General features: G+C 69.4%; 96 protein-coding genes and 6 pseudogenes. 52 read left to right on the top strand and 50 right to left on the bottom strand.

Going from position 1 to position 88,859, the window contains the following annotated elements:
- The first annotated feature begins 323 nt into the window (after window positions 1-323).
- Both ACIBVN_RS46705 and ACIBVN_RS46700 read left to right on the top strand, forming a co-directional pair.
- On the top strand, window positions 324-1,442 hold the full coding sequence (locus ACIBVN_RS46705; RefSeq protein WP_397146895.1) for an IS110 family transposase: 1,119 nt from the start codon (window positions 324-326) through the stop codon (window positions 1,440-1,442).
- A 22-nt stretch (window positions 1,443-1,464) separates the two neighbouring features.
- Window positions 1,465-1,755 (top strand): annotated as a pseudogene (locus ACIBVN_RS46700) (transposase); the annotation flags it as partial.
- Between the two features lie 66 nt (window positions 1,756-1,821).
- Here ACIBVN_RS46700 and ACIBVN_RS46695 read toward each other — a convergent pair.
- Entirely contained in the window at window positions 1,822-2,484 is a 663-nt protein-coding gene (locus ACIBVN_RS46695) for a glycosyltransferase family 2 protein (RefSeq protein WP_397146893.1), read from the bottom strand.
- Entirely contained in the window at window positions 2,481-3,461 is a 981-nt protein-coding gene (locus ACIBVN_RS46690; protein ID WP_397146891.1) for an NAD-dependent epimerase/dehydratase family protein, read from the bottom strand. The genes ACIBVN_RS46695 and ACIBVN_RS46690 overlap by 4 nt, the downstream gene beginning before the upstream one ends.
- A 129-nt stretch (window positions 3,462-3,590) precedes the next feature.
- On the opposite strand from ACIBVN_RS46690, the gene ACIBVN_RS46685 reads away from it, so the two are divergent.
- Genes ACIBVN_RS46685 through ACIBVN_RS46665 form a run of 5 tightly spaced genes read left to right on the top strand, consistent with a single transcriptional unit; the run spans window position 3,591 to window position 7,657 of the window.
- Window positions 3,591-4,922 carry a glycosyltransferase 87 family protein gene (locus tag ACIBVN_RS46685; protein ID WP_397146889.1) on the top strand — a complete coding sequence of 444 codons (1,332 nt, stop codon included), beginning with the start codon at window positions 3,591-3,593 and terminating at the stop codon, window positions 4,920-4,922.
- Window positions 4,919-6,019 (top strand): molybdopterin-dependent oxidoreductase, encoded by a 1,101-nt coding sequence (locus tag ACIBVN_RS46680; protein ID WP_397146887.1) that lies wholly within the window; start codon window positions 4,919-4,921, stop codon window positions 6,017-6,019. Before ACIBVN_RS46685 ends, ACIBVN_RS46680 begins: the two co-directional genes overlap by 4 nt.
- Window positions 6,016-6,390 (top strand): hypothetical protein, encoded by a 375-nt coding sequence (locus ACIBVN_RS46675; RefSeq protein WP_397146885.1) that lies wholly within the window; start codon window positions 6,016-6,018, stop codon window positions 6,388-6,390. The genes ACIBVN_RS46680 and ACIBVN_RS46675 overlap by 4 nt, the downstream gene beginning before the upstream one ends.
- 44 nt (window positions 6,391-6,434) lie before the next feature.
- Window positions 6,435-7,049 (top strand): TIGR04282 family arsenosugar biosynthesis glycosyltransferase, encoded by a 615-nt coding sequence (locus ACIBVN_RS46670; protein WP_397146883.1) that lies wholly within the window; start codon window positions 6,435-6,437, stop codon window positions 7,047-7,049.
- The gene (locus tag ACIBVN_RS46665; RefSeq protein ID WP_397146881.1) at window positions 7,046-7,657 is read left to right on the top strand and encodes a methyltransferase domain-containing protein; all 612 of its coding nucleotides are present in this window, start codon (window positions 7,046-7,048) and stop codon (window positions 7,655-7,657) included. Before ACIBVN_RS46670 ends, ACIBVN_RS46665 begins: the two co-directional genes overlap by 4 nt.
- A gap of 54 nt (window positions 7,658-7,711) precedes the next feature.
- Here ACIBVN_RS46665 and ACIBVN_RS46660 read toward each other — a convergent pair whose 3' ends face one another.
- Window positions 7,712-8,842 (bottom strand): hypothetical protein, encoded by a 1,131-nt coding sequence (locus ACIBVN_RS46660; RefSeq protein ID WP_397146879.1) that lies wholly within the window; start codon window positions 8,840-8,842, stop codon window positions 7,712-7,714.
- Window positions 8,843-9,002: 160 nt separating this feature from the next.
- Between ACIBVN_RS46660 and ACIBVN_RS46655 the strand changes: the two genes are divergently transcribed.
- The 4 genes from ACIBVN_RS46655 to ACIBVN_RS46640 all read left to right on the top strand — a co-directional run bounded on the left by ACIBVN_RS46655 (window position 9,003) and on the right by ACIBVN_RS46640 (window position 13,125).
- Complete coding sequence (locus ACIBVN_RS46655; protein ID WP_397146877.1) at window positions 9,003-10,049, top strand: site-specific integrase; 1,047 nt, start codon at window positions 9,003-9,005, stop codon at window positions 10,047-10,049.
- Between the two features lie 1,064 nt (window positions 10,050-11,113).
- Window positions 11,114-12,304, top strand: a complete 1,191-nt coding sequence (locus ACIBVN_RS46650) for a hypothetical protein (protein WP_397146875.1) — start codon at window positions 11,114-11,116, stop codon at window positions 12,302-12,304.
- 265 nt (window positions 12,305-12,569) lie between these two features.
- Window positions 12,570-12,764: a hypothetical protein gene (locus tag ACIBVN_RS46645; protein WP_397146873.1), complete on the top strand. Its 195-nt coding sequence runs from the start codon at window positions 12,570-12,572 to the stop codon at window positions 12,762-12,764.
- A gap of 133 nt (window positions 12,765-12,897) precedes the next feature.
- The gene (locus tag ACIBVN_RS46640) at window positions 12,898-13,125 is read left to right on the top strand and encodes a DUF4158 domain-containing protein (RefSeq protein ID WP_397146905.1); all 228 of its coding nucleotides are present in this window, start codon (window positions 12,898-12,900) and stop codon (window positions 13,123-13,125) included.
- 371 nt (window positions 13,126-13,496) lie between these two features.
- Here ACIBVN_RS46640 and ACIBVN_RS46635 read toward each other — a convergent pair whose 3' ends face one another.
- The 5 genes and pseudogenes from ACIBVN_RS46635 to ACIBVN_RS46615 all read right to left on the bottom strand — a co-directional run.
- Window positions 13,497-14,342 carry an aldo/keto reductase gene (locus tag ACIBVN_RS46635; RefSeq protein WP_397146903.1) on the bottom strand — a complete coding sequence of 282 codons (846 nt, stop codon included), beginning with the start codon at window positions 14,340-14,342 and terminating at the stop codon, window positions 13,497-13,499.
- A 116-nt stretch (window positions 14,343-14,458) separates the two neighbouring features.
- A complete protein-coding gene (locus ACIBVN_RS46630; protein ID WP_397146871.1) occupies window positions 14,459-15,499 on the bottom strand; it encodes an aldo/keto reductase family protein in 1,041 nt (346 codons plus the stop codon).
- A 383-nt stretch (window positions 15,500-15,882) separates the two neighbouring features.
- Entirely contained in the window at window positions 15,883-16,761 is an 879-nt protein-coding gene (locus ACIBVN_RS46625; RefSeq protein ID WP_397146869.1) for a helix-turn-helix transcriptional regulator, read from the bottom strand.
- Window positions 16,762-16,927: 166 nt separating this feature from the next.
- The gene (locus tag ACIBVN_RS46620) at window positions 16,928-17,419 is read right to left on the bottom strand and encodes a Tn3 family transposase (protein WP_397146867.1); all 492 of its coding nucleotides are present in this window, start codon (window positions 17,417-17,419) and stop codon (window positions 16,928-16,930) included.
- 130 nt (window positions 17,420-17,549) lie between these two features.
- Window positions 17,550-17,720: pseudogene (locus tag ACIBVN_RS46615) on the bottom strand (Tn3 family transposase); the annotation flags it as partial.
- A gap of 68 nt (window positions 17,721-17,788) precedes the next feature.
- Here ACIBVN_RS46615 and ACIBVN_RS46610 point away from each other — a divergent pair.
- The 3 genes from ACIBVN_RS46610 to ACIBVN_RS46600 are packed head-to-tail and all read left to right on the top strand — an operon-like array spanning window position 17,789 to window position 20,981.
- Entirely contained in the window at window positions 17,789-18,532 is a 744-nt protein-coding gene (locus ACIBVN_RS46610; RefSeq protein ID WP_397146865.1) for an ABC transporter ATP-binding protein, read from the top strand.
- Window positions 18,526-19,758, top strand: coding sequence for an ABC transporter permease (locus ACIBVN_RS46605; protein ID WP_397146863.1), 1,233 nt, complete (start codon window positions 18,526-18,528; stop codon window positions 19,756-19,758). Before ACIBVN_RS46610 ends, ACIBVN_RS46605 begins: the two co-directional genes overlap by 7 nt.
- Window positions 19,755-20,981 (top strand): ABC transporter permease, encoded by a 1,227-nt coding sequence (locus tag ACIBVN_RS46600; protein ID WP_397146901.1) that lies wholly within the window; start codon window positions 19,755-19,757, stop codon window positions 20,979-20,981. Before ACIBVN_RS46605 ends, ACIBVN_RS46600 begins: the two co-directional genes overlap by 4 nt.
- A 150-nt stretch (window positions 20,982-21,131) precedes the next feature.
- Here the strand turns inward: ACIBVN_RS46600 and ACIBVN_RS46595 are convergent, their stop codons facing one another.
- The 3 genes from ACIBVN_RS46595 to ACIBVN_RS46585 all read right to left on the bottom strand — a co-directional run bounded on the left by ACIBVN_RS46595 (window position 21,132) and on the right by ACIBVN_RS46585 (window position 23,619).
- The gene (locus ACIBVN_RS46595) at window positions 21,132-21,509 is read right to left on the bottom strand and encodes a tyrosine-type recombinase/integrase (RefSeq protein ID WP_397146861.1); all 378 of its coding nucleotides are present in this window, start codon (window positions 21,507-21,509) and stop codon (window positions 21,132-21,134) included.
- A gap of 324 nt (window positions 21,510-21,833) precedes the next feature.
- Window positions 21,834-22,586, bottom strand: a complete 753-nt coding sequence (locus ACIBVN_RS46590; RefSeq protein ID WP_397146859.1) for a class I SAM-dependent methyltransferase — start codon at window positions 22,584-22,586, stop codon at window positions 21,834-21,836.
- A 343-nt stretch (window positions 22,587-22,929) separates the two neighbouring features.
- Entirely contained in the window at window positions 22,930-23,619 is a 690-nt protein-coding gene (locus tag ACIBVN_RS46585) for a hypothetical protein (protein ID WP_397146857.1), read from the bottom strand.
- On the opposite strand from ACIBVN_RS46585, the gene ACIBVN_RS46580 reads away from it, so the two are divergent.
- Window positions 23,612-23,773 carry a hypothetical protein gene (locus tag ACIBVN_RS46580; RefSeq protein ID WP_397146855.1) on the top strand — a complete coding sequence of 54 codons (162 nt, stop codon included), beginning with the start codon at window positions 23,612-23,614 and terminating at the stop codon, window positions 23,771-23,773. The genes ACIBVN_RS46585 and ACIBVN_RS46580 overlap by 8 nt on opposite strands.
- Window positions 23,774-24,374: 601 nt before the next feature.
- Here the strand turns inward: ACIBVN_RS46580 and ACIBVN_RS46575 are convergent.
- On the bottom strand, window positions 24,375-24,944 hold the full coding sequence (locus tag ACIBVN_RS46575) for a TetR/AcrR family transcriptional regulator (protein WP_397146853.1): 570 nt from the start codon (window positions 24,942-24,944) through the stop codon (window positions 24,375-24,377).
- A 79-nt stretch (window positions 24,945-25,023) separates the two neighbouring features.
- Between ACIBVN_RS46575 and ACIBVN_RS46570 the strand changes: the two genes are divergently transcribed.
- On the top strand, window positions 25,024-26,457 hold the full coding sequence (locus ACIBVN_RS46570; RefSeq protein WP_397146851.1) for a DHA2 family efflux MFS transporter permease subunit: 1,434 nt from the start codon (window positions 25,024-25,026) through the stop codon (window positions 26,455-26,457).
- On the opposite strand, the gene ACIBVN_RS46565 is transcribed toward ACIBVN_RS46570, so the two are convergent.
- From ACIBVN_RS46565 to ACIBVN_RS46550, 4 genes and pseudogenes are all read right to left on the bottom strand, one after another.
- A complete protein-coding gene (locus tag ACIBVN_RS46565) occupies window positions 26,411-26,857 on the bottom strand; it encodes an SDR family NAD(P)-dependent oxidoreductase (RefSeq protein ID WP_397146850.1) in 447 nt (148 codons plus the stop codon). The two genes, ACIBVN_RS46570 and ACIBVN_RS46565, sit on opposite strands and share 47 nt — an antisense overlap.
- Before the next feature lie 97 nt (window positions 26,858-26,954).
- Window positions 26,955-27,215: pseudogene (locus tag ACIBVN_RS46560) on the bottom strand (hypothetical protein); the annotation flags it as partial.
- Window positions 27,216-27,419: 204 nt separating this feature from the next.
- Window positions 27,420-28,553: a winged helix DNA-binding domain-containing protein gene (locus ACIBVN_RS46555; protein WP_397146848.1), complete on the bottom strand. Its 1,134-nt coding sequence runs from the start codon at window positions 28,551-28,553 to the stop codon at window positions 27,420-27,422.
- Between the two features lie 77 nt (window positions 28,554-28,630).
- Window positions 28,631-29,761 (bottom strand): epoxide hydrolase family protein, encoded by a 1,131-nt coding sequence (locus tag ACIBVN_RS46550; protein WP_397146847.1) that lies wholly within the window; start codon window positions 29,759-29,761, stop codon window positions 28,631-28,633.
- A 62-nt stretch (window positions 29,762-29,823) separates the two neighbouring features.
- Between ACIBVN_RS46550 and ACIBVN_RS46545 the strand changes: the two are divergent.
- Window positions 29,824-29,994: pseudogene (locus ACIBVN_RS46545) on the top strand (helix-turn-helix domain-containing protein); the annotation flags it as partial.
- On the opposite strand, the gene ACIBVN_RS46540 reads toward ACIBVN_RS46545, so the two are convergent.
- Window positions 29,967-30,200, bottom strand: coding sequence for a DUF4158 domain-containing protein (locus tag ACIBVN_RS46540; protein ID WP_397146899.1), 234 nt, complete (start codon window positions 30,198-30,200; stop codon window positions 29,967-29,969). The pseudogene ACIBVN_RS46545 and the gene ACIBVN_RS46540 sit on opposite strands and share 28 nt — an antisense overlap.
- Window positions 30,201-30,499: 299 nt before the next feature.
- Between ACIBVN_RS46540 and ACIBVN_RS46535 the strand changes: the two genes are divergently transcribed.
- From ACIBVN_RS46535 to ACIBVN_RS46525, 3 genes are all read left to right on the top strand, one after another.
- Complete coding sequence (locus tag ACIBVN_RS46535; protein ID WP_397146845.1) at window positions 30,500-31,054, top strand: hypothetical protein; 555 nt, start codon at window positions 30,500-30,502, stop codon at window positions 31,052-31,054.
- A 160-nt stretch (window positions 31,055-31,214) separates the two neighbouring features.
- Window positions 31,215-31,628 (top strand): hypothetical protein, encoded by a 414-nt coding sequence (locus tag ACIBVN_RS46530; RefSeq protein ID WP_397146843.1) that lies wholly within the window; start codon window positions 31,215-31,217, stop codon window positions 31,626-31,628.
- Window positions 31,629-32,388: 760 nt separating this feature from the next.
- Window positions 32,389-32,724, top strand: coding sequence for a hypothetical protein (locus ACIBVN_RS46525; protein WP_397146841.1), 336 nt, complete (start codon window positions 32,389-32,391; stop codon window positions 32,722-32,724).
- Between the two features lie 377 nt (window positions 32,725-33,101).
- Here the strand turns inward: ACIBVN_RS46525 and ACIBVN_RS46520 are convergent.
- Together ACIBVN_RS46520 and ACIBVN_RS46515 are read right to left on the bottom strand one after the other, a co-directional pair.
- Window positions 33,102-33,155 (bottom strand): annotated as a pseudogene (locus ACIBVN_RS46520) (hypothetical protein); the annotation flags it as partial.
- A 10-nt stretch (window positions 33,156-33,165) separates the two neighbouring features.
- Complete coding sequence (locus ACIBVN_RS46515) at window positions 33,166-33,894, bottom strand: hypothetical protein (RefSeq protein WP_397146909.1); 729 nt, start codon at window positions 33,892-33,894, stop codon at window positions 33,166-33,168.
- Between the two features lie 241 nt (window positions 33,895-34,135).
- On the opposite strand from ACIBVN_RS46515, the gene ACIBVN_RS46510 reads away from it, so the two are divergent.
- Window positions 34,136-34,618, top strand: a complete 483-nt coding sequence (locus ACIBVN_RS46510) for a hypothetical protein (RefSeq protein WP_397146839.1) — start codon at window positions 34,136-34,138, stop codon at window positions 34,616-34,618.
- A 17-nt stretch (window positions 34,619-34,635) separates the two neighbouring features.
- On the opposite strand, the gene ACIBVN_RS46505 is transcribed toward ACIBVN_RS46510, so the two are convergent.
- Both ACIBVN_RS46505 and ACIBVN_RS46500 read right to left on the bottom strand, forming a co-directional pair.
- Window positions 34,636-35,181 (bottom strand): hypothetical protein, encoded by a 546-nt coding sequence (locus tag ACIBVN_RS46505; RefSeq protein ID WP_397146837.1) that lies wholly within the window; start codon window positions 35,179-35,181, stop codon window positions 34,636-34,638.
- Window positions 35,178-35,639, bottom strand: coding sequence for a winged helix-turn-helix transcriptional regulator (locus ACIBVN_RS46500; RefSeq protein ID WP_397146835.1), 462 nt, complete (start codon window positions 35,637-35,639; stop codon window positions 35,178-35,180). Before ACIBVN_RS46500 ends, ACIBVN_RS46505 begins: the two co-directional genes overlap by 4 nt.
- Window positions 35,640-35,703: 64 nt before the next feature.
- On the opposite strand from ACIBVN_RS46500, the gene ACIBVN_RS46495 reads away from it, so the two are divergent.
- Together ACIBVN_RS46495 and ACIBVN_RS46490 are read left to right on the top strand one after the other, a co-directional pair.
- Window positions 35,704-36,354, top strand: coding sequence for a DsbA family oxidoreductase (locus ACIBVN_RS46495; RefSeq protein ID WP_397146833.1), 651 nt, complete (start codon window positions 35,704-35,706; stop codon window positions 36,352-36,354).
- 67 nt (window positions 36,355-36,421) lie between these two features.
- Window positions 36,422-37,990: an MFS transporter gene (locus tag ACIBVN_RS46490; RefSeq protein ID WP_397146831.1), complete on the top strand. Its 1,569-nt coding sequence runs from the start codon at window positions 36,422-36,424 to the stop codon at window positions 37,988-37,990.
- A 1-nt stretch (window position 37,991) separates the two neighbouring features.
- Here the strand turns inward: ACIBVN_RS46490 and ACIBVN_RS46485 are convergent, their stop codons facing one another.
- Complete coding sequence (locus tag ACIBVN_RS46485) at window positions 37,992-38,312, bottom strand: transposase (protein ID WP_397146830.1); 321 nt, start codon at window positions 38,310-38,312, stop codon at window positions 37,992-37,994.
- A 137-nt stretch (window positions 38,313-38,449) separates the two neighbouring features.
- The gene (locus tag ACIBVN_RS46480; protein WP_397146828.1) at window positions 38,450-38,983 is read right to left on the bottom strand and encodes a hypothetical protein; all 534 of its coding nucleotides are present in this window, start codon (window positions 38,981-38,983) and stop codon (window positions 38,450-38,452) included.
- A gap of 198 nt (window positions 38,984-39,181) precedes the next feature.
- On the opposite strand from ACIBVN_RS46480, the gene ACIBVN_RS46475 reads away from it, so the two are divergent.
- The 4 genes from ACIBVN_RS46475 (at window position 39,182) to ACIBVN_RS46460 (ending at window position 42,017) form a co-directional block, all read left to right on the top strand.
- Window positions 39,182-40,249, top strand: coding sequence for an ArsR/SmtB family transcription factor (locus ACIBVN_RS46475; protein ID WP_397146827.1), 1,068 nt, complete (start codon window positions 39,182-39,184; stop codon window positions 40,247-40,249).
- A gap of 21 nt (window positions 40,250-40,270) precedes the next feature.
- The gene (locus tag ACIBVN_RS46470) at window positions 40,271-40,750 is read left to right on the top strand and encodes a DNA glycosylase AlkZ-like family protein (RefSeq protein ID WP_397146825.1); all 480 of its coding nucleotides are present in this window, start codon (window positions 40,271-40,273) and stop codon (window positions 40,748-40,750) included.
- A gap of 209 nt (window positions 40,751-40,959) precedes the next feature.
- Window positions 40,960-41,751: a DUF4158 domain-containing protein gene (locus ACIBVN_RS46465; protein ID WP_397146824.1), complete on the top strand. Its 792-nt coding sequence runs from the start codon at window positions 40,960-40,962 to the stop codon at window positions 41,749-41,751.
- 14 nt (window positions 41,752-41,765) lie between these two features.
- Window positions 41,766-42,017 carry a Tn3 family transposase gene (locus ACIBVN_RS46460; protein WP_397146822.1) on the top strand — a complete coding sequence of 84 codons (252 nt, stop codon included), beginning with the start codon at window positions 41,766-41,768 and terminating at the stop codon, window positions 42,015-42,017.
- A gap of 100 nt (window positions 42,018-42,117) precedes the next feature.
- Here the strand turns inward: ACIBVN_RS46460 and ACIBVN_RS46455 are convergent, their stop codons facing one another.
- A complete protein-coding gene (locus tag ACIBVN_RS46455; RefSeq protein WP_397146820.1) occupies window positions 42,118-42,702 on the bottom strand; it encodes a DinB family protein in 585 nt (194 codons plus the stop codon).
- A 420-nt stretch (window positions 42,703-43,122) separates the two neighbouring features.
- Between ACIBVN_RS46455 and ACIBVN_RS46450 the strand changes: the two genes are divergently transcribed.
- Entirely contained in the window at window positions 43,123-44,049 is a 927-nt protein-coding gene (locus tag ACIBVN_RS46450; RefSeq protein ID WP_397146818.1) for a recombinase family protein, read from the top strand.
- A gap of 92 nt (window positions 44,050-44,141) precedes the next feature.
- Here ACIBVN_RS46450 and ACIBVN_RS46445 read toward each other — a convergent pair whose 3' ends face one another.
- Window positions 44,142-45,107: a helix-turn-helix transcriptional regulator gene (locus tag ACIBVN_RS46445; protein WP_397146817.1), complete on the bottom strand. Its 966-nt coding sequence runs from the start codon at window positions 45,105-45,107 to the stop codon at window positions 44,142-44,144.
- Between the two features lie 97 nt (window positions 45,108-45,204).
- Between ACIBVN_RS46445 and ACIBVN_RS46440 the strand changes: the two genes are divergently transcribed.
- The 3 genes from ACIBVN_RS46440 to ACIBVN_RS46430 are packed head-to-tail and all read left to right on the top strand — an operon-like array spanning window position 45,205 to window position 47,847.
- Window positions 45,205-46,215: an ATP-binding cassette domain-containing protein gene (locus ACIBVN_RS46440; protein WP_397146815.1), complete on the top strand. Its 1,011-nt coding sequence runs from the start codon at window positions 45,205-45,207 to the stop codon at window positions 46,213-46,215.
- On the top strand, window positions 46,212-47,000 hold the full coding sequence (locus ACIBVN_RS46435) for an ABC transporter permease (RefSeq protein WP_397146813.1): 789 nt from the start codon (window positions 46,212-46,214) through the stop codon (window positions 46,998-47,000). Before ACIBVN_RS46440 ends, ACIBVN_RS46435 begins: the two co-directional genes overlap by 4 nt.
- Before the next feature lie 28 nt (window positions 47,001-47,028).
- On the top strand, window positions 47,029-47,847 hold the full coding sequence (locus tag ACIBVN_RS46430; protein ID WP_397146812.1) for an NAD(P)H-binding protein: 819 nt from the start codon (window positions 47,029-47,031) through the stop codon (window positions 47,845-47,847).
- 269 nt (window positions 47,848-48,116) lie between these two features.
- Here ACIBVN_RS46430 and ACIBVN_RS46425 read toward each other — a convergent pair whose 3' ends face one another.
- Window positions 48,117-49,586, bottom strand: coding sequence for an alpha/beta fold hydrolase (locus tag ACIBVN_RS46425; protein WP_397146810.1), 1,470 nt, complete (start codon window positions 49,584-49,586; stop codon window positions 48,117-48,119).
- A gap of 147 nt (window positions 49,587-49,733) precedes the next feature.
- Here ACIBVN_RS46425 and ACIBVN_RS46420 point away from each other — a divergent pair, with 147 nt between their 5' ends.
- The 3 genes from ACIBVN_RS46420 (at window position 49,734) to ACIBVN_RS46410 (ending at window position 51,984) form a co-directional block, all read left to right on the top strand.
- Window positions 49,734-50,990: a sensor domain-containing protein gene (locus ACIBVN_RS46420; protein ID WP_397146809.1), complete on the top strand. Its 1,257-nt coding sequence runs from the start codon at window positions 49,734-49,736 to the stop codon at window positions 50,988-50,990.
- Between the two features lie 12 nt (window positions 50,991-51,002).
- The gene (locus ACIBVN_RS46415) at window positions 51,003-51,647 is read left to right on the top strand and encodes a response regulator transcription factor (RefSeq protein WP_397146807.1); all 645 of its coding nucleotides are present in this window, start codon (window positions 51,003-51,005) and stop codon (window positions 51,645-51,647) included.
- 106 nt (window positions 51,648-51,753) lie between these two features.
- On the top strand, window positions 51,754-51,984 hold the full coding sequence (locus ACIBVN_RS46410; protein ID WP_397146805.1) for an anti-sigma factor family protein: 231 nt from the start codon (window positions 51,754-51,756) through the stop codon (window positions 51,982-51,984).
- 17 nt (window positions 51,985-52,001) lie between these two features.
- Here ACIBVN_RS46410 and ACIBVN_RS46405 read toward each other — a convergent pair whose 3' ends face one another.
- Window positions 52,002-53,291, bottom strand: a complete 1,290-nt coding sequence (locus tag ACIBVN_RS46405) for a hypothetical protein (protein ID WP_397146803.1) — start codon at window positions 53,289-53,291, stop codon at window positions 52,002-52,004.
- A 612-nt stretch (window positions 53,292-53,903) separates the two neighbouring features.
- On the opposite strand from ACIBVN_RS46405, the gene ACIBVN_RS46400 reads away from it, so the two are divergent.
- Window positions 53,904-54,158 (top strand): hypothetical protein, encoded by a 255-nt coding sequence (locus ACIBVN_RS46400; protein WP_397146801.1) that lies wholly within the window; start codon window positions 53,904-53,906, stop codon window positions 54,156-54,158.
- Between the two features lie 13 nt (window positions 54,159-54,171).
- Here the strand turns inward: ACIBVN_RS46400 and ACIBVN_RS46395 are convergent, their stop codons facing one another.
- Both ACIBVN_RS46395 and ACIBVN_RS46390 read right to left on the bottom strand, forming a co-directional pair.
- Window positions 54,172-54,588, bottom strand: a complete 417-nt coding sequence (locus tag ACIBVN_RS46395) for a hypothetical protein (protein ID WP_397146799.1) — start codon at window positions 54,586-54,588, stop codon at window positions 54,172-54,174.
- A 127-nt stretch (window positions 54,589-54,715) separates the two neighbouring features.
- Window positions 54,716-55,138, bottom strand: a complete 423-nt coding sequence (locus ACIBVN_RS46390) for a hypothetical protein (protein ID WP_397146797.1) — start codon at window positions 55,136-55,138, stop codon at window positions 54,716-54,718.
- A 205-nt stretch (window positions 55,139-55,343) separates the two neighbouring features.
- Here ACIBVN_RS46390 and ACIBVN_RS46385 point away from each other — a divergent pair, with 205 nt between their 5' ends.
- Window positions 55,344-56,147: a hypothetical protein gene (locus tag ACIBVN_RS46385; RefSeq protein WP_397146795.1), complete on the top strand. Its 804-nt coding sequence runs from the start codon at window positions 55,344-55,346 to the stop codon at window positions 56,145-56,147.
- 516 nt (window positions 56,148-56,663) lie between these two features.
- Window positions 56,664-56,789, top strand: a complete 126-nt coding sequence (locus ACIBVN_RS46380; protein WP_397146793.1) for a hypothetical protein — start codon at window positions 56,664-56,666, stop codon at window positions 56,787-56,789.
- Between the two features lie 555 nt (window positions 56,790-57,344).
- Here the strand turns inward: ACIBVN_RS46380 and ACIBVN_RS46375 are convergent.
- From ACIBVN_RS46375 to ACIBVN_RS46365, 3 genes are all read right to left on the bottom strand, one after another.
- On the bottom strand, window positions 57,345-58,208 hold the full coding sequence (locus ACIBVN_RS46375; RefSeq protein WP_397146791.1) for an SAM-dependent methyltransferase: 864 nt from the start codon (window positions 58,206-58,208) through the stop codon (window positions 57,345-57,347).
- Window positions 58,205-59,851 (bottom strand): FAD-dependent monooxygenase, encoded by a 1,647-nt coding sequence (locus tag ACIBVN_RS46370; protein ID WP_397146789.1) that lies wholly within the window; start codon window positions 59,849-59,851, stop codon window positions 58,205-58,207. Before ACIBVN_RS46370 ends, ACIBVN_RS46375 begins: the two co-directional genes overlap by 4 nt.
- 81 nt (window positions 59,852-59,932) lie before the next feature.
- Window positions 59,933-60,538, bottom strand: a complete 606-nt coding sequence (locus tag ACIBVN_RS46365; RefSeq protein ID WP_397146787.1) for a TetR/AcrR family transcriptional regulator — start codon at window positions 60,536-60,538, stop codon at window positions 59,933-59,935.
- 93 nt (window positions 60,539-60,631) lie between these two features.
- On the opposite strand from ACIBVN_RS46365, the gene ACIBVN_RS46360 reads away from it, so the two are divergent.
- Entirely contained in the window at window positions 60,632-60,997 is a 366-nt protein-coding gene (locus tag ACIBVN_RS46360; RefSeq protein WP_397146785.1) for a DoxX family protein, read from the top strand.
- 745 nt (window positions 60,998-61,742) lie between these two features.
- Here the strand turns inward: ACIBVN_RS46360 and ACIBVN_RS46355 are convergent.
- On the bottom strand, window positions 61,743-63,203 hold the full coding sequence (locus tag ACIBVN_RS46355; protein WP_397146783.1) for a multicopper oxidase family protein: 1,461 nt from the start codon (window positions 63,201-63,203) through the stop codon (window positions 61,743-61,745).
- Between the two features lie 135 nt (window positions 63,204-63,338).
- Here ACIBVN_RS46355 and ACIBVN_RS46350 point away from each other — a divergent pair, with 135 nt between their 5' ends.
- Window positions 63,339-63,824, top strand: coding sequence for a MarR family winged helix-turn-helix transcriptional regulator (locus ACIBVN_RS46350; RefSeq protein WP_397146781.1), 486 nt, complete (start codon window positions 63,339-63,341; stop codon window positions 63,822-63,824).
- A gap of 42 nt (window positions 63,825-63,866) precedes the next feature.
- Here the strand turns inward: ACIBVN_RS46350 and ACIBVN_RS46345 are convergent, their stop codons facing one another.
- The 3 genes from ACIBVN_RS46345 to ACIBVN_RS46335 all read right to left on the bottom strand — a co-directional run bounded on the left by ACIBVN_RS46345 (window position 63,867) and on the right by ACIBVN_RS46335 (window position 66,100).
- Window positions 63,867-64,781, bottom strand: coding sequence for a zinc-binding dehydrogenase (locus ACIBVN_RS46345; protein WP_397146779.1), 915 nt, complete (start codon window positions 64,779-64,781; stop codon window positions 63,867-63,869).
- Window positions 64,782-65,408: 627 nt separating this feature from the next.
- On the bottom strand, window positions 65,409-65,927 hold the full coding sequence (locus ACIBVN_RS46340) for an antibiotic biosynthesis monooxygenase (protein ID WP_397146897.1): 519 nt from the start codon (window positions 65,925-65,927) through the stop codon (window positions 65,409-65,411).
- The gene (locus tag ACIBVN_RS46335; protein WP_397146777.1) at window positions 65,927-66,100 is read right to left on the bottom strand and encodes a hypothetical protein; all 174 of its coding nucleotides are present in this window, start codon (window positions 66,098-66,100) and stop codon (window positions 65,927-65,929) included. Before ACIBVN_RS46335 ends, ACIBVN_RS46340 begins: the two co-directional genes overlap by 1 nt.
- A 184-nt stretch (window positions 66,101-66,284) precedes the next feature.
- Between ACIBVN_RS46335 and ACIBVN_RS46330 the strand changes: the two genes are divergently transcribed.
- Window positions 66,285-66,707 (top strand): TetR-like C-terminal domain-containing protein, encoded by a 423-nt coding sequence (locus ACIBVN_RS46330; protein ID WP_397146775.1) that lies wholly within the window; start codon window positions 66,285-66,287, stop codon window positions 66,705-66,707.
- A 45-nt stretch (window positions 66,708-66,752) separates the two neighbouring features.
- On the opposite strand, the gene ACIBVN_RS46325 is transcribed toward ACIBVN_RS46330, so the two are convergent.
- Window positions 66,753-68,315, bottom strand: a complete 1,563-nt coding sequence (locus ACIBVN_RS46325) for an MFS transporter (protein ID WP_397146773.1) — start codon at window positions 68,313-68,315, stop codon at window positions 66,753-66,755.
- A gap of 154 nt (window positions 68,316-68,469) precedes the next feature.
- Here ACIBVN_RS46325 and ACIBVN_RS46320 point away from each other — a divergent pair, with 154 nt between their 5' ends.
- A complete protein-coding gene (locus ACIBVN_RS46320) occupies window positions 68,470-68,940 on the top strand; it encodes a MarR family winged helix-turn-helix transcriptional regulator (protein ID WP_397146771.1) in 471 nt (156 codons plus the stop codon).
- A gap of 70 nt (window positions 68,941-69,010) precedes the next feature.
- On the opposite strand, the gene ACIBVN_RS46315 is transcribed toward ACIBVN_RS46320, so the two are convergent.
- The 3 genes from ACIBVN_RS46315 to ACIBVN_RS46305 form a co-directional block, all read right to left on the bottom strand.
- Window positions 69,011-69,271 (bottom strand): hypothetical protein, encoded by a 261-nt coding sequence (locus ACIBVN_RS46315; protein WP_397146769.1) that lies wholly within the window; start codon window positions 69,269-69,271, stop codon window positions 69,011-69,013.
- Between the two features lie 598 nt (window positions 69,272-69,869).
- A complete protein-coding gene (locus ACIBVN_RS46310) occupies window positions 69,870-70,271 on the bottom strand; it encodes a hypothetical protein (protein ID WP_397146767.1) in 402 nt (133 codons plus the stop codon).
- Between the two features lie 354 nt (window positions 70,272-70,625).
- Window positions 70,626-71,366, bottom strand: a complete 741-nt coding sequence (locus tag ACIBVN_RS46305) for an aminoglycoside phosphotransferase family protein (RefSeq protein ID WP_397146765.1) — start codon at window positions 71,364-71,366, stop codon at window positions 70,626-70,628.
- A 291-nt stretch (window positions 71,367-71,657) separates the two neighbouring features.
- Between ACIBVN_RS46305 and ACIBVN_RS46300 the strand changes: the two are divergent.
- Window positions 71,658-72,038, top strand: a pseudogene (locus tag ACIBVN_RS46300) (hypothetical protein); the annotation flags it as partial.
- Here the strand turns inward: ACIBVN_RS46300 and ACIBVN_RS46295 are convergent.
- Window positions 71,941-72,372 carry a ribosomal protein L7/L12 gene (locus ACIBVN_RS46295; protein WP_397146763.1) on the bottom strand — a complete coding sequence of 144 codons (432 nt, stop codon included), beginning with the start codon at window positions 72,370-72,372 and terminating at the stop codon, window positions 71,941-71,943. The pseudogene ACIBVN_RS46300 and the gene ACIBVN_RS46295 overlap by 98 nt on opposite strands.
- A 496-nt stretch (window positions 72,373-72,868) precedes the next feature.
- Between ACIBVN_RS46295 and ACIBVN_RS46290 the strand changes: the two genes are divergently transcribed.
- Window positions 72,869-73,840, top strand: a complete 972-nt coding sequence (locus ACIBVN_RS46290) for an MASE1 domain-containing protein (RefSeq protein ID WP_397146761.1) — start codon at window positions 72,869-72,871, stop codon at window positions 73,838-73,840.
- 477 nt (window positions 73,841-74,317) lie between these two features.
- Window positions 74,318-74,488, top strand: a complete 171-nt coding sequence (locus ACIBVN_RS46285) for a hypothetical protein (RefSeq protein ID WP_397146907.1) — start codon at window positions 74,318-74,320, stop codon at window positions 74,486-74,488.
- 54 nt (window positions 74,489-74,542) lie between these two features.
- Here ACIBVN_RS46285 and ACIBVN_RS46280 read toward each other — a convergent pair whose 3' ends face one another.
- Window positions 74,543-74,785 (bottom strand): hypothetical protein, encoded by a 243-nt coding sequence (locus ACIBVN_RS46280; RefSeq protein WP_397146759.1) that lies wholly within the window; start codon window positions 74,783-74,785, stop codon window positions 74,543-74,545.
- A gap of 263 nt (window positions 74,786-75,048) precedes the next feature.
- Window positions 75,049-76,209 carry an RCC1 domain-containing protein gene (locus tag ACIBVN_RS46275; RefSeq protein ID WP_397146757.1) on the bottom strand — a complete coding sequence of 387 codons (1,161 nt, stop codon included), beginning with the start codon at window positions 76,207-76,209 and terminating at the stop codon, window positions 75,049-75,051.
- A 1,097-nt stretch (window positions 76,210-77,306) separates the two neighbouring features.
- Here ACIBVN_RS46275 and ACIBVN_RS46270 point away from each other — a divergent pair.
- Both ACIBVN_RS46270 and ACIBVN_RS46265 read left to right on the top strand, forming a co-directional pair.
- Complete coding sequence (locus ACIBVN_RS46270) at window positions 77,307-77,960, top strand: MIP/aquaporin family protein (RefSeq protein ID WP_397146755.1); 654 nt, start codon at window positions 77,307-77,309, stop codon at window positions 77,958-77,960.
- Between the two features lie 27 nt (window positions 77,961-77,987).
- Entirely contained in the window at window positions 77,988-78,560 is a 573-nt protein-coding gene (locus tag ACIBVN_RS46265; protein WP_397146753.1) for a ferritin-like domain-containing protein, read from the top strand.
- A gap of 824 nt (window positions 78,561-79,384) precedes the next feature.
- On the opposite strand, the gene ACIBVN_RS46260 is transcribed toward ACIBVN_RS46265, so the two are convergent.
- Genes ACIBVN_RS46260 through ACIBVN_RS46250 form a run of 3 tightly spaced genes read right to left on the bottom strand, consistent with a single transcriptional unit; the run spans window position 79,385 to window position 81,226 of the window.
- Complete coding sequence (locus ACIBVN_RS46260; RefSeq protein WP_397146751.1) at window positions 79,385-80,035, bottom strand: GPP34 family phosphoprotein; 651 nt, start codon at window positions 80,033-80,035, stop codon at window positions 79,385-79,387.
- On the bottom strand, window positions 80,010-80,270 hold the full coding sequence (locus tag ACIBVN_RS46255) for a hypothetical protein (RefSeq protein ID WP_397146749.1): 261 nt from the start codon (window positions 80,268-80,270) through the stop codon (window positions 80,010-80,012). Before ACIBVN_RS46255 ends, ACIBVN_RS46260 begins: the two co-directional genes overlap by 26 nt.
- 5 nt (window positions 80,271-80,275) lie before the next feature.
- Window positions 80,276-81,226 (bottom strand): SPFH domain-containing protein, encoded by a 951-nt coding sequence (locus ACIBVN_RS46250; protein ID WP_397146747.1) that lies wholly within the window; start codon window positions 81,224-81,226, stop codon window positions 80,276-80,278.
- Between the two features lie 137 nt (window positions 81,227-81,363).
- Here ACIBVN_RS46250 and ACIBVN_RS46245 point away from each other — a divergent pair, with 137 nt between their 5' ends.
- Together ACIBVN_RS46245 and ACIBVN_RS46240 are read left to right on the top strand one after the other, a co-directional pair.
- Window positions 81,364-81,501 carry a hypothetical protein gene (locus ACIBVN_RS46245; protein ID WP_397146745.1) on the top strand — a complete coding sequence of 46 codons (138 nt, stop codon included), beginning with the start codon at window positions 81,364-81,366 and terminating at the stop codon, window positions 81,499-81,501.
- A gap of 44 nt (window positions 81,502-81,545) precedes the next feature.
- Complete coding sequence (locus ACIBVN_RS46240; RefSeq protein WP_397146743.1) at window positions 81,546-82,532, top strand: alpha/beta hydrolase; 987 nt, start codon at window positions 81,546-81,548, stop codon at window positions 82,530-82,532.
- Window positions 82,533-82,632: 100 nt separating this feature from the next.
- Here ACIBVN_RS46240 and ACIBVN_RS46235 read toward each other — a convergent pair whose 3' ends face one another.
- A complete protein-coding gene (locus tag ACIBVN_RS46235; RefSeq protein ID WP_397146741.1) occupies window positions 82,633-83,274 on the bottom strand; it encodes a TetR/AcrR family transcriptional regulator C-terminal domain-containing protein in 642 nt (213 codons plus the stop codon).
- 196 nt (window positions 83,275-83,470) lie between these two features.
- Here ACIBVN_RS46235 and ACIBVN_RS46230 point away from each other — a divergent pair, with 196 nt between their 5' ends.
- Window positions 83,471-83,866: a hypothetical protein gene (locus tag ACIBVN_RS46230; RefSeq protein ID WP_397146739.1), complete on the top strand. Its 396-nt coding sequence runs from the start codon at window positions 83,471-83,473 to the stop codon at window positions 83,864-83,866.
- An 80-nt stretch (window positions 83,867-83,946) separates the two neighbouring features.
- Here the strand turns inward: ACIBVN_RS46230 and ACIBVN_RS46225 are convergent, their stop codons facing one another.
- The 3 genes from ACIBVN_RS46225 to ACIBVN_RS46215 are packed head-to-tail and all read right to left on the bottom strand — an operon-like array spanning window position 83,947 to window position 86,137.
- Window positions 83,947-84,909 carry an ABC transporter permease gene (locus tag ACIBVN_RS46225; RefSeq protein WP_397146737.1) on the bottom strand — a complete coding sequence of 321 codons (963 nt, stop codon included), beginning with the start codon at window positions 84,907-84,909 and terminating at the stop codon, window positions 83,947-83,949.
- Window positions 84,906-85,748 (bottom strand): ABC transporter ATP-binding protein, encoded by an 843-nt coding sequence (locus ACIBVN_RS46220; protein WP_397146735.1) that lies wholly within the window; start codon window positions 85,746-85,748, stop codon window positions 84,906-84,908. The genes ACIBVN_RS46225 and ACIBVN_RS46220 overlap by 4 nt, the downstream gene beginning before the upstream one ends.
- The gene (locus tag ACIBVN_RS46215) at window positions 85,745-86,137 is read right to left on the bottom strand and encodes a GntR family transcriptional regulator (protein WP_397146733.1); all 393 of its coding nucleotides are present in this window, start codon (window positions 86,135-86,137) and stop codon (window positions 85,745-85,747) included. The genes ACIBVN_RS46220 and ACIBVN_RS46215 overlap by 4 nt, the downstream gene beginning before the upstream one ends.
- Window positions 86,138-86,301: 164 nt before the next feature.
- Here ACIBVN_RS46215 and trpB point away from each other — a divergent pair, with 164 nt between their 5' ends.
- The 3 genes from trpB to ACIBVN_RS46200 form a co-directional block, all read left to right on the top strand.
- On the top strand, window positions 86,302-87,507 hold the full coding sequence (gene trpB / locus ACIBVN_RS46210) for a tryptophan synthase subunit beta (protein ID WP_397146731.1): 1,206 nt from the start codon (window positions 86,302-86,304) through the stop codon (window positions 87,505-87,507).
- Window positions 87,504-88,319 carry a tryptophan synthase subunit alpha gene (gene trpA / locus ACIBVN_RS46205; protein ID WP_397146729.1) on the top strand — a complete coding sequence of 272 codons (816 nt, stop codon included), beginning with the start codon at window positions 87,504-87,506 and terminating at the stop codon, window positions 88,317-88,319. The genes trpB and trpA overlap by 4 nt, the downstream gene beginning before the upstream one ends.
- Window positions 88,316-88,859 (top strand): GntR family transcriptional regulator (locus ACIBVN_RS46200; RefSeq protein WP_397146727.1); only part of this gene is annotated, 544 nt, incomplete at its 3' end. The genes trpA and ACIBVN_RS46200, both read left to right, overlap by 4 nt.

Here is an 88,859-nt window from a genome sequence, read left to right as displayed (position 1 = left end):
GCTGGCCATCCACACCTCCAGCAACGACCGCTACGAGGCCGCACCCTGGTTCACCGGAACCCCACAGGACGCCCTGAACCTAGTCTGCGACCTCTGTGAGGATCAGGGGCGTACCACCTCGGATCAGGCTTGACCCGTGCGACAACTGGCCTCGGTGTCCTGCCGTAGATCTGTCGGCCTGATCGGGGGCGGTGCGCATGCGTCGATCCGGTGGAGTGTGTCCCGATAGGGGCTTGGCCTTGAAGGCACCGTCACAGTCCTGACCGCCCTCACCGGCTCGGCGCTGGCCATCAGCCCCGCAATGATCAGGAGCGCGACCACTTATGACCCGCATGCCCGACCCTGCCCAACCTGGCCACGCCACGGCTGACGCCACACCGGTGCTGCTGGGAGTCGACACCCACAAAGGCATGCACGTCGCGGCCGTGCTCACTGCCGTCGGTGTACTGGTGGGCAGCAAGGCCTTCCCCGCCACGGCTGCCGGCTATCGGTCGCTGCTGGGGTGGGCGCGAGGATTTGGGCTGGTGATCCGCGCCGGCGTGGAATGCACCGGCTCCTATGGGGCCGCGCTGACCCGGCACCTGCGTCAGGCGGGCATCCAGGTGGTGGAGGTCAACCAGCCGGACAAGGCGACCCGCCGCCGAAGGGGCAAGACCGATGCGGTCGACGCCGAGGCCGCAGCCAGGGCAGCGCTGTCCGAGCGAGCCACCGCGGTGCCCAAGTCCGGCGATGGGCACGTCGAGGCGATGCGCGTGTTCAAGCTGGCTAGGGACTCGGCCGTCAAGTCCCGCACCCAGGCGATCAACCAGCTCAAGGCGGTGCTGATCAACGTCGATCCGGTGTTGCGCGAGTCGCTGGCCGGACTGGGCGCCAAGACCCTCATCCGCAGCTGCGCGGACCTGGCCGAACCCGACACCAATGACGCCGCCCCCGCCCATTCGGCGGCTGTCTACACGCTGCGGCTGTTGGCCCGCCGCATTCAACAACTCACCGCCGAGGCCCGCGACCTGGAGAGATGCATCCGGGACGCCGTCGCTGCCCATAGCCCGCAGCTGCTGGAGCGCGTCGGCGTCGGCCCCGACTGCGCCGCCGCCCTGCTCATCACGGCCGGCGACAACCCCGAACGACTGCACAGTGAGGCCTCCTTCGCAGCGCTGTGCGGCGTCAGCCCCGTCGAAGCGTCCTCCGGCAAGACCCAACGGCGCAGGCTCAACCGAGGCGGTGACCGCCAAGCCAACGCCGCCCTCTACCGCATCGTGCTCAGCCGCCTGCGCTGGGACCAGCGCACTCGCGACTACCTGGAACGACGCCTGGCCGAGGGCAAGACCCGCCGAGAAGTCATCCGCTGCATTAAACGCTACGTCGCCCGCGAGATCTACAACCTCACCCACCGGCCGGCCAGCTCACCCCGCACCATCGCTGACCTGCCGGATGCGGCTTGACAAACATAGGGGCATCTACGGCACCCACAAGACCCCGGCGATCAAAGCCTGGCTGGCCCGCCACCCTCGCTTCCACATGCACTTCACGCCGACCGGCTCTTCCTGGATCAATCAGGTCGAGCGCTGGTTCGGCTATCTGACCGACCAACTGATCCGCCGCGGCGTCCACAAGAGCGTCCAAGCGCTGGAGAAGGACATCCGCGACTGGATGGATCAGTGGAACGACGACCCGAAACCGTTCGTCTGGACCAAGACCGCCGAAGAGATCCTCGAATCCCTCGCTAAATATTGCCGACGAATTTCAGGCGCATGACACTAGTTACCCGACCAAGGTTGCGTGACGGGCCACTAGGCCGTCCGCCACTCCGGCCTCACGCCGTCAACTGGGCCGGATCTCGGCCATGACCCGTCGCATGTCGGCGATGGCGCGCAGCGTCCCGCGCAGAGTGCCGGTCACTTTGGAGCGTCCTGTCCGGGCCAGGTAGTCCACGTCCACCTCGGTGATCCGCCAGTTGGCCGCGGCGGCCCGTAGCACCATCTCCAGGGGGTAGCCGAAGCGGCGGTCGGCAAGGCCGAGCGTCAGCAGCGACGAGCGCCTGGCCGCTCGCATGGGGCCGAGGTCGTGCAGCGGCGCGCCCGTGCGCTGGCGCAGGCTGCGGGCGAGGACGGTGTTGCCCAGCCGGGCGTGCGGGGGCCAGACTCCCGCGGTCTGCGGCACACGTCGTCCGAGTAGGAGGTCGCCGCGCCCGTCCAGCACAGGGGTGGCCACCCGGGGCAGCTGGCGGGGATCGAGCGAGGCGTCGGCGTCCATGAAACAGACCAGCTCGGCGGAGGAGATCAGCAATCCAGCATGGCAGGCGGCGCCGAAGCCGCGCATAGGTTCGTGGACCACCCGGGCCCCCAGGTCGCGGGCGATCTCCGCAGTGCGGTCGGTGGAGCCGTTGTCGACCACGATGGGGCGGTAGCCGTCGGGCATGCGCCCGAGCACCCAGCCGAGCGCGGCCTCCTCGTTCAGGCAGGGCAGGATCACGTCGATCGTCATGACCAGGCGAACTCCTTCATACCCGCGTCGAAGCCGATCTCGGCGCGGAAGCCGAGCTCGGTCTCGGCCCGCTCGGGCGAGGCCACGATGTGGCGGACATCGCCCAGCCGGTAGTTCCCGGTGACCTGCGGGCTCGGGCCGGCCCGTTCGGCGGCCAGCGCGCAGGCCATCTCTCCCACGGTGTGCGGGGTGCCGGAGGCGATGTTCCAGGCCCGCAGCTCGCCGGGCCGGGCGGGCGCAGCCATGGCTGCGAGGTTCGCCCTGGCCACGTCGCGCACGTGGACGAAGTCACGGAGCTGGCGGCCGTCTTCGAACACCCTCGGCGCCCGGCCCGCCTGCAGTTCGGAACGGAAGATGGCCGCGACCCCGGCGTAGGGGGTGTCACGGGGCATGCGCGGCCCGTAGACGTTGTGATACCTCAGCGCCGCCGCGCTCCCGCCCGTCTCCCTGGCCCAGTTGGCGGCCAGGTGCTCCTGTGCAAGTTTGCTGGTGGCGTAGGCGTTGCGCGGATCGGGTTGCGCGTCCTCCTCGATCACCGCACAGCGCACCGGCTCGCGACACCGCGGGCAGGCCGGGTCGAACCGGCCTCGCTCCAGGTCATGGACGGCACGGGGGCCGGGCCTGACCTGGCCGTGTGTGGCGCACTCGTAACGCCCCTCGCCGTAGACGACCATCGAGGACGCCAGCACCAGCCGCCCGATCGTATGCCTGGCCATGGCGGCCAGCAGGACGGCCGTGCCGTACACGTTGACCGAGGCGTAGTCGGGCAGATCGGAGACATCCACGCCGAGACCCACCTTGGCCGCCTGGTGCACGACGACATCGACGCCCGGCAGCACCGTGTCCAGGAGGTCCGCGTCACGCACGTCAGCGCCGTCCCGCAGATCCAGGCCGACGACATCGTGACCCGCCGCCTTAAGGGTCTCGGCCACATGCTCGCCGATGAAACCGGCCGAGCCGGTGACCATCACTCTCACGCGGCCGACGCTACCCGCCGCCTTGCCCGCGCCGAAGCGACGTAAGCGGTTCGTAAGGGTTCTTACGGAGGGCGAACAGGAGATGCCGACACGGTCCCGAATTGGTCGCGGGATGCGAGGCTGCCGCCTGTGAGTCGAAGCTTGCTCCTCGTCAGCGGGGCCCTCGTCGCCCTGGCGGCCGTCCTGCTCAGGATGGCCGCCGGGCCGCCCGGCCTGGGCTGGTATCTGCTGGCCTGGGCGCTGTTCGCATCCGCCGTGTGGCTGGCCCGGCGGGTGCCCGAACGGCAGCTCGGCGCGCTGGTCATCGCCGGGGGGATCACGCTGGCGGCAACAGGACTGGCCGCCCCGCCGAGCAGCAGCACTGACTCCTTCCGGTACGCGTGGGACGGCCGGGTGCAGGCCTCGGGCATCTCTCCCTACGACCACCCGCCGTCGGACCCGGCGCTCGTCCGGCTGCGCGACGCCTGGCTCTTCCCACCCGGCTGCGGCGCTAACGACCTGTGGCCCCTGCCCGCCGGCGGCTGCACGCGGATCAACCGCCCCACCGAGCCCACGATCTACCCGCCGGTCGCGCAGGGGTACTTCCTGCTGATCCACTGGCTGTCGCCGGAGGGTTCGCGGCACAAGGTCCTCCAGGTCGGCGGCTTGGTGATGGCCGTGCTGGCGCTGGCGGTGCTGTTCCGGCTCGCGGGCGCCCGCCGGACGGCGTACTGGGCGTGGTGCCCAGCCGTACCGGTCGAGGCCGTGAACAACGCGCACGTCGACATGCTCGGAGTGCTGCTGGTGGTGCTGGCCTTCGGCGCCGTTCGCGCCGGTTCCGCTCGCGGCGCGTTACTCGGCGCGGCCGTGGCGGCCAAGCTGCTGCCCGCAACGGCGCTTCCCGGCGCCTTGTCCGGAGTGCTGGCTAACGGCGTGCTATCCAACGGCGGAGCATGGCGGCGCGTCCTCGGCACCGTGGTGCCCGCCGCGCTCGTGGTGGCGCTGTCCTACCTGCCGTATGTGCTGGCCTCGGGAGCCTCGGTGGCGGGATACCTGCCGGGCTACCTCAAGGAGGAGCGCTACGACGGACCCGGCGGCGGCAACCGTTACGTGATTCTGCGACTGGTCATGCCGGACTCGTGGGCGCCTTATGTCGCGATCGCGCTGCTCGGCCTGGTCGTCCTCCTCGTCCTGCGCTACGGCGACGCCGACCGGCCCTGGCAGGGCGCGCTGCTGGTCAGCGGCTCACTCCTGCTGCTGTTCACGCCCGGGTACTCCTGGTACGCGCTGCTGGTCGTCGCGCTGGCCGCCATGGACGGACGGTGGGAATGGCTGGGGGTGGCCCTGGCAGGCGCGGTCGCCTACACCGCCGGCCCGGCCGCCCCCGACAGCCTCGGAACCCCGTTCTACGCCGCGGCCGCACTGGCGGTGCTGATCGGCTGGGCCGTCCGCCGGTCCAACCAAGCGGAAGTACGCCAATGAACCTCACAACCTTCTCCGCCAAGTTCACCAGCCGCCTGCGCTCCGAGCAGGTGGCCGCCAAGCTGAGCGCCTGGCTCGGCGTGAGCTTCACCGTCGCCTTCGTCACCGGGTTGTTCAGCCATTTCCTGCAGCACCCGCCCGCCTGGTTGCTGTGGCCCGCCCGGCCGGTCAACCTCTACCGCGTCACCCAAGGACTGCACGTCATCGGTGGGATCGCCACGGTTCCGCTGCTGCTGGCGAAGCTGTGGGCGGTCTACCCGAAGCTCTGGCAGTGGCCCCCGTTCCGCTCCGCGGGCCACGCCCTCGAGCGGCTGTGCGTGCTGCTCCTGGTGGCGGGCGCGTTGTTCCAGCTCGTCACCGGGACGCTGAACATCGCCTACGTCTACCCGTGGCCGTTCGGCTTCCTCCAGGCGCACTACTGGACGACCTACGTCGTCTACGGCGCGCTCCTGATCCACGTGGCCAACGAGTGGGCCAAGGTCAGGCGGAACCTGTGGACCCGTGTGGAGAGCCCTGAGCGCAGGCGCTTGTTGTTCACCGTTGCCGCGGCCTGTGGTCTGACAGCCCTGGTCACCGCGGGCGAGGCGGTCACCCCGCTGGCACGGCTGGCCGTTCTGGCCCCGCGCGATCCCCGCGTCGGTCCCCAGGGGGTGCCCGTCAACAGATCGGCGGCCGCGGCCGGCGTGGTCCCCGCCCCCGGCTACCGGCTGCTGGTCACGGGTGCCGTCCGCACACCCTTGTCGCTCGGCTACGCCGACCTGCTACGGCTGCCGCAGCACACCGTGCGCCTGCCGATCTCGTGCGTGGAGGGCTGGAGCGTGGAGTGCGAGTGGACCGGCGTACGGCTGCGCGACCTGCTCCTGTCCGCCGGCGCCTCCCCGGACGCCTTCGTCATCGTCGAGTCCCTGGAACGGGCAGGGGCGTACCGGACCAGCGAGATCCGCCCACCTCACTGGACCGATCCGCTGACACTGCTGGCCTTGCGGATCAACGGGCAGACGCTGGACGCCGACCACGGCTTCCCGGCGCGCCTCATCGCGCCGAACCGGCCGGGCGTCCAGCAGACCAAGTGGGTCAAGGAAGTGAAAGTGACATGAGATGGGTCGGCTACGCGGCCGGCGGCGCCCTGATCGTCCTCGGACTGGCCGGGCTGACGCTGGAGGGCGTCCTGATCGGATGGGCTCTGTGGTTCGGCGGGGTCCTCGTCGTACACGACGCCCTGCTCGCCCCGGGGGTGGCGGCGGCCGGCACGGTGATCAGCCGGTGGCCCCAGCCCGTGCGGACCGCCTTGATCCTGGCGGTAACCCTGACGCTGGCCACCCTCCCCACTGTGCTGGCACTGGGCCGACGGGCCGACAACCTGTCGATCCTCCCGCTCGCCTACGGCCTCAACCTCGTCATCGTCCTCGCCGCCATCGCCCTGCTCGCGGTGGCGGATCACCTGCTGTCCACATCTGGAAAGGATTGAGCACGCTGAGTCATCACACTGTCGACCACACGTCGGCGCAGATCGTGATCATCGCTAAGGAACCGTTGCCCGGGAGAGTCAAGACCCGGCTGACCCCGCCGTACAGCCCGCCTGAGGCCGCCGCCCTCGCCGAGGCCGCGCTCCGCGACAGCGTGCGCGCCGTCGCCGCGGCACCGGCCACCCAGCGGGTGCTCGCCCTGGACGGGCTGCCGGGCCGCTGGCTGCCCGCGGGATTCGTGGTGATCCCACAGCGCGGCGTGGGCCTGGACGAGCGCTTGGCGGCCGCCTTCGCCGACGCCCACCGGCTACGGCAGGACCCCGTCGTGCTGATCGGCATGGACACCCCGCAGGTCACCCCCGAGCTGCTGCGCGAGGCCGGGAAGGCACTGGAGCAGCACGACGCGGTGTACGGCCCGGCCGCCGACGGCGGCTTCTGGCTGCTCGGCCTGCGGCGACCAGACCCGGCGCTGCTCCTGGGGGTGCCCATGTCGCATCCGGAGACCGGCAAGCACCAGCTCGACCGGCTCGAACGCGCCGGGCTGGCCGTTCAGCACCTGCCCGAGCTGACCGATGTCGACACCGCGGCGGACGCCGTCGCCGTCGCCGCCGCAGCGCCCGCGTCCTGTTTCGCCGCCACGCTGCGGGAGCTGAGCCGATGATCGGGGAGATCTACGCCGACGCCCTGGCGGGCGAGACCGCCGAGATCGAATACGTGGACGGCACCCGCGTCACGCTGGAGACCGCACGCTGGTTCGAGCCGATCGACGGGGACGAGGAAATCCTGAGCCGCTGCTCCAGCCCCACGCTGGACATCGGCTCCGGCCCCGGACGTCTCACGGCGGCGTTGACCCGGCGCGGAATCCGCTCACTCGGCATCGACATCACTCCACGCGCCGTCGCCCTGACCCGCCGCGCCGGAGGGTTCGCCCTGCTCCGGGACGTGTTCGACGACGTCCCCGGCAGCGGCCGCTGGGCGACGGCGTTGCTCGCCGACGGCAACATCGGCATCGGCGGCAACCCCGAGGCGCTACTGCACAGGGTCGGGCAGCTCCTACGACCGGACGGCACGATCGTGGCCGAGGTCGCGCCGCCCGGCACGCGGAGCCGGGTCGACCGGCTCCGGCTACGCCGGGGGCCACTTGCAGGGGAATGGTTCGGCTGGGCGACCGTTTCGGCGAGCGACATCCGGCGGATCGCGCTGGCCGGCGGATTCGCGGAAGCCGACTGCTGGACCGCGCACGGCCGCTGGCTCGCACGCCTGCACTAGGACGGACGCCGGCCCCGGCGTCACGCAGCGATACAAAGACTCAAGGGTTATTAGTTAATGGTCGGCAGCGGTGGGAGCGGGGTGACCTGTATCGGGGCCGACATGGCGGGGTGGGCGTGACGTCTCCTGCTCATGCAGCAGAGCCTGTGCCACGGCGGCGGCGGTGATGGCCTCCTCGCGCTGCTGGTGAGCGGTCCGTAGCGCGCTGGTGGCGTTGGTGAGCTCAGTACGAAGCCGATCGGCCTCGCTGGCGGCGTCGGCTCGCGCCTGGGCGGCGGCCTCGTGGGCTTGATTGGCCACGGCGGCCGCTGTGACGGCTTGTTCGCGCCGCTGTTGTTCGGCGGTCAGTTCCCGGCGGAGCCGTTCGACCTCCTGCGCGTGCGCCGTGGCAGTGCCGCGGGCCTGGTCGCGTTCCTGCTCGACCTTGCGGATCCGGGTCTCCTGCTCCTGCGCCCGGCGGTGGAGGCCGGCGAGCTCGCGCTGCTGGTCGTTGGCTTCTTGTTCCAGTTCAGTGATGCGGGTGGTCACAGCCGTGTGCAGCTCGGTGAGCTCGGCGGTTCGCTGGCGGGCGGCGTCACGGTCGCGTTCCGCCTGCTGCTGCCGCTCAACGGCCTCGCTGGCCACCTTTTCGGCCTGGGCACGGGCGGCCTGGTGCTCGCCGACCTGCCGCCAGGCGTCCTGCTCGCGTTCCTCGGCACGCTCGCGGGCGGTCTCGGCCTGGGCGCGGGCCTGTTCGGCGGCGGCGATCCGACTGGCGGCGGTGTTGGCCGCGGTCGTGGCGCGTTGCTCGGCCGCCGCGGCAGCAGCGCGCGCCTCCTCGGCGGCCTGTTCGGCGGCCTCCACCTGGGTGAGTGCGCCGGTGCTCAGCTCGGCGAGCTGGGCGCGCAGGGCTTCCTGGGCGGCCTGCCATTGCTCGCCGGCGGCCAGCAGCGGGGCCAGGAGGTCGTGGGCGCGCAGCAGCGCGTTGGCGACGGGAGCGGCGTGCGCGGTGGTGCGGGTCCGGTAGGCGGCGGCCCGGCAGGCGTCGCTGCAGTACTTGGCGCGGCTGCTGCGCCCGGGCAGCGCCTTGGCACAGCCGGGACCGGCGCATCGCGGCTCCGCTTCCTGCCGATCCGTCCCCTTAGCGCCCGTCTGATCGGTCTCGGCCGGGACGCTCGCCACCACAGTTTCCTGATCGTCTGCCACAGACCGCAGACTATCGTTCGCAGCGTTCGAACGCATCTGTTTCGTGCGTTCGCGAACGCTTCCTGGACACGCCTGACCCGTGATAACCTTCCTTATCGCGAGTCAGAATCGCGGCACTGGACCGGTGCCGGGCGGGCGTGGGAGCGGGCGGGAGACGGGCGTGCGCGACGAACACGAGACGCTGCCGGCACCGGCGACGGGGGAGCGGCCGCCGATTTACGCGCTTCCAGAAAATACCGGGGCGCACACCTCGGCCGACTACACGCTCAGCGCCCGCACCCAGGCCCGGATCGCCGACGGCGTCCCGGCTAACACCCGCCGCGCCTACGCCCGGCAGTGGGCCACCTTCACCGCCTGGTGCGCCCAGCACGGCCGCATCAGCCTGCCCGCCACCGCCCACACCCTGGCCGAATACACCTCCCAGCTGTGCGAGGCCGGCCAGGCCCCGGCCAGCATCGAGCAGGCCATCGCCGCCGTGCGCACCATGCACCGGCTGGCCGGCCACACCGGACGACCCGCCACCGAATCCGCCCGCCTGGCCCTGCGCGCCTACAAACGCCAGCGCGCCGAGGCCGGCGGCCGCGCCCAGCGCGAGGCCCCGCCCATCACCATCGACGCGCTGCGCGCCATGGTCGCCGCCTGCGACCTGGCCACGCCGATCGGGCGCCGCGACCGGCTGCTGCTCGTGCTCGGCCTGGCGCTGATGGGCCGCCGCAGCGAGCTCGTCGCCCTGCAGCGGGAGGACGTGCGGGAGGTCGCCGACGGCCTGGAAGTGGCCATCCGCACCTCCAAGACCGACAAGGACTCGGCCGGCGAGACCATCGCCATCCCCCGCGGCAGCCACCCGCTCACCGACCCGGTCGCCGCCTGGCGCGACTGGCTGCACGTCCTCGACCAGGCCGGACAGGACGGCGGGCGGCTGCTGCGCCGGATCAACCGGCACGGCCGTCTCGGCCCCTCGCTCGGCGCCGACGCGGTCAACGTCATCGTCCGCGACCTCGCCGTTCGCGCCGGCGTGCCCTCCGCCGGGACCGTTACCGCGCACAGCCTGCGCGCCGGCGGCGCCACCGTGGCCTACGCCGCCGGCGTCCCGGTCGCCGTCATCGCCAAGCACGGCCGCTGGGCCCCCGCCTCACCGGTCGTGCTGCGCTACATCCGCGCCGTCGACCGCTGGCGCGACAACGCCATGCGCAACGTCGGTCTTTAACTGCCCAAAGGCCTATCCGGACGACCAGGAAAGGCCCGTATCGAGGCATTCGGCAACGCGCCCGCCGGGGATGCGGTGACAACGCAAAGGCCCCGCCCATGGGCGAGGCCCGCACCTACCCACCGAAGCAAGTAGGGGAATCGAAAGGAACGCTACCAGCGAGTCGGTAAAGGCCTGCCAAGACACGTGGCGCGACATGGTGATTGCTGCTCGAGGGGTGTGAGGCGGCCGCGGCCACGAACGCTCTGCGTGCATCCAGGCCGTGTACCTGCGCAGGCCCGAACCCCTGGTCACACTGCGGATCGGCGTAGCGACACCATCTGGTGGTCGACGACATGGGAGTGGTGCCCCGGAATGCGGCGAGGCCGCGTCAATCCTGGCCGTCATTCCAGCAATAGCGATCGCGCAGGACTATGGCAGTGGGGACGCGGATCTATGACATTGGGCGACGCGGATCTTTGACGGCACAGCCCCTGGGCTCGTGAACATGGCCGTGCCCCGGGACGCATGAGACAGAGGCGAGGCCCGGGGCTCATGAACTCCACGCTTACATGCGGGCTCCCCGAAGGATCCGCGCTGACATTCACTGCATTCTCTGCTGACATCTTGTGGCATAACAGCAGGTCACTCGCCCCGCGGCCCTGGCAGTCCATGGCAACATTGCCACCGCTTGTCAGTCGCGTGGGGCGTCCTTCGCATGGATACCGCTCTCGAAGCGCCACATAACCGTAGTGTCAACGCTCACAAGGCGCTGAACGTAGGGGATGAAGACACGGCCAGGTATCCGCCGCAGCTTCCGCCCACGCATGGGCACTGACCTGCAAAAATAGCGTCAGGAGCTTGGGGGGCGCCGCGCTTGGCGGCCTTACTCAAATGATCTTGCTGACACCTCGTGGCACTTGCACTGACACCTCATGGCATTACCCCAGGACAACTTCGTGGCAATCCGCAATAACTTGCGGGAATGTTGCCTTCTCGCAAGTTATCGAGGCAACCTGCTGGCGCAACGAACCATCATTTTCGATTTCTATTTTCTAGAAAATCGAAAATGGTATGCTGTCGCCGTGACTGCAAAGACCAGCGTGGTGACGCCCTGTAAGCACTGTGGAGCGCCGATCGAGCAGCGGCGGGGGAGAGGGCGGCCCAAGGCGTACTGTCCCGAGAAGGACTGTCAGGCGGCGGCCAAGCGGGAGCGGGAGTTGCGGAGGGCCACGCCGGGGCTGGAGGGGGCGCTGGCCAGGGCCGAGCAGTTGTACGACCGGATGGAGAGCGGGCTGGCCGCGGCCATCGAGCCGCTGGCGCGAGCGCTGGCCGAGGAGCTGAGCCCGGCGGGGGTTGAGGCCAAGCTGAGCGCGGTGCAGGCCGAGGCGCACACGCGGGTCGCGATCGCGCGCACCGAGCGGGAGCAGGCATTCGAGCAGGTACGGCTGGCGCGCGAGGCCACCGAGCACGCTCGCAGGCAGACGGCCGAGATGCGGGCGCGGCTCGAGGAGGCGGAAAGCGAGCGGGAGACGGCCCTGGGGGATGCCGAGCGAGCGCGGGAGCAGGCGCTGGCCGCGTTGCGGGAGGCGGCCAGCACCGAACGGCAGGCGTTGCAGACAACCGAGGAGGCGCAGCGGCGCGCGGAGGCGGCCGAGCGGCGGGCCGAGGAGGCGCTGCACCGGGTCGAGTTGACGGAGCAGGCCAGGGATCAGGCCGTTCAGGAGCTGGCCGAGCGAGTTGAGCTGGCGGAGCGGCGTACCGCCGAGGCCCGGGCGCAGGCCGTACAGGCGGAAGAGGACGCCGGCCAGGCGCGACAGGAACGGGACCGGGCCCGGGACGAGACGGCGGCGGCTGTGCGGGCGCGCGAGCAGGCCGAGCGGGAGGTGGCCGGGGCAAAGGCTCGCGCCGAGGCGGCGGCGCAGGAACGGGATCGGGCAGTGGAACGGGCCGTCACGGCTGAGCGGGCGGCGGCCGAGGCGGAGCGGGATCGAGCGGTGGCGCTCAAGGATGCCGTGCAGGCGGCGGCGGAGGTGGCGCGGTTGGAGGAGAAGGCGGCGGAGTCCTCGGCGGCGCTGTCCCGGGAGCGGAAGCAGGTGTCCCGGGAGAAGTCGCGGGCTGAGGCCGCGGCGAAGGAGCGGGATCGGTTGCTGGGGGAGTTGAGGTTGGAGCGGATACGGCTCGAGGACATGCGGGCTGAGCTGGAGACGGTACGGGCGGAGGCGGCGCAGTTGCGGGAGCGGGCGGTGGCTGCAGAACTGCGTTCCTCGTCCTAGCCCCGTTTTCCGTTGACGGGGTGCCGGTGAGAAACGTGTCATGACCCCAAACGGCATTGAGCCCGGCTTGTTGAGCCTTGCCTGGTCAGTGCTGGGCAGACATGACACTCCCCGATGCATATCGACGAGCTGGTCGAGCACTGGACGAAGAGCGCGACCTCGTCGCCGGCAAGGCGCGGAGCTGCCCGACGATGTTCTCGAGCACGTGGCGAAGCAGGTCCGGGTGCCTGCCTCGCAGCTCGGGTTCTAGGAGTGATCCGGCTCCATGATCGAGTACCGCCGCAATCAGATCCGCATGCACCTCGGCTTTCGCCCCTGCACAGCCGCGGACGCGACGAAGGTGACGGTGTGGCCGGCGAGAACGTCGCGCACCGCCGAGCGACGGCCCGAGCGGGTGCGGGAGGAACTCCTCAAGGAACGGATCGAACCGCCCACCCCTGGGCGGCGCATCGGGGTCTGAGGAACATTGGAACCGGATCGTGCGCTAAGCGTTTGTCCTGGTGAGCATCGGTTTGACCGCCGATGATCGCTACCCGAAGCCTTCGAGGGTCTTGTCGTAGACCTGTGGGAGGTTCACGGTGCCGGTCGAGTTCATGTCCGATGAGCAGGCTGCGGGGTTTGCCTCGTTTCAGGGGCCGCCCACGCGCGTTCAGCTGGAGAAATACTTCTTCCTCGATGACGCCGACCGTGAGGTGATCGATTCCAAGCGCAGAGATCACAATCGGCTCGGATCCGCTGTCCAGCTCGGTGTGGTCCGGTTCTTGCGGCGGTTTCTCCCCGACCCTCGCCATCCCTGCCGAGGTCGTGGACTACCTCGCTGAGCAGCTGGGCGGCGATCAACGTCTGGATCGGCGGGGCGGCCCGGAAGGCATCCCGACAGCCAGACCCGAGCAGATCGCCCCCCCCTGTACTGGGACCTGCACGAAAACCGCGACCGCTCCGAGGCCGTCTTCAACGCCTGACCGGCCGGCCGAATCGGCTCCCGGCAGGGGCATTCGCCCGCGGGCCGGCAGGAGAACAACAGCCTGCTGTCCCAGATGATCGCCGATCTGGAGGCCCGGCTCGCCGAGCCGACAGCAGGCTGACCATGGCCTCACCGCCCTCTCAACGACCACTGCCGCGGCTACCGCGTACGAACAGCGCCGAGGCGGCTTGACCACCGTGTGGAAGATCCTCCTCGGCGCTGTACGGATCAGGTGAGGCGGAGGTTGCCCAGCCAGCTGACGGATTCGGGGTCGTGGTGGTCGAAGGCGCTGCTGGCGCCGGTGTCCAGAGTGGCGATGCGGGTCATGTCGTCGCCGGTGAGCTGGAAGCCGAAGACGTCGATGTTCTCGGCCATGCGGTCGGGTCGCATCGTCTTCGGTATGACCACGATGTCGCGCTGGATGAGCCAGCGCAGGACGATCTGGGGCACGGTCTTGCCGTGTGCGGTGGCGATCCGGGTGAGGATGGGGTTGGTGAACAGGTCGTCCCGGCCCTGGCCGAGGGGGCCCCAGGATTCGAGCTGGACGCCGCGCTTGCGCATCATGTCTTGATCGGTCGTGCGCTGGAAGAACGGGTGGGTCTCGATCTGGTTGACCGCGGGCGTGATCTCGTTGTGGTCGATCAGGTCCACGAGCCGATCTGGGTAGAAGTTGGACACTCCGATGGCCCGCGCGCGCCCTTGCCGGTTGAGGTCCTGCAGGGCTCGCCAGGAGCCGTAGACATCGCCGAAGGGCTGGTGGATCAGATACAGGTCAAGGTAGTCCAGGCCGAGCTTGGCCAGTGAGGTGTCGAAGGCGCGCTTGGCGGCCTGTTCGCCGGCGTCGGAGATCCACAACTTGGTGGTCACGAACAGTTCCTCGCGGGGGATGCCGCTGGCGGCGATGGCACGGCCGACGGCCTCCTCGTTCTGGTAGGCGGCGGCGGTGTCGATGAGGCGGTAGCCGGCGGCCAGCGCGTCGGTGACGGCCTGCTCGGTCTGCTCGGACGGGATCTGGAAGACGCCGAAGCCGAGTATCGGCATCCGTACCCCGTTGTTGAGGGTGACCTGGGGAATTTGTGCGGTCATGGGTGAGAGTTCCCTTGCTGGTTGGTGGTGAGCGCGAGTACGGCCGTCGGTACTGGTGTCACCGCGTCAGGTGACACCGCATCCGACGACGGTGCGGTGCACGTTCAGCGGTGCTTGACGCCGGGCAGGGCGGCGGGGGCGAGGGTCGGTTCCGCGACGGGGACGTCGCCGAGCGCCTGGTCGATGGCCGCCAGCAGGTCGTCGGAGAGCTCCACGCCGGAGGCGGCGGCGTTGGCGTGCACTTGCTCGGGACGGGAGGCACCGATGATCGCGGAGGCGACCTCACCGCGGCGCAGCACCCAGGCCAACGCCAGGGTGGCCATGCTCATCCCGGCCTGCTCGGCGATAGGGAGGAGACGCTGGACCGCTTCGAGGGTCGCGTCGCTGTAGACGAGGTCCTGGGAGACCGCCATCGTGGCGCTGGCGAACCGGCTGCCTTCCGGGACGGGCCGTCCCGGCTTGTACTTGCCGGTCAGGACGCCCTGGGCGAGCGGTGACCAGACGATCTGGGAGATGCCGTTGGCCGCGCACAGGCCGAAGACCTCCGCCTCGGGGGCCTGCCACAGCATGGAGTACTGCGGCTGGGAGGAGACGAACAGCTCGGGGCCGGCCAGGTCGATGGCGGCCTGGATCTGCTCGGGGGTCCACTCGCTGAAGCCGAGGTAGCGGGCCTTGCCCTGTTCGACGACCTTCTGGAACGCCTCGATGGTGTCCTCGATCGCCACGGAGGGGTCGAAGCGGTGCGCCTGGTACAGGTCGACGTAGTCGGTCTTCAGGCGGGTGAGGGAGGCGTCGATCTGCTTGGCGATCTGCGCCGGAGACAGTCCCTGATCGGCCGAGTCGTCCGACATCTGGCCCCACACCTTGGTGGCCAGGATGTAGGAGTCGCGGGGGTGGGCCGAGAGGATCTCGCCCCACGCGGTTTCGGCGGCTCCTTGGCCGTAGACGTTGGCGGTGTCGAAGAAGTTGATGCCCACCTCGAAGGCCGCCTCGGTGCAGGCGCGGGTGGCGTCCGCCTCGACGCCGCCGGAGTAGGTGAGCCAGGACCCGAGCGAGATCTCCGAGATCTGCAGGTCCGAACTGCCGAGTGTGCGGTATCGCACGGCGGCCGAGGTGACCGGCTTCGTGGATGAAGGGGAACTCACTGACGATCCTTTCAAGAGAGGGTGGCGCGGGCCCTGGTCATCCGAAGGCGTTCCGGCAAGCGGCATGCGCGCCGAGGGTTGTGCGGGAGGCGCCCTTCAGGCCCGCCCTCAATACACGAAACCAGCAGCCGAGCCCGGCAGACAGTCACGCTTGTGAGGGGTAACAGCAGGGACCCCCTCCTGCGGGAAACGCGCCGCGCACCGGGGAACGAAGACAATCACCGTCGGCTGTGGTACGGCGCACGGACAGTACGGTGGCGGAGCAGGCATGGGAACGACATGTCTCGCGCGCCGGCTGTAAACACGCGCGTACATTCCTTGGCGTCGGGCCAGTGGGCTTGGGCCCGGCTGCAGGCCGAGGGCCGGACGGACGGTGCCTGGCGTCAGCTCTCGGTGTCAGCCTGCGCCGCGGCCTCGTCATGGTCCTGGGTGGCTGCCCAGCTGGCCAGGAGTTTCAGGGCGTCGGCGGCCGGGGTGCCGGGGTCGGCGCTGTAGACGGTGATGGACAGCCCATCGTCGCCGGGCAGGTCCAGCGACTCGTGCGTCAGCTCCATCTCGCCCACCACCGGGTGGTGGAACCGCTTGGTTCCCTCGGTGAAGACGTGCACGTCGTGCGCGCCCCACAGGGTGCGGAAGGCGTCGCTGCGGGTGGACAGCTCTCCGATCAGGTTCGACAGCTCACGGTCGTAGGGGTTCTTGGCGGCCTCGACCCGCAGCACCCCGACGCCGTCGCGGGCCACCCGTTCCCAGTCGGGGTACAGCCGGGCGGCGCGGGGGTCGAGGAAGACGAACCGGCAGGTGTTGGCCGGCTCCTGCTCGAAGCACTCACAGTGCAGGGCGCGGGCCAGCGGGTTGGCCGCCAGGATGTCCATGCGGTTGTTGCGCACGTACGCCGGCTGGTCGTGCAGGCCCTCGATGATGCGCAGCACGCTGGCCCGCACAGCGGCCCCGGCAGGGCGGCGTCGCGCCCGCGCCGGGCGGGCGTTGGCCGCGCGGGCCAGGGCATACAGGTGGTCCCGCTCGATGTCGTCCAGCCGCAGGGCCTGGGCGAGGGCGTCCAGGACGCTGTCGGAGACCCCGCCGAGATTGCCACGCTCCAGCCGCGTGTAGTACTCAACGCTCACCCCGGCCAGCATCGCGACCTCACCCCGGCGCAGCCCGGACACCCGCCGCTGCCCGTAGGCGGGCAGACCCGCCTGCTCAGGCGTGATCTTGTCGCGGCGGGACTTCAGGAAGGCGGTGACTTCGGCCCGATTGTCCATAACCCCAGCATAGGAAGGGTGTGACGCCCGATCAGGGCTGGAGAGGGTCCCTGTCATTACCCCTTACAGCACAACCCCCTCATGTACATGAGCGATCACGGCGGCGCGGCGACCAGGAGAACTCCTCACCGGGGCGGTGCGCGACTCCGGCATGTCATCCGGTACATCACCCTCGCCGGCGCAGCGATCGCCGCCCGGTGGCCTGCATGAGCGCCGCGCCGAAGGTCACTGCCCCGCGCGGCGGGCACGTCAGCCTCGCCGCGGCCGCCGACGCCTTCCTCGCCAGCGGCTCCAGCGGCCCGTACCCGCCGGTGGCCACCCCGGGCAGCTCGGCCCGCCAGAACCGCTGATCGGCCAGGTCCCGGAAGCGGGGCGAGAAGTTGTAGCCGGGCAGCGAGAACAGCCCGAACACCATGTCGGAGTACGAGGCGTTGTCGGTGGCGACCATCTCCGGCCGCGCGCCGGCGTCCAGGTTCAGCAGGGTGTCCAGGATGTGCAGCGAGTCGCGCGGGGTGCCCGGCACGACCATCTGCCCGATCCCGGCGACCTGCTCGTTGACCGCGTTGAGCCAGGTGATCCCGCGCTTGAAGTGGTAGTACTTCGGCGAAGGCCTCACGCTGATCGTGCGCTTGGGGACCACGACCCGCAGCCCGTCCACCGGCGTCCAGGTTCAGCAGGGTGTCCAGGATGTGCAGCGAGTCGCGCGGGGTGCCCGGCACGACCATCTGCCCGATCCCGGCGACCTGCTCGTTGACCGCGTTGAGCCAGGTGATCCCGCGCTTGAAGTGGTAGTACTTCGGCGAAGGCCTCACGCTGATCGTGCGCTTGGGGACCACGACCCGCAGCCCGTCCACCGAGGCCAGCAGGCCATCGCCCCAGTGCGCGACGATCGGCATCCGCGCCTGGGCCGTGATGAGCCGGCCGTTGGCTGCGGCGATCGTGTTGGACCGGAGGTAGTGCTGGGTCTACCGGCGTTTCTCGCCTCAGCGCCCATGTGCCAAGATCCCCGCGCCGGTTGGATTGAGGCATGATATCGACAGATATGGTCCAGTTGTGGTCGGTGAGCAGGGTGTACGGCTCCGGCGACCAGGCGGTGGCAGCGCTGGACGCCGTGACCACCGGATTCGCGCCAGGCACCTTCACCGCGGTGATGGGCCCGTCCGGCTCGGGCAAGTCCACCTTGCTGCACTGCGCCGCCGGGCTGGACCGGCCCAGCGACGGCAAAGTCGTCATCGACGGCACTGACCTCGGCACGCTGACGGAGAACGAGCTGACGCTGCTGCGCCGCGCGCGGGTCGGGTTCGTCTTCCAATCCTTCAACCTGGTCTCCGCCCTGACCGCGGAGCAGAACGTCGCCCTCCCACTCCGCCTGGCGGGGCGCCGGCCCGGCGTGGAGCAGGTGCGTGCGGCGCTGGCCGAGGTCGGGCTGGCCGAGCGGGCCAGGCACCGGCCCAGTGAGCTGTCCGGCGGCCAGCAGCAGCGCGTGGCGATCGCCCGCGCGCTCGTCACCAAGCCCGCGGTGATCTTCGCCGACGAGCCGACCGGCGCTCTGGACACCACGACCTCCCGATCCGTACTGAAGCTGCTGCGCGGGATCGTAGATCACCAGAATCAGACCGTGATCATGGTGACGCACGATCCGGTCGCGGCCGCGTACGCCCACCGGGTGCTGTTCCTGGCCGACGGCCGGGTGGTGGACGAGCTCACCGGAACCCCCGGGCCGGAGACGATCGCAGCCCGGATGGCGAGCCTGGAGGCAGCGGCATGCTGAAGCGGGCCAAGAAGCATGTCGCAGCGCCGCGCACAGCGTGGCAGGTCCAGGGCGCGACAGGCCGCGGGGGGCGTGGTGGCGGTTCACTCGCCCTGGCCTGGGATCTGACGCGCGGTCGTTGGGGCAGCCTGGTCGGCACCTTCCTCGCGCTTGGCCTGGCGGTCGGCATCCTGTCCATGACGGGACTGGTCTTCGCCTCCGCCCAACCTCAGGTTCCCGCCCGGTACGCAGGGGCGGCCGTCCTGGTCAAGACACCCTCCACCGGCGGAGAGGTCAACGGCTTGTTCTACCCGGACAAGCCCTGGTCGCCCGAGCAGGCCCGGTCCCTGGCCGAGCGGCTCGGCCGGATCCCGCAGGTGGCGGCGGCCGTGCCCGACCGGGTCTTCTACGCCCAGGTGGTCATCGGCGGCAAGCCCGTCGCGGGTGACATCCAGGGATACCTGTGGCCCAGCGCCGCGCTCGCACCGTACCGGCTGGCCGCGGGCCGGCCCCCGGCCGGCCCCGGTGAGGTCGTCGTGAGCCGCGCGCTCGGGCTGGCACCCGGCCGGCAGGTGACCGTACTCACCGCCGACGGACCGGCGTCCTACTCGGTGTCCGGCACGGTCGCGGGCCCCGGCTACTACTTCGCCCAGGCACGGACCGGCGGGGTGCGAGTCATCGGGCTGGTGGCCGAAGCCGGTGCAGACGTCGCGGCGATCAAGCGTGCGGCCCGAGCCGTCGTCGGCGCCAAAGGACTGGTCCTGAGCGGTGAGGCCAGATCGGCGACCGAACCTGTGGCAGACGTTCAGACACGGTGGTTCGGTTACCAGATCCTCAGCGGCATGGCGATCCTGGTGGCGTTCACGGCTGTGTTCATCGTGGCCTCCACCTTCGCGTTCGGCGTCGCACAGCGGCGCAGGGAGCTGGGGCTGCTGCGGACGGTGGGCGCGACCCCGCGCCAGATGCGTGCCCTGATGCACGGCGAGGCGCTGTGGTCGGCGTGGCCGCCGCCGCGGTCGGAGTCGCTGTCGGTACGGCGTGCGCTCCCGGCTTCGGCCAGACCCTCGTCGATCTGGGATTCCAACCGCGGAGTTTTGCCGTGGAGATCCGGCTGTGGCCGATGCTCGCATGCTTCGCCGCCGGGCTGGCGGTGGCCCAGCTCGGCGTATGGGCGGCTTCGCGCCGGGCCGCGAAGGTGGCGCCGCTGGAGGCGTTGCGCGAGGCCGCAGTGGACGAACGCCCGATGACGGCCGGCCGGTGGGTATTCGGAGCGCTGTTCACCATCGTGGGGGTGGTGCTCGGTGTCTTCATCGCCGGAGAGTCCGACAGCGTGATCCAGTACTCCTTCTACGCGGCGGGGACGCTGATCGTCGGGCTCTCGCTGCTCGCGCCGGCGGTCATCCCGCCGCTCGTGCGCGCCGTGTCGTGGCCGGTCCGCAGCACAGCGATCGGCATGCTGGTGCGGCAGGGCGCACTGACCGCAGTGCGGCGCACCGCCTCGACAGCGGCGCCGGTGCTGGTCACGGTCGGTTTCGCGGTGCTGGTCACCGGCATGGTGGAAACCAACGTCGGGGCCAACGGGCTGCGTCGTGCCGCCGCCGTCCAGGCGCAGTGGGTGCTCGCGCCGCAGGACACACCGGGCCTCACCGATGCCGCGGTCTCGGCCGCGGGAGGCTCCTCCACGCTGCCGACCACCGTCTACACAGGCGACAGACCCTTCAGCGCGATCGGCGTGGCAGGCAAGAGCAAGGCGGACGTGATCGCCGGAGACCTGCAGGACCTGCGAGGTGGCCAGACGATGGCCGTGGCCGAGTGGACCGCTCGCGAGCGCGGCTGGCGCGTCGGCACTGCCGCGCCGGTGGTGTTCGAGGACGGGCGAAGCTTGCGGCTCACCGTGGTCGCGGTGCTCAAGAAGGCCCCGGCCGACATCCTGCTGACCCGCCAGACTGTACGCGACCACGATCCATCAGCACTGACCGAGCCCGTCTACCTCCCCACCCTGACTGCCGTCCCGGCGGACACCGGAGCCGTCATCGAGAAGGTCACCGACCGGATGGCCGGCATCGAGGAACATGAAGACGAACTGGTCTGGGTCTTCGTGCTCATCCTGGTCGGGCTGTCGGTGGGCTACAGCGCCATCTCCATCGCCAACACACTGCTGATGGCCACCGCCAACCGGACCACCGATCTGCGCACGCTGCGCCTTTCCGGCGCGACCACCGGCCAGGTGCTGCGGACCGTCGCCCTGGAGTCGACCCTGGTGGTCGCGATCGGCGCGCTGCTCGGCATCGCGGTGGCCGTGACGGCGCTGGTCGGCATCACCACAGGGCTGACCAACATGATCGGCATGACCGTCAGCATGATCCTTCCCTGGCCGATCATCGGCGCGGTCATCGGCATCTGCCTCCTGCTCGCCGTCGCCGTCTCGGTCATCCCAGCCAGAACCGCGCTACAGCCACCCCGCCCGTAGCGACATGGCAGCTCGGGTCACGCATGGCCTGGCCGTCAGAGATCACAAAGGTTGAGAGTACAGAGCGGCACCGCTTTGATGATCTTGCGTTGGTTGACGGTGTACGGCGGCCTGGACACGACTCCTGGCCGTTGTCTCTACCCCCGGGCTTCACCGCTTGCGTGCGGCGGGGTCGCGCCCAGCCTGCCAGCGTGCGAGCGCTTCACCCGAGACCCGGGCGTAGCGGGCCAGCGAGGCGACCGAGGTGTGCCCGGAGTAGGCCAACAGCGTGGAGGTGTTCGCGCCGTCCTCGGCCGCGTGGGTCAGCGCCGAGTGCCGCAGCTGATGCAGCGTCCAGCCGCCGGTAGCGGCCTCGAACAGCTCGGCCGCCCGCCGATACGACAGCCGCGCCTTCCCGCTGCCCGCGTCGATGTCGGCCGGCGGCAGTTCCACCCGGGCCCGCCGGTCGGTGGTGAACACCGGCCCTGCCCGGCGCCCCTCCAGCAGGCGAGGCAGCAGCCGGGCGGTGCCGGTACGCCACACGATCACGTCGACCGCGCCACCTTTGCGCCGTACCCGGGCTCGCCGGTTGCGAAGCCCGCGCGCGAGCACATCAAGGGGTTTTGAGGAACGCGCCCCCCGTTCCCGCCAGAGACCTGGAGCCCCCCGATCCGGCCGATCAGGCCAGGACTGGGGCATCCTGCGTGACGCCCTCGTCGAGCGACTACACACAGCTACTCCGGCCACAGTGGCAGCTTCGTTACCGGCACCCCCGGTACGACGCGGGCTGTGGAAGTGCCTGTCGACGGTACGGGACGCGTGTCGTTCGCCAGGGCGAGTTTTGCTTGACCGAGACCGTGCTCTCGCCTTCGATCACGCGGACTCGCAGAAGCAGAGTTGAAGCGGCGTGTCCACGGCAAAGGGTCGACCGGACCAGTCGCCGAAGCGCTCGACGAGCCGAAGGCCGCCGAGCGAGACGAGCAGCGGCAGCTCCTGCGGGAAGATGCTCCTGATTTCGAGCGGTGCGACGACGAAGTCGGGCTCGGAGTCAGTCGAGAGGTGCCACGTCCCGCGTGTAACTTGCGCGGCCGCAGCGTAGATCTCAGCGACATCGACGCTGACGTTGCCACGGTCAGGATCCATGAACGACAACGACTCCCGGGTGCGCCGCACGCCATCGGCTTCGGCAAGCAGGCGCATGCTCGGGTTGAACACATCGAAGACGAACCGTGCTCCAGGCGCCAGGTGTCTTCGGACCGACCGAAAGCAGCTCACCAGATCCTCAGCCTCATGCAGATGCAGCAGGGAATTGGCTGTGATGAACACGAAGTCGAATGTGCGGCCCAGGTCGAAGGCCCGCATGTCGCCCTGCGTCCATTCCACCGCCACACCGCGCTCGTTCGCCTTGCGCTGGGCCTCAGCCAGCATGTCTGACGAGAAGTCCAGGCCGACGCACGGATGCCCGTCGGACGCGATGGGGATCAGCTTGTGCCCGGTGCCGCACCCGAGCTCCAACACGCGCCCGCCTTGCCGATTGGCCTCGGCCCGGTAGAAGTCGACTGCGGGCCCGCCGCCCGGGAACATCAGGTCGTACAGCCTCGCGTGCGAGTAGAACGCTTCACTCATCAAGCGCCTCCTCCTTTCCGACTCATCCGCAGCTGGCCGTGGTGGCCTGCTGATTCAAGCGTGTGTGCCACAGCCGCGACAACAGCTTTACCGTCATCCGCGCCAACCTCGGCTTCGCCGCGGTGATGACCCGCCAGACCAAGATCAAAGCTAATCGTTGGTTTCTTGCTGAAAGCTACGGGCGGGCCGAACGGGTTCGGCAGGAGGTGGGCTGCAGCAGGCCGCGTCGACCTCCCTGGTCAGAGTGTCGGCGTCAGCTATGACCACGCACACTTTCCAGGATCGGCGCCGTCCTCGGCGCGGATGGGAGCGCGCCGGTTGTCCAGGTCGATGTCCTGGAGGGTCAGGGGAAGGTCATCGCGGCCTCGGCGCCGACCACGGCCATCGGCAGCACGAGCACGACGACGGCGGCGGCGAGCAGCCGCGGCGTCCGCCCGGTTCCAGGCGTCGCGGCGCCCGGGCCGGGCGCGGCGAGCTCGTGCGCGGTGCGCGCCGCCCACACGACGATCAGCCCGTCGAGCGCGTGCACCGCGAGCGACAGGCCGTCGAACGTCACCCGTCCGGCCTGGAGCAGCGAGTAGAGCTGCGGGAGGAGGAGGGCGGTCCAGCCGATGGCGACCGTGACGGCGCTGAACCGCCCGTCGCGTCCCTGCCCGGCAATGATCATCGCCTTGCAGCCGAGGGTCGCCATCGGCACCAGGAGCAACGCCGTCGGCAGCAGGACCTCGGCGAACGGCCGCAGCGCCGCGGCCAGGACCCCGGTCAGGCCGAGCCCGAGGGCGATGATCCGGAACCGGGCCGATACCCCGGCCAGGGCCCGCACCAGCAGGAACATGGTGGCGGCCCACACTGCCCAGCTCGCGGCGTACTTCGCGACGTCGGACACGTCGTCGAGGAGTTCCCAGAGCAGCAAGTCGCCGGCCACGTCCGCGTAGAGCAGGCGCCGCAGCCACACCACATCACGCGGCAGCGCCCCGGCGCGCGGCGAGGTCGGGCCGCGCAGGATCTGCCACAGCGCCCACGCGTTGAGCACGCCGATCGCCGCGGGCAGGAGCCGGGCCCCGTCGTCCTACGGCCAGAAACCCGCCGTCGTACCCGGCGGCGACGGCGGCGGCAGTCAGGTAGAGCGCGACGGCGACGGCGGCCGGACGCCCGAAGCGGTAGCTGGCGACGGCGGCCCGGAGTAAGGCTACGATGCGGATGATCTTATTGGACCGGCAGGGCCGCCCGGGCCGGTCGGCCGGGACCCAGTTGGAACAGGACGGCGGCCACCCGTCGGTGCAACAACGCATCCGAGTACTGCGACAACATCACGACGCCGACGGCGGGATACGTGGCCCGAACGCGGTGCGCGGCCTTGTGCACGTGGCTGAACAGCCCATCCCCGCGCCCTGTCGCTCGCGCTTCTGCGATCTGGGCATCCACGTCTGCGTCCTGCGGTCCCCGACGCAACATGATGTGAAGATCAGCTGACATGCCTCACGTGACAGAAGGGGTCATCGCGCTCTGACCTGCGGGAAGAGACCGTCAACCAGGGTAACGATGGAGGGCGGATCATCGCGGCGGGCTCACGGCAGCTGCCCGTTCTCGTCCATGAACGCCGCCAGAGCGGTATCGCCAGAGCTGAGCCGGTGGCCAGGTCACGGACGGCGGCGATGGCCGCCTGGCCGCCGTCGCGCTGGCGCTCGGCGAGTTCGACCAGGCCGAACAGCTGTACGGCGCGGCCCTCGAGGTGGCGGTCGAGGTGGGCGACCGCGCAGAGCGGTCACACACCCGCGCCGGACTGGATCAGGCGAGCAACCGGTCGACCAACCCGTCGAGGTAGTCAGGGGTGAGCGGGCCCGCGCCGAACAGGACGCGCATGTAGATCGGCGCCAGGAGATGGTCCAGCACCCCCAGTGCGTCGGGCGGGTCCTCGCCGCGGTCGCGGGCGCGGTCGAGCATGGCCTGCAACTGCCTGCGCCGGTCAGCCAGGAGCTCGTCGCGCGCCCGAAGGCCCTGTTGACCCTCGCCTGACAGCGCGATGGTCAGTCGCACCAGCGCCAGGCCGTCGGGTCCGGTGACCTCGCGGGCCACGATGGCGGCGTAGGCGCGCAGGTCGCCGGCCAGGCTGCCGGTGTCAGGCATCGGCGCCTGCGCGTTGAGCCGGGTCAGCAGCACATCGCTGAGCAGGGCTTCGAGGTTGCCCCACCGGCGGTAGAGGCTGGTGTCGGCCACGCCCGCGCGGGCCGCGACCTCGCCGACGGTGAAGTTTCCGTAGCCGCGCTCGCTGACCAGGTCGGTAACGGCCTGGTGCACCGCCGCGCGGACCCGGGCGCTGCGCCCGCCGGGCCGCCTGGCCCGCCCCTGCTCATCCATATCTCCACCTTAACGCAGTCGCGACTTGCGTTAGAGTCTCTCTTAACGCAGTCATTGACTGCTTTTAGGAGGGATTTGCGTGAAAGCGTTGCTCACTCTGACCTGCGCAGGTCAGTTCATGGTGCTGCTCGACAACACGATCGTCGGCGCCGCCCTGCCCGACATGCAGCAGCGGCTCCACACCGGGCTGACCGGCCTGCAGTGGATCGTCGACGCCTACGTGCTGCTGGTGGCCATGCTGCTGCTGTCGGGCGGCGTCTTCGCCGACCGGTTCGGCCGCAGGCGGGTGTTCCTGGCCGGGGTGGTGGTGTTCACGGCCGCGTCGGTGGTGTGTTCGCTCGCGCCCTCGATCGGCTGGCTGATCGCGGGGCGGGTGCTGCAGGGCGTCGGGGCCGCGGCGCTGAGCCCCGCCTCGCTAGCGCTGCTCGCCGCCGCGTATCCCGCCCCGAGGGAGCGTGTCAGAGCGATCGGGTTGTGGGCCGGGTTCAGCGGCATCGGCCTGGCCGCCGGACCGCTGGCGGGCGGGATCCTGGTGGAGGCCTTCGGCTGGCCCGCCATCTTCCTGGTCAACGTGCCCATCGGGGCGGTCCTGCTGCTGGCCGGGCTGCGCGTGCTGGGGGAGTCCCGCAACCCGAGCGCGCCGCCGATCGACGTCCCCGGCACGGTCCTGTCCGCCGCGGGCGTGGGCGCTGTGACCTACGGCCTGATCGAGGGCGGTTCCCGAGGCTGGACCTCGCCGGTGATCCTGGGCAGCTTCGCCGCCGGACTGGTGCTCCTGGCCGCGTTCGTCGTGGTCGAGGGTCGTGTGTCGACGCCGATGCTGCCGCTGCGGCTGTTCCGTCAGCGGCTGTTCACGGTGTCCAACACGGCGATGGTCGTGGTCGGGTTCGCGCTGATGGGGTCGTCGTTCTTCTTCTCCCAGTTCTTCGTCCACGTCCAGGGCACTTCGATCCTGGTCGCCGGGCTGCGGACCCTGCCCACCTCGCTGGCCATGGTGATCGTCAGCCCGTACGCGGGCCGGTTCGCGGCCAGGTACGGCTTCCGCGTCGTCGTCGGCATCGGCCTGGCGCTGGCCGGGCTGGGGCTGCTGGCGCTGGGCTTCGTCCAGGCCGATACCGGCTACGGGAACGTGTGGTGGCGGCTGGCGGTCGTCGGCATCGGGTTCGCCCTGACCATGTCGCCGCTGACCGGGGCCGCCATCCAGGCGGTCAGCCCGCAGGAGGGCGGCCTCGCCTCGGGCGTCAGCAGCACCACCCGGCAGATCGGCGCGGTGCTCGGCGTGGCGGTCCTCGGGGCGATCGTCCATACGCGGGAGTCCGGCGGCGCCTCCTTCGAATCCGGCCTCAACAGCGCCTTCCTCGCGGCGGGTGCCGTGACGCTGGCCTGCGCCGTATTCACCGGCCTGTGGCTGACCGCGGCCCGGACGCCGAGGGGCGTCCGGGCCGAACAGTCAGGAGGCCAGGCAGTCAGTGAGCCGCCGCTGACAGCTCCTCCCAGTCGGCCCACGTCTTGAGCCGTTCGGCGTGGGCCTGCTGGGTCATCCGCAGCCCTTCGGTGCCGACGAACACCCGCAGCGGCGGGTCGTCGGAGTCTGCCACCTCGAGCAGCGCCCCGGCCGGGTCCCCGACGTTGAGCCCCTGTGCGAACTTCACGAAACTCTCGCGCACCCCGTCATGGAGCGGGTCGGCCGCGGAGTTGACGGCCCCGGCGGTGCTGTCGGTGGCGTAGAAGCTGGACTCGACCACCGTCACCTTGATGCCGAAGCCGGCGACCTCCTGCGCGAGGGAGTCGCTCAGGACCTCCAGCGCGAACCTGGAGGCGTGATACCCGCCGCCAAGCGGCAAAGCGACCTGACCGCCGGTGGAGGAGATCTGGATGATGTGCCCGCTGCCCTGCTCGCGCCACGGGCTCAACGCTCACGTCCGTGTCTTCCGCCTGGTCCTGTTCGTCGTGGTCGCGCAGCATGCGCAAGACGGTGGCGAGTTCGGGCCGCCTCGTGGCGCGGGTGGAGATCTTCTCGGAGAAGATCCGGGTCACCCCGGCGGCCTTGAGGGAGTCGAGCTGAGTGTCCAGCGACTGTCGCAGCGTCGAGGCGCGAGCATAGCCGATCTTGGCGTGTCCGGATGACTGGGTGCCGGCGGCAGCGCGGAGCAGTCCGTCCAGGCCGAGCCCGGTTTGCGCAGTGCCGGGGTCGGCGCGTTGAGCGCCTTGGCCAGGGCGGGCACGAGCCGTCGTCGTGCACTCCGAGATCGTTTCATGGGTGCGTTTCACCCGTCCAAGGGTTTGCACCGACCTATGAAACAGCGGAAGTCCAGCATACTTTCGGCCGGGGCGGCTGTTTCATAGGCGAACGCCTATGAAACAGCTCTCTGGGTTTAAGGGCAGCCACCGAACCCCCCTTGCGATGTGCCCTGGACGCGGCGGAGCAAGCCATGGCAAGGGGGGCGAGTTCCGAGGCAGCGAGGACTCCTCCGGCTACCGGCTGCTGGGATCACTATGGTCTCGGTGACCTGGGGCGGTGAAGCGGATCTCGTGTGACGCTTTGGCAGCGAGGAAGTCCAGCAGGCCACCGCCCTCGACGGTCAACGCGTCGCGGTCGCGCGCGGACAGCGGTGCGAACGGGTGCACGGTCAGTGTCGCCGTGTCGTGTGCAGTGGCGAACGTCCAAGTCGCTGCCGTGAAGCCGTCGAGGAGCACCAGGCGAGGGACGGGTCCGTGCGGTTTGAAGTTCTGCCGGCGGAGGCCGTCGGTGATCACCCTGGAGCGGTCGTGGTGTGACAGCAGCAGGTTGTCGAAGTCGTACAGGAACCGGGCGGGCGCACTGACCTGCGGATCGGGCCGGGGCGCGTCGGGCAGGTCGAACAGTTCCGCGCCGTTCTCGTCCGCGAACGTGACCAGGCGGGGCCGGAGCCGGTCGAGCACCTCCGCCAGCCGGGTCAGGCCGCACCAGGTCTGCACGTCGCGTACGGTCGCCGGGCCGAACGCGGCCAGGTAGCGCAGGACCATCTGGTCGATCGTGTGGTCGGCGCGCAGCGGCGCGCCTGCCCACGACTCGAGAGGCGCGTGGACGGTCCGGCCGCCGGCGCCCCACACCCCGCGTGGCGGGGTCTGTACGACCGGCAGGAGGTTGCGCACCGCGTAGGCCAGGCTCGCCGGGTTGCGGTCCGGCCACCGCTGAGCCAGCAGCCGACCGAGCTCGCCCGGCGTGCGGGGCCGCTCGTCGAGCAGCTCCCGGCCCGCGGCCACCACCTGGCCGGTGTCCAGCCCGCGCATCGCCCGGCCGTGCGTGTGGTTGGCGAACAGGTCGCGGTCCAGCACCGGCTGCACGAGCGGACGCAGCGCGAGCGCGTCGGCCGTGCCGACGAGGTGGATCGTCGAGCGCATGAGGGCGATCCGCACGGCCCGGCGCTGGGTGAGCAGCGCCGCGACATCCTCTGGCCGGCACGCGGCGAGCCGGCTCCACAGTCCCACGTACCAGGTATGCGGGGTCTGCGCCTGTAGGCCCACCAGGTGATCAATGGCCTGCAGCGGGGTGAGGTCGGCGCGGCGCAGGAGCAATTGCCGATCGAGGGTGGCGCGGTTGAGGGCGCGGCGGGTCAGGATCTGCATGACGGTACTCCTGGAAGTTCAATTCAGGGGTGCGCGCGGCAGGGTGCCCGCCGCACGTACCACCCGGTCGGCACGGTTCAGCGCAGCTGGCGGAAGAAGCCGCGGATGTCGTCGACCAGCAGGTCGGGTACGTCGTGCGCGGCGAAGTGGCTGCCCGTGTCGTAGGCGTTCCAGGACAGGATGTTCTTGTGGTCGCGTTCGGCGAACGGGCGGATCGACTGGAAGTCCCAGGCGAAGTTCGCCAGCCCGAGCGGCACGGTGGTGGGTTCGGCCGGCTTGTCGGTGGCGTGGAAGTCCTCGTAGTACAGGCGCGCGGCCGACGCGGCGGTGTTGGTCAGCCAGTAGATCATGGTGTTGGTCAGCACATAGTCCGCATCGAGGTTCGGGCCGAGCAACTGCACGTTCCAGCCCAGCTGCCCCACCGGCGAGTCGGCCAGCGCATGAGCCAGCGTCTGCGGCGCGGTGGATTGCAGCTTGTCGTAGGCGCCGCTGTTGTCCGTCCACCACTGCAGGAACTGGACCTTCTTCCGGTCCTCCTCCGACAGGCCGGCCAGCTCGGCCGGGTCGCCGGAGGGGAAGGAGAAGATCTGGGTGACGTGCACGCCGATGACGTGCCCGGGATCGCAGCGACCGACCTCGGGCGAGATCTCCGAGCCGCAGTCGTTGCCGTGCGCGCCGTACCGCTCGTACCCGAGGCGGCACATCAGCTCGGCCCACGCCCTGGCGATCCGGTACCGGTTCCAGCCCCGCTCGGCGGTGGGACCGGAGAAGCCGAAACCGGGGATGGACGGGATCACCAGGTGGAAGGCGTCGGCCGGGTCGCCGTCATGGGCGCGCGGATCGCTCAGCGGGCCGATCACATCCAGGAACTCCACGACGGTGGTCGGCCAGCCGTGCGTGAGCAGCAGCGGCGTGGCGTCCGGCTCGGGCGAGCGCACGTGCAGGAAGTGCACGTTCTGCCCGTCGATGCCCGTCGTGAACTGCGGGTACGAGTTGAGCTTCGCCTCCCACGCGCGCCAGTCGTAGCCGTCGCGCCACCGCTGCACCAGACTCTGCACGTATGGCAGCGGCACGCCGTAGTCGTTGCCGGCGCCGGGCAGTTCGTCGGTCCAGCGGACCCGGGCCAGGCGCTCGGTCAGGTCGTCCAGGTCGGCCTGCGGGATATCGATACGGAAATCACGGATCTCGGCCGTGTCGATCTCGGTCATGGCGTCGACCCTGCCGGATCATTAGGACGATAGCGCTCCTAATGGTCGGGCATGCTTGACGAATGTTGGACACCTCGGCCCGCCTCCTGCGGCTGCTCTCCCTCCTGCAAACCCCGCGCGAGTGGACCGGCACCGAACTCGCCGAGCGCCTCGGGGTGAGCGGGCGGACCGTGCGTACCGACGTGGAGCGCCTGCGCACCCTCGGCTACCCGGTGCTGGCCACCCGCGGTTCCGCCCTGTGGGCTTTGCTGGTCCGCCCGTCCCACTCGTACAACGCCAGATCGGAGGCCGGGACCTTCACGGCGGCGGCGACATACTCGACCGCCTCGTCCGGCAGCTCGCCACGCCCGCGCGGGAACCGCCCATGGAGCTGGTGAAACTTCAGCATCAGTGCGAAGGCCAGCTTCGTCGGCCCTCGACGCCCTGCCAGGAGCTCCATCTCCTCATCCAGGAGCGTCCAGTGACCGACCAGTTCGTCTTCGTCGAGGACACGCGCCATCGCACTCGGACTCTCTCAGGGGGGTCGACCGGTCCAGGTCAGCCACCACCAACCCCCGAGATTCGGACCAATACTTACCGCACGTGATCCGATACGTCCGGGAACCGTGAAAGATCCGCGAGAACCTCCGCAAACGGCTTACTGACCAGGGCGAACGCGCTCGAATGTACTTGGTGACAGCTTCGTTAACGACAGGCCAGGACACGGCAGCCGACCCGCCCCGCGACGACGTTGACCCGGTGGCCGCGCTGATCGGCGCCTGCCACCGCTTCGCCACCCATGTCGACTTGCTGGCCGACCGGCTCGGCGCGGTAGACCTGAGCGCCGACGACGCCGAGCGCGTCAACGACGCGATCATGCGCGCCTTCACTGTGACCGCGCTGGCCAGCTCACTGACTGTTGGCCTGCAACGGGAGGCCAACGAAGCCGAGTGCCCGCATTTCAACGTGCTCACCGATGCGGAGTGGGCGCGCCTGTCAGCTGATGAGATGGCAGCGCACGATCGCAACGCCACCTACCTGTGTGCACTGCAGCCCGGCCACCCGGGCCCGCACGTGTCGCTGGCTCAATCGTTCGGGGAACGCGATGTCTGGCTCCGCTGGGCCGTCGGCGTTCGGGAACTGGGCGACCTCGCGCCCTGCCCGTCCAGTGCTGGCCCTGCCGACGATCCGGAGCTTTGCCACTTGTTCGACGGTCATCCCGGCGAGCACGCCTTCGACCCGGGCGCTCCCGCCTTCAGCCGCGAGGCTTCGCCGGAGATGCTGCGCAGGATGGACGACCTGCTCGCCGAGTAGGGGTCATGGTCATATCCGGCCAGCAATTCCCGCTACCGACCATCGACGCAGGCCAGCAGCTTCCGAGAAGACCGTATTCCCGGAAGCTCTCGACGCAAGGACTTCCGAGAACGAGGCCCAGAGCGCGGCGAATCCCACGTCTACGCCCGGCGAGGTCGCCATGTGCCGGGTCCTGGCCGATCCGGACGGGGACCTCGCCGACTTGCGGAAAGAGACCAGCCTCTACCCCTCAGCGCTGGGTGCCGCACTCGTCGAGGGGCTGTGGGAGGCAGACTTCGCCGTACAACTGGCGCGTTATGGGGCGGCCGGCACCGATCCCGCTTACGCGGCCGGATGTCTGTTCCGGGCCGTAGGCGTCGCCTGTCAGGCGCTACATGGGCACGAAGGGCAGTGGCTGATCAACGAGAAGGGCATGGTCGCCTCGGCGGGATGGCTCTGCACGTCTCCGCGGGACTTCGCCGTTCGAGCTCAGCGTCTACTTGGTGACATCGGCGAGTCGACGCGGCAGATCGAGGCAACCGTTGCCGACGCAGCCGCCCTGATAGAAGAGGTGAAGACGGTCGTAGGCCGCTAACCCCCACAGCACCCGCGGCCAACGCCAGCAAGCACGCCCATGTGCTGCGACAAGCGGGGCTGACACCAGCACCCGCCAGGCCAACCTGATGCTGCACCAGGCGACCACGCTCGGCACCGAGCTCGTTCGCGCTCAGCCGTCGACTGCACCCAGGTGCACGGCCGTGACCTCGGTGTTTTCCTCCCGGTCGAAACACGCAGACACGATGCGTCCCCAACCGGTGAACTGTTACTGCACTCCCCCGCGAAGGGGATCATCTCGTGATCACAAGGGGAACCGTTCATGCACCAACGAGGCAAGCGGTTCGTCGCGCTCGGGCTGCTCATCGCCGGACTGTCCGTTCTTGCCCCGGGACCGCCACTGCCGCGACCGTCTGGCCGCACGAGGGCGGGGTCGCACCGCTCGAGACCGTCTGGCCGACCAACGGCGGGTGACGCCGTGACGCCGGATCGTGTGGCCGTGGTGACCACCACGGTCACCGGCACCGGCGCTGCCAACGGCGTCGAAGGACTTTGCGTCCATCGACGTGCTGGCGCACGGGAGGCGCACTAGATCAGGCGGCCTGTGGCGAGATGGGCCGTCGTCTGTTCCGCGCCTGTCTGGCGGTTTTCCTGGTCAGGCGGCACCTCACATGGCTGACCTGCCTGAAGACTCCTAGATATCTGTCAGGCAAGTACGCGCCAACCTTACTTAACGCACATTTACGACTACCAAAGTCACTCCAGATAACGATCTCCTCCGGGGGGAAAGGGAATCCGTCATGAGGATCGTCAGCATCGCGGCGACCGCGGCGGCCGGTGCCGTCATCGCCACTGCCGTCTTGGGGGGCGCGGGAACCGCGTCCGCTGCTACCGCGTCCGCGCCCGCAGAGCACTCGGCGGCCGCTCTTCAGCTCACGAACGGTCGCGCCGTCGCTACAACGAGTCAGGCCGTGTCGAGCAAGGCAAAGTGGCGTTACGTTGACTGGTACTGGTGGAGGAGCACGTGCACAAAGGCGGGGAAGGCTGGCATCAAGAAGGGTAAGTGGAAGAAGTATCACTGCGAGTACATGGGCCTCATGGCCAGCACCACTTACTACCTGTATGTCAAGGGCTGACATCTGATCCAACGACCTCTGACCACCAAGTTGCTGGTCAGAGGTCGTTCGTGTCTCAAAGCCGGTCCAGATCGGCCGGGACAAGCCGTGCCCAGGCTCTGGGAACACGTGGCCGCCGTGGTGGTCGACGGAACCCGCTCGGGCCCCGACGAGGCGGCGTCCTTTTCCCGAGCGCGACCCCATGGCGGACCACGTCGTGAGGGCACTGCCCGCGAACGCCGGCGACATCGATGCCCACCACCCCACCGCCCGGGCGTGCGTCACAACTCATCGAGGTAGGCCAGGACGCGCGGGGCGGGGTGGCGGTCCAGGCTGTGCCGTGAGCGGTCATAGACGCGGGTGGTGCGGGGGTCGGCGTGACCCATGGCGTCCTGGACGTCGCGCAGCGCGGCGCCGGCGTCGAGGGCGAGGGCGGCGAAGGTGTGGCGCAGGCCGTAGGGCTTAGGTCTTGTTGCGTCGGCGTAGTTCGCGTTGTGCCTGTGCGCGGGCGCAGGAGCGAGAGCAGTACTTGATGCCCTCGGTGCGGTGCTGACCGTACTGGGCGCGGTCGCGTTGCCGAACGAAGGGGCGTCCGCACGGCTCGTTGGCGCAGTGCCGGATGATCGCTTCTTCGGCCATGTGGTTGTACATCTGCAGGAATGCGACTGAGTAGATGGTTGGGTTCCGCTCAGTAAGGCCGCCGATGCCAACGCTGAAGCGGCTCAGCGCGCCCTTCATCGCAGACTTGATCTCCGCAAGGCGCAGGTCGATGAGTATGGCCCGCAGGTGTTCCAGCGAGTGGGGCCAGGGGGGTTCGCCTGGCCCCGGAGGATTGTCGGCTTGGGTTTGGGCCAAACACTCTTCGGTCACCTCTGGCTCGACCAGCTCTTCCAGGCCGCCCTTGCGTTTGCAGGCCAGCCAGGTGTGGATGGCTCGTTGTGCCAGGTCAACGTGCAAGCTGATGAGATCGCGGTGGATTCCGGCGCGATTGGGCCATCCGGGCGGTTCTTGGTTGGCGAGGGTTATGACGCGCTCCTCCTCGTCCGGCTCGACGGCATGGAGGTCGAGGTCCTTCAGGTCGAGGTTGAACAGCGGCCCGTAGACACGCATGAGTTCGGCGGTGGCCTCAAGATCCCCTGAAGGTAGCTCCAGCAACTCACGCAGGTAGAAGTCAGGTGGAAGTTCCACCATCTGGATGGGCTCGCTCCAGGACACATGCTTGCCGGGCTGCCAAGTGATCCAGTCACCGTCGATGTCTACCCCGGGCCATGGCCTCAACGGAGGCGGCGGGACTACAGTCCCCGGCCATAGCGTGGGACGAAAGCGTGCATCAATGTATGACGCCATAGCGGGCATGATAGTCGTTGAGGGAGTAGTACGAAAGAGCGGAGCTATGTACTACTCGCGATTGGCCCAGCCCGAGAGGACCGCTGTGACTTCCCCCTGGCAGCAGCGCTACGACATCGGCATTCAGCACGAGCAATACGTCGTGAACGAACTCAGCAGACGCGGCTGGGAGGTGACCCCCGCGGGGCAGGGCACCTTTCCCGAGGCCCTCCGCCAGGCACTGAGCCGAACGAACTCGGCTTTGCGCTATTTCCCCGACATGCTCGCCACCCGCGCCGGCGACATAGTGGCCATCGATGCCAAGACCCGCATGCCCGCCAGTCACACGCAGCGCTACGCCATTTCCCGCCCCTGCCTGGACGCCGGGTTACGGTTCGTCGCCCTCTACCAGCCCATTCCCCTCTACTACGTCTTTGGCGACCTGGGCGTCACCACCCCCGCCGAAGTGATCGCCTACCGCCCTATCGCCCAGCCCCATCCCAGCGGCGCCTACTACTTGATCCAGCAGCACCGAACCCACCCCTTCGACGAAGTATTCGGACATCTGCTGGCCATCACCGCAGCGTAAGATCTCCCTCGCCTGGGTCAGCCCGTGGGCACCAGCTGGGTCGCGAAGCCGTTATCCCAGCTCGGCGCCAGCTCCCCGGCGCCGCGCCCGGCGCTTGGTCTTGATACCCCGAGTGGTGATCTCGTTCCAGAAGTCGTCCCCATGGTCGCCAAAGACATGACCCCAGAGAGGCTTTCCTGCTGTGGCCTGTGCAGGGCCGGCCGAGAGGCACGGTACGAGAACCGCCGCGCCGGAGGGGGCCGTCTTGCGCGAGGCGCCGACTGCACGCTTGGCCAGTAGATCTTGTTGATGTGGTTCATCTCGCTGGTTTCGAGGTGGACCAGGTCATTGCTGAGGTTGCGTGCGTGGCGGCCGACAGGCTGCCTGCGGCGGTAGAGCAGGGCGGCGAGCGGGAACGTGGTGTCAATGGTGTCGATGTAGGTGTTCCACCTGTCCGCCATGACCAGCAAGCCGCTGGTGAGGTAGGCGTCGGCGACGTGGCGGCAGATGTCGGTGACGATGGCACCGCACAGCCGGTCGCGGACGGCGAGGTCGGGCAGGGTGAGCGTGAGGTTGGCGTTCACGCTGGCGGCGCGCTGGAGGAACAGGCAGCCCTCTTGGGGGGCGTCCCTGGCAGGTCCGGTTCGCGCAGGAGCGCGTCATGCCGGTGCTGAGCGGCGATGACGTCGGCGGTGTGTGATGCGATCCAGGACAGCAACGTCTGGAGGGACGCGGCGAGTCCATCGCCGAGGGGCGTCAGGGAGTAAGAGACCTTGGGAGGTACGGAGGGTTCGACCTCGCGATGCACTAGGCCGTCGCGGACGAGGTCGCGCAGGTTCTGCGACAGCATCTTCTCGCTGATCCCTCCGATGCGATCACGCAGGAGGTAGAAGCGCAGGGGCCCGTCGCGTAGCGCGGCCAGGATCAGCATGCCCCAGCGACTGGTCACGTGGGTGAACACGGTTCGGCCGGGACAGTCGCTGTTGAATACGTCACTCATCGGGTCAGGCACGACGCGCGGTTCCTGGTCTCCTACCTCCATGGCCTGGAGCTTACTTCCAGGTACGTCCTTACCCAAAGTAAGCCCACTTCCTAGAGTGTCGCCCATGCCTGACATCACGGTCGATATCTGGTTCGACTTCGTATGCCCTTGGTGCCACCTCGGCAAGCGCCGCTGGGAGACCGCGCTAGCCAGGTTCGAGCACCGCGACGCCGTACACGTATGCTGGCGCAGCTTCGAGCTCGATCCCCACGGCTCCCGCGAGGCGCGGCTGACCATCCCGCAACGCATGCGGCAGGACCTGGGCCTGTCGGCCGCGCAAGCGGCCGAAGGGGTGGCAGCGCTCACCGCGCTCGCGGCCGACCTGGGCCTGACGTACCGCCTGGACCAGGCCCGCCCGGTCAACAGCTTCGACGCGCACCGCTTGCTGCACGCGGCCATCGACCGCGGCCTCGGCGATCAGGTCGGAGAGCGGCTGCTGCGGGCCTACACGGGCGAGGGCGCCCACCTCGCCGATAACGCGACTTTGGCCACTCTGGCGGAGGAGGTCGGCTTCCCCGCCGAGTCGGCCCAGGCGCTGCTGCGTGGCCACGACTATGCCGACGCCGTACGCGCCGACGAAGACGAGGCGCGCCGCCGCGGCGTGAACGGGGTGCCGTCCTTCGTCATCGCCGGCCGGCGGATCATTGCGGGCGCCCAGCCCCCGGACATCCTCCGTGAAGAACTCCGCCTGGCCTGGCGCCGAGCAACCGGATGACACGCCCCGCGCTGCGGCCCATCCGCATGCCGGACGGCCACCACGATCCAACGTGAAGGAGATCTCCATGCGTTCCGATGCCACCGCGCGGGCAGGCTGGCGACAGTGGGCGGGCCTTGCCGTCCTTGTTCTCTCCGCCATGCTCGTGATGATCGATATGAGCGTGCTGCACCTGGCCGTACCGCGCCTGAGTGCCGATCTCGACCCCAGCGCCTCCCAACTGCTGTGGATCACCGACATTTACGGCTTCCTCATCGCCGGCGCGCTGATCCCCATGGGCGCTCTGGGCGACCGCGTCGGCCGACGGCGAGTCCTGCTGATCGGCGCGGCCATGTTCGGAGCCGCCTCCGTGCTGGCCGCCTACGCCCCCACCGCCGAGACACTGATCGCCGCCCGCGCGCTGCTCGGTCTCGCCGGGGCGGCGCTGGGCCCCTCCACTCTCTCGCTGATCAGCGTCATGTTCCACGACCCGCGGCAACGCACGACCGCCATCACCATCTGGATGGCCGGCTTCATGGCCGGCGGAGCCGTGGGCCCGCTGGTGGGCGGCGTGATGCTGGAGTACTTCTGGTGGGGATCGGTGTTCCTGGCGGCAGTGCCGGTCATGGTGCTGCTGGTGGCGCTCGGACCGGTCCTGTTGCCTGAGTACCGCGATCCGCAGCCCGCCCGGCTGGATCTGCCGAGCGCGGTGATGTCGCTGATGGCGGCGCTGGCGGTGGTGTACGGCATCAAGGAGATGGCCAAGGACGGCTTCGCCTGGGTACCCACGGCCGCCATCGTCCTCGGACTGGCCGTCGGCGTGCTGTTCGTCCGCCGACAGCGGCGGCTCACCCAACCGCTGCTGGACCTGTCGCTGTTCTCCAACCGGAGCTTCACCGTTTCCCTGAGCACGCTGACCATCACCGTGATCTTCATGTTGGGCACCCAGTTCCTCATGGCCCAGTACATGCAGATGGTGCTGGGCCTGTCCCCGCTCACAGCAGGCCTGTGGGGACTTCCTCTGGTCATCGCGGGCACCGTGGCGATCTTCGTCGCGTCGGCGCTGGCGGGGAAGATCCACCGTGCTCACATCTTCGGAGCCGGACTGGTCATCGCCGCGGCCGGGTTCGCCGTGCTCACCCAAGCCGACGCCTCAGCCGGGCTACCGGTCGTCGTGACCGGTTCCGTCCTACTGTTCGCCGGCCTCATGCCGGTGTCGGGACTGGGCATCGACATGATCGTCAGCGCCGCTCCACCCCGGCAGGCCGGATCGGCGGCAGCCGTCGGGGAGACCACCCAAGAGCTGGGCGGCGCCCTTGGCATCGCCCTGATCGGCAGCCTGGTCAACGCGGTCTACCACAGCCGCATGACAACCGTGGTCCCCGACCACCTCCCAGCAGCCGCGGACACACTCCCAGCAGCCCTGGCCGCAGCCCAACTCCTTCCCGAGCACCTCGGCAACGAACTCGTCACCCACGCCCGGAACGCGTTCGCCGACGGTCTGCAACTGAGCGCCGCCATCGCCATCCCCGTCCTGCTCGGGCTGGCCTGCCTGACCGTGCTTCTCCTGCGGCACGTGGGCCGTGATGCCCACCCACAAGATGATGAGTACCAGCCGATGGAGACCTCTTCGCCGCAAGCACCACCCGCCCGCTGACCTACGCCCTGAGCATCATGCTGGCTCGTATGAAAGCTGTCGCTCGCTTGAGGATGTCGACGTCCTCGCGCAGCCGCCGGTTCTCCCGCCGCAACGCCTCCAGCTCCTGCCGCTCGCTGCTGGTCAGCCCGTCCCGCTGACCGGCGTCGACCTCCGCCTGGCGGATCCATTGGCGCACTGCGGTCTCGGTCAGGTCGAAGTCCTTGGCCACCTGACCGACCGAGCGGTCACCGCGCTGGCACAGCTCAACGATCTCGGCTTTGAACTCCGGCGTGAACGAGCGGCGAGGGCGCGGCTTCTTCTTCCCCATGCTCTCCATCATGGACATCCTTCCGGGGACAAACCCCTGATCTCGGATGTCCGTCAAACCGGATCAAGTCCAACCTGAGACAGACATCGAGACCGCCGCCCGGGGCGAACTCCGGGCGGCGGTCTCGATGTCGTACGGCGTCGGATGGCTCAGCCGCGCCAGAGGTGGATCACCTTGGTGTTGTCGTTCAGCGCGCCGATATTGCGAACCGGCAGCGCGTGGTACTCGTAGTACCCGCCCTCGCTCGTGAGCTTCGACCAGGTGCAGCTGTTGTGGCCGATGACCGATGAGAGTGCGTAGGCGTACTTGCCGTCCAGGATGAAGGTATAGCCCTCGTGGTCACACGGACCGTACTGGCCGTAGAGGTCCACCATCAGGTCGCCGTAGTCCTGATGGCGGTACAGCGACGCCAGCTTGGTGTCCGCCGCGATCGATACACCACCCTCGACTCCAGCCTTGCGATGCGCATCGGCCGCGGAGACTGTCGAGCACTCCTTCGAGAGCACCTTGGAGACCCCGTTGGCATCTGGTTCCTTACTCAAAATCACCGCGCAGTATTCGCCCTTCTCGACGGCAGCCGCCGCGGCCGGAGTCAGGAACGCTCCGACGACGACGACGGCGGTCGCGAGGGTGGTTAATGCCGCCCGAACGTTGAGATACCTGGTGCGGATTCGGTTGCGCATGCTCAGGTGAACCTTTCATTCCGTGGGCCGGCATCAGGTCGAGCCGTCCCTTCTGCGGAAAGTCGTCCCGCTCACTGTCGCAGGAAGAAATCACGCGCCGCGAGACTTGTAAGTCCTGGCTTAACCGTGCCGCTCAGGGCCTTGTGTGATCGCTTGGCGGCATGCTGTGACGGCGCTGCCGACGCGTATGGGGGGCGGATGCACAGGATCCACTTCACGGCCGACGACCTGGCGCGGGTGCGGGTGGCGCCGACGTTGGGCCCCATGGCCGAGACCCTGTTCAGCCTGTACACGCTGCGCGGGCGGGCAGAGGAGACGATGTTCGGTGGGTGGCGGCGTCGTGTGCGGGGAGCCCTTGACTCGCGGTTCGCGGTCCTGGCCGCTATCACGCCCGCGCGGCTGCCAAGCTTTGACATGGCCTTCCTCGCCGGGCAGGGCCGCGACCTGGCCGAGAGCGCCGAGACCTTCCTGGCCAGCCCCCGGCAGGCCGTGCGGGCGGAGCTGGACTTCTACGCCGGCCATCACGGGCGAGTGCCGGCCGCGCTGGCCGGGATCGTCGAGAGCCTCGACGTCCGGCGGGAGGTGTTGTCCACGGTGGACGCGTACCACCATGCCGCTGTCGGCCCGCATTGGGGGCGCATTCGCGCGCACCTCGACGCCGAGCGCGCCCAGCGCGGCACGATCCTGCTCGACCGCGGTGTCGACGGTCTGCTGTCCAGCCTGCACCCGAGCATCCGGTGGATACCGCCGACCCTCCACATCAATGCCGGCGACCAGTTCGACGCCGACTTCACCCTCGATGGGCGGGGGCTACTGCTGGTGTCGTCGTTCTTCCTGCGCTTCCCGTTGGTGATGTACGAGCCGGGCGATCCCGCCGACTGCATCCTGTTCTACCCTGCCGTGCTCGGCGTCGACCACGCCGTGGGCATCTGGACGGGCGGCCCGTCGAGGCGGGCGCTGGCCAACCTCCTCGGGCGTACCCGCGCGTCGGTGCTCACCGCCATCGCCGACGGCGTGACCACCACCGGCGCCCTGGCCCGGCGCATGGACATCTCCTCGGCGGCCATCAGCCAACACACCGCCGTGCTACGCGAGGCAGGCCTGATCACCACACGCCGGCATCACGGCAGCGTCCTGCACCACCCCACCCAGACCGGCCTGACCCTCCTCGACCAGCACGACACTCCCCGCCTGACTGCCCTGACACCCCCGGTGCAGCCCCTGGCCACCGACCCGCCGAGCTCGGTGCACCCCCGGGGCGGGTGACGACGGCCAGCCGCGCCGGCATTGGCGGGATGCCGATCGGTGGCTTGGTGGCTCGGCGGCACCAAGTCCGCAGTCCGCACCGCGCTGGACGACATCGGCGCGCAGCGGGTGTCCCTGGAGGACGGCTCGGTCGGGTGGCTGCGCGAGGACGATCTAGCCCCGGTCGTCGCCGCCGAGCCGTGGGTCGCGCTCCTGCCGTTGCTCGATCCGACCGTGATGGGCTGGAAGGCACGCGCCTTCTACCTCGGTGCGCACGCACCCCAGTTATTCGACAGTGCGGGCAACGCCGGGACTACCGCCTGGGTCGACGGACGCGTCGTCGGTGCATGGGTGCAGGATCCCGGCGGTGTGGTCGAGCTGCGCCTGCTTGATGACGATGTCTCCCCGCAGGCCCGCGAGGCGTTGGCGGCCGAAGCACGGCGGCTCAGTGCGTGGCTCGACGGCCAGCGGGTGTTCGCCGTCTACCCCTCACCGGCCATGCAGCCCGGCGCCGGGCGTTGACGCAAAGGGGCCGCGGGTGGGCCGGGGGCCCGGGGCGGCGCGTGTTTCCTCCGTGTCCGCTGCTCCGGGTCGGCACCGGCCTCGGGGAACATCGGTACAGCGGTTAACGCCAAGCCGGTGATCATGGCGTCTAGCACAGGTGACAGGCCCGGCGGCGGGGTTCGGCGGAAGATCCCTTATCAGGGTCGGGCGCCGATAGCTTCACGCTCATGCCAGTGGAGTTCCTGACCGACGAACAAGCGGCGTCGTACGGCAAGTTCAACGAGGAGCCGACCCGGCCGGAGCTGGAGCGGTTCTTCTTCCTGGACGACGAGGACCGCAAGCTGATCGCGAAGCGGCGCGGGGACCACAGTCGGCTCGGTCTCGCCCTTCAGATGTGCACTGTGCGCTATATCGGCCGGCTCCTCCCGGACGACCCGCTGGACGTGCCGTGGGTCGTGGTCGAGCACCTGGCCGCGCAGCTCGGCATCGCGGACGTCTCGTGCGTGAAGCGGTACACCGAGCGCAAGCCGACGGCGTACGAGCACGCGTGGGAGATCCGGGACGCCTACGAGTACCACGAGTACGAGGATGCGGAGTGGTCGCGTCGGTTCCGCACGTTCCTGCACGGGCGGGCGTGGACGCACGCCGAGGGGCCGGTGGCACTGTTCAACCAGGCGGTGGGCTGGCTGCGCGGTCGCGGGGGCCGCGCGGCGGGCGGACCCGGCGCTGCCCGGCGACATGGTGGCGACGCTGAAGACGCCGGAGGGCTCCCGGTTCTCGGAGCTGGAGCGGCTGCGCCGGCCGCCGACGCGGACGACGGGCACCGCGTTCGCCCGCGCGCTGGAGCGGGTGGACGAGATCGGCGCGTACCGGCTCGGTCGGCTGAAGCTGTCGCAGATCCCGCCGAACCGGATGGCGGCGCTGGCCCGGTACGCGCTGGGGTCGAAGGCGCCGCTGCTGGAACGGGCGCCGGAACCGGAGCGCACGGCGATGCTCACCGCGGTGATGCGGCACCTTGAGGCCAAGGCGATCGATGAGGCCCTGGACCGTGCTCTGGACGACCCGTTACATCGACGCCGCCGTCGCCCAGCTCCAGGCCGAGGGCCACGAGATCCGCGAGATCCGCGAGGAGGACATCACCCGGCTCTCCCCGCTCAAGCACCGCAACCTGAACCTGCTCGGCCGCTACAGCTTCACCGCCTCGACCCCGGCCTCCGGCGCCCTGCGCCCGCTGCGCGACCCGGACGCGCCCGAGCTGGACGAGGACGACGAAGGCGTGGACTGAACGCCCACATCGGGTGACGCGGGCATATCAGGTGGCCGGGGTGCTCGGAAATCGCAAGCGCCGATAGGAGAGCTGATGTCAGGCTGCCTGGTATGTCTAACTAAGGCGTGATTGGTGCGGCCGTCCTGGCGGCCTGCTCGATCTTCGCGCAGTAGGCTGCACGGGCTTCCTCGTCGATCTGCTTCTCGTGTTCGGCGCGCAACCCGGTCCGGCCGTCGAGGCCCTCGCGCAGGATATCGGCGTGCCCGGCATGCCGGATGGACTCGCCGAGGACATGGACCATGACGGCGAACAGGTTCGTGTCGGCATAAGGCTCCGGCCACCACGGCACGTGGCCGGGGGCGTCGAGGGGAAGCTCGTTGATCGTGGCGTCCGAGTGTTCCCAGGTGCGCCGGTAGAACCCGATGATCTGATCGCGGGTCTCGTCCTCGGTCGCCCACAGATCGCTGCCGTTGGAGTCCTGCCACCGGGGCAGCGGTTCCGGGGAAGGGCGGTCGAAGACCTCGCCGAAGTACCTGGCCTCGACGGTGGCCACGTGTTTGACCAGGCCGAGGAGGTTGGTCCCGGTCGCTGTCAAAGGTCGGCGGGCGTCGTATTCGGACAAGCCGTCGAGTTTCCAGAGCAGCACCTTGCGGTCCCGCCGCAGTCTCCCGTGCAGGTTGTCTTTCGCGAATTCATCGATCATGCGGCATGAGCCTGCCACGGGCTGCTCGTGGTCTCAACACCCCGTACATGATGCGCAACGACTGGCAGAGCCGAGGCCTGGCCATGGCCGTCGTTGTTCACGCTCACGGACAGCACTGCCTCGGGGCGAAGAGCAGGCGCCGTCGCCGGCCTCTGGCGGCCGCGAGCGCGTAGGGCCGAACGGGGTGGCGGGAAACGGGCAGGCTGGACACCCTCACCAGGGTTCAACCCCTGCAACCGAGGATCGAAGCCTGCTCGCCTGTCGCCAAACAATCGGTTGACGACAGGCGAGCGACGCGTCCAATGAACCCGTGCAATCCGGGGGTTCGCGGCGGCGCGAATCCAATCAGATCCGATGGCGATTGCTGACAGGGTTTGATGACAGACAGGGGTCCGATCCTCCGTACGGAAGGGGCCCCCGGTGGCGAACCTGGTCTACAAGCGGGTCTCGACCGACCAGCAGTCGACCTCCCGGCAGAACCTCGTCCTGGACGAGGCCGGGATCGAGGACCCGGTCGTCTTCGAGGAGGACCCGGGAACCTCCAGCCGCCTCCACCCCCTTCAGCGCCCGAAGTTCCGCGAACTGCTCACCTACGCGCGGCCGGGCGACACCGTGCACATCTCCGAGATGTTCCGCCCCGTACGCGGCACCGGGCACATCCTCGACGTGCTCGACGTCCTCCACCGCGAGCAGGTGGCGCTGCGCATCCACGACGGCGCGTTCTCCGCGATGGACCTCACCGCACGCCAACCGCGCACCGGGGAGCTGCTGTCCACCGTGAAGTTCATGGTGCAGACCCTCGCCGCCGCCGGCGAACTCCAGCGCGAACTCCAGCGCGAGCTGACCTACGACGGACTGCGAGCCGCCGAGGTCAAGGGCAGCAAGGGCGGGCGCCGCCCCGCCGTGGCGGCCGAGAAGACCGACGACGTCCGCACCGCGTACCTGGAGGGCCGCTCGATCGCTGCCCTCGCCCGCGACCACGGCGTCAGCCGCGGCGCGATCCGCACGGCGGTCGCCGACCTCATGCCCGACCACAACGCCATCTCACAGGAGGACACCCCCGCTCCGGAGCTGCCGGTCACCCTCGACATGCCGGGCAAGGTCGCGGACTTCCTCCGCGCGTCCCACCTGGAGCCCGCCGAGCGGGCCGCGCTCGACCAAGGGGTGACCGTACGGCGCGGCCAGGGCTACAGCCTGCGCATCACGGCCGTGCCAGGGGTCCACCGCCAGCTACTCGCCCGCTGCCAACCGCTCGACGGCGGCCAGGGTGTCCCTACCGTCCCTGCCCGGCGCAAAGCCCGGCGCGAGTACGAGAACCGCGTCACCGGCCTCGGAGTTCCGGACTGAACAAGATCACCGGCTTGGCGTTAACCGCTGTACCGATGTTCCCCGGGGCCGGGCACCGCCCGGTTCTGCGCCCCTGAATACCGTTGCGCGGGTCACGGGGGCTCTTGGGTGCCGGCGGTGAGGCGTCGTCCCCAGGTGCGCATGTAGGCGATGGCTTCCGGTGGGCCGTGGACCACAACGGGGGCCTCGAGCGCTCCGATGCAGAAGGTGGCCCAGTCCAGGGAGTCGGTGGCGATCTCCACCCGGCACGAGGTGTCGTCGATGGGTTCCACCGTCCCGTAGTGCGCGATCTCCTCCCGCACCCTTTCGGCGGGGGCCCCGACCGTGGCGCGGACGGGATACCTGGCGGGCATCGCCCTGATCCGGGCGCGCACGTACTCGACGGGATCATCGGCGGGCAGGGGGCGGGGGGCGAACGTCGTGCCGGTGCGGCTCGCATCACCGATGCGGTCGACGCGGAAGGTGCGCCAGTCGGCCCGGTCGAGGTCCCAGGCGATGAGGTACAGGCGGTTCTCGACGCGGACGATGTGGTGCGGGTGGACTGTCCTGGCCGCGGTATGACCGGTGCGGGTGCGGTAAGCGAACTCCACCGTCTCGGTGTCGCGGCAGGCCAGGGCGAGGGTCGTCAACGAGGCGACATCGGTGATGTCCACGCGTGCCTCGGGGTTTCGCGCCGGGACGGCGACGGCGCGGAGGCTGTCGATGCGGCGTCGGATCCGCACGGGAAGCACTTGGACGATCTTGGCCATGGCGCTCAGCGCGGCGTCGGCTGACGTCGGGGAGGGGCCGGAGGTGATCTCTTGGAGCCCCATGACGATGGCGGCGGCCTCGTCCTCGCTGAGTACCAGGGGCGGGAGCGAGGCGCCGGGGCTGAGTTGGTAGCCGCCGCCGGTGCCCCGTGTGGCGGTGATCGGATACCCGAGCTCCTGGAGGCTGTCGATGTCGCGGCGGAGCGTGCGCTGGCTGACGCTGAGGCGGCGCGCGAGCTCGTGGCTGGGCCAATGGCGCCGGTTCTGCAGCAGTCCGAGGAGTTCGAGGACGCGGGTGCCGGTCGACATGAGCCCACTCTAGGCCCCACTTGTGGACATATAGCGGCCACAAGCCCAGTGATGATGGGAACCGCCACCGAAGCGGGAATGGAGCGTACGCCGACACATGATCAGCACTGCCAATCTGTCCCGGAGTTTTCGGGCTCCTGACGGTGATGAGGTCCGCGCCGTCCGGGGCATCGACCTCTCCGTGGCGCACGGGGAAATGGTCGCCGTTCTCGGCCCCAACGGCGCGGGCAAGAGCACGCTCATGCGGATGCTCTCGACGCTGCTCCCACCCACGGGCGGCACCGCGCGCGTCGCCGGCTTCGACGTGCGGACGCAGGCTCCGCTGGTGCGCGAGCGCATCGGCTACGTCGGCCAGGGCAATGGCGCCGGGCACACCCAACGGGCCCTGGACGAGGTTGTCACCCAGGGTCGCATCTACGGCCTCGACCGGGCCGCGGCCCGGTCCCGAGCCGCCGAACTGCTCTCGGCGCTCGGTCTGGAACAGTTGGCGCGCCGCAAGACGCAGGCGATGAGCGGCGGCCAGCGGCGGCGCCTCGACCTGGCGATCGGGCTGGTGCACCTCCCAGCGTTGATGTTCCTGGACGAGCCGACGACGGGCCTCGACCCGCAGAACCGCAACAACCTCTGGGACCACATCATCGGGATGCGGCGCCGCAGCGACATGACCGTCGTCTTCAGCACCCACTACCTGGAGGAGGCCGATCAACAGGCGGATCGGATCGTCATCATCGATCACGGGCGCATCATCGCCGAGGGCACGCCGACCCAGCTCAAACAGCGTCATGTCGGGGACCGGCTGACGCTGGAAACAACCGACCACGCTTCCGCCGAGCGCCTGCGTGGGCTCCTTGCGGCGATGGACGGTGTCGGGACGGTGACCCGGCAGGGTGATGCGGTCACCGGGCAGGTCGCCGACGGCCGCGCGGCACTGCCGAGCGCGATCGCCGCCGCCCGGGACCAGGGGATCACCGTGGTCGCAGCCGACACCCGGCTCCCCACGCTCGATGACGTGTTCCTCGAACTCACCGGCCGGAGCCTGCGCGACGCCGGCGGGCGACCCGCCACCGGCACCGAGAACGGCGACCAGACGCCGGAGAAGGTCGCATGAGCACCATCACCCCGCCCCGCAGACGCAACGTCGCAGGCGACATCCTCATCGTGATGACCCGCGAGCTGCGCCCCGTGGCCGGTGACCCGTTCTCCCTGGCCGTCGGACTGATCCAGCCGCTGTTCTTCCTGCTTCTCTTCGGGCCCCTGGTCGTGCACGACACGACGACCGGGACCGCACACCAATCCCCGTGGGCGTGGTTCGTCCCGGGGATCCTCGTGATGACCTCGCTCTTCGGAACGGCGGGGACCGGATCGAACCTCCAGTACGACCTCCAGGGCGGCTCGCATGAACGGCTCCTGGTCACGCCGTTGGCGCGCTCGTCGCTGTTCATCGGACGCGCGCTCAAGGAGTTCGTGCCGCTCGTCGTCCAGGCCGTCGTGGTCGTCCTGGTCATGGTCCCGTTCGGGTTCCGCCCCGATGTCGGCGGCGGCGTCCTGGGCCTGGTGCTCCTGGGTGTCCTCGGCGTCGGGATCGGGTCACTCAGCTACGCACTGGCCATCGCCGTGCGCGAGCAGGACTGGATGTTCTGGACCGTGCACCAGACGGTCCTCTTCCCGCTGATGATCCTCTCCGGGATGCTGCTCCCCCTCGATGAGGGGCCGCAGTGGATCCGCGTCCTCGCGCAGTTCAACCCCCTCACCCATGTCGTCGAGGCCGAACGCGACCTCTTCGCCGGACAGATCGCGACCCCCGACGTCGGCTACGGATTCCTCGCCGCCGGCACGACCGCCGTCCTCGGCTTCGTCCTCGGGCTTCGCGCCCTGCGCGCCAGCACCGACTGACAACACCCGTACGAAAGGACCCACGAACATGCGCATCCTCGTCACCGGAGCGACCGGCCAGGTCGGGCGGCACCTCGTCGCGCAACTCCACGAAGCCGGACACGACGTCCGCGCACTCTCCCGCACCCCCGCCAAAGCCGAACTCCCGACCGGTGTCGAGGTGGTGGCGGGCGATCTCACCGATGCCGCCACGCTCGGAGCAGCCTTCGAAGGGGTCGACGCGATCCACCTGATCACCTTCGGCGGCGACGACGACCTGACCAACGGCCCCGAGATCATCGACCTCGCCGCACGCCACGGCATCACTCGGGCCACAGTCCTCGGCGGCTGGTCGCCCACCAGCATCGAAAGCGCACTGGAGTCCAGTGCGATCCGCTGGACCCTGCTGCAGCCGGCGGAGTTCATGTGCAACGCTCTCGAATGGGCCGATGAGATCCGTTCCCAGGGCACCGCGTCCATGCTCGCCACCTTCCCCAGCGCGATGGTGCATGAGGCCGACATCGCCGCCGTGGCCGCCACCGTGCTCACCCACGAGGGCCACGAGGGTCGGAGCTACCCGATCACCGGGCCCGAAGCCCTTACCCCGGCGGAACGCACCCGGATCATCGCCGAGGCCACCGGGCAGGACATCGCCTTCGTGCACCTGAGCGAGGACGCGGAGCGCGCCCGGCTGCGCGGCTACGGATACGACGAGGACTACGTGGAGTTCGGAATCCAACTGGCCACGAACCCGCCCGAGGCCGGCGGTGTGGTCCTGCCCACCGTCGAGGACGTCACCGGCACGCCCGCGCGAACCTTCGCCCAGTGGGCGCGGGAACACGCTGAACGGTTCCGCACCGCGCCCTGACCCGCACGCGCCGAACCTATAACCTCTCGCAAAACCGTGTTCTCACAACAGCGCGCACGATGGGTTTTGCGACAGGAGTGATCTTGCTGATCCGGCGGTCGCGGTGGAGGCCGTCGAATGTCCGACGTGCCAGGCCCCGCGGGGAGGGGGCCAGGCAGCAACGGAGCAGAATCCTACGAACCCGCCACTGACCTGCGGTGACGTGGTGTTCTACACCGAGACAGAAGGGTGCTGAGGGGTGATCCGTGGGTCAGTGATCGATATGGCTGTCATTCGGCAGGGCAGGTGGTATCCGGCTTGGGCAGCCTCAGGTCGGTCAGGTACGTGGTGGCGTGTTGGATAGGGCACTTTTTGCCCGACAGGTACATGACATGGCCGGGCCCGTCGTAGCCGACGGTCGCTGATCCCGGGATCATCCTGGTGAAGCTCTCGGTCCATGCGTAGTCGCCCCACGTGCTGCCGACTCCCAGGAATGGCGGCAGGCCGCGAGTCGGCAGCGGGCGGGACGGGTTGGCGACCGGTAGCGGCCAACCGGTGCATCCGAGCGCGTCGAATGACGCTCCTCCGAAGCTCGGCGAGATCTTCTCCGCCTGAGGGTGGAACTTCTGCAGCTGTGCGTAGCTGCTGTAGCCACGGTCATCTGCGCACGTCATCGCCAGCGCTCCGGGCGCGGCCCAGATCCGCGCCATGCCGAGAGCGAAATCGGCGAAACCGGACCCGTCCCCGCCTCGAGCCTTGTCGACCGCCTCGGCGAAGGCGAGCCACCGCGAGTTGTTCGGTCCGGGGTCGCCGATGAAGCCGAAACTCCTCAGATGCCATCCGGTCAGCTTGCCCTTGCCGAACTCGGACGACGTGACCGGGATCGGCCTGCGATCGGCGTCTCGAATGAGCTTGCGCCAGACCGCCCCGGCATCCTGTCCGTGCAACGCGCAGGCGGGAGTGTCCGCACACCATGTGGTGAATCGGGTGAAGACCCGTTCCAGGACGGGCAGAGTCCGCAGCGTCTGGTCGGGCCAACCGTCGACCTGGTTGATCGTTCCGTCGAGATACATGGCGCGGATGCGGTGCGCGAACAGCCGGGCATAAGCGCCGGCGGCCACTCCTCCGTAGGAGTTGGCCATGAAGCTCAGCCGCTCCTCGCCCAGAGCCTGGCGAACCGCGTCCATGTCCCTGGCGATCGACAGAGAGTCCATGTGGGCGAACAGGCCGGTCTTGTCCGCGCTCTGGCAGGCTTTGAAGGCCTTGGTCATCGCTGCGGCCAATGCCTTGTACTGCTTCTGGCCCTGCGGCTCGAACAGTGACGTCCCGGGCTGCATGCAGGATGGGGGCATCTGATCACGCCACACGGTGGTGCGCGGCTTGTAGGCGACGAGGTCGAACCTGCGCCGCAGTTCGGCGAGGTCGGCCGCGGCGCGCCGCAGGTCGTCAATCCCGTTGGCCCCGGGACCCCCGGGGATACCCAGCACGCTGCCGATCCGGCGCGCAGGCTCGGTGGCGGGCAGCCGGGCCAGGTCCAGCTTGACCTTCGGCCCGTCCGGCTTGGCCCAGTCCACGGGCACCTCGATCGCAGCACACTGCATGCCCGCCGGTATGCCCTGGCCGGCGCAGTCCCGCCAGGTCGGCTGCGCATCCCGAGCGGCGGAGGCCCCCGGGGTCATTCCCGCCAGCGCCGCCACTGTCACGCCGATGACCAGCCCTCTGGTCCTGCCGCGCCTGCGCCGCTGCTTGGTTGTCGTCATGGTGATCACTCTGGTGACACCGACCGGATGACCACCACCGGGACGTCCTCCGTGTTGGTTTCGGGATGTCCCCCACGGGCTGTCCGGATGTTCTCGCGCGTGCGTGTCCGTCAGGCTGGACGCGTGCGGCGTCTGGCGAGGAGGAGCGTGGACAGGCAAGCAGAGCGGTGGCGTGTGCTGATCACTACTCCGGTGCGGGAGCGGTCGCAGCGTGAGCTCGCTTACGTGCTGATGTTGCCGTTCATGGTGGGAGCCGGCCTGGTCCATCTCGTTCTCGTGCTGCTGAGCGTCATCCTGACGGCGAATCTCGTCGGAGTGCCGATGCTGGCCCTGAGCGTGATGGCGGCCAGAAGGCTCGGCACGGCCAATCGACGGCTGGCACGAGCGTGGGCCGGGGTGCGGGTGCCCGATCCCGCCCCGTTCCGTGCCGGGCCTGGCCTGCTGAACCGGCTCGGCGCGGCGCTCGGTGACGTGGCGGGATGGCGCGCCGTCATCCATGGCCTGCTCCGTCTGCCGGCGGCCGTGCTCGCCTGCGCGGCCGCCGCCGGGTTGTGGGGAGGCGGCCTGCTTCTGCTCGGCTGCCCCCTGTGGGGGCAGTCCTTCGCCTTGGCGTACCTGTCTCCCCCCGGCTGGCCGGTTGCGGCGCTGGTGAGCGCCGCCGGACTGGCGCTGCTGCTCCTCGCCCCGTGGGGCGTCCACCTCGCCCTGGCCCCCGAGCGCATGCTCGCCCGTACGCTGCTCGGGCCCGCGCCGGGCGACACCCGGATCCGCCGGCTGGAGCAGGCACGGGCGCTGGCCGCAGAGGACGCGGTCGCCAGGCTCCGCCGGATCGAGCGAGACCTGCACGACGGGACGGCGGCACGGCTGGTGACGCTGGCCATGAGCCTGGGCATGGCCCAGGACGAGCTCGAGCAGGCCGACCAGCCCGAACGGCTCCAGCGCGCCCGCGTCCTCGTCGACAGCGCGCACCGCAGCGCCAAGGAGACCGTGGCCGAGCTGCGTGACCTGATCCGCGGCATCCACCCGCCGGCACTCGACCAAGGGCTGGAGGTCGCCCTGGCCACGCTCACCGCACGCAGCCCGATCCCCGCCCGGTTCGAAGCCGACCTGCCCGAGCGACCTGCTCCGGCCATCGAGGCCATCGCCTACTTCTGCACCACGGAACTGCTCGCCAACGTGGTCAAGCACAGCGGCGCCAGGCACGCCGCCATCGAGGTACGGGTGCGTGATGGACTACTGATCCTGCGGGTGCGCGACGACGGCACCGGCGGCGCGGCGATCGGCACCGGATCCGGATTACGCGGACTGGCCGCCCGGGTCCAGACGTTGGACGGCATGATCGACATTCACAGCCCGGCCGGAGGACCTACGGTGATCACAGTCGAACTCCCCCTGCACATCTGAACGGAGCAGTGCATGCGCATCGTGATCGCCGAGGACGCCGTGATGCTCCGGGAGGGCCTGTGCATGCTGCTCACCTCCCGCGACCACGAGGTGGTGGCCGCCGTGGGCGATGGCGACGCGCTCCTGGCGGCCGTGGCGGAACACGGTCCCGACATCGCCGTGGTCGACGTACGCATGCCGCCCTCCCACACCGACGAGGGCCTGCGGGCCGCGATCCAGATTCGCCGCGATCACACAGAGGTGGGCGTGCTGGTGTTCTCCCAGTACATCGAGACGCGTTACGCGGCCCAGTTGCTCGCCGGCGGCGCCCATGGCGTCGGCTACCTCCTGAAGGAGCGCGTCGCCGACGTCAAGGACTTCCTGGCCGCGCTCGACCGGATCGCGGCCGGGCAGACCGTCCTCGACCCCGAGGTCGTCACCCAGATCATGGGGGCCAGCCGGCGCACGGACACCCTGGGCACGCTGACCCCGAGGGAACGCGAGGTGCTGGCCATGATGGCGGAGGGGCGTTCGAACAACGCCATCGCCGCCGCGCTGTTCCTGTCGTACGGCTCGGTGGAGAAGCACGTGACGCAGATCTTCACCAAGCTCGGCCTGTCTCCCTCGGACAACGACCACCGCCGGGTACTCGCCGTCCTGCACTACCTGCAGGCCTGACCATCCCCGTCCGCGCTCCTGCGCGGATGGGGGGACGTCTCTGCCTAACTCGTTGGACCTGATCTGACGTCCTGCCAGCCGCTGGACGCTGAGGAGCTGTCACCCCATGGCGATGATCACCGTGATGAGGCAGAACGTGCAGTACGCGCGTTGTTCGGAAGGGTGGGCCGTACGGCACGATCCGACCGTGCTCGGCGCGTTCGTGCTGGACGCGCTCGGCCCGGTCGAGACGACCGCCGTCAAGGCGCACCTGGGGGAGTGCGCCGCCTGCCGCGCGGAGGTGGCCCAGCTCCGCCGCACGGTGCACCGGCTCCCCAAGAGGCTGCAGGACTCATAGGCCAACTTGGCGACCCGTCAGCGCTTGGCGAGGTGGACCGCCGTGCCGGTGCCGGTGAAGATCAGCGCGGCGTAGGGGTTGACGAGGTCAGGGACGATTCCCGCGTCGGTGCCGACCGTTTGTCCGGTGCTCCCGTCGATGACGATCGTTCCATCCTTACCCTTGGCGTAGAACACGTCCTTGAAATTGGCTTCCACGGTGGCGTTCCACTCGTCCGCGCCGTCACCCGCCGCCCGGCGCCACAAGACCTTGCCGGTGAGGTCCACCGCGAGCGCCCCGTCCTGCTTCGAGGCACACAGCAGGACGGTCCCGCCTTCGCCGTGATGGCAGCTCATGCGCTTGGCCAGGCCACCCCGCTTGGACAAGACGAAGTCGCCGGTCGCGATCTCGACCAGCCGCGCCTGCTTGCTGTCGTCCTCTTCGAGCTCGGCCAACGGTGAACCGTTCGTTCCGAGACTGCCCGCCGGCACCTTCTTGGCCCACAGGTCACGGCCGTCAGCCGAGGAGACGCCGGCCAGCTTGTAGTCGTCGTCCGGTTCCTTGCGGAAGCCCACCAGGGCCTCGCCGGATCCGCCGATCTTCCAGAATCCCGCACGCTGCCACAACATGCGGGGCTCGTCCAGGGCGACCGCGAAGGTGCCTATCGCATAGCCGTCCTCCGTCCAGGTGACGGTGGCCACGTCGTTCCAGGTCGACACTTGGAGCGTGCCGAGCTTGCCGGTCGGATCACCATAGATGTCCACGGGCAGTCGCCAGATCAGCTTGCCGTTGTCCGTTCGCGCCGCGATCACCTCGAACCCGGCCTGGGCCGACCCGCTGCCTTGTTTGGCGAGCTTGACCGGCACGACGGTGAGCATGGCGGACGCATCGCCGATCTGCACCTGCACAGGACCAGGCACGCGGTCCCGGATCAGCTCGGCCTGTTTCTTGCTCTGATCGCGTGGCGCCGGCAGGTCGTACGTGGGCGTGTTCTGGGTCGTGATGTCGGCGACGGCCTTGCCCGTGGCGAGGTCGAACACCGTCACGCCGGCCGCGTGCGAGAACCAGGCCGCGTGCCCGTACAGAGTGATCCTGGGGTAGCCGCCCTTGGGGCCGGTCGGCAGGACGTGGGCCGCCTTGCTGTCGAACGTCAGGGGCGCCGTGGCCTGCGGGTCGCCATCGAGGTCGAGGGCCTGCTCGGTGGGCTTGACCGGCGGCGAGCCGGTGGCCGCCGGACTGTCGCGTTCCCCGGTCGGGCCTGAGGTGCACGATGTCACCAGAGCCGCCGCGGCCAGAGCAATGGCACCTTCGCGTACCGGACTTCTCATCCGCACATTCGACCGCAAGCGGTCCGGGACCGGTCCCGAGCTCAGGAGAAGTCGGCCGGGCGGAGATGGTCGTCCCGAGCGGCGTTGCCCGTGTCGATCGAGGCGGCCGCGATGTCGGCGTACACATGGGCCCGCGGGCCGACAACAGGCAAGAAGAGCTATTCCGGCCGCAGGTCGGCGAGCTCGAACACGGCAGACCTGTGTTCGGCAAACAGCTCGGCCATCTGCTCCGGCTCAGATCGATCGACGCGATCCCGGCAGCCGTCAGCGGCACCTCCTGCACGTGATACTCGTCTCTGGACGGGTCGGCGAACTCCGGCCACGCTGGCGCGATGGCGCTGCAGGACAGCCACGACCTGCGCGAGGAGGCCGCCGCCGTCGCTTACCAGCATGGCTGCACGCTGGAGGCAGGCGGCACCACCAAGGCCAGTATCGCCGCCTACTTCTACCGGCTGGCAGCCGAGATCGGCCACCCGCAAGCGGTCGCGAAGATCACCCCCAGTGCCCCCAGGAGCGTGTGGAGTCCTCGGCCGAACCGCTGGCCGCCTCGCAGAGCCAGCGGCAGGCTGACCAGGGCCCACTGCCCCTCAACGACCGGCCAGGAGCCCCGCTATGACCACGCTCGAACGCACCCTCGCCAAAGCCCTCACGGAGATCGTCATCCAGCTTGACCTCAGCGACGACGACGCCATCACGCCCGACGCCACGATGGAGGTCCTGGAGCCGATGATCGCCCTCCTGCAGGACCTACCCGAGCAGGGCCTAGCCCTTGCCGACCTGATCAGCCAGTTCGCGCACCAGGAAACCGACCCCGAACGCCAGTTGACCGTCATAGAAGCGCCCGAAACGCTGGGTCTCTTGGCCTGAGGGCGTTCGGCTGTCAGGCGATCTCCGCTGGGCCGGTCGCGCCGGGTGGCCAGAACTCGCCATACCCGAAATGCGGAATGAAGTCGCGGGACTGGGACGGCATCATCGCCGAACGCGTCGCCATGGCGCAGCGACCGCACAACCATTGCCAGCAGCGGTGGCACCGCCATGCCAGTGTGGAGGAGGCGCGTGAATCTGCGGCTTTGCGTGGCGCCACCTCAGCCTGCAAGAGGGTCCGCCTGCACGAGGCGCACGTGGCCGTCGTGGCAACGGTCCCCGGAGTCTCGGTCGCCAGTGCCCGGCATTGCGGGTGAACGACCCAGCGTTCGCCGATGGTCGCATTGACGATCGCCCGGTCGTGCGGTGGTTTCCTGAGAAGCAGCCGTCGGGCGGTTTCCTCATCGATGAGATCCGTATCGAAAGGCCCCACCGCCGGCCTCCTGCAGAGGACGCAGGTGTCCACCCGGATACGGCGGTGTCCATGCTGGTCACAATGGGGGAGATTGGAGTCCCGTTTACAGGCTATGTGAACTGCGCCACAGCTCCGTCGCGCCGCGTCATGGCCCCCGAAGCTTCCGAGAAGAACCGTGTTCTCGGGCAGCTGGCCTGCGGACACAGCCGGTAACGGGAATCTCCGGCCGGATATGACCACGACCTCGTGTAGGCCGCTGTCGGATCGTCATGTGGAGCCCGTCCCGAAAACGGTTGGTGAGCCGAGGCTTGTCCTCGAGCCGGAACAGCACCGTGTGCTGCAGGCCGAGGCCGGTCCAGCGCCGGTCTCCGAGGACCGAGGCTGCCTCGGCACGGTTGTCGTACATCCAGCGGTAGAAGGCCTCGACGGTCACCAGGGGACCCCGTCGGCTGTTCTTCGCGAGTCTGCCGCCCTTGTTCGGGCCGGTCATCGCGGTGTGGCTGTTGAGCGACTCCACGAACCCGAGCAGCCACGGCCGCAGCTTCTCCGGCGAGTCCACAAGGATCACCTCGCCAAGGACATCCCGCAGCGACTAACGACCAGTTCAGTTACTGAGAGTTGCTTTGGGGCTCATCGCACGGACCCGAGCGGAGGGCCTTTCCGGCCAAATCCACCCCCTGTTGTTGCAACAACAGGGGGTACGTAGGTCAGAATGCGTATGCGCTGAGCTCACCTTTAAGGCAACTGAAAGATCCTTTCCTAACGTAGCCCGCATGAGATTCAGCCCATTCCTTGCGGCCATCGCCGCCGCCATGCTCCTCGCCCCCTCACCTGCCATGGCCACGGCCAAGGCCGCGGCCCCTGCCGCCACCGAGGAGTCCGACCGCGAGATCGTCTTAGCTCAACTCGACTACACGACCGGGCTGTCGGTGACCCTCACCGACAGCGTCCCGTCCGACGAGGTCGGGATGGTCCAGACCGGAATGATCGGTCGCGCCCCCCTCATCGCCCGTGACGACGAGGACACCCTCCTGGAGACCTATCTGGAGATCACCCCGCCCGACGTCGCGGTCCCCCGGCGTCTCGTCGAGGCCCACGGCGCCGACCTGCCCGCCGAGCTGCAGCGGCGCAGGATTACCAGCGAGCCGGTCACGGCGGGTGGCCTGACCTCCCCGGCGAGCGCGGTCCTCTCCGGCACGTCGACCTGCACCTGGTCGCCCTTCGGCTGGACGCTCTGGCACGACGACGGGGTGCCAGGCCTGCCGGCCAAGTCGTACAGCACGTTCGACTTCGGTGGCTTCAAGCAGAGCATCGCCGAGAGCTACGTCGCCAACTGCACCCCGCAGAGCTCGTCGGGCAACCTCTGGGCCCGGCACCGGATCTACTACAGGAACATCCTCGGCAACTTCGTGAAACACTTCGACGGCCTGGTGCCGCCGGGGCACCACCAGGCCGTGGTGAAGTCCGGCGCGATCAAGCGGCACCGCACGGTCTCCTACGACGACGCCTGGAACGCCGACCCGTCCTGCGGCGGTGGCACCTGCGTCTACGCCCGCGAGGGCCGTTTCCGCAGCTAGGAGCTCGGCGGCCGCTTCTCGCGCAGCGCGCGCAAGCCCTCCTGCACGTCAGGCCCGGAGAACCCGAGGAACGGGAGCGGTTCTGGGCGCGGGCCTTCGTGCTGGGCGGCTCATGCCTGCTGGGCGCGCTGGTGGCGGCCGCCGCGCACGGTCAGATGAGCGGTTCCTGGCCGGCGTTCATCATCGGCGTGGGCGCCGAGGCCAGCATCCGCGGCATGGGGTCAGAGAGATTTGGAACGAGATCCGGCGTTAGTGGCGTTCTCGCAGGTCGGTAGGCCCGCCGCTCCCGAGCGTGGCCCCGGCCCCAAGGTAGCCCGACGTAACCCGGGGTCGAGGAACGACGGGACAGCCATTAGCGGTACGGGATGTTCGAGCATGTCAGGACGGGTGTGCACGACCAACGGCGTTGAGTCAGCGTCGGCCCGAACGTGGCGGGAGAGTCTGGCGCGATAACGCGACCTTGATTGTTTCCGCGGGCCACCGTGACCATCTGCACCATGATCCATCTCACCGCTAATGGCTGTCCTCTCGTTCCTCGACCCCGGGTACGGCATGGAGCGCGACCCGATCTTCGCCCTTGAGTGCCACTGGCACACCAAGAATCAGCTGCTCATTCGCCCGCAGCGCCCCCGGCGCACGTAGGGTCCCTCTCATGCACGACCGGAACCCCCAGGCCCCCGCGCGGGCCGGGGGTTCCACTTTTTCAAGGTCGCTTGAGGCGCGTGAGGGCCGTCCCGGAAACGGTCGTTTGCGGGACGGTTGGCGGCGGCCGCACTGTGATCGCGTTTCCGCAGGAACGATCGTCCCGAAACCCGTACCGAAACGTCGGGTGGAGGGATTGAGTTTCGGGACCGTTTTCGGACCATCGGGTGATGGACGACTCCAGTACCGCCGCTGTCGGTTCGGCCGGGTCCTCGCGCGGCGCCAGCCAATGCGATCCGCGTCGGCTACGCCCACATCTCCACCCGGGCCCAGGATCACCTGTCGCAGATGGAGGCCCTGGCCGCGGCGCACTGCCGCGAGATCGTGGAGGAGACCGCCACGCTCTTTTCGGCGGAGTCCACGCTGAGACCCCAGTAGGGAGGCAGACCAAGTAAGCCGGAAAGGGCTAATAGGGCTGGTCGGGCAGCGCACCCTCTGATCCAGCGGCCCACCCGTGTGCCGCTGCCCGGCGATCGAGACGGGTGCAGCCTACGGTCAGCCCAGCTGTGCCGTCGCGAGCCAGCCAAGCCCGGCGTCTGCGCGGGCAGGGTCGAGCGCGGGTGGTGCGGGGCGTCCGCAGGCGGCGGCGGCCTCGGCGATGTCCGTCACGTCGGACTGCCAGCCGCGCCGGGCGAGCCACGTGTGCAAGTTCTCGGCGGGGCCGCCCTGCCACAGGTCGACGAGTTCGGCGGAGATGTCCGCGCGGGCGGCGCGCAGCAGTTCGGAGTCCTCGGCGTGGTCGAGGACGAGTGTGCTCGCGGGGGCGGAGGCGGCGGTGATCCGGTCGAGGAGCAGGTCGGCGGCGCTGGGCGGGAGCGCGTACAGGATGCCCTCGGCCAGCCAGGCGGCCGGTCGCCCCGGGTCGAAGCCGGCCACTTCCAGCGCCCGTGGCCAGTCCTGGCGCAGGTCGGTGGCGACTTCGACGCGGTGGCACGCAGGGGTGGCGTGGTGACGAGCCAGTACGGCCCTCTTGAACGCGAGCACGTCGGCGAAGTCCAACTCGAAGATCGTGGTGTCGGGCGGCCAGGGAAGCCTGAATGCACGGGCGTCCACGCCGCACGCCACGAGGACCACCTGGTCGCAGCCCTGCGCGGTCGCGTTCAGCAGCGCGCGGTCGAAGAACCGGGTGCGTACGGCGACCTGCTCGGCCATCGCCTGCAGGAAACGCGCCGTCGCGGGCGCGGCGCCGGCGGCCCATGGAGTGGAGTCCGGGGCGACGGCCTGGAGGAAGTGCCGTGCGTAGGGGTCGTCGAACAGGCGGTCCGGGCGGTCGCTCTCCCGCGCGCGCAGGAGAGCGACTCCCAAGGCGGTCGCGCCGATGCCGGTCAGGCTGTCGGGGACGGTCGGTTCCTGTGTCATAGTGCCGTCTTTTCGCTGGTCGGTGCGGTGCTCAGGGTACGGAAGTAGTCGTCCACGGGTGCCAAGTCGATGCTGTCGCCGCGGTAGCCGACGTATTTGTCCGGGCGGATCATGTACAGGCTGGGGCGGCGGACGCCGTAGCGGTTGTGTGCCTCGCTGCGCAGGTCGGCGAAGACGTTGCCGGAGAGGCCGGGTGGCAGGTGGCCGCGGGTGATGAGATGGACCTCGCCGTGCCCGGCCATCGCCTCGTGTGCCGCGGCCTGCCAGCGGGCCAGGGTGGCGGAGTCGGTGGTGTCCGCGGCGAACAGCAGAAGGTGGTGGCCGGGGGTGCGGAGGAGGTGCCGCAGTGAGACCGGGCCCTGGCGGGTTTCGAGGTAGACGTCGCGCATCAGCTCGCCGGCTTCCGGTCCGGTACCGGCAACGTCACTCCACGCCCTGGCCGGGGACTCGTGCCAGCGTTGGAAGACGAGGTGGCTGTCGCGGTAGTGGACGAGGTGTTCGCCGAAGGCGTTCGACAGCCGCTGCTGCACGGGGTTGAGCTTGCCGAGGAGGCGCAGCGCGTGCCGTCTGGCTCTGCGGGCGACCAGGGTGGTGCCGGTGGCGACCTTCGTGGTGGTCGAGGTGGCCTCGACCACGGCCTTGACCACGGGCCAGCGTTCGGTCTGGTAGCTGTCCAGGAGGGATTCCCCGGCGCGGCCGGTGACGACGAGCGCGAGTTTCCAGCCCAGGTTGTAGGCGTCCTGCATGCCGGTGTTCATGCCCTGGCCGCCCACCGGGCTGTGGCTGTGCGCGGCGTCTCCGGCCAGCAGGATCCGGCCGTCGCGGAGCCGGTCGGCCAGGCTTTCGCGGGCCACGAACGACGAACTCCACTGCAGGTCGCGGACGCCAGGGTCGAGAGGGGTGCGTTCGGTGACACAGGTGGCGAAGTCGTCCAGCCCGGGGGTGCGCGGTGGCCGGTCGTCCGGCGTGCTGGCCAGGATGCGCCAGTAGCCCCCGATCATGGGGAAGACGGCCACCAGACCGGATCGGTCGAAGTAGACGTGGAAACGGTCCCGCGTCAGCGGCCAGTCCACGGCGACGTCGCCCAGGATGAAGCCCCGCTTCAGATCGGTCCTTTCCCGGCCGATGCCCGCCGTCTCGCGAACGGTGCTGTGGGCGCCGTCGGCGCCGATCAGCCAGCCCGTTCGATACCGCTCGCGGCGGCCGTCCCCGTGCTCGAGTTCCACGCTGACGCCGTGCTCGTCCGCCTCCTGCCCGAGCAGGCGGGTGCCCCATTCGACGGTGACCCCGAGGTGCTCGGCGCGCTCACGCAGCAGCGCGACCGTCTGCCACTGCGGGATGCACAGGTCCAGCGGGAACGAGGAGTCCACGGCTGTCACGTCCATCTCGGCCAGCGTCGTCGTCCCCTGGTAGAAGTTCAGCGTGTGCAGCGGGACGCCTCGGTCGAGGGCGGCCTGGGCCAGCCCGAGGTCGTCCAGCATCTCCAGCGATCGGGCCACGATGGAGACCGCCCGGCTCTCTCGATGCTCGGCGCTTTCGGCGTTGACGACGCGCGGGATCACGCCTCTGCGCGCCAGCTCTATGGCCAGCACCAGGCCGGTCGGCCCCGCACCGGCGATGAGGATGTCAGCGTTCACTGTCACAGATCCATCCTTAGAACGAATGATCGTTCTTTTTAGAAGAGCACGACTCCCATGACGGCGTCAAGAGCGAATGTTCGTTCTCTATTGGCCGGTCTGTGCCGACGCCGACATCAGGGCCTTCAGCCCGCTCCTGAACGCCGCCGGATCCGCGTGGCCGTACACCGCGCGCAACACCAGGAACCCGTCCACAAGCGCCATCAAGACAGCGGCCACATGCTCCGCAGGGACGTCCGCAGACAGAAGCCCGCGCCGCTGGTGGCGGGCCACGAGGCCGCCGACCACGTTGCGCGCCTCCTGCATGACCTCCTTCAGCTTCGCGCACAACGACGGCGAGCGCAGCGCCTCCGACCAGACCTGGACCAGCAACTGCGCGGACTCGCGCGAACCGGACAGCGGCGGACGGTCGACGCCCAGCACGAGGTCGACGATGTCGTCCAGATCCGGCGGCGTCGCGTCGTCCGCCTCGAACGCCAAAGCGACCTCGGCCAGAGCCTCGGAAGCGGTCGCAGCGATGATGTCGTCCTTGCTCTTGAAGTAGCGGTAGACGGCTCCGGCCGACAGTTCCGCCTCGGCAAGCACGTCCTGCATGGAGGTGGCGTGAAAGCCGTTGCGAAGGAAGCAGCGGCGGGCGGCGGCCAGGATCTGGCGGCGGCGGGCTTCGAGATGTTCTTTGGGCATGCGTGCCATGGGACAGAACGTAGAACGAACATTCGTCCTTGACAACTTCGCCGTCTACGCCATAGTGAAAGAACATTCGTTCTCTATAGGAAGGGTCATGCCATGTCGTTCGCCGCCACCACACTGAGCGCTCTGGTCGCTCTTGTCTTCCTGCTCGCCGGCACTCAAAAGCTGCTCCTGCGCCCTCAGGTGACCGCCAACCTCTTGCGACTCGGCGTCGGCTCGGCGATGACCCGCACCATCGGCGTCCTGGAGATCGCCGGTGCCCTGGGGCTCGTGGCCGGCCTCCTGTGGAGGCCGATCGCCGTAGCGGCAGCGGCCGGTCTCACGCTGCTACTGATCGGTGCGATCGGCTATCACGTGCGCGCCCGAGACTTCGCCCATCGACGCCACCGCTCACACGCCGCGGCTCCCGTGCTCCTGGCAGTGGTCGCCGGGGCAACCACGATGCTGCTGCTGACGTCGTAACGATGACCAGGCGCAAACCAGAAGGGCCATAGCCCGGACTGCCGCAGTAAATACCGGATTTACTGCCCGCGCCATGCCATCCTGAGCCGGATTGTCCACACGGGCGATCATGATCGAGGTCTACGCATTTACCGAACGTCCGCTGAAAGCCATCGGCCTTCAGGCCGTGGATGAATGCGGTCCCCGATAGGGGATGGCCCGGCGGAGCCGGGACAGCCCGAAGCGCGAACCTGGGATCTCGGCGAACCAATGGCGGCATGGCCGCAGAGGCGCTAAAGCGGGAATCAATGGAACGGGCGTGCGATAACCAAGCCGCCGAGTGAGATCAACATGGCACTACAGGCGGCCGGGCCCGTCGTCTCAGGGCGTGGAGACTTCGGGGCTGCCCGGTCTGTGAAGCGCCAAGCACCAGGGCCGCGCAAGCGGCTCTGGAATCCTCGCCTCTTCAGGGCGAGGAGCAGGTCAATGCGGCAGAGAGGGAGGGGCGTACGTGTGAGCCTGATCGCCGCCTCCTCCCAGCGGATCTACCGATCTCGCTGACCGCCTGGGCCTGGCTCGCCCGCGACGAGCAGCCACCCCTGGGCAGGGCCCGCCGCGGCGCCACCCCACCCGCTGTCCCCTTCGCCACCCTGGACGAGCCGGCCACCGAAGGCCGCCCTGGGATCGGAACCGGAGGTGAGCCCGGTTCAGCGGCGGCGCGCGTAGGCGGCCGCCGCCCGGACCAGATGCCCGCGGTCAGACCTGATCAGTGCCCTGCGTGGGTGGGGATGGTGAGGTTCACCTGACTCTCGGTACCGGGTTTGACGATCACGAATTGCCCCATCATGCCGGAGTCCTCGTGGCGGAGGATGTGGCAGTGGTACATGTACGGCGAGGCAGGGTCGGTGAAGTCGCCGAACTGGACCGCGAGTCGCACGACGCTCTTGGCGGGCACGTAGACGGTGTCCTTGTAGCCGGTGGCGTAGGCGGGCGGCGGGGAGCCGTCCATCTCCAGCACCTGGAAGGCGACCTCGTGGATGTGGAAGTTGTGGGAGTAGACGTTGTTCTCGATCTCCCAGATCTCGATGGCGCCGGCGGGCACGACCTCGTCGATGCGCGCCATGTCCATCTCCTTGCCGTTGATGGCGTCGTGGCCGCTGAGCCTGAAGCGCCGTACCTTGGCACCGGCGGGCGCGGTGATGGGAGTCAGAGGGGACAGGCGGGCGGGGACGTCAGGAGCCGGCTTGAGGTCCTTGGCGGCGATGAGCTTCAGCAGGTCGAAGTCGCCCTGGCCGATGTCGACGCCGTTGTCGGCGCTGCGCAGGACCACCTGCTCGCCGGGCGCGAAGGCCACGATGATCTCCGCGCGCTCGCCGGGGGTGAGGGAGAACTCCTCGACCTCGACCGGGGCGCCGAGCAGACCGCCGTCGTTGGCGATGACGTGGAAGCGGCGCTTGTCGGCGAAGGTCAGGTTGTACATCCGGGCGTTGGAGCCGTTGAGCACGCGGAACCGTACCCGCTCGGTGGTGACGGTCAGGTGGGGGTTGTAGGTGCCGTTGACGAGGATGTGGTCGCCCAGGATGCCGAAGGTGCCCTTCAGCGGGTCGCCGTCGAAGGAGCCGTCGGCGGCGAACTTCTTGTCCTGCAGGATCAGCGGGAAGTCGTCGACGCCGTACTCGGCGGGGAGATCGAGATCGTGGTCGTCGTCGAGGATGAACATCCCGGCCAGGCCGCGGTAGACGTGCTGGGCCGTCGTGCCGTGCGGGTGAGGGTGGTACCACGAGGTGGCCGCGGGCTGGTCGATGGCCCAGCGCGGCGTCCAGACGGCGCCTGGCTGGATGGGCTGGTGCGGACCGCCGTCCATCCGGGCCGGCAGGCGCATGCCGTGCCAGTGCACGGTGCTGACCTCCGGCAACCCGTTGCGTACGGCCATGTGGACCTTGTCGCCGCGGCCGGCGCGCAGGGTCGGGCCGAGGAAGGCTCCGTTGAAACCCCAGGTGGGCGTCTGCTTGCCGGCCAGGATTTGCGTCCGGCCTGCCTGCATGGACAGATCGAAGCGTCGTACGCCGTCCTTGCTGAGTTCGGGGTGAAGAAGCGGGGGCACCCGCAGAGGATTGGCGAAGTCGAGTGCGGCCGCCGGAGATGAGGACCTGACCTCGGAACCGGAGCCACAGGCCGCGGCCAAGCCGGACAGGGCGGCGACCGTGAGGAATTTACGTCGATGCACGATGGAGTCCTGACAATACGTCCATGACGCCATTTCCGCCTTGGTGATGCGGGCATGCGGCGTCATGGGAGATGCTGCGGCTGATGTGATTATTAGTGGATAATCTGGAACGGAACTTGTTGCTGGGCTTGAGACATGACCGCCATGGCGCCCGTTCGCGCAGAACCGGACCTGTCGTTCCTGCTGGACCACGCCAGCCACGTCCTGAGGACCCAGATGGCCGCCGCGCTCACCGAGCTCGGGCTGACGGCGCGCATGCACTGTGTACTGGTCCACGCGCAGGAGCAGGAGCGCACACAGATCCAGCTCGCCGAGATCGGTGACATGGACAAGACCACGATGGTGGTGACCTTCGACGCCCTGGAAAAGGCGGGCCTGGCCGAGCGCCGCCCCTCCAGCGCGGACCGGAGGGCGCGGATCATCGCGGTCACCGAGAAGGGCGCGGAGCTGGCGCGCAAGAGCCAGGGGATCGTCGACGGCGTGCACAGGGCCGTGCTGGAGGCGCTGCCGGAGGAGGAGCGCCAAGTGTTCCTGCAGGCCATGCGGCGCCTGGTGACCGGGCATCTGGCCACCCCCGCGGAAGCGCCGAAGGGTGTCCGGAGGTCTCGGCAGAGCACCTGACCGGCCGGGCGGTGGGAGGAGGGCGAGTGCGGCGGTTCGGCGTCACTCGAGGTCGAAGACCGCCTTCCCCCTCACGCGCCGGCCGCGCAGCGCGGCGGCTGCCTCGGCGAAGCGTTCCCAGGAGCCGCGCCAGCCGATCTCGGGCGCCAGAGTGCCGTCGGCCGTGAGCCGCACCAGCTCGGCCAGGTCGTCGGCGGCCCCGAACTCGTTGACGTAAGAGGTGAGCGTCTTGGGCGGCCCGACGGTCGCGTACGGCGGGAAAACGGCCGGCTCGCCCGAGGTCCATCCGACGGACTGCAGGCTCCCGCCGGGGGCGAGCAGCTCCCAGGCCCTGACCAGATGAGCCCCGCCGACTGTCTCCACGACGATGTCGACGGGCTCCTTGACGTCGTCCAGCCCCACGACCACCTCATCGGCGCCAAGACCGGCCAGGCCGTCGCCCCGCCCGGGGGAGCCGGCCGAGGCGATGACGTACGCCCCCGCGTGGGCGGCGAGCCGCACCGCGTACCGTCCCACGCCGCCCGAGGCGCCGGTCACCAGCACGCGCTTGCCGGGCGCTATGCCGGCGCCGCGCAGCGAGCGAAGCGCGGCCAGGCCCGCCGTCGGCAGTGCGGCCGCCTCGGCCAGCCCGACCCCCTCCGGGACCTCGGCCACCGCCGACACGTCGACCGCCACTCGCTCGGCGAACGCGCCGTCCGCGAAGAGCACGACCTGAGTGCCGGCGGCGGGACCGGAACCGTCCGCCGCCCCCTGCAGGACGATCCCGGCCGCGTCGAGCCCCAGGGGCGCCCCGGCCGGGATGCGTCCGGAGACCGCGTTGTTCAGGTCGGCGTAGTTGAGCGAGGCGTGCATCACGTCAACGAGCACCTGCCCAGGCCCGGCGACCGGGTCGGCGATCTCGCCGAAGGCGATGCTCGAGGGGGCGGACTGGTCGACTATGAGGGCGTGCGTGGACATCGACATCTCCTGTGCGTGGAAGGCGAGACAACAAGTAAGACCTTAGCAGATAGTTCTGTAATGGATGATCTGCTACCTAATGTTTTTGGTTCCAGGCCCAAGTGGCTGTCCCAGCGACGGCAGGAAGCATGCCCAGCAGGTTTGATGCGCTGCGGGCATCTCGCCGGCGATGGATGCGATGCTGCACAGCAGCGTGGTGGCAGCCAGACCAGATGTCAGGTTTGTACGGGCCTTGCGCGGCGGTCCCTTTCGATGGCGGCGCCGCGATCGCGTTAGCGCAGGCCATGAGTCTGGCCCTGTCCGACGCGCGTCTGGCCAGGGGAGTCGGACGTTGAGGCGGAGCCGGGCCAAACCGCACAGCGGTGACTGGAGGCTGCTGCGCCCGGCCGTTTCGGACCCCATGACGACGTGACGGGAGGGTGGGAGGCGACATATTCCGGTAGCGCCCTCCCCGTCCCCAGTGCCGAGGTCTGCTCGCGCCCTGGTCGTGGGACCCTGCTTCTCGTCTATGGCTGATTGAGCCCGGCGTCGCTGTCGGGGTTCCTGCCCGCGGCGGACTGGCTCCGGCGTTCAGGGCCGTCCGGCCACTGGTCGCGGTATGGGGGGCAAGCGGGACGACGGTCCCGGTCAGGAATAGAGCCAGCGGGCCAGCAGCCGGCTGAGCCGGGGCATGACGCTCCAGGTCATCAGCGCGGTCAGGACGGGAAGCAGCACCGCGAACCGGACAGGGATGGACAAGGGGGCCAGGAGCGGTTCGGCGAGCGCAGTGATGGTGACCAGCAGGACGTACAGCGCGATGAGGGTGACGAGCCAGCTCTTCCAGCGCGCGGGAGGCCGTACGAGTGCGCCGTCGCCGGGGGCGAACCAACCCTCCAGGCCGGTGAGCTCGCGTTCGGCGGGCGCTGCCTCGGCCAGGTCTGCCGAGGCGGCCAGGAGGGTGGCGCGGCCGGGTGCCGATCTCCAAGCCCTCTGCGCTTCGGCGTCGGCGAAACGGTAGATGATCGCATACTCGGTGCTTCCCGGCAGCGGCGGGATGACGGCCATGCCCTGGCTGCCGTGCCGGGCGGCCAGGGAGCGGATCTGTTCGAGCCATGCTTCGAACTCCCGCGCCCTGCCCGCCCGCACGGGCCGGGTGACCAGGACCATCACGGCAGGAGTTCGGCGACCAGGGCCACCGCCTCGTTCAGCTCGCGGCGGTCCTGGAGGCGGCTGAAGTGCACGCCGTCGGGGGTGATCAGCGCCTTGGCGCCCAGGTGCCGGCCGAACAGCCGTACATGCTCCAGAGGGTCGGGGGTCAGCACCGGGTCATCGAGGGCCACCAGGACCCGGAACGCCTTGGCGGCCCGGCGAATGCGCTCCCAGTCGAAGCCGCCGGCGAAGAACGCGGCGAGGTCGTCGTACCGACCTCGTGGGCCATGGCCGCGACCAGGACCACGCCCGCGTACGGCTCGCCGTCGTGCTCCTGCAGCAGGCGCAGCAGGGTGACCCCGCCCCGAGCTGGTGATGGAGGCCTACACCCAGGCCGTGGCGCAGCGGATGCCGGAGCCGGACACCGGCACGATCGAGGGCGACCTCACGGAGTTCGTCACCCAGCTCTACCGTGTCACCGCATACCCGCTGCGGGTGCGGGCGCTGCGTGGGCTGATGGCCGAGGCCCAGCTCGATCCGGACTTCCGCGACCCGTTCCGCGCCTGGGTCAACAGCCGGCGGGCGGTGGTGGCCGGGCTGCTGGAGCGAGCCGTCCTGCGCGGCGAGCTCGTCCCGGACCTGGATGTCGGCCACACGGTTGATCTGATCTTCGGCCCGTTCTGGTATCGCCTGCTGGTCGGCCATGAGCCGCTCGATCCCGACGACGCGCCCGCCCATGTCTCCCATGTGCTCGGCTGCCTGCGCCCGCATGAGGAACGTCGCGAGCCATCAGACTGAACGACAGGACGTTTCCCTCGAACGTGGAGACCTCGGAGAGTCGAGCTAGCGGGGCTCCGGTTCGGCGACCGGCGGGGTCGCGGCCTCCTGGCCGGCGGGGGAGCGCACGCCGCGCAGGACGATCGCGACCGTGGCGGCGAAGGCGGCCATGGCGATGACGCTGACGACGGCGATGACGTGGAGCCCGTGGACGAAGGCGCCTTGGGCTGCGGCCACCAGCTGGTCGCCGAGACGCGCGGGCAACTGCCTGGCTGTCTCCAGCGCGCCGCCGAGGGTGTTGAGCGCGGTGTCGGCCGCCTCGGGTGCGAGCCCGGCGGGGATCGTGCCGGTCAATCGGCTGTGATAGGCGGCGGTGGCGATGCTGCCGAGGATCGCGATGCCGAGCGCTCCGCCGAGCTCGCTGCTGGTTTCGGAGACGGCCGAGGCGGCGCCGGCCCGCTCGGCCGGGGCGGCTCCGACGATCATGTCGGTGCCCAGGACGGTGGCCGGCGCGATGCCGATGGACAGCACCGCGGATCCGGTGATGAGCTGGGCCAGGCTGGAGGTCCCGACCTGGGTGAGCATCGCCAGCCCGGCGATCGCGACGATCAGCCCACCGGTGATCACGTGGACCGGGCGGAGCCGGCTCACCAGCGCGGGTGCCACCATGGTCCCGACGATCCCGGCGGCGGTGCTGGGCAGCGTCCACAGCCCCGCCTGCAGCGCGGACAACCCCTGTATCAGTTGCAGGTATTGGGCGGTGAAGAAGTAGACGCCCATCATGACCATGATGCTGACCAGCAGGGTACCCACCGAGGTGGTGAAGACGCGGTCACGGAACAACCGGACGTCGATGAGGGGGTAGGCCAGCCTCCGCTGACGCCTGACGAACACGACGCCCGCCACCAGGCCGACGACGAACGACAGCACGGGCTGCCAGGACAGGCCGTCCGCCGCGACGTGCTTGAGACAGTAGACCAGAGCCAGCACCGAGACGATGGACAGCAGCACGCTCGGCAGGTCGATCCGCCCCGGTGAGGAGTCGCGGAACTCGGGCAGCAGCAGCGGCCCCACGGCCAGCAGCAGCACCATCACCGGCACGGCCAGCAAAAACACCGAGCCCCACCAGAAGTTCTCCAGCATGAGGCCCGCGACCAGGGGGCCGATCGCGCCGCCGGTCATGAAGCTCATCATCCACACCGAGATGGCGACGGTGCGCTGCTTGTCGTCACCGAACATGGTGCGGATCAACGACATGGTGGAGGGCATCAGGGTCGAGCCGCCGATGCCGAGCAGCGCTCGCGCGCCGATGAGCATCTCGGCACTGGCGGCGTAGGCGGCCAGGACCGAGGCGACCCCGAACGCGGCCGCGCCGGCCAGCAGGAGCCGCCGGCGCCCGACCCGGTCGCCGAGGCCGCCCATCGTGATCAGCAGCCCGGCGACCAGGAAGGCGTAGATGTCCACGATCCACAGCAGCTGCGTACCGCTCGGCGCCAGGCCGGCGGTCAAATGAGGGACCGCCAGGTGCAGCACGGTCAGATCCATGGAGACCAGCAAGGTGGGCAGGGCGAGCACGGCGAGCCCTGTCCACTCCCGCCACCCTGCCCGGGAGACGGTGACGTCGCTCACGTCACACTCCTTCACGTTGAGACGACAACTGTTGACGTGTCAATCCTTAGATGCAAAGTGTTGTTGTGTCAACTGTGAGCATGTCAACAAAGCAGCGCTACGATGGGGGTGGAGATCGAAAGGGGGGATCGAGGGCGGGATGCCCTCGCAGCCGATGGACGATGACGCGTGGCAGAAACTTGGGGTGTGGGCCCAGCTCCAACACATGGACGGGCAGGTCAAGGCGGAGATCGGAAGGCGCCTCGAAGCCGCGTACGGCACCTCCCTGCTCGAGCACGAGTTGCTGGCCGCCCTCCTCCCGCACCCTGACGGCCTGCGCATGCACGAACTCGCCGACGCCCTGCTCGTCACCCGCAGCGGCGTGACGCGCCTCATCGACCGCCTGGCCGGCAAGGGCCTGGTCAACCGGCACCCAGACCCCGGCAACCGGCGGGTCATCCTCGCCGTTCTGACCGACAGGGGACGGCAGCAGACCGCGGAGGCGAAAGACCTCCAGTGCGCGATCTACGACGAGCTCGTCGGCTCCCGCCTGGACGACCAGGACATCGCCGCCCTGCGCCGCATCCTCGGCAAGACCGGCGATCCTCCTGCCCGGAGCGGATCAGGCCCAGCAAGCCCGAGGTGACGGCGAAGGCTCGACGACGCCTTCCTCGGCGACCTCCGTCGTCCGGCAAAGACAGCGATCGTCATCGGTTTCAGTCGTCGTGGGTGATGAGCATGAGCTGACGCCACCGCAGCACGACGAACATCGCGGAACCGGCGAAGGCGAAGCAGAAGGGCGCCGCGACGCCGAAGCGCCGCCGGCACCAGGAGCAGCCGGCTTTCGAGAACGGCCAGGTCAGGCCCATCCCCAACAGTGCCGCGCCGATCGGCGGCCCGGCGAGCTGAGTGAGGGGGATGCATCCGGTGCCCAGGCGGGGCGTTGGTGATGGTGAGATCGTCCTTACTGTGTCCACTCCAGCGGCTCTTCTGCGGGGACCCACCGAACTGGCCCAACAGATGTCTGCAACAGAGCTGACCCCTGCTCGTCTCGTGGGGGTTGGCAGTGGAACTCATGGTGGGCTTGTCCGTCGTGGACGAGTGGGAAAGTCCGCGAGATGTCCAGATACGGCAAGTCCGATGGGTATAGCTCCGGCTGTCGAGACGCGGCGTGCCAGGCCGGTATCCACCCGGTGCAATACCGGGACGGCGCTCAGGCGATCGCCGAGGTCGAGGCTCTGCCGGCGAGGTTGATCAGGCGGTGCGGCCGTACGCGTCGTGGGCTTGGTGAACACGATGGTGCTCGCGGGTCGGTGAGCTGGTCATAAGTCTCGTAGTCACTAATGTGTTGCTTTGTAACTCAACGCGGGCGAGCGGATGACCTTGCAGGGCTGGGCGTCTCGCCGGTCGACGGCACAAGGGCCGACCTTACGCGATGGACCCCCGTACGCGGCTCCATCACCCGCTACCCGACAGCATCGGCCCAGGAGGAGCGAGGGACTCGCCTACGGCGCGGGCCCTCGCCATGTCCAGTTGAGGCCGGGGAGCGAAGTGCTTCGCCCCCCGGGCCTTGCCTCAGAAGCGCTTCGTGTAGCGGGTGCCCCGGTAGTAGATCTTCACGCCATCGGGCTCGGAGGCGCTGTGCCCGAACGAGTACTTGCCGATGTTGCGAGAGTGGGACTTGCCGGGGGCGACCGACACATAGCCGAAGTCGGACTGCCGGTCGCGCACAATCGCGTACTTGATCGTACGGGAGCAGTGGTTGTCCACCCGGACCTGCCACTTGGGATCGGACCAACCCTTGTTGTTCAGCTTGGTGCGGGTGGCTTTCACACAGGAGGGCCAGGCGGCGGCCGCGCGCTGGGCGCTCGAGCTTGCTACCGGGGTCAGGCCGGCGGCCGAGCCGGTGGCGGCCTGTGCGGTCAGTGGGGCGGCGAACAAAGTGGTGCCCGCAGCCAGGAGGGCGAGGACTCGCATCGGTTCCTTCCGGAGTAGTGAGTTTCGCCGGGAGCGGCGTATGCATTTAGATGCGTCCATAATTGCTTTGGTTCGTCCTGGGAGTTCACCCTGAGTTGCCCAGGGGAGTCAAGGTAGTCCTGGCTGCCCCTGCCCCCTAGCCCGGACCGCCTGCGCCTCGCCTGTCGGCATGCAGCCGACGTGTCCAGGGTGATCCGGGCCCTCCGCCTTCCCTACCGGCTCACAGCTCCCGCGCCGCCGTCCGGAGGCACGGCCCTGACCTCGGATGATCGTGAACGACGCCCGTTTGCACACAACGAGGCGACATGATCTCGGTGCTTCGACGCGCGTCTGCGATCAGAAGCACGCTCAGTGTCAGCGCAGTGCCGCTGCGAAGACAACGCGGTTGGCACTGGTGTAGGCGTGTTCGCGTTCGGACCATGCGATGCGGGAGGTGATCTGTTCAGGACTGGCCAGACGGTGGCTGGAGTCGGTCAAGCGTGCTGCCCACCAGCGGGCGTTGCGGGATTGGCGGTCGAGGATCGCATCAAGGACGGCAGCACGGCGCGCGGCGGTGAGTCCGTAGGCGTCGGCGAGCACCCGCACCTGGGCGGCTTGCGCGGTGGCCGGCGGCGCGGTGGTCTTGGAGGAGATGCACCACGTCCAGGCCATGTATCCGATGTCCTCGAGCGGATCGCCCGGGGCAGCGGTGTCGAAGTCGATGAAGGCGACTGGTAGCCCGGCACGGAACACCGTGTTGTTGGGTCCAGGGTCGTGATGGCAGACGACGGGGTGCTCCCCGGTGAGTCCGCTCTTGCGGGTGGCGTCGTGCAACGAGCGAAGAAGCGCCCCAGCTGAAGCGACTTGAGCGTCGCTCCAGCGCTGGAACCTGGACGGCACCCAGCCGGGCAGGTAGCTGAAAATATCGCGATCGGCTTCGTCCCGTCCAAGGTAGCGCGGCGCTCCCATGAACTGGCGTCGCTGGAGGTGTGTGAGCAGCCGGGCGACGAAAGCCGAGGAGTCCTTGGCAGGTCGTCGAACGGTATCAGCGACCCGGACGACGCCTGAGGTGATGCGTCCTCCGGTCAGGGGAACTTCAGCGGGGGGCGGTCGCATCGGTGGGAGTCCTCCTGTTCATTGCTTAGGTTGCTGTGGCTCTGGGTCGTCCATGAGCCTTTCAGCGAGACGCCGGAAGCCCGTCGGCTCCATCCTCCGCTCTTCCGAAGGATCACTTGGCGAATGACTCTGGCTTTCGAATCGCCTTCTGGTGTCGTCAATCTCTGCGTCCGTTGCTTTGCCGGCGTCACCCAGGCGTCGCAGCGCCGGCCAGTTCGGCTGCACAACTGGCCAACTGAAGTGCTCAGTCACTCCCGGAGTGCCAGCAGCTAACGCGGACGGGACGCCCGCGCCCGCCTGGCCGAACTGATCGAAGCGGCCGACGGCGGGGAGCCGGTCGTGTTGACCCGGCGCGGTCCGGCCGCAAGGAAGCCGTACCGCTGCCGGTCGAGGCGGCCGCGGTGCGGCGCGCCACCTCGCCGAACAGGTGGCGTGGGTGCGGTGCGCCTCCTGTTGGGAACCGCTGACCGACGGCCCCCGCCGGCACGGCGCCCGCCTCCGTCGCCGAATGCCCTGCCGGCGGATAACGGCACAGTGCAGAAAGACTGTCCCGTTTCACATGTTTTGTCGGAATTCAGAGGGCGTCGAGGAAGCGGAGTGCCTCCTCCTCGGTCATGCCGGTTTCGCCGCGCACCAGGTGGACGGCCTGTTCGCCACGTCCGGCCTCCTTGAGCTGTCGAACCCGGGTGGCCAGGTCGGCCTGGGGTGCAGGTGCGGTCGGCGGGCTGTGCAATGCCGGATGGTTGATGGGACGCCCCACGGCCAGGCCGTCCACCGCGTCTTTGGCCTCTTTGAGACCCATGCCGGTGTGCTGGCGCAGCAGCTTGATCGCGTAAATGGGTTTGCCCTGGGCGACCAGGCTGCGTAGCTGGTGGTCCAGGGCATCCGGCGGCAGGAAGACAGGTGGCCGGCTGCCTCGGGCGCTCGCCCTGACGATCGCCATCACGATGACGCCGACGATGACTGCGATGACGGCGAGGGTGACCATTTCCGGGAATCCGATCACGACTCGATCCTAGACCGGCACGTCGTCCGCCGCAGCAGGTCACGCAGCCCGGCCCACGTCCGCAGTGTCTTCGCGGTGCGTCGCACGGCCGACCCCAACCCGCTCTTCAGCCATGTGATCAGCTGGCTCAGGACGGCCGCGGAAGCTCTCGACCGGCGGATGGACCTCCCCGACGGCTCTGTCGGGTCCGTCATGCGACACACCGGATAAATAAGAATCTCGCCGCGACGGGGCATCCTTTCCTTTTTCTATGACGATATCGCCTTTGGCGTATATGTCGATTACGCGGCGTTGGGTCCCATCTGGCGGGATTATGACTAGTTTTGAAACAGGGCCGGTCATGCCACGCCAAAGGCCGGAACCCGCGACTGAACGGGCAGGTGAGGGCAGAAACGACTGTTGCCGTGGTACGCGCTGGACCGGGCGCCGATTCGGTGGGGCCGGAGGTGTTCCTATGAGGGCTGTCGCCGTCCACCATGGGCTACGGGATCATGCCATGACGGCCGTGAAAATCCTCGCCGTCGCGATCGCCTATTTCGTGGCCGCCAAACTGGGGCTGCAACAACAGCTGGTCCGAGGGCAGGTGACGCCGCTGTGGCCCTCGACGGGAATCGCGCTGGCCGCCCTGCTCCTCTTCGGCCTTCGGATCTCGCCGGGCATCACCCTCGGCGCCTTCCTGGTCAACGTGTCGATCGGGCCGACGATGGCCGCCGTCCTGGCCATCTCCGTGGGGAACACGCTCGCGCCGGTCGGCGCGTACCTCCTGCTCGAGCGCGTGGGCTTCCGCATCGAACTGGACCGGCTGCGTGACGCGCTCGCCCTGGTGTTCCTCGGCGCCTTCGCCGGGATGCTGGTCAGCGCGACCGTGGGCGCCGCCTCGCTGGTGGTCGCCGGCGGGCTGCGGCCCAGCCAGTTCTGGCCCGCTTGGTCGGTGTGGTGGACGGGCGACGCGATGGGCGTACTCGTGGTCACGCCGCTCCTGCTCGCGAGCCGCACGACCCGGATACCGTGGGACGCCCACCCGCTCCGCTGGGTCGAAGGGGCGGCGCTGCTGCTGGGCACCTTCCTCGTCACGCTGGTGGCGACCGCGGGGCCCATCAACCTGCTCTTTCTCGTCTTTCCCTTCCTGATCTGGTCCGCGCTGCGTTTCCAACTCCTCGGAGCTGCGGCGTGCGCGCTGATCGCGACGACGGTGGCGATCGTCTCCGCCGCGCACCACTCCGGCCCGTTCGCCCAGCACAACCTCTTCCTCAACATGGTCGCCCTCCAGGCCTTCAACGCCTCCGCGGCGCTGACCGCGCTGCTGCTCGCCGCGATCATCGCCGAGCGCAACCAGGCCCACCAGAACATCAAGGACGTCTGCGCCCGGCTCAACGAAGTGGCGGACCGGCTTGCGCGCGACAAGAAACTGGAGATCCGGCTGCGGCCCCCACGCGCTGGAGAGCGGAGCAGGGATCGGTCGCAGTAGCCGGATGATCCCTCTCACGCTCTCGGCGGCGCCAAGGGGAGGCCGATCTTCCTGGAAGCGGCCTTGGCCACGGCAGGCGCGGTCGAAGCTTCCATATCGGGGGTCGGCCCACATAAGCCCAAACCCACCCAGTCCGGTATCCGGCTCAGCAGGGGAAGTCGGGGCTGATCATGCACATCCTCGACCCAAGCCACCGGGCTCGGCGGCGTGTATCGGTCTCAGGGCTGATACGCGGGCCGGCCGCCGAGACGAATCGTGATGGACATGATCGAAGTCATCGGATTGACCAGACGCTTCGGGCAGAGCGTCGCTGCCGACGACCTGTCCTTCACCGTCACCCTCGGAAAGATCACCTAGGGCCGAACGGCGCGGGCAAGACCACGACCATGCGCATCATCCTCGGACTCGACCGGCCGACCTCCGGACGGGCCAACGTGAACGGCGTGCCGTACCGGACATTGGATAGACCCCTCACCCATGTCGGCGGGAGCACGGGCGGTGATCGGCGGCGGCACGCTCATGATCGTGATGACCACGATGGTCGGGCTTGCACTCGGCGCGATCTTCCGCGGCGGCTTCGCCAACAAGCGGGTGTCCTGGCGCTGTGTTCCTCAGACGCTGTGGGATGCCCCTGGTCAGTCCGGCTAGATGTGAGCGATGACCGCTGACCCAACCTTTGAGTGGGGATGTCCCACCCATCACTCAGCGCCCACTGTCGCCGAGGCCGAGCAAGCTGGTGAGCGCGACGACTTCTGCCATGGGCGCGGCGCCAAGCTCTGTGGATGGGAGCGCGATCCGGCCGCGACCCTGCTGCGCGCGATGGTGTTCGAGCGGCGGGTCGTGGCCGAGGCGGTCGAGCGGCTGACGAGTGGCGGGACCGAGGTCCGCGCCGTAGTCGCGGTGTGGGGCCGCGTAGAAGCCGGCGACCATCCCGATCGTGCGCACAACCTGCCCGCCCCGCCCGGAACCAGGGGCACACCGCCAGCTCTGAGAGCGGCGCCGCCGGGCGGGCAAGACTGGAGACCGCCGATTCAGCGAGGTCGACGAGTTCGCGCGGTTCTTCATCGAAGGGTGCCTGGGCGAGCTGGAGATGGAGCCGGGACAGCTTGGCCCAGGCGGCCTCCGGCCAGTTCACGATCAGCGCCGCGGTGGCCGCCGGGCGGCGAAGTAGCGACGGACGATGTTGGTCCTGGCCAGCTTTCCGGTAGTCACCTGGTGGTCGTCAACGCGATGCTGAACGCGCTCAGCGCCGATCCTGCCGCGACCGCCTGCACCCCGGTCAGGCCGACCACCAGCACGGGCGTGCTGCTGTTGGCGAAGGTGCCGTTGCCGAGCTGGCCGTGGTGGTTCAGCCCCCAGGCCAGCGCGAAACCCTGCGTGGTCGCCGCGATGCTGTGGTTCAGGCTGCCGTTGATGTCGACCACACCGGACAGTCCACGGACCCGCACTGGCAGGTTCTGGTCGGTGGTCGTGCCGTCTCCCAATTGACCGTACCGGTTGAACCCCCACGCCCGCGCGCTGCCGTCGGTGAGTACCGCCAGGCCGTGGGTGCCGCCCGCGGCGATGTCGATGGCGTTTGTCAGCCCGCTGACCCGTCTCGGGTCAGAGCGGGTGGTGTTGGTGCCGTCGCCCAGCTGACCGGCCCTGTTCCGGCCCCACGCGCTGACCGTCCCGTCGGCGTGCAGCGCCAAGCTGAACTCGCTGCCGGCGGCCACGCCGGTGACATTCGTCAGGCCCCTGACCGGCGCGGGGACCCGGCGTACCTCGGTGGTGTCGCTGCTGCCGAGTTGCCCACCGTTGTTTGAACCCCAGGCCATGACCGTGCCGTCCGCGGTGACCGCGAGGCTGTGTCGGTTGTTGGCGGACACCGACCTGGCGTTGGTCAGGCCCTGCACCCGAACCGGGGAGGTCTGCACGGTGATGTTCGAGCCGTCGCCGAGCTCGCCGGAGCCGTTCCAGCCCCAGGCCAGCACGGTTCCGTCCGAACGCACCGCGAGACTGTGGTCGCTGCCGGCCGCGACCGCCACAACGCCGGAGACACCGGGTACCAGCGCCGGCGTGCCGCGGTTGGTGCGGGTGCCGTCGCCGAGCTGGCCGAATCCGTTGCTGCCCCAGGTCACGACCGTTCCGTCGGACTTGAGCGCGATCACATGGCCGCGACCGGAGTCGATCCCGACGACGTCGGTCAGCCCCGGAACCGGAGCCGCCAGGAGCCGTTCGGAGGTGGACCCGTCGCCGAGCTCACCGTAGCCGCCACTGCCCCAGGCCGAGACGCCGCCAGGCGTCGTGGCGGCGCTGGCCGGCTCGATCAATCCCAGCCCGCCGACCACGATGGCCGCCGCGACCGCACTTATCACGTTGCGTAACAAGGTGATCCCCCTTCTCTTGGGTGTGAGGAGTGAGCAAGGTCACCATAGAAGCGCCGACGCTCAGTGCTCGGATTCGGTAAGGAATTGGTAATCAGTGGCCGAGACGGAAATCGCTGGCACGGGGTCAGTCGACTCCACAACGCGACGCCTGCCAAACGGATCCCCGCACCGTGTCCGCCGCGAAGAACGCGCGAGCGGCAACTGCCCGATCGCTCACACGGGCGTTCAGGAGCCGGTGGTTGTCCCCTGACCGGAAGTTGGTGCTTTCAGGTCCGAGGGGTCTTCATGTGCTGATCCAGCGGACATTCCCGATGCCGCGCTGTGGGGTTCGATCGCGCCTTCGCGCCTTGTGCAGTGCCAGCGACCCGACGGTGAGCAAGGGGAGCGCGACGATGAGCCAGCCGGTGCCGAGTCGTGCCAGCGCGGGCCGACGCCACCGCCTGCGACAGTGCGGCGATGACCAGGCCCATGCCGAACGCGCGTAGGTCACGAAGGCTGCCACGCCACCGAGCAGCCCGCCGCCAGACCGCCGGCATAGTCACCGCGAGCCCTAACAGGCCGAAGACCGTGACGAATCCGGCGGTCATCGCCGCCGAAAGCATCAGCGCTCGTCCGCTGGGCCCGCGGCGTGTGGTCTCCTCATCCTTGATCAATGCTCGTGGACGCCGTCGACGCGGAGGTCATTGTGGAGGTCGCAGAGGCCGGCGTGGTGCCACTCGCCGCCTTGTCCTGCCCTGCGCCGCCGCACCCGACCGCCGGCAGGGCAAGTGCAGCCGAGTGCCGCCGTTCGTCCTGGGAACATGCCATCCACCCTGGAAGCGCTGCTCTGCGTCACTTCTTGCAACCCACTCGCCTGAGTGTTCGTGCCGTCGGCCCTTATGCCGATCGGCGTCCAGCGCGGGTGATTGAGCACGACGCATCATCAGCAGATGCCGAGTCATCCGGCAAGCCCCTTATGTCCGGTTCGGTGAGCCGTAAAGGGCCGTAAACGTCCGTAAGAAGCCCGCAATCTCCCAAGGGCGAGGCGCGTGGCACGATCTGGACGCGCTGCCGCGGAGCGTGATCGGTTCCAGCCTCACGAATGGAGAGGACAGTCCATGCGTCGCTACATCACGGAGTTCATCGGAACGTTCTTCCTGGTCCTCACGATCGGCGCCACGGTCTTGGCGAAGACGCCCCTGGCGCCCGTGGCCATCGGCGCGATCCTGATGGTCATGGTGTACGCCGGAGGACATGTCTCCGGCGCCCACTACAACCCGGCCGTGACCTTGGCCGTGCTGCTCCGCGGCCGGATCAGCCTGGCCGACGCCGTCCCGTACTGGATCGCCCAGCTGGCCGGAGGCGTCATCGCCGCGCTCACCGCTACCTACATCGTCAATCCCGGCAGCGTGCCGGCGCTGTCCCCCTCAGGGCGGGAGCTGGGGGTCGCGCTGCTGGCCGAGGCGCTGTTCACGTTCGCGCTCGCGTATGTGGTGCTGAACGCGGCCACCAGCCGGGACCATCCCGGCAACAGCTTCTACGGCCTGGCCATCGGCTTCACCGTGGCCGCCGGCGCGTTCGCGGTCGGCGGCATCTCCGGCGGGGCCTTCAACCCGGCGGTCGCCGTCGGCGCCGCCTGGATGGGGCTGTTCGCCTGGGGCAAGATCTGGATCTGGCTCCTGGCCGACATGGCGGGCGGCGCCCTGGCCGGGGTGGCCTTTCTCGCGCTCAACCCCAAGGAACGCGCCCCGCTGGAACCCTCCGCAACCTGACCACCCGCAGCCGACCCTGGAGCCGACATGATCAGCGCGCGCCAAGTCGTCGAGCAAGCCGGCCTCGATGTGAACATCCTGATCGACCGGCTCACCTCCGCCGCCGCAGCGGAGCTGAGCGCCGTCTACCGCTTCACGATCCTCACCGCTCGTCCGCTCGGTTTCGCCGATGAGGAGCTACGCCAGATCCTCCAAGACATCCGCGATGAGGATCGACACCATTTCGACGCGCTCGTGGGCCGCATCTACGAACTGGACGGAACGCTCCCCGACGACATCCGGCAGTTCCTGAAAAGGAGTCATGCACGACCGGAGGACGGTGCCGCTGTTGATGCGCGGGATCCAGTGACGACACTCATCGAAGACGTACGACGCGCCGTCGACCCTTATCGCGGTCTATGTGACCTCACCGAAGGCAAAGACCACCGCACTCATCTCCTCGCCCAGGCGATCCGCAACGAGAAGATCGAACACCAGGCGTGGCTGGGAGAGTTCCTCGGCACAGGGCAGCCAGGGCGCTTCCACCGAGGCTTTCGCGGCCACTCACCTTTCCTCACCAGTCTGACCGCCACCCCCCAGGGCGCCGATCCACCAGCGTGACCCTCAGCGGCCAGGTAGTCGTCGAAGTAGGTGGCGCGCCGCCGCGCGGGTCCGGCATGCGTTCAAGAACCTGGACCGGTGGCAGTGCACGGAAGATGTCTGCGCTGCGAGGGCCGGGCGCAAGGTCTCCCGCCCACTGCCCGCCGGGCGAGGCCATAATCACGCTGCCCTTCAACGCCTTGATCACACTGCATCGGCGGGCCCTGCGCCGGCACTGTTATAGCATCCCGCGGTCGGAGCCGACGCCGGCCTGACGGCTGCTGAAGGGGGAGCTGTTGGAGCGGGCTTCGCGCGGTCATCACACGGTCCGGGCGTCGTCGTCAAAGAATCGGACGTCGTCGCGGAGGCGGTCCCATGCCGGGGCGCGTACCAGACGGGACGTTGTAGTAGAGGGACGCCGCGGACTTGCCGTTCCGGGCGGGCCCGGCCGCCTGGCGGTGGTACGAGCGGCTGAGCCTGTCACGTCAGGAAGCGATGCCGCATGCGGCGGACACCGCGGTGCAGCCCGGCTGCGGACGGAGGATCATTCCCCGCGGCACGCTCGGCTCGGCGCTGCGGCCCGCTCCACGTCGGCACGTACAACGATGACCGGCCGGACGGCCCGGGCCTCGGCCTCGCGCTGCGCCTGCTACTGCCGCAGCCGTGAGGCGTACGACCGGGAACGCGCTTTCATGATCCGCACTGCGATCGCGCCCCGGGGCCAGGTCCGGGAGTCCGGGACCCCGGCCTGCTCGATGGCGCGGGGGCTGGGCCGGCGCTTCGATTGACGTGGTCAAGTGGTCTTCTCCGAGAGCCGGTGGTGAGGGCCGCCGTGATTCGTCGGGTCAGCCTCCTCCGTATGCCGACTGGGCCGCCTCGACGCTCTTGCGCAATGCGGTCGCGATCGGCTCGATGGGCGCGGACAGCTGCTCGATCCGGTCCCGGCGCAGACGCGTCTCCCGCCAGGAGGGAACCACCGTCTTGAGCCGGGCCGCCGTGGCCAGCGCCGCCAGGGCGCGGACGTCCTCGTCCAGGTGCCCGACCGGCTGGCCGCCGCGGATGGCCCGGCCGACGCGCTCGGCCAGCCTGCGCGACAGGTACGCCTTGCGCGGCGTGATCCGCTCGACCGGGAACAGCAGGATCCGGTGCCGCTCCACGCTGATCATCCGGGCGGCCGCCAGCTCGTCGCGTACCACGCGGACCGCCTTGCCGCTGTCCTTCTGCACCCACCGCCGCCACGAGCGGGGCGGTGAGCTCGAGATCTGCTCCCAGACCACGGCCCGCAGGGAACCCGGCTCGGCGGCCGGGGCGGTGAGAGCTCGCGCCTTGCCCGACTCGTCCGCCAGGTTGCCTGCCAGCAGCAGCTCGGCGAGGGTGGCCGCGCGCAGCAGGTAGCCCAGCTCGCCCCGCTGGGTCAGCTTCTCCTTCCGCAGGTCGAAGGCCAACAGGAAGACCGATCGGGTCAGCGACTCACCCTGCTTCACTTGCGTCTCCATCCGCCCGCTCCTCTTCTTCCTCTTCCTGGTCTGTGCCGTCCTCCGGCGCCTTCCTCGGCCGTCCGCGTGGGCGCATCCGCCCCACCCCGTTGGGCAGGCGTCCGGCCTCGGACAGGGCCCTGCGCAGCAGGAACTCGATCTGGGAGTTCGTGCTGCGCAGCTCGTCGGACGCCCACCTGGCCAGCGCGTCGTGAACCACCGGGTCAAGCCGCAGCAGGATCTTCTTCCGCTCCATGGTGATTACTGGTAGAGCGTGCCCGTGTTGACCACGGGCTGGGTGTCGCGGTCACCGACCAGCACCACGAGCAGGTTGCTCACCATGGCCGCCTTGCGCTCCTCGTCCAGCTCGACGACGTCGTGCTCGGCGAGCCTGGCCAGGGCCATCTCCACCATGCCGACCGCCCCCTCGACGATCCGCTGCCGCGCCGCCACCACCGCGCCCGCCTGCTGGCGGCGCAGCATGGCGTGGGCGATCTCGGGCGCGTACGCCAGGCGGATGATGCGGGACTCGATGACCTTCACACCGGCGGACGACACCCTGGCCGCGATCTCCGCGGACAGCCGCTCGTTGATCTCGTCGGCGTTGTCCCGCAGGGACAGCCTGGGCTCGCCGTGCGCGTCGTACGGATAGCTGCCCGCTATGTGCCGCACAGCCGTCTCCGCCTGGATGGCCACGAACTCCACGAAGTCGTCCACCTCGAAGACCGCCTGCGCGGTGTCCTGCACCTGCCAGACCACCACGGTCGCGATCTGGATCGGGTTGCCCTCCGCGTCGTTGACCTTCGTCACGTCCGTCTCGTGGTTGCGGATCCTCGTGGACACCCGCCGGCGCACCGTGATCGGGTTGACCCACTGGAAGCCGGGGGTGCGCAGGGTGCCGACGTACCGGCCGAGCAGCTGCACGACCCTGGCCTCGCCCGGCGCCACCGCGGTGAGGCCGAAGAACATGAAGGACCCGAGCAGGATCATCAGAATGCTCCCGATGACCACCCACATGCCGCCCTGCCCGGCCCCCGAGGCGAGCATGACGATTCCCATGACGAGCAGCGCGATCCCGGCCAGGTCCAGCGCCGTCGCCACCCCCAGCATCACGAACCCGTTGGCCGCCCGCACCGGGCGCTCGCTCGTGCGCGGTGCGGGCATGTCTACGACGGCGGCCTCAAGTGTGGCCCCGCCCGATGTGTTCACCATCGTCCGTCCCTTCTACGTGACTTCATCTTGCTAGCAAAGTGATATCACTTTTTCGGCGACGGTGGAAGGCCGGTTCTCAGGACCCTCCGCTCAGATAGGTGGTCGTATGACTGTCCGGTGAAGGGGGAGCCGCGGCTGTGCTCGCCACGCTGACCCCGCAGGAACCGCGCATCGCGGGCCTGGTCGCCGACGGGTTGTCGAGCAAGCAGATCGCCGCCCGGCTGTCCTCGCCCCGCGTACGGTCGAGTACCGTACGGAAGTGGCGCGACCAGTAGTTCTACAGAAGGCGTCCGGAGCCGAAGACGACATGCTCTGAGACATGCAAAACGTGAACATCTGGAGCGAAGAGTTCGGCGCCGGGACGGACACGCCGATCCTGCTGATCATGGGTTCGATGTCGCAGGGCATCCTGTGGCCGGACGAGTTCGTCGGCCGGCTGACCGCCGGAGACCGCCGGGTCATCCGCTACGACCACCGCGACACCGGCATGTCGGGCACCGTCGACTTCGCGGCGGAGCCGTACACATGGGACGACATCAAGAACGACGTCTACCGCGTGATGGACAACCACGGCCTGCAGAGCGCGCACCTGGTCTGCCACTCGGCGGGCGGCCTGCTCGGCCAGTTCGTCGCCGTGGAGCGGCCGGAGCGGGTGCGCTCGCTGACCGTCATCGGCTCCTCCCCGCTCGGCGGCGGCGAGGGCCAGGTGATCATGCGGGCCCTGATGGGACAGCCGCAGCCCGAGGGGAGCCTGCCGGAGCCGGCACCGGAGTTCGTGGCCTTCTATCGTACGCTGATGGCCGCCCCGCCACCGGCGGACCGGCGCGCGCGGATCGACGGCATGATCGCCGAGCAGCGCCTGCTGCACGGCACCGGGTTGCCGTTCGACGAGGACGCGGCGCGGCGCCTGCAGGAACGGATCCACGACCGGGCCCGCGACCTGTCGGCGGTGGCCAACCACCGGCTGGCCGCCATGGCCAAGCCCGACTTCGAGCCGGTGGGCGTGCTCCATCAGGTGAAGGCGCCCACACTGGTCATCGAGGGCAGCCACGAGCCGGTCAAACCGGGCCACAGCGCGATCATCGCCGAGCAGATCCCGGGGGCGCGCCTGATGATCGTGGCGGGCATGGGCACACACTGCCGCCCGAGGTGCACGAGGAGTTGGCCGCCGCCATCCTCGCGCACACGGCCGGGTGACCTGCCGCAGAGGAAGTGCCGATGCTCACCATTTCTTCGGCCCGCGCGATCAACGGCGAACACCCGACAAGATCACCGCCCACATCGCCGCGTTCCTCGACGCGACTGAACGATGGCGGTGGCCCAGCCCGCACTTCCCGGAGATCACCCGCCTGACCAGGACTTCGACGGGGAATCGGCATGGCGAGGCTCGGGTTCGTCCGGGCGGGTCAGAGCGTGTCGAAGCCGCGCAGCATGGCCTCGAGCGCGAAGTCGAAGCGAGGGTCCGACCCGGAGGAGCGCCGGAGTCGTGTGGCCTGGGCAAGGAGCGGGGTGTCCTGCAGGTCCTGGTCCGGTATCGCCCGCATCCCTCTGGTCGGCGTGTGCCCGTCACTCCCGGCGGCCAGGATGGCGACGTGGCCGACGACGAAACCGGTCACCGCGTACAGCATGTCCAACGCCCGCTCCGGCGGCAGTCCCGCAGCCTGCAGCGTGTGGAGCGCGTTCTCCATGAGGCGGTGGTTCTGCGGAGTGATCGCGGGACGGCTCACCACCAGTGGGATGACGTTCGGGTGCGCAAGCAGGACGCGCAGCAGCGTCCGGGCGTACTCGCGCAGGCCCTCCTGCCATGAGGCCGCCTCGGCAAGCGGTGGCGCGGCCTGCGTGAAGATCTGCTCTACCAGCCCGTCCAGCAAGGCGTCCTTGCTGGCGACGTGCTGGTAGAGGGACATGGCCTCGACCTCGAGCTCTTGGCCGATGCGGCGCATCGACAACGCCTTCAGCCCATCGCGGTCGGCCAGCGTCAGGGCCGCCTGGAGGATGGCCTGGCGGGTCAGCCCGGCGTTCTGGCCTCGGGTGCGGTTCGGGGACATGGTGGTCTTCCTCGCAGCAACGATTCTTACGTCGTAAGTATAGTGGAAGCGTGGTAAACATACGTTGTAAGAATCGGAGGCTGCCGAGGCCTCGCCGAGAAGCCACCAGCCACGCTCGCCAATCCGCGCTTATGGAAGGACTCATGCCATGACAACGCCGGCAACGAAACCCGACATGCGAGGGGCTCTCGCAACGATGTACGCCGGCGCCGGGCTCACGCTGGTCGCCACCCTCTTCGCGTTCATCGACCGGGCCGGCTTGGCCGATCACATCCGGGCGGGTTACCCGGCTTACGGGCCGGGAGAGATCGACGGCGCCGTCACCGCATACGCGGTGCTCCTGTCCGTGGTGGGGGCACTGGGTCTGCTCGGCTGGCTCGGCACCGTCTGGGCGGTCCGCATCGGCAAGGGCTGGGCCCGCTGGTTGGCAAGCGGCCTCTTCGCGATCGCGATCTGCGTCGCGCTCGCTGCCCTGACTGTCCAGGACACCAATGGCGAGGTCGGTCTCGCGCCGCTGCTGGGCTGGCTTCAGGTCCTTCCGTGCGCCGCCGGTCTCGCAACGGTCGTGCTGTTGTGGAGAAGGCCGGGGTGACGGGCGGCGGGCTCCCGCCGGCTCGGACGGCCGCAGGGAAGCCCCAGCGGCCGATGCGGAGCACTGGCGGGACCGCCCTGTCAGCCGGGGCGGCGGACGGTGCGGCGCACGGCCAGGCCGCCGAGGGCCGCCGACGCGAGCGCCAGGATCCCTGCCTCGGTCCACTGGAAGCGCCAGAACCGGGACGGCGGATGGTGGTACACCGCGTACCGGTAGCCCTTGCCGAACAGGCACGCCTGCCACGCCTCGGTGTTCCTGCTGCTCTGCCCCACGTCCACCCGGCGCGGGCAGCCGCTGTCCGATGGCTCGGCGACCTCCCTCCCTGACGGCTCCACCCAGGCGGCGCTCACCAGCCGGGCGTCGGGATCGTCCAGCAGCACGGTGCCGGACAGCTCGGTACGCGCCGGCTCGGCGTAGTGGTCGCTCAGCTGGAACAGGGTGAACATCGTCACCGCCACACCGGCCACGACCAGCGCCATCGCGGGCAGCGTACGGCGGAACAGGGTGCCGGCCGCGGTGCCGAGCGCGAACGCGTACAGCCACCACGCGGCCGGCGCCACCCCGACCATGTTGAACACGCCGATGTTGCCGAACGTGGAGTCGACCCCGGTCCTGAACACCGGCCGCCACAGGCTGACCATGAGCGACAGCAGCAGCCCCCCGGCCACGACCGCCGCGCCCAGGATCGACAGCTTGACCGCCAGCCACCGCCACACGGGCACGGACTGGGTCCAGGCCAGGCGGTGGGTGCCGCGCTCGTACTCGCGGCCGAGCAGCGGCGCGCCCCAGAACGCTCCGATCAGCGCGGGCGCCACCAGCGGCATCCAGCCGAAGACCGAGTAGACCGCGTTGTAGCGCTGCCCCAGGGCCACCGCCAGGTCGCCGCACGCCACGGCAGGTCCGGGGCAGCCGGGCGGGGCGTGCTCGGCCACGTACCGGCTCGCTTCCACCGCCGAACCCAGCAGCAGCACCCCCAGCAGCGCCAGGAAGGCCGTCGTCACGAGGATCTGCGCCCGGTGCTGGCGCCACGTCACCCAGATCACGCGCCCACCCCCGTCAACCCCGGCAGCGCCGCCGACTCGGGGCTGCGCAGGTAGCCCATGACGAGCTCCTCCAGCCCGGGGCGGCGCGCCTGCCAGCGCGGATCGAGCGGGGGAGTGCCCCTGACCAGCATGCTGACCTGCCTGCCGGTACGGCTCGCGCCCACCACCTGCGTGCCCGCCGCCGACGCCTCGGCCGGCCCGGTGAGCACGAGATGCCCGTCGAGCAGCTCCTCGATGTCACCACTGACCTGCAGCCGGCCCCCGTTCAGCACGACCAGCCAGTCGCAGGTCTCCTCCAGGTCGGAGACGACGTGCGAGGACAGCAGCACGGTCAGCTCCCGCCCGGCCACCTCCGCCATGATCGAGCGCATCACGTCGTGGCGGGCGAGGGGGTCGAGGTTGGCCAGCGGTTCGTCCAGCACGAGCAGGTCGGGGCGGCAGGCCAGCGCCAGCGTGACCGCCACCTGCGCCTGCTGCCCGCCGGACAGCCCGCTCACCTTCCGCTCCAGCGGGATGCCCAGCCCGGCGAGCCGGTCGGCGGCGGCGGCGTCCCAGCGGGTGTTCATGCGGCGGCCGAAGGTGAGCATCTCGGCGACGGTGAAGCTCTCGTACAGCGGCTTGTCCTGCGCCACGAACGCCGCCTCGCCGGCCACGCGGACGCTTCCCATCGCGGGCCGCAGCAGGCCGACGGCCGCGTGCATGAGCGTGGTCTTGCCCGCGCCGTTGGGCCCGACGAGCGCCGCCACGCGCCCGGCGGGCACGGACAGCGAGCAGTCGCGCAACGCCCACGTACGGCGATAGCGGACCCCCAGCCCGGTCGCCTCCAGAGCGGGACTCATGCCACGCCCTCCTTCGTGGCGTCGGCCAGGACCACGGTGAACAGCGCCCGCAGGTCCTCCTGATCGAGCCCGGCCGCGCGGGCGTCGCGCACCCACGCCTCCAGACCGCGCCGCAGCCGCGTGTGCTCGGCGAGCGTCGCACCCGCGATGCCCTGCCGGACGAACGTCCCCATCCCCGGCCGCCCCTCGACCAGCCCTTCGCGCTCCAGCTCCCGGTACGCCTTGAGCACGGTGTTGGGGTTGATGGCCAGCCGCTCCACCACCTCGCGGGCGGTCGGCAACTGGTCGCCGGGCCGCAGCGTACCGAGCCGGAGCGCCTGTTTGACCTGGTGAACGAGTTGCAGGTACGTCGCAACCCCCGAGCCGCGGTCCAGGTTGAACTCGATCAATCCAACACCCTTTCACTAATCGATTAGTGAAAGGGTGTTGGATTCAGCCGCACGTTGTCAACCCATGATCGCCACCCGCGCCGGGGTGGCGCGCCCCACGCCGCCAGTGCCATACTCACTGTTATAGAACTCTCTGAGGAGTTATAGAACGATAGGAGCATGGCATGCGAGACGTGTTGCCGTGGAGTGAGCCTGTCGCCCTGGACGAGACGATGGGCGAGCCCCGAGCGCGGGGCCGGTTCGGCGAGTTCGGCGGACGGTACGCGCCGGAGTCCCTGGTGGAGGCGTGCCGCGAGGTGGACGAGGCGTTCCGGGAGGCCTGGGTGGATCCGGGCTTCCGCGGCGCCCTGGCGCGGCTGCTCGCCCTGCACGCCGGGCGGCCGACCCCGCTCACACCGGCCCGACGGCTGTCGGAGGCGCTGGGCGTGCGGCTGTACCTCAAGCGCGAGGACCTCACCCACACCGGATCCCACAAGATCAACAACGTGCTGGGCCAGGCCCTGCTGGCCACCCGGATGGGACGGCGCAGGCTGATCGCCGAGACGGGAGCGGGTCAGCACGGGGTGGCCACCGCGACCGCCGCCGCGCTGCTCGGGCTGGAGGCCACGGTGTTCATGGGCGAGCGCGACATCGAGCGGCAGGCGCTGAACGTCTTCCGGATGCGCATGCTGGGCGCCGAGGTGGTCCCGGTGACCACGGGCAGCCGTACCCTCAAGGACGCGACCAGCGAGGCCATGCGGCACTGGGTGGGCGTGACCGGCGACTCCCATTACTGCATCGGCTCGGTCGTCGGGCCGGATCCGTACCCATGGATGGTCAGGGAGTTCCAGCGGGTCATCGGCGACGAGGCCCGTGGGCAGTGCGCCGCCGAGCTGCGGACCGGCGTCCCGGACTACGTGGTCGCGTGCGTGGGCGGCGGCTCCAACGCGGCCGGCACGTTCGCCGGATTCGCCGACACCCCGGCGCGCCTGGTCGGTGTCGAGGCGGAGGGCGGCGCCGGGGCGGCCCGCGGCCGGCTCGGCGTCATGCACGGCTGCCGCTCGCTGTTCCTGCAGGACGACGACGGGCAGATCACCCAGGCGCACTCCATCGCCGCCGGGCTCGACTACCCGGGAGTCGGCCCGGAGCACGCCCACCTGCGCGACCTGGGCCGGGCCCGCTACGTCACGGTGACCGACGACGAGGCGGTCGGCGCGGCGGTACGGCTGGCGCGTACCGAAGGCATCGTCCCTGCGCTCGAATCGGCGCACGCCCTCGCCTGGGTGATCCGCGCGGCGGGCGGCGGCGACCTGCCCGCGGGATCGACGGTGCTGATGACGTTGTCCGGCCGGGGCGACAAGGACGTCTCAACCCTGAAGGAGCTGCTGTGACGAAACCCACCCTGGCCGCGGGCGCGGTCGAACGCCACCTGCGTGCCCGCCGGGACACCGGACGCGGCCTGCTCATGCCGTACGTCACCGGGGGGATCACGCCCGGCTGGACGGACTACCTGCGGGCGTTCGCCGCCGCCGGGGCGGACGCGATCGAGCTCGGCCTGCCCTTCTCCGATCCCACGCTGGACGGCGTCACCATCCAGCAGGCCAGCGACACGGCACTGGCCCGAGGGGCGAGCACCCGCCGGATCCTCGCCGACCTGTCCGGCATGCCGGACCTGGGCGTGCCGCTGGTCGTCAGCACCTACTACAACCTGGTGCTGCACGACGGCCCCGAGGCGTTCTGCGCCGCGCTGCGCCGGGCCGGCGTCAGCGGCCTGATCGTGCCCGACCTGCCGGTGCACGAGGCGGACGAGCTGACGGACGTGGCCGCCGCCGCCGGGATCGAGCTGGTCCTGCTGGCGTCGCCGGCGACGCCGCAGCCGCGGCTGGCGGAGATCTCGTCCCGCAGCCGCGGATTCGTCTACGCGGTGTCGCTGATGGGCACCACCGGTGAGCGGGCCGCGCTCGCCGCTTCGGCGGCGGACCTCACCGAGCGGATCAGGTGCGTCACCGACCGGCCGGTCTTGCTAGGATTTGGCATTTCCACCCCGGACCAGGCACGCGAAGCCCGCCGGCACGCCGACGGCGTGGTGGTCGGCGCCGCGGTCATGCGGCGGGTGCTCGACGGGGCTGGGCCGGATGACCTGCGGGCCTTCCTCGCGACCCTGAGGCAAGCCCTCGACCAGGAGTGTGACCGACCACGATGACCTCCGACGCCGGGCACGAGGCGAGATACCGCGCCATCGCCGCCGACCTCGCCGCGAAGATCCGGTCAGGACACTACGCCCCCGGTGCGGCCCTGCCGCCGCAACGGGAGCTGAGCGCCTCCTACGGGGTGACCCTCATGACGCTGCGCCAGGCGTTGCGTGAGCTCAGCGACGAGAGGCTGATCGTGCAGCAGCCCGGCAGGGGCACGTTCGTCGCCCCGCCCCACCTGGCGTACCAGCTCGACTCGCTCCGCAGCCTGGTCGACGACCTGCGTCAACAGGGCCACGACGTGCGCACCGCGGTGGCCGGGCGGGCGGTGCGCCGGGCCCCCGCCCAGATCGCCGCGCAGCTGCGGCTGCGTCCCGGCGACACCGCCCTGCGGCTGGAGCGGGTCCGCGAGTTCGCGGGACGTCCCGCCGTACACCAGGTGTCCTGGGTCCGCCGGCCGGTGGCCGACCAGATCCGCGACCGCGACTTCACCGCCGTCTCCCTCTACACGGCCCTCGCCGACGCGGGAGTGACGGTCGCCCGGGCGTCCG

It is taken from the genome of Nonomuraea sp. NPDC049400 (assembly GCF_044466425.1).
Taxonomy (GTDB): Bacteria; Actinomycetota; Actinomycetes; order Streptosporangiales; family Streptosporangiaceae; genus Nonomuraea.
This window is presented reverse-complemented; position numbering and strand designations above follow the sequence as displayed.

Bases quoted from the DNA above. Each gene is read 5' to 3' on its own strand.
- ACIBVN_RS46705 (WP_397146895.1), top strand. From the start codon at position 324: ATGACCCGCATGCCCGACCCTGCCCAACCTGGCCACGCCACGGCTGAC.
- ACIBVN_RS46695 (WP_397146893.1), bottom strand. From the start codon at position 2,484: ATGACGATCGACGTGATCCTGCCCTGCCTGAACGAGGAGGCCGCGCTC.
- ACIBVN_RS46680 (WP_397146887.1), top strand. From the start codon at position 4,919: ATGAACCTCACAACCTTCTCCGCCAAGTTCACCAGCCGCCTGCGCTCC.
- ACIBVN_RS46675 (WP_397146885.1), top strand. From the start codon at position 6,016: ATGAGATGGGTCGGCTACGCGGCCGGCGGCGCCCTGATCGTCCTCGGA.
- ACIBVN_RS46665 (WP_397146881.1), top strand. From the start codon at position 7,046: ATGATCGGGGAGATCTACGCCGACGCCCTGGCGGGCGAGACCGCCGAG.
- ACIBVN_RS46645 (WP_397146873.1), top strand. From the start codon at position 12,570: ATGATCGAGTACCGCCGCAATCAGATCCGCATGCACCTCGGCTTTCGC.
- ACIBVN_RS46640 (WP_397146905.1), top strand. From the start codon at position 12,898: ATGTCCGATGAGCAGGCTGCGGGGTTTGCCTCGTTTCAGGGGCCGCCC.
- ACIBVN_RS46625 (WP_397146869.1), bottom strand. From the start codon at position 16,761: ATGGACAATCGGGCCGAAGTCACCGCCTTCCTGAAGTCCCGCCGCGAC.
- ACIBVN_RS46610 (WP_397146865.1), top strand. From the start codon at position 17,789: ATGATATCGACAGATATGGTCCAGTTGTGGTCGGTGAGCAGGGTGTAC.
- ACIBVN_RS46605 (WP_397146863.1), top strand. From the start codon at position 18,526: ATGCTGAAGCGGGCCAAGAAGCATGTCGCAGCGCCGCGCACAGCGTGG.
- ACIBVN_RS46600 (WP_397146901.1), top strand. From the start codon at position 19,755: ATGACGGCCGGCCGGTGGGTATTCGGAGCGCTGTTCACCATCGTGGGG.
- ACIBVN_RS46590 (WP_397146859.1), bottom strand. From the start codon at position 22,586: ATGAGTGAAGCGTTCTACTCGCACGCGAGGCTGTACGACCTGATGTTC.
- ACIBVN_RS46575 (WP_397146853.1), bottom strand. From the start codon at position 24,944: ATGGATGAGCAGGGGCGGGCCAGGCGGCCCGGCGGGCGCAGCGCCCGG.
- ACIBVN_RS46555 (WP_397146848.1), bottom strand. From the start codon at position 28,553: ATGCAGATCCTGACCCGCCGCGCCCTCAACCGCGCCACCCTCGATCGG.
- ACIBVN_RS46550 (WP_397146847.1), bottom strand. From the start codon at position 29,761: ATGACCGAGATCGACACGGCCGAGATCCGTGATTTCCGTATCGATATC.
- ACIBVN_RS46540 (WP_397146899.1), bottom strand. From the start codon at position 30,200: ATGGAGCTCCTGGCAGGGCGTCGAGGGCCGACGAAGCTGGCCTTCGCA.
- ACIBVN_RS46530 (WP_397146843.1), top strand. From the start codon at position 31,215: ATGTGCCGGGTCCTGGCCGATCCGGACGGGGACCTCGCCGACTTGCGG.
- ACIBVN_RS46525 (WP_397146841.1), top strand. From the start codon at position 32,389: ATGAGGATCGTCAGCATCGCGGCGACCGCGGCGGCCGGTGCCGTCATC.
- ACIBVN_RS46515 (WP_397146909.1), bottom strand. From the start codon at position 33,894: ATGGTGGAACTTCCACCTGACTTCTACCTGCGTGAGTTGCTGGAGCTA.
- ACIBVN_RS46500 (WP_397146835.1), bottom strand. From the start codon at position 35,639: ATGGAGGTAGGAGACCAGGAACCGCGCGTCGTGCCTGACCCGATGAGT.
- ACIBVN_RS46495 (WP_397146833.1), top strand. From the start codon at position 35,704: ATGCCTGACATCACGGTCGATATCTGGTTCGACTTCGTATGCCCTTGG.
- ACIBVN_RS46490 (WP_397146831.1), top strand. From the start codon at position 36,422: ATGCGTTCCGATGCCACCGCGCGGGCAGGCTGGCGACAGTGGGCGGGC.
- ACIBVN_RS46485 (WP_397146830.1), bottom strand. From the start codon at position 38,312: ATGATGGAGAGCATGGGGAAGAAGAAGCCGCGCCCTCGCCGCTCGTTC.
- ACIBVN_RS46480 (WP_397146828.1), bottom strand. From the start codon at position 38,983: ATGCGCAACCGAATCCGCACCAGGTATCTCAACGTTCGGGCGGCATTA.
- ACIBVN_RS46475 (WP_397146827.1), top strand. From the start codon at position 39,182: ATGCACAGGATCCACTTCACGGCCGACGACCTGGCGCGGGTGCGGGTG.
- ACIBVN_RS46465 (WP_397146824.1), top strand. From the start codon at position 40,960: ATGCCAGTGGAGTTCCTGACCGACGAACAAGCGGCGTCGTACGGCAAG.
- ACIBVN_RS46460 (WP_397146822.1), top strand. From the start codon at position 41,766: ATGAGGCCCTGGACCGTGCTCTGGACGACCCGTTACATCGACGCCGCC.
- ACIBVN_RS46455 (WP_397146820.1), bottom strand. From the start codon at position 42,702: ATGATCGATGAATTCGCGAAAGACAACCTGCACGGGAGACTGCGGCGG.
- ACIBVN_RS46445 (WP_397146817.1), bottom strand. From the start codon at position 45,107: ATGTCGACCGGCACCCGCGTCCTCGAACTCCTCGGACTGCTGCAGAAC.
- ACIBVN_RS46440 (WP_397146815.1), top strand. From the start codon at position 45,205: ATGATCAGCACTGCCAATCTGTCCCGGAGTTTTCGGGCTCCTGACGGT.
- ACIBVN_RS46435 (WP_397146813.1), top strand. From the start codon at position 46,212: ATGAGCACCATCACCCCGCCCCGCAGACGCAACGTCGCAGGCGACATC.
- ACIBVN_RS46430 (WP_397146812.1), top strand. From the start codon at position 47,029: ATGCGCATCCTCGTCACCGGAGCGACCGGCCAGGTCGGGCGGCACCTC.
- ACIBVN_RS46425 (WP_397146810.1), bottom strand. From the start codon at position 49,586: ATGACGACAACCAAGCAGCGGCGCAGGCGCGGCAGGACCAGAGGGCTG.
- ACIBVN_RS46415 (WP_397146807.1), top strand. From the start codon at position 51,003: ATGCGCATCGTGATCGCCGAGGACGCCGTGATGCTCCGGGAGGGCCTG.
- ACIBVN_RS46410 (WP_397146805.1), top strand. From the start codon at position 51,754: ATGGCGATGATCACCGTGATGAGGCAGAACGTGCAGTACGCGCGTTGT.
- ACIBVN_RS46405 (WP_397146803.1), bottom strand. From the start codon at position 53,291: ATGAGAAGTCCGGTACGCGAAGGTGCCATTGCTCTGGCCGCGGCGGCT.
- ACIBVN_RS46400 (WP_397146801.1), top strand. From the start codon at position 53,904: ATGACCACGCTCGAACGCACCCTCGCCAAAGCCCTCACGGAGATCGTC.
- ACIBVN_RS46385 (WP_397146795.1), top strand. From the start codon at position 55,344: ATGAGATTCAGCCCATTCCTTGCGGCCATCGCCGCCGCCATGCTCCTC.
- ACIBVN_RS46380 (WP_397146793.1), top strand. From the start codon at position 56,664: ATGGCTGTCCTCTCGTTCCTCGACCCCGGGTACGGCATGGAGCGCGAC.
- ACIBVN_RS46375 (WP_397146791.1), bottom strand. From the start codon at position 58,208: ATGACACAGGAACCGACCGTCCCCGACAGCCTGACCGGCATCGGCGCG.
- ACIBVN_RS46365 (WP_397146787.1), bottom strand. From the start codon at position 60,538: ATGGCACGCATGCCCAAAGAACATCTCGAAGCCCGCCGCCGCCAGATC.
- ACIBVN_RS46360 (WP_397146785.1), top strand. From the start codon at position 60,632: ATGTCGTTCGCCGCCACCACACTGAGCGCTCTGGTCGCTCTTGTCTTC.
- ACIBVN_RS46350 (WP_397146781.1), top strand. From the start codon at position 63,339: ATGACCGCCATGGCGCCCGTTCGCGCAGAACCGGACCTGTCGTTCCTG.
- ACIBVN_RS46345 (WP_397146779.1), bottom strand. From the start codon at position 64,781: ATGTCCACGCACGCCCTCATAGTCGACCAGTCCGCCCCCTCGAGCATC.
- ACIBVN_RS46340 (WP_397146897.1), bottom strand. From the start codon at position 65,927: ATGGTCCTGGTCACCCGGCCCGTGCGGGCGGGCAGGGCGCGGGAGTTC.
- ACIBVN_RS46330 (WP_397146775.1), top strand. From the start codon at position 66,285: ATGGAGGCCTACACCCAGGCCGTGGCGCAGCGGATGCCGGAGCCGGAC.
- ACIBVN_RS46320 (WP_397146771.1), top strand. From the start codon at position 68,470: ATGGACGATGACGCGTGGCAGAAACTTGGGGTGTGGGCCCAGCTCCAA.
- ACIBVN_RS46310 (WP_397146767.1), bottom strand. From the start codon at position 70,271: ATGCGAGTCCTCGCCCTCCTGGCTGCGGGCACCACTTTGTTCGCCGCC.
- ACIBVN_RS46305 (WP_397146765.1), bottom strand. From the start codon at position 71,366: ATGCGACCGCCCCCCGCTGAAGTTCCCCTGACCGGAGGACGCATCACC.
- ACIBVN_RS46290 (WP_397146761.1), top strand. From the start codon at position 72,869: ATGACGGCCGTGAAAATCCTCGCCGTCGCGATCGCCTATTTCGTGGCC.
- ACIBVN_RS46285 (WP_397146907.1), top strand. From the start codon at position 74,318: ATGTCGGCGGGAGCACGGGCGGTGATCGGCGGCGGCACGCTCATGATC.
- ACIBVN_RS46270 (WP_397146755.1), top strand. From the start codon at position 77,307: ATGCGTCGCTACATCACGGAGTTCATCGGAACGTTCTTCCTGGTCCTC.
- ACIBVN_RS46265 (WP_397146753.1), top strand. From the start codon at position 77,988: ATGATCAGCGCGCGCCAAGTCGTCGAGCAAGCCGGCCTCGATGTGAAC.
- ACIBVN_RS46260 (WP_397146751.1), bottom strand. From the start codon at position 80,035: ATGGAGACGCAAGTGAAGCAGGGTGAGTCGCTGACCCGATCGGTCTTC.
- ACIBVN_RS46255 (WP_397146749.1), bottom strand. From the start codon at position 80,270: ATGGAGCGGAAGAAGATCCTGCTGCGGCTTGACCCGGTGGTTCACGAC.
- ACIBVN_RS46250 (WP_397146747.1), bottom strand. From the start codon at position 81,226: ATGGTGAACACATCGGGCGGGGCCACACTTGAGGCCGCCGTCGTAGAC.
- ACIBVN_RS46240 (WP_397146743.1), top strand. From the start codon at position 81,546: ATGCAAAACGTGAACATCTGGAGCGAAGAGTTCGGCGCCGGGACGGAC.
- ACIBVN_RS46235 (WP_397146741.1), bottom strand. From the start codon at position 83,274: ATGTCCCCGAACCGCACCCGAGGCCAGAACGCCGGGCTGACCCGCCAG.
- ACIBVN_RS46230 (WP_397146739.1), top strand. From the start codon at position 83,471: ATGTACGCCGGCGCCGGGCTCACGCTGGTCGCCACCCTCTTCGCGTTC.
- ACIBVN_RS46220 (WP_397146735.1), bottom strand. From the start codon at position 85,748: ATGAGTCCCGCTCTGGAGGCGACCGGGCTGGGGGTCCGCTATCGCCGT.
- trpB (WP_397146731.1), top strand. From the start codon at position 86,302: ATGCGAGACGTGTTGCCGTGGAGTGAGCCTGTCGCCCTGGACGAGACG.